Source organism: Photobacterium sp. 270122K, assembly GCF_059941365.1.
Map to the genome: position 1 here is coordinate 171,574 of NZ_JBPOEN010000007.1, position 115,343 is coordinate 286,916.

Below are 115,343 nucleotides of genomic sequence, written 5' to 3' on the forward strand. Positions count from 1 at the left end.
GGTGTCGCGTTACCAGCAAACAGCTTCATATCAGGCACGGTGGAAACCTCAGGTTGCGTCCAAGTTGTAGTTACTGACTATCCGTAGAATGTGTGTTCAAGGCTGTCAAAAGAGGAGACGTGTTGACACCTTTTGCGACAAATCCCTGGAGCCAGTTAGGTAATGTATTCAGTATTGCATTGGCTTCTTGCTGCGTGGCGAATTCTGCAAACACACAAGCACCAGTGCCAGTCAATCTTGACGGCGCGTATTCTAACAGCCACGAAAGTGCCTTATCAACCTCGGGGTGCAGTGATCTGACGATTTTTTCGCAATCGTTTTCGTAAACCCCCGCCATTAGTGCGTTTAGCGCCCTTTTTTCACTGTCACGTTTTAACGCAGGATGGGTGAAAATATCGACAGTCGCGATGTTTACTTCAGGTTTTACCACCAGATACCATTTTTCTTCCGGTGTCGCTGGCTGCAATTTCTCACCCACGCCTTCGGCAAAGGCACTCATACCGCGCACAAAAACCGGTACATCCGCCCCTAAACGCAGGCCTAATTCGGCCAACGCATCCACACTGAGTTGGGTTTGCCATAAATGGTTCAGGGCAACCAGTGTTGTTGCGGCATCTGATGACCCCCCACCTAAGCCGCCACCCATGGGCAAAATCTTATCAATATGGATATCCGCCCCGGCTTGGATCCCCGCCGTTTGGCGAAGCAGATCGGCGGCACGGTAGATCAGGTTATCTTCCGTTGCGACGCCCTCGATGGCGGGTGTCAGGCAAATGTCGTTGCTGGTGTTAGCGGTAATGGTCAGGGTGTCACTGTGATCCAAAAATTGGAACAGGGTTTGTAACTCGTGGTAGCCATCAGGACGGCGTCCCGTGATATAGAGAAATAAGTTCAGTTTTGCCGGTGCCGGCCAGTGTGTCGTGCGGGTGATCATAATGCGCTCTAATTGATAGACCAAGTATGAATAATAAGGGTAATGCTAACCCCTGTGGTGCTCAGCACCATGCGTTTCGGCAAGGCCGGAGAGGTCGAATAATCATACTCGTTGTAGTCGAGTTGCCATAGTTTGTCGTTGATCTGTTTCGCCAGATAACCGACACGGCCAGCATCATTGAGCTGGTAGGTGTCAGCCGCCGTTGGCAGGCCAATCAGCCAATCACGCATTTGCGTGACCGGTAAGTCGATGCCAGTGAGTTGTTGCACTAAGCGACCCGCATCGGTGCCTTGAAAGGTTTTGCCTTCATTGTTAACCAGCGTGACGTGATTCGGGCGCGCATCCAATTTGAGCAAGGTGCTGCCTAAAAAATTGGTTAATAGCAGGTGATCATGACCGGGGTTGGTAGCCCAGATCAAATTAGCGCCAAAGCGTTGTTGGCCTTTGTAGCCCAGCTTGCCGTTGGCTTGGTAGTGATCGAGTTGACGCAGCGCTTGTTCGTGATCTTTCCATTGGGTGGGGGACGGGGCGGTTTGCTGTGTCGCGCACCCACTTAAGAGTGCCAGTAGGATAGGAATAACATAAAAATGGCGTTTGTGCGCCCAAGGCTGTGGGCGGGAGGGCCGCAAATGTGGCGTCATCGGCATCACTTCTTAATCAGGTATTGTGGGCAAACAATAGCGGTAAAAGCGTCAGATTTCCAATATCTTGACGTTTTACACTGTGTCTTTTTTCGCGGTATTTCAGGTCGATATAGGTGTGGGATGACTCAACAATTACTGAGTTATGCCATATTGATTAGGTTTGCGTTCTTTAATTAAGTTGGGGCATCAAGTAAAATCCGCCCTTAACCCTTTTTTCATCGGCGAAGTGGTACACCGTCTCCATGACATTGCTTGCACTAGGAATCAACCATAAAACAGCCTCTGTGGACTTGCGTGAACGGGTTGCGTTTTCGCCAGAAAAGATGGAGCAGGCACTGACCGAATTAGCAGCACACCCTGAGATCAACAGTGGGGTGATCGTGTCGACCTGTAACCGCACAGAGCTGTATTGTGACATTGCGCAGTCGGGCCCCGGTATCATGATCGACTGGCTGACCCAATTTCACAACATCAGTACAGAAGAGCTCATGCCAAGCCTGTACTTCCATGAAGAACAAGCGGCAGTTCGCCACCTCATGCGCGTATCGTGTGGGTTAGATTCACTGGTTTTGGGCGAACCCCAGATTTTAGGCCAAGTGAAACAATCCTACTCGGATGCCCGTGAGCGTGACATTGCCCATGGCATGTTAGAAAAACTGTTCCACAAAACGTTTACGGTCGCTAAGCGTGTACGCACCGAAACCGACATTGGTGGCAATGCCGTTTCTGTCGCTTTTGCTGCGTGTACACTCGCGAAACAAATTTTTGAATCATTGTCTGAAGCCACTGTGTTGCTAGTGGGCGCGGGCGAAACCATTGAGCTAGTGTCGCGTCATCTGGTCGAGCAGGGCTGTAATCGATTGATTGTGGCCAACCGTACGAAGGAACGTGCTGAAAACTTAGCGCGTGAGTTTGGCGCGGAAGTGATCAGCTTGCCGGAGATTCCTGAGCATTTGCATCGCGCTGATATTGTGATCAGCTCGACCGCCAGTCCGTTACCGATCATCGGTAAAGGCATGGTGGAAAAGGCGATTAAAACCCGCCGTTACCAACCGATGTTGTTGGTAGACATTGCCGTGCCGCGGGATATTGAGCAAGAGGTGGGCGAGATCAGAGACGCTTATCTGTATAGCGTGGACGACCTTCACAGCATTGTGGAAAAAAACCGTGAGCAACGCAAAGTCGCGGCAATCCAAGCAGAAGCGATTGTTAGCGAAGAAAGTGCGGCGTTCATGAGTTGGGTGCGTTCACTTGAAGCCGTGGACAGTATTCGCGAATACCGTTGCCAAGCGGATGCGATCAAATCGGATATGTTGGCGCGCAGTTTACAGGCGCTGGCTAATGGCGGGGATCCAGAAAAAGTGTTGACTGAGTTGAGCAATAAACTCACCAACAAATTGATCCACGCGCCAACACGCGCTATGCAACAGGCCGCCCACAATGGCGAGCCGGAAAAGCTGGCCGTGATCCGTGAGACGTTAGGGTTGGATGCCATTAAAAACTGATGGAAGCCCCATCCGTTATTCATAATAAATCAGGCAGAAAAGTGTTTTCTGCCCTAAGTGGAACACAGTAGAAACTCATATGAAACCTTCAATTTTAGTGAAATTAGAAACGCTGGTTGAGCGTTATGAAGAAGTCCAGCACCTGCTGAGTGATCCAGGGGTGATTGGGAATCAGGACCAGTTCCGTGCGCTTTCCCGTGAATATTCACAACTGGAGGAAGTAACCCAATGTTTCCAGGCGTATCAACAAGCGCAGGAAGATTTGGTGACGGCCGAGGAAATGGCCAATGAAGACGATCCTGAAATGCGTGAAATGGCGCAGGAAGAAGTCAAGGAAGCTAAATCAGAGATCGAACGTCTGGAAGACGAACTTCAAGTTCTACTGATCCCGAAAGATCCAAACGATGAGCGTAACTGTTTCGTCGAAATCCGTGCCGGTGCGGGCGGTGATGAAGCGGGTATTTTCGCGGGTGACTTGTTCCGTATGTACAGCAAGTTCGCTGAACGCCAAGGGTGGCGTGTTGAAGTGATCAGTGAAAGCCGTTCTGAGCAAGGCGGTTATAAAGAAATGATCGCGAAAGTGAACGGCGATGGCGCGTACGGCATCTTAAAGTTTGAATCAGGCGGTCACCGCGTACAGCGCGTGCCTGCGACAGAATCACAGGGTCGTGTACATACTTCGGCTTGTACGGTTGCGGTAATGGCGGAGATCCCAGAAGCGGATCTGCCTGAAATCAAAGCGTCAGATTTAAAAATTGATACCTTCCGTGCCTCAGGCGCGGGTGGTCAGCACGTTAACACCACCGACTCTGCTATCCGTATTACGCACTTACCGACCGGTACGGTTGTAGAGTGTCAGGATGAGCGTTCACAGCACAAAAACAAAGCCAAAGCGATGGCTGTGCTCGCGGCGCGTATCATCAAAGCGGAAGAAGAACGTCGTCACGAAGCAGAGGCCAGCACCCGTCGTAACTTGTTGGGCTCGGGCGATCGTTCAGACCGTATCCGTACGTACAACTACCCACAAGGTCGCGTCTCTGATCACCGTATCAACCTGACCATTTATCGTCTGAATGAGGTGATGGAAGGTGATATGAATACGCTCGTTCAGCCGGTGATCCAAGAGCACCAGGCCGATCAGCTGGCAGCGATGGCTGAGCAACACTAATGACACATTCAATTGACGCCCAGCTAAAGCATGCGGTGGAGCAATTGAATGCAGCGGGCTCTGAGAGCCCGCACATTGATGCCGCCGTGTTGTTGTGCCATGTGCTTGATAAGCCACGTAGTTATTTGCTGACGTGGCCCGAAAAAAACTTGGATGACACGCAATTGACCGCGTTTGAAGCGGTGATGGCGCGCCGTCTGCAGGGAGAGCCGGTGGCGTACATCGTCGGCGAACGTGAGTTTTGGTCGCTGCCGTTGAAAGTGGCGCCGCACACGTTGATCCCCCGCCCGGACACCGAACGTTTGGTGGAATTGGCGTTGGATAAAATCCCTGCTGGCCCATGTGACGTGTTGGATTTGGGGACGGGCACTGGCGCTATTGCGTTGGCGCTGGCCTCTGAACGTCGTGATATCGCAGTAACAGGGATTGATTTACGCCCTGAAGCGGCGGCATTGGCAGAAGAAAACCGCACGCACTTACACATTCCCAATGCGCGTTTTATGGCGGGCAGCTGGTATAGCCCGCTGACGGCTGATGATCGCTTTGCCGTGATCGTGAGTAACCCACCGTACATTGATGAAGCAGACCCGCATCTCGATCAAGGCGATGTACGCTTTGAACCCAAGAGTGCGCTGGTGGCGGATGACAATGGCTTGGCGGATATTCGCATTATCAGCGAGCAAGGCCGTGTGCATTTGCAGACGGGCGGCTGGTTGTTGATGGAGCATGGCTTTGAGCAAGGGCAAGCGGTAAGAGACATTTTACTCGCGTTAGGCTACCAGCAGGTGTCTACCGCACAGGATTATGCAGGCCTTGATCGTGTCACGATGGGCTGCTGGCAAGGATAAAAATCATGAATATGTATTTTGCAATGAAACATCTGCACCTCGTGGCGATTGCATTGAGCGTGCTGCTTTTTGTCGTACGTTACATCCTGATGATGGCGAATTCGCCACTGAACGATAAAAAGTTTCTGAAAATCACCCCGCACATTGTGGATACCGTACTGCTACTTAGCGGTGTGGCGTTGATCTTTATCACGGGTTTTATGCCGTTCACTGAAGCGGGCTCATGGCTGACGCAGAAGTTGAGCTGTGTGCTGGCTTATATTGCGTTGGGCTTCTTTACCCTGAAAATGGGCAGCAATAAAGTCTTTAAAACCTTTGCGTTCTTCGGTGCATTGGGGTGGCTGATGGCTGCTGCCAAGATCGCCATGACCAAAACACCGTTCCTGGGATAATCATGTTACATTTTGCCGAACAAGAATGGGATGACATGCCGCTGGTTGAAGGCGCATTAGCGATGACCGCGGCGGTTGAGCCGGGTTTCCCCCATGAATGGGTGCGTCTTCAATTAACGCGTTTAGCCGAAGAGGCCGAGCATGCGTTACTGGATGAACCGAATGCACAATTACGCCTTGAGGGGCTGATCCGCCTGTTCTACCGTGAGTGGGGATTCCAAGGGGATCACGAGCAGTATTTCTCGTCAGAGAATATTTATCTCGATCGCGTGCTTGAGCGCAAGAAAGGGATCCCGGTCAGTCTGGGAGCGATTTTTCTGTATCTGGCGCGACGCTTGGAGTTGCCGGTATTCGGCGTAGGCTTCCCGACCCAGTTTGTGCTTAAGGTAGAATGGTTTGATGCAGAGACGCAGTACATCAACCCGTTTGATGGCGAGTATCTGAGCAAGCGCATGATGGGCGCGTGGTTGAAAGGCCATCATGGCCCGTTTACCGAGTTGCGGGATGAATATTTCCTGACCTCAGACAATACCGACATTTTAGCGCGTTGGCTCACGGTGATGAAAAGTGCGTTCTTGCGTGAAAACCAATTTGCTGAAGCCTTACGCTGCAGTGATGTCGCGTTGGATGCCTTTCGGCCGGGGGACCCTCATGAAATTCGCGATCGCGGCTATATTTATCAACAGTTGGATTGCAGCCATGCTGCGATCATGGACTACGAATATTTTATCGAGCAATGCCCTGAAGATCCCGCAGCTGAGCTGTTGAAAATTCAGGTCGAAGAGCTCCACAAAGCGCCGCTGGTCTTCCACTGACAGTAGCGATGACAATCTAAAGAGAGAAGATGATGGAACAAAAAGTTGTTCGCGTTGGTGATATTGACGTTGCCAATGACAAGCCCTTTGTCCTGTTTGGCGGCATGAACGTACTGGAATCTCGTGATTTGGCGATGCAGATCTGTGAGAAGTACGTCGAAGTGACCGATAAGCTAGGGATCCCTTATGTATTTAAGGCGTCTTTTGACAAGGCGAACCGTTCATCTGTGCATTCATACCGTGGCCCAGGTATGGAAGAAGGATTGAAGATCTTCCAAGAGCTGAAAGACACGTTTGGCGTAAAAATCATCACTGACATTCACGAGCAGTATCAGGCACAACCTGTGGCTGATGTGGTTGACGTGATCCAGCTTCCTGCTTTCTTGGCGCGTCAAACTGACTTGGTTGAAACCATGGCGAAAACCGGTGCGGTGATCAACGTGAAGAAACCGCAGTTCATGAGCCCGGGTCAAGTCGGTAACATCGTTGAGAAGTTTGCTGAATGTGGCAACGAAAACATCATTTTATGTGAGCGCGGTGTGCTGCACGGCTACGATAACCTAGTGGTAGACATGCTGGGCTTTGACGTAATGAAAAAAGCGTCGAAAGGCAGCCCGATCATTTTTGATGTGACCCACGCACTGCAGTGCCGTGAGTCAGGTGGCGCGGCTTCTGGCGGTCGTCGTGAGCAGACGGTTGACTTGGCACGCTCAGGTTTGGCTACCGGTATTGCTGGCTTGTTCATGGAAGCACACCCAACCCCTGATCAAGCGCGTTGTGATGGTCCATCGGCCTTCCCATTGGATAAGCTAGAACCGTTCTTGCGTCAGTTGAAACAACTGGATGACTTGATCAAAGGTTTTGAAGCGATCGAAATTAACTGATGATGCCCTGCGATCACGCTGTTTAGCGTGGTGATGCAAGCAGAATAGTGATAAGCACCTCGGCAAGTGATTGCCGGGGTGTTGTTTTATTAATCAATATTGAGCGATTTGCCCCATTTTATAAAAAAACGCAAAAATTAAAATTTTAGTGTTTTATTCCTACCTAATGCTTAATTGTTGTATTAAATCCTGACTTTTTGCTAAAGGCGTGGTTTTTCACCCCAGAGAGTTGGTCGGTATTAAGTCGTAAGTCTGCCTGCCGCGTTTTGAGTATTTCCTGCTGACTATGCATACTCACCACCGATTATTATTTTGTATAGCTAGGTGGTCACGTGTCATTATCTCAAGAAACTCAGCCTGTTTGCGAAACGCAGCAAACTGCCGGTTGGAACAAGCACGATACAAGTTGGATGCTGAGTCTCTTCGGTACGGCAGTCGGGGCCGGGATCCTATTTTTGCCGATTAACGTCGGTATGGGCGGCTTTTGGTCGATGGTGATCATGGCATTGTTAGCGGGCCCGATGACCTATTTTGCTCACCGTGGTTTAGCGCGTTTTGTGTTGTCCTCTTCGCGCCCAGAATCCGATTTCACGGACGTGGTTGAAGAGCATTTTGGCCAGAAAGCGGGCCGCTTGATCTCCTTGCTGTACTTCTTGTCTATTTTCCCCATTCTGCTGATCTACGGCGTGGGTCTGACGAACACCGTGGATAGCTTTATTGTTAACCAGCTTGGCTGGGAAAGTCCATCGCGTGTGGCGTTGTCTGGGCTACTGGTGTTTTTGATGATTGCGGTGATGATGGCAGGTGAGCGTGTTATGCTGCGTGCCTTTGAAATTATCGTGTACCCATTGGCGGCAATTTTGGCGGGTCTTTCTTTGTATCTGATCCCATCATGGCAATGGCCTGATCTGTCTTTGGGTATGGATGTTCCAGCGTTTGCGGTGTCTTTGTGGTTAGCGATCCCTGTATCCGTGTTTGCCTTTAGCCATGCGGCTGCCATCTCAAGCTTTGTGCATGCACAACGTCGTCATTACGGTCAGCAAGCTGGCGTGAAATCAGAGCTGATTTTAAAGCGCACTTCAATCATGCTGATTGCTTTTGTGTTGTTCTTTGTCTTTTCTTGTGTGCTTAGCCTGACGCCAGCACAACTGCAAGAAGCGAAACTGCAGAATGTCTCGGTACTGTCATACTTGGCGAACATTTATAACAGCCCATTCATTGCACTGTTGGGCCCATTCATCGCCTTCATTGCAATTTCATCGTCGTTCTTAGGCCACTTCATGGGTGCCCGTGAAAGCCTCAATGGCATGATGCAAAAGCAGGTGTCATTACCCGCTCGTGCCATTGATAAGCTGGGTATTGCTTTCTTATTCTTTGCTATTTGGTTTGCAGCGGTAATGAACCCAAGCATTCTTGGCATGATGGAAGTGTTGTCAGGTCCTGTTATTGCGATGATCTTGTTCCTAATGCCAATGATTGCGGTTCTGAAGGTTGATGCCTTGAAAGCGTACCGCCGTCATATGAGTACTTACTTTGTCTTGGTGATGGGTGTACTGGCTGTCTCGGCAATTGTGTTTGGTTTGATCTAAGTTGTATACCGTTAACCTGCCAGACAAATAAACAGAAAATGTAATAATAAAAAAGGCGGTATCTTTGCAGATATCGCCTTTTTACGTTTTAACGTCTGACGTTCAGCGCTTACAACTTAAAGCGGTTTATCTCTTGCTGTAGCTGGTTAGATAGCTCAGACAGTTCCGCGGCTTGTCGCGCAGCGGCATCGGCTTCTTGGGCTAGGGCATTCGACACATCGCGGATCCCTTCCGTGTTACGGGTGATCTCACTGGTGACAGAAGATTGCTCTTCCGCCGCAGAGGCAATCTGTGTGGCCATATCACTGATATTGGTCACCGCACTGTTGATTTGTGACAGGCTGGTAGAAGCTGAGTTCGCATCGTCTACGCTGGTTTCAGCCAGACGGCGACTGTCTTCCATGATGCCGACAGCGCGTCCTGTGGTTTGTTGTAACGTTTCAATCATCTGCTGAATTTCTTGAGTCGAGGCGTGGGTACGCTGACTCAAGATACGCACTTCGTCGGCGACGACCGCAAAGCCTCGGCCTTGTTCACCGGCACGGGCCGCTTCAATCGCTGCGTTCAGTGCCAACAAGTTGGTTTGCTCGGCAATGCCCTGAATGGTCGACAAAATGGTATTGATGCTTTGCGCATGGGTATTGAGTTCGCGGATCACGCCTGTAGCGCTATCCACTTCACCGGCCAGGCTCGAGATAGACTGTTGGCTCTGGTTAACTTGTGTCGCACCATGCTCTGACACATTGACAGTATCACCCGCAGTACGCGCAGTGTTGTCGGCATTACCTGCAATTTCTTGTGTGGCGGCGGCCATCTCATTGATCGCCGTTGCGACCATGTTGATTTCATCTTGCTGGTGCTGAATACGTTTACTGCGCACTTCTGCCTGTGACGCGGTTTGATGCGCTTGTGCGCTCAGCGACAGAGACACTTCGTTTAGTTTCACCACCATCGCATGCATGTTGCCTACAAAGCGGTTGAAGTTATGCGCTAACAGACCGACTTCATCATCACTGCGAGGTTCCAGACGCTGGGTCAGATCGCCTTCACCGGTGGCAATCTCGGCCAGTGCGTCAGACACGCGAGTCAGATCTTGGAACAGGTAATTGACCAGCAAGGTCACCGCACCAATCACGAGGGCAGTGATGACGATCGCGGTCAGGATCAACTGGCGCAGTAAGGAGGCGTGGCTGGCTTCTTCTGTGGCACGATCCATTTCAATGCCGAGCACCCAATCGGTATGAGGGACATCAGCAAAATAGAACAGTTTTTCTTGGTTGTTGACGTGGGCGATTTCAATGGTGCCTGTCTGTATTGATTTTTCAATCATACCGATATTGAGCTCATTGCTTAGGGTGTTGATCGGTTTTAGCAGCAGGGACTGATTAGGGTGAGCGAGAAAGGTGTTGTCCTGCTTATTGATCAACATGGCGTACGCATTTTTGCCTGCATCGAGATTGATCACATCATTAATCAGCTGATCGATAAGCACATCAGCTCCAACGACACCGGTGAGCGCCCCGTTACTGTATAGCGGTTCGGCAATGGTGATCAGTAAGGCATTGGTGATGGCATCTTGATAGGCGGTTGTGATGATTTGCTGGCGGGCATTTTGTGCTTCATGGTACCAAGGGCGGGTACGGGGATCGTAGTCCGCGCGGTTACGCTCTGGGTGAGAGCGGTACATCTGACCGGCAGGTGTGCCGAAGTAGATATCGTCAAAACCACCGGCATTACGTGCTTGTTGCAAGAACGGTACTCTGTCTTGTGCTTGGCTATGGTCGTTAAACGCAGAGGCAATATCACGGCGAATGTCGACCCAATCGGTGATACCGACCGTTGTGGCATCAGCCAAGCTTTCAGCGCGAGCATAAATGCCATTGCGGTTTTGCTCAAACAGTTGACCCGCTGCAATCCAAGTCAGCGCAGTGGCCATAATGACAACTGCGGACAGGCTTGCACCGATCAATTTTTGTTTTAAGGTCAGCGTCATGGTTTCTTTTTTAATCCTTATGGGGAATTTTGCGCTGAATATTATAGTCTTGTAGGAATTTTCGCACGGATAAGTGACGAGTATTCTTTGCATGTATGTATGCTTTTCAAATTAGTGTGATCGGTGACACGTTTATTGTTTTTTTTGCCGTGAATCAATCAGTCATTTTTTGGCAAGAGAAATGCATAAAGTTGAAGTGAAAACAGTTGGGGAACGGGATCTTTTTTAGATGTTTAGACGTCTATAAGTTGACTGCGATAGCGGCAACACTTAGTCTAAGCCATCAATTTACAATAGATGTCCTGTAGTCATCATGTCGAATAAAACACAACCATCAACAACAGAGCCTTCGCCGTCAGCCTTGGCTTTACTCCCCCTGGGGATATTCCTTACTCTCTTTATTGGAGTGGGGACTTACTTAACGTTACAAGGCGTTGATTTTGCCTTTTATCAATTGCCTGCACCGGTAGCGGTATTACCGGCTGTCGTCGTGGCGATTTTGTTGAGTAAAGAAAAACTCAATAAAGCCATTGAGCAATTTTTGCGTGGTGTCGGCCATAGCGACATCATTGCAATGTGTATGATTTACCTGCTTGCCGGTGCTTTTGCCTCAGTCGCGAAAGCCACGGGTGGCGTGGATGCCACGGTAAACCTTGGTCTTGCTATGCTGCCTGCGAGCATGATCCTACCGGGTATCTTTGTGATATCTGCGTTTATTGCGACAGCAATGGGCACCTCGATGGGGACCATTGCGGCCGTTGCGCCTGTGGCATTGGGGATCGCCCAAACCGCAGGGATGGATGTGGCGTTAACCGCCGGTGTGGTACTGAGCGGTGCCATGTTCGGTGACAACTTGTCGATCATTTCTGATACCACCATTGCATCAACCCGTTCTCAAGGTTGTCAGATGAAAGACAAGTTCCGCGAGAATATCCGTATCGCGTTGCCTGCCGCCATCGCCGCGATGGCGCTATTCTTGTTCAGCAGCACACCAACGGACTTGCCTGCGACCACGCAGATCGAATGGCTGAAAGTCGTGCCGTACATCACCATCTTGGTGCTGGCCGTATCGGGTATGAATGTCTTTGTTGTGTTGAGCTTAGGCATTGTGCTGGCGGGGGGCATTGGTCTGATCTCGTCTGAGACCTACGATCTGACCACCTACAGCAAAGACATTTATGCGGGCTTTGGCAACATGCAGGAAATCTTCCTGCTGTCTATGCTGATTGGCGGTATGGGAGAACTGATGCGCCGCCAGGGCGGTCTGGCCTATCTGACACAATTGGTGAGCCGAGTGATCCGTGTGTTCAGTAAGCAACATTCTGAAGGTCAGAACCTGCGCGCGAGTGAATTGGGTATTGCGGGCTTGGTGAGCATGACCAACTGCTGCACGGCGAACAATACCGTTGCGATCATTGTATCGGGTGGTGTGGCACGTGAATTGGCGGAAGAAAATGGCGTAACGCCACGTCGTTCAGCCAGTTTGTTGGATATATTCTCTTGTGTGGTACAGGGCTTGTTACCTTATGGCGCACAAGCGTTGTTGTTGGGCTCTGTTTTCAGTCTGTCACCGCTAGAGGTGGTATCACACTCTTACTACTGTTTGTTCTTGGCTGTGGCAGCCATTGTTGCCATTTTCTTGAAGCATCCATCCAGTAAGCTTGCGGCTGCGTAATGGCCTGACCCTTACGTTGCGTTTGAAGCGGCGTTTAAAAAAGCAAGAAGCCTCACTTCGGTGGGGCTTTTTTACGTCGAGAGAAAAGATCCCGGCGTCGAAGAGGGGAGATTTTTCGTTGTGGAGCGAACGGGAAAGTGATCCCGATAACAGAATTTCGGATGCTGTTTAGTGCGATTGGCACTGTTACGTAAAATAGACGAAATAATAAAAAGTAACGTTCAAACAATAAGGATAAGCCACTCATGGCAGAGAATTTTTTGATTAAAGCAGGGCTGGCAGCGGCCATTTTGGCGGGATTAACGGGGTGTGCGGGCTCTGCCGGTGTCACGGCGCCTGCGTGGCAAGCGGATCAAACCTATAAATTCACCGTCTTGCATACCAACGACCATCACGGCCGCTTTTGGCAGAATAATCATGGTGAGTATGGCATGGCCGCCAGAAAAACCTTATTGGATCAATTACGTGCTGAGATCGCGGCCGCAGGGGGAACCTCATTGTTGCTGTCAGGCGGCGATATTAACACCGGCGTCCCTGAGTCAGATTTACAAGATGCCGAACCGGATTTTAAGGGGATGAATCTACTGGGTTACGATGCTATGGCGCTGGGTAACCATGAATTTGATAATCCGTTAGACGTGTTGCGTAAGCAGGAAGCGTGGGCGGAATTCCCGATGCTGTCTGCCAACATTTATGACAAGCAAACCGGTAAGCGTTTATTTCAGCCGTACCAGATCTTTGAGCAGCAAGGGCTGAAGATTGCGGTGATTGGCTTGACGACCGAAGACACGGCCAAAATCGGTAACCCAGAATACATTGGTGGCGTGGAATTTCGCGATCCGAAAGTGGAAGCCAAAGCTCTGATTGCGGAATTAGAGCAAACGGAGAACCCGGACGTGATCATCGCGGCAACGCACATGGGCCATTATGCCAATGGGCAGCGTGGCGTGAACGCACCGGGCGATGTGGCATTGGCGCGCTTTATGGAGCCGGGTAAATTGGACATGATTGTGGGTGGTCACTCACAAGAGCCAGTGTGTATGGAAGGCCCGAATCTTTACAACAAGAATTTTAAGCCAGGCGATGCTTGCCAGCCGGATCAGCAAAACGGCACGTGGATAGTTCAAGCTCACGAATGGGGGAAATACGTCGGTCGTGCCGATTTTGAGTTCAAAAACGGTGAGCTGCGTATGATCAGCTACGATTTGATCCCGGTGAACCTGAAGAAGAAAGTGACCTTGCCGGACGGCTCTAAACAGCGCGTGTTTATTCAAGACGAAATTGCCCAAGATGCCGATGTAAAAGCGTTTTTGCAGCCGTATCAAGAACAAGGGCAAGAGCAGCTGAATGTAAAAATTGCCCAGTCTAACGGTAAGTTGGAAGGGGATCGTGATGTGGTGCGTTTTGAGCAAACTAACTTAGGCCGTTTGATTGCCGCGTCGCACATGGAACGGGCGAAAGCCGATTTCGCTGTGATGAACTCCGGTGGCGTGCGTGCTTCCATTGACGGTGGGGATATCACTTATAAAGATGTGCTGACGGTGCAGCCGTTTGGCAATATTGTGACGTACACTGATATGACGGGAGCGGAAGTGCTGGGCTACCTGAATGCAGTGGCGACCAAGCCGGTGGACTCTGGCGCGTATGCCCAGTTCTATGGCGTATCGATGACAGTGCAAAATGGGCAAGTGAGCGATGTAAAAATTGGCGGCAAGGCACTGAACCCCGCTGAGACATATCGCTTTACCGTGCCGAGCTTTAATGCGGCAGGGGGAGACGGTTATCCGAAACTGAGCGATCACTCTGGGTATGTGAACACGGGCTTTGTGGATGCAGAAGTGTTGAAAGAATACTTGGAAGCCAACAGCCCTATTGATGTGAATGCCTTTGCACCTCGGGGTGAAATTACCTACCGCTAATTGATTTAGCAGCAACAGTCGAAGTCAGGCAACGCCTCGGTTGAACCGGGGCGTTTTTGTGTGTCCGTTTCTTTTATGTTGGCAACCTTACTTTGAGTATATGGTGGCGCTTTTATATTGGGGCTGACAGGCGCTTGGGCTATATTGTTTTTTTTTGATAGATGAAGTGGATCTGTTATGACGCCTGCTATTGACCTTGCGAAAAAGAAGAAGATTGCCCATACCCTTCACCAGTATCAACATGATCCGGCGAACACCAATTTTGGGTTAGAAGCGGCAGAGGCATTAGGGCAGGATCCGAAAACCGTGTTTAAAACCCTGCTGTTTGCATTGAATGGCGATCCGAAGAAACTGGCCGTGGCGATAGTACCAGTGGCCGGCCTGCTGGATCTGAAAGCAGCAGCGAAAGCTGCAGGCGGAAAGAAAGCTGATATGGCAGACCCGCATTTGGCAGAGAAAACCACGGGTTACATTGTCGGTGGGATCAGTCCGTTGGGGCAAAAGAAACGCCTGCCGACGTTCCTTGATAGCAGTGCACAGCAGTTTGAGACGATTTGTGTCAGTGCGGGGCGTCGTGGTCTGGAAATCGAGCTCGCGCCTGCGGATTTGTTGGCACTGACCGGTGGCCAATTTGCGGCTTTAGCCAAAGCATAGCGCTGTTGTGGCTGAGGGGCGGTGATGGATCACATTAATCTGAATTTATTGCGGACACTGCAAATTTTGCTGGAAGAGCAGCATGTTAGCCACAGTGCTGAGCGCTTGTGCCTGACGCAGTCAGCCGTCAGTCGGCAATTGACACAGTTACGTGAAATGTTTGCTGACCCACTGTTGATCCGTGAAGGGAACGGCTTGGTATTAACGGTAAAAGCCAGTCAGCTAAAACCACGAATTGATCAAATATTGGCAGATTGCGGTGATTTGCTGGTGGATCCCACCTTCAGCCCCGAGCACTGGAAAGGGGCGATGGTGATGGCCTCGTCAGATTACGTGGCACAATATATTTTGCCTGACATTGTGGTGCAATTGCGCCAGCAGGCCCCCGTATTAACGTTGCATTATCAGCTTTGGCAACCGGCACAAATCGGTCAGTTAGCGGAGCTAAATATTCAGCTGGTATCGACGATGCTGCCTGCTATTCCGGATGGTTTGTGTGGCGCACAGATTGGCGCGGATTTTCCGGTGGTGGTGATGCACAATCAGCATCCTCTGGCTACGGTACCGGCGCTGTCGGCCAGTGATCTTTCTTTGTACCCTCATGTCAGGGTGTCTGCTGGTGGTGATAAAGACAGTTTTGTCGACGGCGCATTACGCGCACAGGGTTTGCAGCGAGAGGTGCGCTTATCCGTCCCGTTTTTCAGTGCCGCGTTTAATACTGTGTGTCGCACAGATATGTTGATGGTGATACCGCAGCACATTGCTCATAACATGCAAGCACATTTCCCGCTGAGCTATAAACCCATGCCATTGGTGACGACAGAGCACCGCTATTGGTTGCTATGGCACCCGCGTTATGATGCCGATCCTGCGCATCGTTGGGCGCGGGAACAAATTCTGACGGTATTGCGCGATTCTATGTATTCCATGTAGATCCTATTTGTGGGCTATGATTTGAATTCATTGCCACGATGATTTCTTTTGATTTCCACGAATAGTGCGTCATTGCTACAGTAGCGCCATTACTTAAGGAGAATGGCAATGACTTTCACGGTTTGGCTTTCGTTATTAATGGTTTGCATGCTCGGTGCGATGTCACCCGGGCCAAGTTTGGCAGTGGTTGCGAAACACAGTTTATCTGGCGGACGCGTTCATGGGTTGGTAACGTCATGGGCGCACGCGATGGGCGTGGGCGTGTATGCCTTACTGACCTTGCTCGGGCTTGCTTTAGTCCTGCAGCAGTCCCCCCTATTGTTTGATGTGATCACTTACGCCGGTGCCGGTTATCTGGCGTATTTAGGCGTGAATGCGTTACGTTCAAAAGGGGGCGTGGCGGCCAAACTGGCTGCCGGAAAACCAAGCAATTTGTGGGAAGCGGCGCGTGATGGCGCGATGATTTCATTGTTGAACCCGAAGTTGGCGTTGTTCTTTTTGGCTTTGTTCAGCCAGTTTGTGGCGGTGGGGACTGAGTTCAGTAGCCGTACCATTATCGTCGCCACGCCATTGTTGGTGGATGGCTTATGGTACACCTTGATTGCCTTTGTGCTGTCTAACCCACGTGTACTCGACAAACTACGTACTAAAGCCCAGTTGATTGATCGCCTTTCTGGCATTGTCTTGATCCTGTTGGCGGTACGTGTTGTGATGCAAGCGTAGCGTCGATTGACGGCTTAGATATCGGAATCAAAAAAGGAGCCAAAGGCTCCTTTTTGTCGTTTTATTCTCGGTGTCAACGTTTCTGTTTAGCCTTGACGCTTACTGTGACGTTCTCGGTTTTCTAATTTCTTTTCAGGGCTCTTTTTCAGCATGACATACAGAGCACCATTGCCTCCGTGTTGACGTAATGCTGAGTGGAAGCACATGACATCACTGATTTGTGCCAGCCACGTGCTGACATAGCTTTTCATGAGTGCCGGAGGATTGGATTTTTCTCCTTTTCCATGCACGATGATCACGGTACGAATATCCATTCGTTGGCACTGGCGCAGGAAATTAAGCACGTCATCGCGAGCTTCTCGCAAGGTTTTGCGGTGCAAATCAAGCCGCGCGTGGATGTCATACTTACCCAATCGCAACTTTCTGAATACGCCATCTTGCACACCGTCACGTTTGAATTCGATCAAATCATCGGGTTTAACCATGTTGGCATAATCCAGTGATAAATAGTCAGGATCACTGTCAGAGAGTGTTTGTGCCGCTAAACGACGCGCAAGATGTGCTTCTGTGGTGTGATGTTGAGCAGAAAGTGTGACGGTATCTTGTTGGATAGGAGCGACATCCGCCATCATTTCACGAAAGAAATCGCGTTCATCATTATCAGACATGATCATTCAAGGTATTGGGTGTACAGGATTGTAATTATACCCATTTCTTGAAGAGAGAAAAAATAAAACCAGGATCAACACTGGCAAGGCTGATCCTGGCGCAAGCAGCTGGCTTGGCGAAATGGTGCTAGTGAGGAGACGGAGCCGACAGCACTTTGTAGACAAAGAAGCCGCCAAAAAATAGCATTAAGCCTAACGCCCCAAAGATAACGATCATTGATGAAAGGCCCACGGCATTGCCGAAAAGCAGGTCTAGCCAAAAATCCATAATAACTCCTTTGGTGCGCAACAATTAAGGCTACCATAACGAATGATGCATTTTTGTTGCGATGATCTGGATCAAAGGTGATAAAGTTGTGGTTAATTAGTGTTTGTGTGTGTGGTGTTGATCGCTTTTTCATCGTTGCTGGTGCTTCTTCGAGCAATTGAATCGTGAAATGAAAAAAAATGGGTTTTACTCTTGCCAAATCTCTATGGCTGAGTAATATAAGCGACCTCGGCAGCGTTGGCGCTGTCGTCAAGTAAAAGGTTTTAATCATCTTTTACACAAGTCGGTGAATAGCGTAGTTAGGAAGAGCATATCTGCTTTTCGGTAACAGCGGACCAGAAGGTCGGGGGTTGCTAAAACCTTGTAGATCTTGATCGGCCTCTTCACCGACCAGTATTTAAACGTAGTGGTTTGTAAGAACCGTTATGTATGTCGGTGAATAGCGTTGTTAGGAAGGGCATCTCTGCTTTTCGGTAACAGCGGACCAGCGGACCAGAGGGTCGGGGGTTGCTAAAACCTTGTAGATCTTGATGGCCTCTTCACCGACCAGTATTTAAACGTAGTGGTTTGCAAAAACCGTTATGTATGTCGGTGAATAGCGCAGTTTGGTAGCGCATCTGGTTTGGGACCAGAGGGTCGGGGGTTCGAATCCCTCTTCACCGACCACTATTAAACGTAGTGGTTTGCAAAAACCGTTATGTATGTCGGTGAATAGCGCAGTTTGGTAGCGCATCTGGTTTGGGACCAGAGGGTCGGGGGTTCGAATCCCTCTTCACCGACCAGTATTTAAACGTAGTGGTTTGCAAAAACCGTTATGTATGTCGGTGAATAGCGCAGTTTGGTAGCGCATCTGGTTTGGGACCAGAGGGTCGGGGGTTCGAATCCCTCTTCACCGACCACTATTAAACGTAGTGGTTTGTAAAAACCGTTATGTATGTCGGTGAATAGCGCAGTTTGGTAGCGCATCTGGTTTGGGACCAGAGGGTCGGGGGTTCGAATCCCTCTTCACCGACCACTATTAAACGTAGTGGTTTGTAAAAACCGTTATGTATGTCGGTGAATAGCGCAGTTTGGTAGCGCATCTGGTTTGGGACCAGAGGGTCGGGGGTTCGAATCCCTCTTCACCGACCACTATTAGAAGCCTCAGTCGAAAGATTGGGGCTTTTTTACGTTTGTCAGAAAGTGGTTTGTGAAAAGCGTTATGTCTGTCGGTGAGTAGCGGAGTGTGGTTGCGCATCTCTGATCTTGGATAGAGGCGGACCAGAGGGTCGGGGGTTCCTGATTTATTTCGAGCGCGGCCTCTTCACCGAACATACACCCAAATATTTAATCGAAGCCTCAGTTGAAATACTGGGGCTTTTTTACGTTTGTCAGAAAGTGGTTTGTGAAAAGCGTTATGTTTGTCGGTGAGTAGCGGAGTGTGGTTGCGCATCTCTGATCTTGGGTAGAGGCGGACCAGAGGGTCGGGGGTTCCTGATTTATTTCGAGCGCGGCCTCTTCACCGAACATACACCCAAATATTTAATCGAAGCCTCAGTCGAAAGACTGGGGCTTTTTTACGTCTGTCAAAAGGTGGTTGTAGAAACCGTTATGTCTGTCGGTGAGTAGCGGAGTGTGGTTGCGCATCTCTGATCTTGGGTAGAGGCGGACCAGAGGGGCGGGGGTTCCTGATTTATTTCGAGCGCGGCCTCTTCACCGACCATACACCCAAATATTTAATCGAAGCCTCAGTCGAAAGACTGGGGCTTTTTTACGTTTGTCAAAAGTGGTGAGTCGCGCCGTTTAGGATATATCCCTTATTCTCTGCCCACTTTTTACATGAAAGCCTCGTCAGAAATGACGAGGCTTTTTGCTTTCTGGGTGTTGGTGTTTACTGATTTATTACGCTTTTGGGCTTTGCCGCGACATCCACAAGGTGTGGCCAGCCAAGGTCACAACAATGATTGCCGCGCCCATCGCGACCTCTTTGGAAGGGGCATCGCCGAGAAACCACCAGACCAGTAATGGGCCGAAGAGGATTTCCAGCAGCAAGATCAAACTGGCTTCAGCCGCTGGCAGGTATTTGGGGCCAAGGGAGATCAGCAAGAGTGAAAATGGCACGACACCCGCACACAGTAAGACGGTGTAAAGGGCTTCAGAGGATGAGAGTGAAAAGGGTTGAGCGCCAGCCAATAGCGAAATGATTGCGGTAAAGCAGCCGGAATAAATCAAAAAGACGTTTGCATATTGGGCTTTTGTCTTGCGGAGCATGATGAGATACACCGACATGGAGACGGCGGTGACCAGAGCGAAGGTATCCCCTTTTAACTCGGCAGAGCTGGCTTGACCGGCAAATACGAGCCAGATGCCGCCGACCGCGATAACAATGGCCAACATCGTCGCTTTATCTAATCGTTCTCCCAGCCAGAAAAACGCCAGAATGGCGGTGATCATCGGCGCGGTATTGGCGATGACCAAGGTACTGGTGACTTCGGTACTGTCGATGGAAAACACAAAGCAGATGGTGGAGGCAGAAAACAGCAGTGCGACCAGCAGGGTGCTGAGGGCCGGACGCAAACCATGCTTGATGATGACAGTGCGATCTTGGTGCCATTGCACGGTGAACAGCACGATGGCAGGCAACAGACCGCGCCAGAATATCAAGGTCCACTCGTGGCCATCAATGAGGCGCACGAGCAGGCTGTCGAAACTTAAAATCATGACCCCGAGTAGGGTGTAAACCCGTCCGCGTTGTCTATCGTCGAGTGTATCCAATAACGTCATGGCGGTGCTCGCTGTCTGATGGTCGCGTGTTATTTACAGTGAACGTTTGTGCCCTGAGTGAGCAAGGAAACGTCAAACCCTTGCTGTGCCAACAGAGCAGGCACGCCTTGCTTGCCGAACAGGTGCATGGCACCGACGACGACAACAAAATTCCCGTGTTGATACGCGGGCGCATGGGTTAACTGTGTCGCCCAGTCGTGATTACGCTTCTTGATCAATACATCGTCGGTGTGCGCGTCATATTGGCTGTCATCGACTAACTCTAGCAGTTGTTGCTCATCACCGGCTTTCCAGGCCGCTAACAAGCAGTTGAGTTGCGATTGCATGTCATCCCATTCATTGATGGTGCTTAACAGTAAATCTTTACCGTGATCGTCCAGCGTTTCCAGCAGGCGAATTTGTTGCGCGAGGCTTTCGAGTTCCATTACCGGTAACTTCTGGGCTTTGGCGCGTTTAAGCAATGTGACATCAATGCCTTTGTCTGCGGAGAGGCCCGCTTGTGTCGCCATGGTCATTTGCAGGGTAATGGCACTGAGCCAAGGGGGTGATTGCAAGAGTGGCTCGCTGGGCAGGGAGAGCTTATTCGCCAGTGTGCTCAGGTTGTGTTGCTCTGCGGATGACAATAAGCGTTGTGTGGCGGGAATGGTGGGGTCGAGCGTCGGGGTGAACGGTTGCAGAATATCTGCTTCTACCACCAGCGCATCCGCCTGTTGCCAGCGTTGTAAAAACGCCGAGGGTAGCGGATAGAAATCGGCAGAGCCAACATGGATAGCCCCTAAAAAGGTAAAGTTGCGATCGCCTTTTTCGGCCAGCCAGACCATCGGCTCGGCGGCGGCGTGTGCAGAGAAAAAAGGCAGAAGCACGAAAGCGTGCGCGAATATTTTCTTGAGAAAAGAGAGAGACATAATCACCGTTTATACATGACGCGAAGACCATTCAGTCTTCAAGGTATAGCAGTCTGCGTTGTGATTCAATGCGTGAGGGGGTATGTACAGTACCTGTCCGGCCAGATAGCCGGACAGAACCGTAAAGTAGCGCTTACTTCCTGCTGTCAGGGTGTAACCAGAACCACCAGATAATAAGCCCAATCAGGAACAAGCCAAGAATTGCTGTCATGTTAGTCATCCTTCTGTGATGAACGTGTACGGCTGGGCGACGTAATGCCTGACGGGGTAAATAACCGTAGTCGATTTGCGTTACTCACCACCGTGATAGAAGACAGCGCCATTGCCGCGCCTGCGACCACTGGGCTCAGTAGCGCACCGGTAAATGGGAAAAGCACACCGGCAGCAACAGGGATCCCGAGGCTGTTATAAATAAAGGCCCCGAACAAATTCTGCTTCATGTTTTTCAAGGTGGCACGAGACAGTTGGATCGCATCGGCCACGCCATGTAACGAGTGACGCACCAAAGTCAGTTGCGCACTTTCAATGGCCACATCACTGCCACTGCCCATCGCAATGCCGACTTCTGCTTGTGCCAGTGCCGGCGCATCGTTGATGCCATCACCCACCATGGCGACTTTTTTGCCTAGTTGCTGCAAGCGCTGTACTTCGGAGGCTTTGCCATCCGGCAGTACCCCGGCAATGACTTGCGTGATCCCCGCTTGTTGAGCGATTGCCTTGGCGGTGGCTTCAATATCACCGGTCAGCATGACTACGTCCAGCCCCATGGCTTGCAGGCGTTCAATCGCCGCAATGGAGTCATGACGCAGTGGATCGCTGACCCCGAGGATCCCGGCTAACTGACCATCAATGGCGACATAAATCGGTGTGATCCCTTGATGACTGATGGTGTCAGCATCATCTGCGGATGCTGAAAAATCCACGCCGTGCTGTTCCAGCAAGCGTTTATTACCCAATAACAGCGCATGGCCATCCACTTCCCCTGAGATCCCAAATCCCGGTGTGGCATGAAATTGCTCGACGGGTTGTAGGGGCAAATCTGCCGCTTTGGCGGCGTCGATAATTGCACGGCCTAACGGGTGCTCAGAGCCTTGTTCAAGGCTGGCGGTTAATTGCAGAACCTGCTCAGCGCTGAAGCCGTGGTAGTGCGTTTGAGTCACGAGCTGAGGCTTGCCTTCTGTCAGGGTGCCTGTCTTATCTAGCACGACCGTATCGACGTCTGCGGCCACTTGTAGCGCTTCTGCGTTACGAATTAATACCCCGTACTCTGCGGCGCGACCGATCCCCACGGTGACGGACATCGGGGTGGCGAGTCCTAATGCACACGGACAAGCAATGATCAGTACCGTGGTGGCGGTGACCAGCATGTAGCTGGACGATGGATCAGGCCCAAAGTAGTACCAAACCATGGCGGTCAGTACCGCAATGATCATCACGGTCGGGACGAAAATAGACGAAATAGTGTCTGCTAAACGCGCCAGCGCGGGCTTGCTGCTTTGCGCTTGGCGAACTAACTCAATGATCCGCGCGAGCATGGTATCGCGACCAATTTTTTCGGCCGTGAACAGCAGGGTACCGTGTTGGTTTATCGTCCCCGCATGCACGGTATCACCAGCCTGCTTGTTCGCGGGTAGCGGCTCACCGGTCAGCATCGATTCATCAATGTAGCTTTGCCCTTGCACAATGGTGCCATCCACCGGCACTTTGCTGCCGGGGTATAAACGAACTGACATGCCCGTTTGAACGTCAGCCAGTGGCACTTCGCGTTCTTCGCCGTTTTCCACAATGACGGCCGTAGGCGGCTGTAAATCCATAAGCTGCTCAAGGGCTTTTGAAGTACGACTGCGTGCACGGGCTTCTAACGCATGGCCCAAGGTGATCAAGCCTAAGATCATCGCGGAGGCTTCAAAGTACACGTGACGCGCTTGCATTGGCAGGAGATCCGGCGCAATGACCACCAACATGGAATAGAGCCACGCCGCGCCAGTGCCCAGAGCCACCAAGGTGTCCATGGTGGCACGGTGGTGCTTGAAGGCTTTCCAGGCATTCACAAAGAAATGGCGACCAATGGTCAGTAACAACACCAATGTCAGAATGCCAACCAGTCCCCAGCCGATTTGGCTGGCGGTGGAGGTGATCATCATGCTGCCGCCGAACACGCCCCACGCCATGAGCGGGATACCGACACCAAGGCCTATATAGGCATTACGCATGTGTTGGCGATAAATCTGGGCGTTTTGAACTTGTTGGCGTTCACGGCGGGTCTGTTCGTCTTCCGATAATTCGGCGCCATAGCCTGCCGCATCTACCGCATGAATAATGGCACTGGCATCCACATCGCCGCTGACCAAGGCTGTGCGTTCAGCCAAGTTCACGTTGGCGGTATTCACACCGTCAACGGCACGGATCGCTTTTTCTACCGATGCCACACAACTGGCACAGGTCATGCCTGACAAAATAAACTGCTGGGTTTGCGTGCCCGATACGGCTTCCGATTGTTCCGTCGGCGGGGTGATGGCCTCTTTCGCTGCCTCGTCCTCGGCGTTCTCGATCGTATTTGGAGAGGCCACAGACGCATGCTCAGGCACATTTTCTGGTACGGAGAACCCCAGCGAGGTGATCACGGCAACCACTTCGGCCAGACTCAGGCGGGTGGTGATAGATAAATGGGTTTTGCTGGCTTGGTAGTCAGTGACAGCAGGATGGGCGTCTAACGCGGCGTTAACCTTGCCCACGCATTTGCCACAAGAAAGCCCCGCCAACGGCAATTCGTAATGAAAGCCTGCTTCATAGCCTAACTCTTCGATCGTGTTGATCGCGGTGTCGGGGGCGAGATCGCCGTGGATCACTGCGTGTTGTGTATCCACCGAAACGGACGTGACATCGGGTAACGCAGTCAGTGCTGCTTGGATTTTTCCGGCACAGTTCATACACCGTACCTTGCCTAATGAAAGGGTAAATTCAGCCATAATAGCGCCTCTATGCACAAAGCATGATAACGAAGATGGCTCATAATAAAGCTTCCATCAACTGGAAGGTCAATGTTTTTATCAATGTGGCCGTTGATTATTGCTAAAGGGTTGAGGTTCCGGCGTGAAGCACAAATAATAAAGAGAGTATCGGTTGTAACCTGCCGTGAAAGGCAAGGCGAGTTTTATGAATATCAGTGACATTGCACAACGCACCGGATTGACCGCCAAAACAATCCGTTTTTATGAAGAAAAAGGCATTATTTCTCCGCCAGACAGGGCGGCAAACGGTTATCGGCAGTACCATCAGCAACATGTGGATGAACTGCATTTGATCCGCCGCTCACGGCTGGTGGGATTCACGTTGGATGAGAGCCGAGAATTATTGGCCTTTTCCCGCGATCCACAGCGACGCAGTGCGGATGTGAAGCAAAAAGCGGAGCTGAAGCTGGTGGAAATTGATGAAAAAATCAATGAACTCTTGCAGATGAAGCAAACGCTGGAAGCATTAACTGCACAGTGTCCGGGTGATGAAGGGGCGAGTTGTCCCATTATTGAAGGCTTGTGCCAACACAAAAAATAGCGGTGTGGGCGATCACGTCGGTGCCGATTTTGTCACCGGCCGGGAACGGGCTTCCCGGCCGATGTATAGCGAGCCGAGTGGGGGCGGCTTGCTTTGCTTAATACCGTATTAGTACAGCAGTGAATACAGCTGACGACGGTATGTGCTTGCCAGTGCATTGCCTTGGCCTAACGCCGCGAGAATATCCATCATGGTTTTCTTCGCATTGCCGTCGGCAAAGTTCAGGTCTTTGCGTAGCAGGCCAATCAGTAGCTCCAGTGCTTCTTCCGCACGATCCACTTGGCTGTACTGTACGGCTAATTCAAATGCCAGCGTAAGGTTGGTTGGCTCTGCCGCCAATTTCTCTTCTAATAAGCGGATCTCAGGGGAATCTGCCGCTTGTTTGTGCAACTCTAACTTCGCCATTAATCCTTTGTATTTCGCATCCTGATCTTGCATCAAAATGGTGGCCAGAATGGCTTCCGCTTCGTCATACAGCTTGGTTTCAATCAGACATTCGGCCACGGCCAGTTTGACTACCGCGTGTTCACCAAAGGTCGCGGTGAGGGGACGTAGTAAGGTCAGGGCTTCGGTATATTGTTGATTTTCGACTTTCTCTAAGGCGTCTTTTAACGCGAGTTCGTCCTGACTTGGCAGGTATTTGTTGAGCATCTCACGCAGTGATTGTTCGGTTTGCGGACCGGCCATGCCATCAATAGGACGACCGTCTTTAAACAGGGCGATTGTTGGCAAGCTTTGTACGCCAAATTGACCCGCAACCATCGGTTGTGCTTCACAGTTCAGGGTTGCCATCGTCAGCATGCCCGGGTATGACGCCACGATGTTTTCAAGCAGATGATTGATTTCCCGGGTTTCTGGCATGGATGGCGCCCAGAAGCTGATCACCACGGGCGTTTGCATTGATTGCTCAATGACCTGTTGAAGGTTTTGTTCGTTCAGTTCGATAGCAAGTGGCTCGTACATGGATTTATCTTCACTCCCTGCGCAGTGGTCGTGGATGGAATAGGAAACCGATATAGACAATGCCTAAAGGTCAGTATTATCACTAGTTATGGGGGGAGACGTGCAGGATTTCAAGGTATCTGTGATGAGGAAGGTGTGAACGGTATCAGGAAATAAAAAAGGAGAGCACGTGCTCTCCATTTTTATTGAAACGTCAACATTAATGCGAGTGTCACGCAGACACAGAGAAGATTAATTTGGCGCAATGTCATGACTACACCTTATTTTGTTTTGTTAATGTTTTTATTGTTCAGGGGGCAAGTGAACGCAGGGTAGGGACCGCTTTCAGCTTACCTGATTAAGATAACCTTGGTATGTGACACTAATATGACGTTTCTTTGTTTTTTTGGGGAATTTCTTACAGGGTGAAATCAACGCGCTGTTTTTGCTAATTAGACGTGGCGATATGCTGTCTTTTTGATCGTGAACTTCTGTGTTTATTGTTAATTAATAGCCAGTTATGTAAAAGCCAGCACAATGGCTGGCTTGATTGAAAAATAGACACGCTGTGAGTTAGGTGCTTTTTTTCAGCAGTTTATCGAGCCATTGCGTAGGGAGAATGCGGCGTAAGAAGCCAAACAGGTAAGTAGGCTGCGTCACATAGTATCGCGGGGCCGGATGGGCACTGTTGATGATCGCTTGTAATGGTTTAAATACGGCCTCGGGGCCTAGCGTAAACGCATTGGACGGGGTGTCTTTGCCCAGCCGAGACAAGGTCTGCTGATAGTTGTCGTGATGGCGTGAGGTGTTGATATCGATGTACTGCTCAAAGCGGGCTTTTGCATTGGCGCGAAATTGGCTTTCAATCGGCCCAGGTTCGATCAGGCTGACATGAATGGGGGTATCTGACAGTTCTAAGCGCAGGGTATCGGTATAGCCTTCAAGGGCAAACTTACTGGCGTTATACGCGCCGCGGTAGCGCATCGCGACCAGTCCCAGTACTGAGCTATTTTGCACAATCTTGCCATGGCCTTGTTTGAGCATCAGGGGGATTACGGCTTTAGTGAGGTGGTGCCAACCAAAAAAGTTGCTGTTGAATTGCTGACGCAGTGCGTCGGTCGGCAAATCTTCCAATGCGCCGGGTTGCCCGTAAGCGGCATTGTTGAACAACACATCCAGTCGTCCGCCAGTCAGGATCAGTGCGTCAGCTAAGCCTTGCTCAATGGAGGTTTCATCATCCATATCAAGCTGCACACAGAGCAAGCCTTCGTCTTGTAAGCGCGCGACATCCTCGGGTTGACGGCAACTGGCCACCACCACATAGCCCGCCTTGTGAAGCGCATGGGCACAATAGTAGCCGATCCCGGTACTGCAACCTGTCAGTAAAAGCGTGGTGGTCATGGTGTATTCCTAGGGTAAGTCAGACGGTGCGCTGGCAGCGCGTGATTGAACATGGGATGACAGATGCGGCGCCATTTCTGTCGCCATGAATTGGGCAATCCACGGTTGTGCATCTGCTTTCGGGTGCAGGCCGTCTTCCATCATCCATTCTTGGCGAAGAATGATGTGTTCAAGGAAGAAGGGCAGCAGCGGGACTGACATCTCGTCACTCACGTCTTGAAACACATTGGCAAAGTGGGCGCTATAGCGTTTGCCGTAATTTGGCGGTACAACTATCTGCATCAGCAAGGGTTTGGCCCCTGCCGCGTTGATCTGAGTGATCATGTTGGCCAGATTATTGCGTATAGTTGAGGGAGGAAACCCGCGCAAGCCATCATTGGCACCGAGCTCGATCATCACATAATCCGGTTGATGGGTCGTGAGCAGGGCGGGAAGGCGAGCCAGCCCGTTACCGGTGGTATCACCCGAAATACTGGCGTTGATCACCGTTACTGTGTGTCCTTTTTTTTGCAGCTGCGCTGGCAGCAAGCTTGGCCAGCTCTGTTCTGCGGCCATGCGATAACCGGCACTGAGGCTATCGCCCAATACCACAAGGGTCGCTGCAACACTTTGCGACGAAAAGATCACAAAAAGCATTACTGAAAGGAATCGTATCATGTCTACATCCGTGATTAAGGCGGTCTCTGTATCCAAACAGGTGACGACAGCATCGTCGTCACTGACCATTCTGCAGGATGTTTCGCTTGAGGTCGAGCAGGGCGAAGCGATTGCGTTGGTTGGTGTCTCAGGGGCGGGCAAATCGACCCTGATGACGTTACTGGCCGGGCTCGATACCCCCTCGCAAGGACGCATTGAATTATTGGGGCAATGTATTTCCAGCATGGATGACGAAGCCCGTGCAGCACTGCGCAGTGCCTCTATTGGTTTTGTATTCCAGAGTTTCTTATTGATCCCTTCGCTCTCCGCGTTGGAAAACGTGTTGTTGCCCGCCCTGATCAAGGGGGAGGTGGCCGATGAAGCACGGGCACACGCGTTATTGGCCCAAGTGGGGTTAGCGGGGCGAGAAAGCCATTTACCGTCTCAATTATCCGGCGGGGAGCAACAGCGGGTTGCGTTGGCGCGTGCTTTCATGACTCGTCCCCATATTTTGTTTGCCGACGAGCCCACGGGAAACCTTGATCAGCATACCGCCGCCACCGTGATTGAATTGCTGTTTGCTTTAAATCGCGATCATGGCACCACTTTGGTATTGGTGACCCACGATCCGCAATTGGCACAACGCTGTGACCGCACATTGACCCTTGAGGGTGGGAGCATGGTGGCCGCATGACCGAGATCAGTACCCCGACCGACTCGCCCCGACCGGTTTATCGTGGGTTATTAACCAAGTGGAGTTGGCGTGAATTGTGGCAAGGACAGCTATGGCCTGTGGCCGTCGCCTTGACCTTGATTATTGCCTGTGTGTTTGCCTTGAGCGCGTTGGTGATGCGGGTTGAAGCGGTCATGGTTGATCAGGGCCGGTCGATGATTGCCGCTGATCGGGTCTTTCGATCGGCTAACCCGTTACCGCCTGATTTGCTGACCCAAGCACAGCAGCAAGGCCTGCAAACCTCGGTCCAAACCCGTTTTGGCACCATGGCCTTCAGTGATAACGCCATGCAGTTGGTGAGCGTGAAAAGTGTCGACAGTGCTTTTCCGCTGCGGGGTGAATTGACCTTGCAAACGGCGAACGGGGTGCGCCATCAGGTGCAACCTGGTGAGTTATGGTTGGCGGCGCGGTTGTTTGATCTGCTGCAGGTGAAGGTGGGCGATACGCTGGCTATCGGGGATGCGGATTTAGTCATCAGCGGCGAGATCGTGCAAGAGCCTGAACTGTCGTTTAACCCTTTCAGTCAAATGCCTGCGGTGTTGATCCATGCCGATGACTTAGCCCACACCGGCGCCATTCAGCCGGGCAGTCGGGTGCAATATCGGGCGTACTTTAAAGGGGATGAGGCACAATTAACCGCCTTGCAGGAGACGGTGCCATTGGCTGCCGGTGATCGCTGGCTGAGTGAAACCACGCAGGGGCGCACTGGGGATATTCTGGAAAAAGCCCGCCAATATTTATCATTAACCCTTATCTTGGTCATCATGATGGCGACCGCCACCTTGGTGCTGACATGTTTGCACTATGTGTCGACGCGGCGTGAAACCGTAGCCATGATGAAAAGTTTGGGGGCCAGTCGCCGTTGGTTGTGGTTGTGGTTATCGCGACAATTGGTGATGTTGTTTGCGTTGGCGGCCGTGGCGGGTGGTGCCATTGGCAGTGGGTTAGAGTATTTATTGCGCTTGCCATTGGGCGAGATCTTGCCACAAGTGCTGCCTAGCGTGGGGATCACGCCGTTTGTAGTCAGTGTGCTGGTGGCCTTACTCGTGGCGTTGCCCGCCATGGGGATCGCGTTGTGGCAGTTGGTGGAAGCGCCCGCCATTGCCGTAATGCAGCCGCAAGTGGCGGTGCCATTGAATCCGCGCCGGTATTTGTTGTTATTGTTTCCTATTACCGCCGCACTGTGGTGGTTTGGGGACAATGGCCTGATGTGGGTGACGCTGGCGGGCTTGGCAGTGCTTATGGGCGTGCTGGGATTACTCGGTGTCATGGTGGTAGCGTTACTGAAACGGGGGCGTTGGGGGGCGTCGATGCAGCTCGCATTGAGTCGGATCAGCCGTAGTCCTTTCGCCACAGGCGCACAGTTAGCCGCACTGACCTGTTCGTTGATGTTACTGACAGTGATTTGGCTGTTACGCAGTGATTTACTCTCTGATTGGCAGCAAACCTTGCCTAGCGATGCGCCGAACGTGTTTGCGCTAAATATCAGCCCAGACCAACAGGCCGATTACCTTGCGGCGTTGGATACCCATGCGGTCATGCGTTCTGACGGGTATCCGGTGATCCGCGGGCGGATCACTCATATCAATGATGACGCTTTACTACCTTCTTCATCGCCTTCAACCGCAGCAGATAAAGCGTCCGACACACAGAATATGAACAGTGGACAGGAGGCTGAACGCGTAAAAGAGACGACGAAGGCTGAGGCGCCAGAGGTCAGAGACGAGTCACTGCGGCGTGAGTTGAACTTTACCTGGCGGGAAACCTTACCGGTGCACAACACGACAGTGGCCGGCACATGGGGACAAGCGGGCGGGGTGTCAGTGGAAAGCGGTATTGCGGACCGGTTGGGGATCCAACTCGGTGATCAGCTGACGTTTAGTGTCAATAGTCAGGTTTTTTCTGCCAACGTGACACACCTTCGTGATGTGGAATGGCGCAATATGCGGCCGAATTTCTACTTCATTTTCACGCCGGATGTCATGGCAACGTTGCCTGCCACCTGGCTGGTGAGTTTCCGCATTGAAGCCGGACAGGAAGCGCTGATTAACCAACTTGGTCGTGATTTCCCGACGGTGAGTTTGCTTGACTTGCGCACCATGGCGACCCGTATTCAGGGCATTATGCAGCAAATTTCTCTGTCTTTGTCGGTGCTGGCAGGGCTAGGGGTCATCAGTGGGTTACTCTTGGTAATGACCTTGCTACGCCTGAGTATGGCGCAGCGGAAAATGGAAATTAAGCTCTACCGGACGTTGGGCGCCAGCCGTCAGCGTATTACCACCACGGTGTGGGGGGAGTATGGCATCATGGCGTTGATTGCCGGTGTGATGGCCGCGATAGGGGCCGAGTCAGTGGTCGCCGCGTTAGTGACGTGGGGCTTTGAATTACCCGTCACGATGCACCCTTGGGTATGGGTGGGCGTGCCACTGCTTTCTTTGTTGTTGGTGGTGATCATTATCCGTTCGATGTTGCAGCAATTACTTCAACCGTTGCAGCGATAGCATGGCATCAAGGTAATACGCGAGGAACTAAAAACGGCGCTGATCTTATTGGTCAGCGCCGTTTTATTTTGTCGGCATCTTAATATGCGCTTTGCGGTAAAGAAACGTGTTGAAAGAATACGTTAAGCGTGGCGCAAAATATCCTGTAGTGCTTCGTCGATCGTTTTATGTTGGAAGGTATAGCCCGCCGCTTCCAGCTTGGCCGGAACGGCGTTTTGTCCTTCCAGTAGCAAAGAGGCCGCCTCGCCGAGTGCTAGCTTCAAGGCAAAGGGCGGTGTAAACAGCAAATGCGGACGATGCAGGGCATGTGCCAGCGCTTTGCTAAAGGTTTTATTGCTGACGGGCTCCGGTGCGGTTAGGTTAAATGCCCCGTTGGCTGTAGGCGTATTCAGTAAAAAGACGATGGCATTGACCATGTCATCCAAATGGATCCATGGCATGTACTGTTTACCGTTGCCGATAGGGCCGCCGACCCCGAGCTGGTACGGCAACAGCATTTTGGCCAGTGCGCCACCGTGACGGCCGAGTACAATACCGGTGCGCAGCAGGCACACACGGGTCGCGTCGCTGTGGGCTTCAAGGGCGATGTTTTCCCAGCGTTGGCACACATGATGGGCAAAGTTGTGGGTAGACACATGTTGTTCAATGGCAAAGTCTTCATCGATCACCGTGTCATGCTGGTCGCCATAAATACCGACGGCAGATCCACTGATAAAGGTGTGCGGCGGTTGTGATCCAGCTTTCATTTTATCGACCAGTTGTTGGGTGATCCCCCAGCGACTACGACAAATGGTGTCTTTTTGCCGTGCCGTCCAACGTTTATTGATGATCGGCTCGCCAGCTAAATTGATCACCGCGTCGAAGTCATCCAAGTTGTCAAATTGCTCCAAACTGGTGATGGCGTTGACTTGTTCGCCGAGCGATAAGCTGGCGTTGGCCGGATCGCGGCTTAATACCGTGATGTTATGATCACGAAGTTGATCAATAAGTGCAGAGCCAATAAAGCCGGTACCGCCAGTCACTAATAGTTTCATCCTGTTCCCCTCAATACTGCTGACTTCCTCAGGTGGCCTCGACAGGTGTTTACCGCGTGTCACGTTGAGGTACTTGGCTATATACGAGTATAGCCAAGGGATAGATTGACGAAATCATAACGCATTGTGAAAAAAGTGTTTATACCTCAGTGCGGTAAAGTAATCAGTATGATTGAGGCTGGGAGCCTATTGGACGGGCGGTTGAACGTTAGCAATAGGCAGCGTGGCATTGTGTCAGGCTTCCGTGTACGATGCGCGTATCTTGATTGATTACTGTAAGACTGACATGAAACTGTTTTTTGCTTCCGATATTCATGGTTGTGCCGAGAGTACACGTCGCACGCTGGCCGCGTTTGAACAAAGCGGTGCGGATCATTTGATTTTGCTGGGTGATACCTTAAATCACGGCCCGCGTAATGCTTTGCCAGCCGGTTATGCCCCCGTCGACGTGGCGGAATTGTTGAACCAGCATGCGGAAAATATCACGGCGGTACGCGGTAACTGCGACAGCGATGTGGATCAGATGCTGCTCGATTTCCCAATGATGGCGGATTACAACCTGGTGTTGCTGCCAAACGGTCGCCGTCTGTTTTTGACCCATGGGCATTTGTACAACAGTGACAAGCACCCGCGTTTGCGTGCAGGCGATGTGATTGTGTCTGGCCATACGCACATCCCGGTGGCGGAGCAGAAAGGCGATTATTACGCGTTTAACCCGGGATCAGTCACGATCCCACGCGGTGACGGTAAAGCCAGTTACGGCCTGCTTGAAAACAACACACTGAAAGTGGTGACGTTTGACGGTGACGTACTGTGTCAGGTGACCTTACCGGCGTAAGTGTCAGTCAGTAGCCACACCATGTTGTAAGAGGCGAGCAATGCTCGCCTTTTTTATGCCTGTTGAACGCTCGGAATGGGAGGAGCCGGCCGCGAGACCTATAGGCCGATCAGCAGTTTGACCCCTATCAATAAGGTCAGCACTTCAAAGCAGCGTTTGATCAGCGTATTGCTTTTTTGTGTCGCCCAATGCGCGCCTAAATAGCCGCCACACAGCGAACCCAGCAGCAGTACCGGGATCCACGGCCAGTAGATCTCTGCGCCGGCGACATACATGGCCGCTGCGCCAATCCCGTTCCAGAATAGCCCGACACTGACCAGCGTTAATGCGACCGCTTGCTTGTAATCAAAACCAAACCAGCGCACCAAAAATAAGGTCACGAACAGGCCGGTACCGGCGGTGAGAGAGCCATTCAGAATGCCAATAGCCGCTAATCCCACTCCGCCTAGCAGTAATCCCGCTGTATTGCGGTGACGGGGTTCGGCAGTTTGGCCGAGGGAGTGTTTGCACACGGAATAGATCCCCAGCCCTAAAATCAGCCCGCCGAGCAGCGCTTCCGCAATACGGCCGGGCACGAACAAAATCACATTGGCCCCCGCAATCACGCCTAACATGCCTGCCACAATCACATAGCTTGTCAGACGCCAATCTAAGGTGCCTGCACGAATGTGTTTGATCGCCGCCCCTAAGCCGAGGGCAACACTGGCCACTTTATGCGTCGCAAGGGCTATAGTAAAAGGCAGGCCGAGGAAGATAAGTAACGGAAATTGCAACAGCCCTGCACCCCCACCGGATAACGACGCCAAGGTGTTGGCAACCAGAGAACCAAAGAAAAGCCCGAGAGAGTTGAGTATATCCATATACTGCCTGATGAGTACAAAATGCCAACGAAGGGCATTACCTTAGCGTAAAAAGACGACAGTCGGCTAGAGTGGTTTTCATCGGTGGCATGCACCGACCAAGACTTGTGTCACAAAAAGCAATGTTGTGTGGCGATTTTTTATCAATGGCGTTTATTTCGTGTTGCTAAAATGTTTTTGAAAAATGACGTGTTTTGTTGATTCGGAATTTCCGAGGTATTACCTCGAATATCTCGAGTTTATGCTTTGGCAGAGCCTTGAATTTTCGCTGGATAAGGTTCACTATCCGGCCTCCTCATTTTTATGTCTCAATTTGTGTTAGGTATCAACGATTATGCATCAGAATCAATTTGATTCTTTATTACCCCCTCAAATGGCGGAAAAAGCGGCAGAGGTAGGTGTAAGTAAGGCCACCAAAGACCCCATGAAATCGCTCCTGTTGGCCATCACGGCGGGTATGCATATTGGTATCGCCTTTGTGTTCTATACCACGGTGACCACCGGTGCCGGCGATATGGCTTGGGGGATGTCACGCTTTATTGGTGGTTTGGCATTCAGCTTGGGCTTGATCCTTGTCGTGATCACGGGCGGTGAGTTATTTACCAGCTCGGTACTGACGTTGGTGGCACGTGCCAGTGGTAAAATCAGCTGGAAGAGCCTGTGGGCGCATTGGGGGATCGTGTATGTCGGTAACCTGATCGGTGCACTGTTACTGGTGGGTTTGATGTTGATGACCAAGCAGTACATGTCAGGTGATGGCGCGGTGGGTATTAATGCGATGAAAATTGCCCAACACAAATTACACCACGAATTTCTTCAGGCCGTTGCGCTTGGCATCATGTGTAACGTGTTGGTGTGTGTCGCGGTATGGATGACGTTCAGTGGCCGTACGCTGACAGACAAAATTTTAGTGATGATCTTGCCCGTCGCCATGTTCGTGTCTTCAGGTTTTGAGCACTGCATTGCGAACATGTTCCAAGTGCCAATGGCGATTGGTATCAAAGCGTTGGCGAGCCCAGAGTTTTGGCAGATGAGTGGCATGAATCCTGCTGATTTTGCGGATTTAACCCTAAGCAATTTTGTACTCAATAACCTTATCCCAGTGACACTCGGTAACATTATCGGTGGTGGCATCTTTGTGGGTATGGGGTATTGGATGATTTATTTGCGTGGTAAGTAAATCGACAATCGTTTTATAAAAGACGGTGGGCAGTAGTGTGCTAGCGACTGATTACCGTCTCTTGATTGTGAGATTTTATTACTACGTTCTACGTTTACTGACTGTATTTTGTTAGTACTATTATTTAAAGATTTGAGTCTTTCTTCTCGCCGCTGCCTTTTTGCAGCGGCTTTTTTATATTCTGAGTTTCGAGTTTCGAGTTTCGAGTTTCGAGTTTCTAGAGTCTATAGGCTATAGCCGAGAACAGAACTTCGCTTCCTTACCTTGCACCTTCGGCTTATGCCACCAGACTCCATAGCAAGTAACCATTAAGGCTCAGTACCAGCAGGATGATGATCCCGCCCAGTCCCGCGATCACCGGGGAGTTGCGAAAGCGTCCCATGATCTGATGCTGGCTGGTGAAGACAAGCAAAGGAATGATAGCCAGCGCGACCCCAAAGCTCAGTACCACTTGGCTGGCGACTAAAATGTCGGTGGTGCTTACGCCCATCATAATGAAGCCAAAGGCCGGTAACATGGTCACCACACGGCGTACCCAGAGTGGGATCGTGAAACGGACAAAGCCTTGCATCACCACTTGGCCAGCCAGTGTACCAACAACGGTGGATGATAAGCCTGAGGCGATCAGTGACAGCCCAAACAGCAGTGCCGCGCCTTTGCCCAACAGTGGGGTCAGGGTTTGGTAGGCTGTTTCAATGCTGGCGATGTCCGTCCGGCCCGTGTGGTGGAATACCGCAGCGGCCATCGCGATAATCGCAATGTTGACAAAGCCCGCAATGGTCATGGCGATCAGCACATCAATACGTGTCATTTTCAGACGTTTTGTCACAGAGTGCTCGGTCGGTGCAGAGAACATGGCCGAGTGCAGGTAGACCACGTGTGGCATCACGGTCGCCCCTAAAATCGCTGCCGCCAGATAGATTTGCTTCGGTTCGGTCAGGCTTGGCACCATCAGGCCATGAGCCAGCGGGGCCAGCGCAGGTTTCGCCATCATCAGCTCCGCCACATAAATGACCGCGACCACCAACAGTAACGTACCAATGACGATTTCCAGGGGTTTTTGGTTGCGTTTTCCCAGAGTCAAAATGGCCAAGGTCATTAATGCGGTGATGGTCGCCCCTTCGAGCAGGTTCACGCCCAGCAGCAATTGGAAACCTACGGCGGCACCAATGAATTCGGCTAAATCGGTGGCCATCGCAATCAATTCCGCTTGCAGCCAATAAGGTACGACGGCCCAACGTGGCAGTTGATCCCGCAGGTGTTCGGCGAGGTTTTTCCCAGTCACAATCCCCAATTTAGCAGAGAGGTATTGGATCAGCATGGCCATCAGGTTGGCCCACAGGACGACCCACAGCAGTTGATAGCCGTAGGCAGAGCCCGCTTCAATGTTGGTGGCAAAGTTACCGGGATCGATATAACCAATTGCCGCCACAAAGGCCGGACCGATCAATCGGCGTGCAGAGCCTTTCAGCGACGGGGATGCCGATGCGGCATGACTGGGGCTAACGGTGTGTGACTGACTGTCAGCCAGAGGGGAAGTGAGTGTGGTCATAGCGTGTGTCCGATAACGTGGTGAAGCAAGAAAAGGCGATGGAAGGACTTTACGCCTGTGTACGGACGAGGGCTAATGCGTAAAAACTATCGGTTTGATAGTAATGACCGATAGATAATCTTTGCGAGAGGCGAGAGGCGAGAGGCGAGAGGCGAGAGGCGAGAGGACTGCGCCAATGCGACGCAGTCCGAGGGGGATGAATTAATTCACCATCATTGAGATGGTGTAACCCAATACCGTGGCGACACCGACGCCGATGAAGCCTGGGATCATGAAGCTGTGGTTCAGCACATACTTACCGATCGCCGTGGTGCCGGAGCGGTCAAAGCTGATCGCCGCCAAGTCACTTGGGTAGAACGGGAAGAAGAAGTACGCGTAACACGCTGGGATCACCCCGATCAGTACCGCCGGATCAATGCCCAGCGCAAAGCCCAGTGGCAGCATGATGGTCAGTACCGCCGCCTGGCTCTTCAGGAAGGCAGACACAAAGAACATGGCAAAGGCAAACGACCATGGGTAGATGTTTACCATCCCGCTCACCAGTTCCACCAAGTATGGCTTGTGATGGCCAATGATGGTGTCACTCAGCCACGCGATACCAAAGATGGTGATCACGGCACTCATGCCGGCGATAAACACGTTACTGCTGACAATTTTCTTCGGTGAAATGTTGGTTGCCAACAAGATCACCGCACCGACAGACAGCATCAGGAACTGAATCGCTACTGACATGCCCACGCCTTTCGGCAGCAATTGCTTGCTGAACAGGGCGATGATGATGACCGACAAAATACCCAGCAGGAACACCGCCAAGCCTTTCGTTGCCGTACGCTGTTGTGCCGCTTCTTCTTCAGCAGAGTTTTCTTGCTCTGCATCAATCAGGCTGTTGCGGAAGGTTTCATCTTGCAGACGCGCTTGGAATTCAGGATCTTTATCCAGATCTTTACCGCGCTTCAAACTCCACAGACAGCCCACCAACAAGCCACCTAACGTCGCAGGAATCGTCACGATTAACACGTCAATCAGGTTGATATCGATGTTATTGCTCATGGCGGTCGCCATTACAACCGCTGCTGCGGCGGCAATCGGGCTGGCGGTGATACCCATTTGCGAAGCAACAGTGGCCATGGCCATTGGGCGTTCAGGACGGATGCCTTTTTTGTACGCGACATCGTAAATGACCGGCAATAGCGGGTACACAGAGTGGCCGGTACCGACCAGTACGGTCAGGGTATAGGTACACAGTGGGCCTAAGAACACCACGTGTTCTGGGTGTTTACGCAGCAAACGCTCGGCGTATTTCACCATCAGTTTGAGGCCGCCAGTGGCTTCCAATGTTGCAGACGCCGCCACCACCGCAAGGATGATCAGCATGACACCGACAGGCGGTTTCCCGGGGGCAATATCAAACACAAACGTCATAACCGACACACCAAGGCCACCGAGCAGGCCAAAGGCGATGCCGCCATAACGAATACCGATCAAAATGACCGCCAACAGCATTAACAGATGGATCCAGAACATGATTCCCCTCCTTGAGAAGAGTGTTTATAAACAAAAAAGTAAAATGGGTGAAATCAATACGGTTTTGGTTATAAAGCATTTCATGCTGGAAAATTGGTGGTTACGTTCAACAAATACAATTAATTAACGTTTTCGCAAAATCATTGAGAAGGGAATGTGAAGGGGGTCAGAGTGTGCTTGAGTGTGATGTAACAGATTTTCATGCAATAAACGCAGTGTTGCGTGATTTTTGTACAGTCGGTGTGAGAAATGCAAAAAAAACGCCCTTGCAACAGCAAGGGCGTTTATCGATCACTCAACCGTTAAAACGATTAAGCGTTAGCTTCTTCAGCTTGTTTTGCCTGAATCGCAGTCAGTGCAACGGTGTAAACGATATCGTCTACTAGTGCGCCACGAGAAAGGTCGTTCACCGGCTTACGCATGCCCTGAAGCATTGGACCGATAGAAACAAGGTCAGCTGAACGCTGTACCGCTTTGTATGTCGTGTTACCTGTGTTTAGGTCAGGGAATACGAATACTGTCGCTTTACCTGCAACTGGAGAGTTAGGTGCTTTAGAAGCAGCCACGTTTTCCATGATTGCAGCATCGTACTGAAGTGGACCATCGATGATCAGATCAGGACGCTTCGCTTGAGCAAGCTTAGTTGCTTCACGTACTTTATCTACGTCTGCACCCTTACCAGATTCACCGGTAGAGTAAGAGATCATAGCAACGCGTGGTTCGATACCGAACGCTTTTGCAGAATCTGCAGATTGGATAGCGATTTCTGCAAGCTGCTCAGCGGTTGGATCTGGGTTGATCGCACAGTCACCGTAAACCAATACTTGGTCAGGCAGTAGCATGAAGAATACAGATGATACAATAGACGCATCAGGTGCAGTCTTGATGATCTGGAACGGAGGAACGATAGTGTTCGCAGTCGTGTGAACCGCACCTGAAACCAGGCCGTCAACTTCGTTGTTTTCTAGCATCATAGTGCCTAGGAAAACAGAATCTTGAAGTTTTTCACGTGCAACAACGTCAGTCATGCCTTTCGCGCCACGTAGCTCAACCAAGCGAGCAACGTAGTTTTCACGCACTTCATCAGAGTTGATGATCGTTACGCCAGAACCTAGTACCACGCCCTGCTGCTCAGCAACACGACGGATTTCTTCTGGGTTACCAAGAAGCACACATTCCGCGATACCGCGCTCAGCACAGATAGCTGCTGCTTTAACGGTACGTGGCTCGTCACCTTCAGGAAGCACGATACGCTTAGCTGCCTTACGTGCAAGTTCAGTTAGCTCGTAACGGAATGCAGGTGGGCTTAGACGACGCTCTTTGGTTGAGCCTTCAGTTAGCGATTCAATCCACTGGCCATCAATGTGGCTAGCCATGTACTCGTTAACCATTTCAACGCGTTCTTTGTCGTCTGCTGGTACTTCTAGGCTGAAGCTCTGAAGGTTCAGAGACGTCTGCCAAGTGTTACCTTGTGCGGTCATTACAGGTAGGCCTGTTTCAAACGCACGCTCACAAAGGTCAAGAACAGGCTTAGGTAGCTCGTAACCGCCAGTTAGCAGTAGGGCACCGATTTCTACGCCGTTCATTGCTGCAAGACATGCCGCAACGATAACGTCAGGACGGTCAGCAGAAGTCACAAGTAGAGAACCTGGACGGAAGTGTTCAACCATGTGTGGGATAGAGCGTGCACAGAAAGTGATGCTCTTGATGCGACGTGTTGCCACATCACCTTGGTTGATGATTTCAGCGTTTAGGTGCTTAGCAATGTCCGTTGAACGCGTAGCGATTAGCTCTGCGCTCCAAGGAGCACAACCTAGAACACGGATAGGGCTAGAGTTGAATACCTGCATCACTTCAACGTGAGAAGGTACAGTACCTTCTGCATCATCAAAGATTTCAGACAGATCAGGACGTGTACGGCCTTCAGCATCAACAGGTGCGTTTAGTTTGTTAACGATAACGCCTGAGATTTGCTTGTTCTTGATGCCGCCGAAGTTAGAACATGCTACTTCGATACGCTCTTTAAGCTGTGCTGCGTTGTCAGTACCAGGCGCAACAACGAAGACGATTTCCGCATCTAGCGTTTTCGCGATTTCGTAGTTGATCTGGTTTGCAAATGGGTGCTTACGCGTTGGTACTAGACCTTCGATTAGCGCCACTTCTGCATTTGCAGTCGCTTCTTTGAAACGTGCAACGATGTCTTCTAGCAGTACATCGCTCTTATCGTTACGGATAAGTTCTTCAGCACATGCCATAGAGAAAGGTTCTGCCACTTTCATGTCACTGTTAGCAGTGATGATAGTGGTTGTCAGATCCGGTTGCTCGCCACCGTGACGTGGTTGAGCAATAGGCTTGAAGAAAGAAACGCGAACACCTTTGCGCTCCATGGCGCGAAGTACGCCAAGGCTTACGCTGGTAAGACCAACACCGGCGCCAACCGGAATAAGCATAATAGTACGGGACACTGTGAATTCCTCAACTATTGAACATACAGTGCTGTTTAATAAAGGTAGTGATACCGTTATTGAACAACACCTCAAAAGCGATGCATGGTTGAGCCAATAAAATGGCCACCATGAAAAAACGGCCGGCCGAAGCCAGCCGTTGAACAACATTTATCGTTGATTAGATTTCAGCAAGTAGTGCTGTATCTTCTGCGATAACGAGTTCTTCGTTCGTTGAAACAACCATTGCAGGAACACGGCTGTTTGCAGTCGTGATCATGCCTTCGCCGCCGAAACGTGCTTTTAGGTTTGCTTCGCTATCAACTTCAACACCTAGGATAGCTAGACGGTTAAGTACCATCTCACGGATAGGTGCAGAGTTCTCACCGATACCGCCGGTGAAAGTGATTGCGTCTAGACGACCTTCTAGCGTAGCAGTGTAGCCCGCTACGTACTTAGCTAGACGGTGGCAGAACACGTCCATTGCACGTGTTGCTTCTTCTTTCTGGCCGTAGTTGTCTTCAACGAAACGACAGTCAGAAGTCACTTCAGTCAGACCCTGTAGGCCAGACTCTTTAGTTAGCATGTTGTTGATTTGCTCAACAGAGTAACCTAGTGCATCGTGTAGGTGGAAGATGATCGCAGGATCGATATCGCCACAACGCGTACCCATTACTAGACCTTCAAGAGGAGTCAGACCCATAGAAGTATCTACAGATTGGCCGTTCTTGATTGCACAAACAGATGCGCCGTTACCTAGGTGACAGTTGATGATGTTAACTTCTTCAACTGGCTTGTTCAGTAGACCAGCAACTTCACGCGTGATGAACAGGTGAGAAGTACCGTGCATGCCGTAGCGACGGATGCCGTGGTCTTTGTATAGGCTGTACGGAAGTGCGTATAGGAACGCTTCTTCAGGCATAGTCTGGTGGAACGCAGTATCGAATACAGCAACGTTTTTCAGTGCTGGGAATGCAGTTTGTGCTGCTTTGATACCGATTAGGTGTGCAGGGTTGTGAAGCGGTGCAAATGTTGCAGCGTCTTCGATACCTTTAAGCACTTCATCAGTGATCAGTGCAGATTTAGTGAACTGCTCGCCACCGTGAACGATACGGTGACCGATCGCGCCTAGGTTTTCTGCTAGTTCTGGCTTAGACGCAAGAATTGAGTCTACCATGAACGCAAGTGCTTCTTCGTGAGCCGCGCCGTTGCCAAGCTGTGCTTCGTGCTTGCCATCAAGTTTCCACTTGATACGTGCTTCTGGAAGGTGCAGACATTCTGCAAGACCTGTCAGGTGCTCTTCACCTGTTACTGCGTCAACAACGGCGAACTTAAGAGAAGAACTACCGCAGTTAAGAACTAAAACCAGCTTAGACATGAGTGACTACCTATAATCTGTCTGAAAGTTGATATTCAACTAAATAAAAATTACCCCAAGAGAATAGTCGACTTTGAAAAGCACGGTCTACTCAGGGTCAAATTCGTGTTATATCCGTATAATTAAAGATCGAGTAACCCAGATCTTGGGCAATCCATGAGGGTGCCTTCGGTTGCCAGAACAGAAATTACAGGCAACAATACATGTAGGCGCGCCTAGGATAGCGATTGTGGCGCAATATAACAAAAAGATTTTTAGAAAAAATTAATTTGAATCAAGTTTGTTATTGGCCGTTTTGAATTTTTACTGATTTTTTTGATACTTGGTGGGTTATGAGTCAACAAACCTCGATTTGGCAGTCTTTCCGTCATGGGCAGGATTACATGGCGACGTGGCCTATGCGTAAAGAGTTGGCGTTGTTGTTTCCCGAGCAGCGCTACATCAAAGCGACGCGTTTTGCGATACGCGTGATGCCTGCCGTGGCGGTACTCAGTGTGCTGAGCCAGATGGCGTTCAATAATTACGATGCCTTGCCTCAGGCCATCACCATGGCGTTGTTTGCGCTGAGTATGCCGTTGCAAGGGCTGTGGTGGCTGGGTAAGCGCAGCCGTACCGATTTGCCGCCGTCATTGGCGAACTGGTGCCGAGAGATCCACGATAAAATCATTCGTGAAGGGTATGCACTGCAGCCCCTGCGTGCTCGTCCGCGTTATGTGGAATTGGCGCAGATCTTAAACCGTGCTTTCAAGCAGCTCGATAAAGGCGCGCTGGAGCGCTGGTTTTAAGTGATGGCTTTTTAGCGTGTATGCTTGCTCGTGAGCCCAAAAACAAAAAAGTAGCCCGTGGGCTACTTTTTTGTGCATGGCAGATCGTCGAGTGGATTACTCGAAATCGCTCTCAGAATCGAGTCTCTTCTGGCGAACGGCAGGCTTTGCCAAGATTTCCAGATAGAAAGACGTCAAAGCAAGCGCTTCAACTTCATCAATGTGCTTGTTGATTTCCTTAACGTGAATCACCTTTGCTTCCTGCTCGGTATGGCCAAATCGACAGTCAAAATCCCAAAAATCGGCACCTGCAGGTAGCTGCTTATTGCGCTCACGCTTAAGGTATTTTTTTACTTCGTGTTTTACGGCTTCAACAACGCGTGGAACCGCTTTTTTTGGGTGAGTTAAAGCAAATGTTTTTTTCATCGTCTTCCTAAAGTCAAAAGAACCCCGATTATGCCGGGATACGGGTATGTTACTTCATATTTTCGCTTGCCGCGAATCTCACGTTGCATTCTCTGGTGGTTTAAGGGAAACGGTATACCTTCACGCTATTCAGGCGAGAGTCAGGTGCAATGGCGATAATGGTTTTCAGAGATAATAGCTGTCTCTCTCTTTGAACCCCACAAGCTTGGCCGCCGGTGGGGTTCTATCTATCAGGTCTTTGCTGATCATGCCCTTTGACCTATCATTTTCTCGCATCTCGTCTCACTCTTCTCGACATTGTCCCTTTGATACTGACTTAAACTGTGTTCGTACCGATTGTTGCATTTCTTTTTCGCTGACATAGCGCGCAGGCAGGGCTTGCACGGTAACGGTGTAATCGGGTGCGCCGTCAGGCAATGGCGTCTCTGTGGTTACCGGGGTGATCATCACTACCGATAACGCAGGATTACGCGCAGCGATCCGTGACGCGAGCCCTAACCCTTGGGCGACATGAAAACGCCCCGCGATATGCATAATCTGCCGCGTAGGGAACTGCGCGAGGTGGTTCACCATGCTTTCTGCCATGGTGTCATCCCAAGTGGTTTGTGCAGCAAACAGGTGATTATTGGTGTGTGAATGCGGCCCTTTGGCTCCCGGCGCCATGAGTGTTTCAAAGGCGTCACGGTATGCATCTCTCGCAAGGGTGAGGCGTTGTGCCGCCCACGTTCGTTCAATGGAGGGCAAGCGATCCAGATAGTCGGGGCCGACTTTCCCCACGCAACGCACAATGGTGCGGGGCGCATTGGCAGCAATCACATCCAACTGGTGTTGCTTGGCAAATTCCACCAAGGGGCGGTAGTCGCTGCGATAATTCGGCCATGCCTTGCCGTGTCGAATGAGTGTTTCCTCGCCGATCTCTCCCGCCAAATATTGATTGATGACATGTTGTTTGTCGCGGCTGAATTGCTCCATCGATACCGTGATGTTGGGGGCGCTGTGATACAACGCCGCCAGCAACTGGGCTTGCAACAAGTGCACGGCAGGGTGGCCGTGCCACTCCCCAACGAGGACGATATCGGCGTCTTTCACCGCGTGGCTTAACGTGGTGACATCCCAGTATTGAGTCTGAACTTGAGTCTTGGTTTCTGTTTTTACCTCTGCGTATTGAGAGGAAGACGGTGAAGACGGCGGGTTGATGGTGTAATCGTATAAGGTCGATGGCAGGGACTGGGATTGGGGCATTGCAGTGCTTTGAGTAGGGGCGGTTTGAATCGGTGATGTCTTGAGCGGTGTAGGAGAGGCGCTGCAACCGACGAGCCCGTAGGTGATCCCGGCACAGAGCAGTAAAACGGATGTTCGCATTGTGATTTCCCGTCATCATCAAAAGGCATAAAGCAGCCAAACCTAAAGTATAGCGAAGGTGTGTGATGTACGGAGAGGGTGATATGCCGGCAGCAGAGTGTGCCGGCTATCGAGTGTTAGTGCGACGTGGCTGCGGTTACGCTAGACGGCGGTACACGCGGATCGCAAAGTCGGCTTCACAGTGCAACTGCTCGCTGTCTGCCAGCTGTTGCCACACGGCATCACTGGTTTTCCAGGCGAACGGCGTCATCTGCATCAGTGCCGTTGCTTCAGCCCCTGAAAGCGTCATGTCATAATGCAGTTGGGCATCTTCCACTAACTCAAATCCCTCAATGTTTTCTACCGGTACGTCGTGCAGATGCACTTCGTCATAGATCATCGCTTTTAGCTGGTAGAGATGGCGCGGCGCGGGGGTTACGGCGACCAAGATCCCGCCTGCTTTCAGCGTGCGTTGCAGTTCTTCGGCTTTACATGGCGCATAGATACGTACCATGCCGTCCAGCAATTGCTCGGCAAACGGTAAGCGATGGCTCGACGCGACACAAAAATCACACTGTGGGTAGCGTTTTGCGGCGTAACGGACGGCCACTTTTGATATATCCAGCCCGTGTACAGTCAGATTCGGGTGCTCGACTCTTAACGCATCGGTCAATGCCGCGGTGTAATACCCTTCACCACATCCAATATCGAGCAGTTGCTCGGCATTTTCTGGCAGGTACTGGCTCAGTTTTTCGATCACGGTGGTACGTAGGGCATCATAGTGACCGCCTTCTAAAAATAGACGGCGCGCTTGCATCATCTCTTTGTTGTCACCGGGATTCTTTGAGCTTTTATGATGCGCGGGCATCAGATTGACATACCCTTCTTTGGCCTGATCAAACTGGTGGTTATTGGCACAGCGCCAGTTTGTTGCGTGTTGCTGCAAGGGCTGATGGCACAGAGGGCATTGGTAAGACATAGAGGAGCACCGGAGTAATAAGATGATCACGTATTGTAATCGCTCGGCTAAGTCACCTGCAAGGTGCAACCCCGTGTCGGGGTTCTGAAGCACATTAAAAAAGTCCAGCACAACACCAATAATGTAATGGTTATGTTTCGCTTTTGTGAACTTACGCTATGCTCTTTATTCACGCATTACTCAATAAGTGCACTTATAACAATGAACAGCATGGAGTCGTGTAGTGACATTTTTCTTCCTGTTAGCAAGGGGAGATAACAAAAATGTACAACAGGAGTTGAGCATGACAAAAGCAGTACAGGCAGTGGTACTACCGGCGTTATTGATGGTGGGCTTCGCGCAGGCAGGCACGATTTATCAGGGGGAAGACGGCTCGACCATCGATGTGTATGGACGTTTGGCGTTCAATGTCACTGATAAAGCCTCGGACGATGTGGAAGGGCGCTTTGATGCCCGTCTCGGTCTTGGGGGCTCGCAAACCGTGAATGATTGGGTGTCGGTGATAGGGTGGGCCGAATACCAAATCGGGGCGGCAGAATATGCCAATAACCTCAATGATGAAGATGAATTAACGGCACGTTATGTGTGGGCGGGGATTGATGCCTCTCATTACGGGACGTTTACCGGTGGTCGTGTGGCCTCGGGGCTGATCATGTTCACCGACATTGTCGATGTGTTCGCCGCGTCTGATATTGGGATTGCCCGTCAGGTGGCACAAGTCGATCCGACGGCGACGCAAGTGTTCCGTCAGGATGGCACGCTACAATACCAAAACAGCTACGACTACTTGGATGTGGCGGTGGCGTACATCATCGGTAATAACACTTCGGATCTTAAAACCGGCTATAACATTGCCTTGCGCTACACCTTTGATTTTGGGGAAAACGGCAAGTTGGCACCGGTGGCAATTTATCAGTACGACGAAAATGAGTCGGATGAAGAGTATTACGTCTGGGGCGTTGGTGGCAGCTATTACATTGGTGACTTAACGCTGGGGGCGATTTACTCTGAAGATGAAGTGAAGCGCAATAACGTTAAAAGTGAAGATGAGGTGGTTGAAGTCACGGCAGTGTATGACGTGGATGATTACTGGGTGCTGCGTTTGGGCTACCGCTGGCTGGATAACAGCGGCGGCGATGAGCTGGAGCTGAGTGATACCACATTAGAAGCGCAATACCGTCTCACGCTGCGTTCGTCGGCCTTCGCGAGCTATGTGTTCCGCGACGGTGAAAATGGCACATCCGGCGGTTACAGTGGTGATGCCGATGATGATTACTTCTTCTTGGGCTTACGTTACGAATACTGATCCCACGCGCTCCAGACACCACAACGCCAGCCGGTAGCGGCTGGCGTTGTGTGTGTGCAGGCATGAGATCCCTTCAGTTCGCACTGATCATGAGATCACTTAGCCGCGCGCTTTGTATTCCGCTTTGTCGAGACTGTGCTTCTTCATGCGTAAATACAGCTTTTTGCGAGGGATCTGCAAGTAGTTGGAGACATCATTGATGCGGCCAGCAAACAGGTACAGCGCATCTTCAATGACTTGTTTCTCGTAGCTGTCGACCAAATCATCCAGCGGGCTGCTCATGTGCTCCAGTGGCTTGGTACGATCTTGACCGGTTAACTTCACGATCCCGATCGCGTACAGCTCGGCCACGTTTTTCAGCTCCAGCACGTTACCGGTCCACTCGTGACGGTTCAGCGTATTGATGTACGCCTTATCGATAGACGGCAAGGTTTTGTGCAGTTTCTGGCAGCTCTGCTTCAAGAAATACTTGAACAGCGGCGTAATGTCACACACCCGCTGGCGCAGAGGTGGCAACTGGAAGCGTACTTGGCTGAGGAAGTAGAACAGCTCAGGCAACAGGATTTCCTGTTCCACAAGGGCTTCTGGGTTGGCACCGGTGATCGCCAATACGCGCACTTCTTTCTTGTTTTGGCGTTCTTGCTCCAGCAAGAAACGGCACAGCCACTGCTGGGTTTCAATCGGCATTTCTTGAGGCTGACTCAGGCTCAAGGTCCCGCTGCGTGCTGAAATCATGGCACGTTGCAGATCCGCCGTACAAGAAATCGAGGTGCCCTGTGTGACCACAAATGGCCCTTTGTTCAGGGTGCTTTGCTGGTGCAAAAGCTTGGTCACGGTATGACGACCCGAGCCGCTTTCCCCCTCCACCAAGACGTCTTTTGAGGTCAGGGCGATTTGGGTGATCTTCTCACGAATTTTGACAATCAATGGGCTTTCGCCCAGCAGCACTTCGCTGGCAGATTGTGTCATCGCGGTGCGAATGCCGATTTTTTCTTTACGGACCGGTAAGTGCTTATCGAGTAAGGCCAGCAGCTCTTTGGGTTGCAGCGGCTTTTGCAAGAAATCCAAGGCACCGCGTTTGACGGCATCGACCGCCATCGGAATATCCCCGTGGCCGGTGATCATGATCACCGGTAATTCCGGATCGAGCCCTTGAATATGCTCAAGCAGTTCCATGCCGCTAAGGCCCGGCATGTACATGTCCGTGACAACAACGCCCGGCCAGTTACGGTGCAGCATTGAGGTTGCCAAGGTCGGATCGGTAATGGCTTGTACTTTGTAGCCTGACATTTCAAGCAGCTGTTGATAAGACTCGAGGACATCCTGGTCATCATCAATAATTAAGACTTCAATATCGTTATTCATTATCATGATTTTTCAACTCCAACACGACCATTGCACCGCCATTAAGGTTTGAGGCGAGGAAAATATTCCCGTCAAGACGGTTCATAATTGAGCGGCAGATACTCAGGCCGAGTCCGAGACCTACTTCTTTGGTTGTGGTAAATGGGATAAACAGTTTTTCGATAATTTCAGCGGCAAATCCGTGACCGCTGTCGCTTACAGCCAGGCGGCAATAGCCGGCCTCACTGTGAAGTGATTCAATGGTAATCTCGCGTTTGTCACACCCAGCGACCGCATCGCAGCTGTTAACGAGCAGGTTAACCAGCACTTGCTCTAGCTGCACTTGGTCAGCAAAACAGTGCATGGGCTGGGTGAGTTGATTGGCGATGGTGGTCTTTTGCACCTTGGCGCGGCTTTCGACAATCATCATCGCTTGTTGTAATGAGTCCTGCATGTTCACGGTTCTGAGCGGGCTGTCTGCCGATTGCTTTTTCGAGAAGCTCTTCAGGCTGGCAATGATCCGCCCCATGCGTGACGACAAGTTATCAATCTTATCTAGGCTCGCGGGCAACTGCTCTAAGCGCGATTTGTCCAGCGCCAATTTGGCGGTGAAAACATGGGTGGAAATGGCCGATAACGGCTGGTTCAACTCGTGTGCCAGTGAGGTCATGGTCTGGCCGACCACGGCCATTTTCGCCGCTTGGATCAGTTCATCCTGTGTGGCGCGCAAGTCTGCTTCCACCCGTTTACGATCTTCAATTTCCGCTTTCAGCTGACGGTTACGGCCCGTGAGTGAATGGGTTTTTTCCCGCACCATTTTTTCCAGCCAACGGGCTGCATTTTCCTGCTCGGTAATGTCCGTCATGGTGATAATGACTTTATCTTGCGTGCCTTGTTGGAACAGGCGGAAATCCAAGCGCAAATACAGATTATTGTTGTCCAGCGTTTGCTGCTTCACCGTCAGGTTACAGCCGCGTTGGTGAAACAGCGGGCTGTTTTGGCTAAACAGGGATTGCAAACGCGGTTGCATGGCGGCATTGAACAACTCCCACAGCGATTTGGTGGTGGGACGGTCGACGCCATCAAACAGCGTCTGCGCGCTGGGGTTGACCGACTCAATGTTCCCTTCCAGATCACAGGTGATGATACTGGCCTGCGTGTTGTTGATCAGGTTCAAGGCATTGCTCTGCTGCATTTCTTGCATCTGGCGGCAGAAGTGACGCAGGTTGTCACCCAGCAAGCCGATTTCATCGTTACCCGTCACCTGAATGGTGGCGTTGTGTTGGTTGTTCGCTACCGCATACAAGTCTTGCGACAGCATGTTCAGGCGTTTAACAATGCCTTGACCCACCAGATAAATCGACAGCATGACCGACAAAAACAGGGTGACGATCATCATGCCAAATAAGATAAAATTACTGATGATAATCGCTTCGCGGGTTTTATCATTCAGGGCATTGAGTGAGGTATCTTCTTCTTCCACTAAGGATTGGATCAGGGCTTCTTGGTAATTCAGTTGCGTTTGGATTTTGTCTTGGTACAGCCTAATACGACGTTGCAGTTCGTTATCCAACACCAATTGATCTTCCAGTGCGCCGCCCGGTTCAACCAAGGTGATCAGCTCTTGCAGCAATTGGCGGTAAGATGCGGTTGAGGTGTAATGGCTCAGGTTCTGGCTCATTTTGCTGACTTCTTCGGTTTTGTAGCCGATGAAGTAGAACGCGTTATGGATATCGCGGTCTTTACGCTGACGAACAATTTCCTGCACCAGCTGATGCAATTCGTTTTCTTTTACCGTGATGGCCTGAAGTAGTGAAAACTCGGTCATCACTTCATTGATGGTGCTAGAGAGGATGGCATTAGGCAGCATGCGTGTGAGCTGCCATTCCACTTCTTGACGGATAGGCGTCAACTCATCAATCAAATCCTGATGCAGCCATTTGATGTTGTTTTCAGTCTGCGCCAGCACGAACAGGTGCGTGTTACGCTGATAGAGCAAGTCGCTGTACATCTTGATGTTGCTGCCCAGCGTATCCAGCTCGGTTTTGATCGCGGGGTGAAAACGCAATTTTTCCGTTTGCTCGATAGAGGTGTTGATCTGGGTCAGCTTGTCATTGATGTCTTGGCGCAGATCCGCATGCATGACCGGATCGGTATTGCTGCTCAGTAAGTGCAGCGCCGTCTGCAAGCCCGCTGTGTTACGTTCCAGCAGGTAACTGGCCCGTAGCGTCGGCATGTTTTTTTCCACCATGGTTTGGATTTGGTCATCTAAACTTTCCCAGTTCACGATGGCGATAACACTGACACTGATGGTCAAAAATGCCATGAAGGCAATCGAGGCGATCAGGCGGTTGCCAATGGTATTGCGTTTTTGCATTACGGCCGCCTCCTGCGTTCATGGGCATCAAGCAAGCGTTCGCAAATGGCAATCGCTTGATCCAGTTGTTCAGACATGAGCAGACGCCACTGATTGGTGTACTTCATGGTGTCAAAGTCAGTCCGCGTCAAGCTGATCGCTTCCTGTAATAGCGGATCTTTGGCTTGGTTTTCTGATATCGGCGGGGTCGAGGCTAACTTGAGGGCAAGGTTAAACTGACGTTGCTCTGCTTGTGATAAGTGCGGCAGTTTTTTGATCTCATGGATCAACTGCCAAGCTTGATTCAGGCGGATCAATTGCTGGTTAATGGTCTGTTCAAACAGTTGCTTGATCAGTGCTGCGCGTCGCTGCATCAAAAACTGGTTGATGGGGATCACGTCAAACGGTTGAGACATCGCTTGATTCAAGGCGTACTTGTTCATGGTGCTGGTGGACAAGTCTTGTTGGATCTCATCTGACAGTAAAAACTGAATAAACGCCACGCTGTATGGTGACGGATGAATATTATCTACCGCTGCGGCATAACTTGGTAATAACGGGCTGTTGGCTTGGTATTTAAAATCAATGAACGGGAAAATTTTCTGCCGGCCATACGCGTAGCTGTCAATGATAGGGCCAATGCCCGCTAACCCACGGGCGATGGTATCGCTGACACCATAACTGCGGGCAGACACCGACGACAAGTTGCCGCCGATTTGCAGCAAGATTTGCCAGCCTTTTTTCCAGCCATACTGCTGAAGGATGTTTTCCACCATGATATGGGTGGTGCCGGATCGGGCAGGGCTGCTCATCACCAAATGACGAAAATAGTGCGGTTCTGTCAGGCTTTCCCAGCTGTCTGGTGGTGGCAAGTCATGCTTTGTCAGGTAATCGGTATTCCACATAATGCCGTAACCTGAATAACCAAAGACGGCAACATTTTTCAGGGTTTGCTGCATAAATTGCTGTTGCTGAAAGGCCGAATCGTAATTTAGCTCGTTGAGCGGCAATAAGCGTTTTTGTTCGCTGAGAGTGGAATAAAGCGAGAGAGATGAGGAGATCACCAGATCAATATCGTGGTCGGCCTGTTGCAGCAAGCGCAGCCCTGAGGTTTCTCGGCGGTGCAAGAGGGTGAATGTCATCTCGGGGTGGTGTTTTTGGAACGATTCGAGGATCGGTTGAACCGCTTCAAGGTGAAACGTCGTTAATACAACGAGCTGATTGGTCGGCTTGGCCCAGCAGGATGCTGAAAATAAGAGCACAACAGCAAGAAGCAATCTCGTCATATCAAAAGTGGCCAATCAGGAATAAGGGTTCTATATACTAGTAAATACGCGATCTTAATAGCGAAAGTTAGCAGCATTACTTTGATTTATTAGTACGTTAGCGAATTTTTTTGATCTCATCGAAGTGCTGAGTTGTTTTTGACTCATGATGACCGCTTTGCTGGATGAAGATCACACTTATTGTGCGGATGGAAATAATATAAGTGAATGGTTTTAAAGGAAAGAAAAATAAAGGGTATGCCAGCCGCTGACTGATAATGGCCAGCGGCTGATAAAAATAGGCGTTTTAAGCGTTTTGGATTTGCTGAATTTCCGACGCTGACAAGTGGTACTGACGTGGGCAGTTGCGCCACGTTTGCAGCATACGCTGATATTTGCTGTGCATCGGCACTTGGCTGTTGAAGTGGTGCTCAGAACGTTCAAACTGCGGGTACAGGCCTTCTTCTGCGGTCAGGAAGCGCACGTAGTGAACCAGTTGTGCTTCTGTTGCTGCGTCAAAACCGTGGAATTGCAGGCGACGGTGATCAACATGCTTTTGGTTTTCTTCTGACAGCATGTTGTAGGACTCTTGCAGTGCGTGATACATCTCCATGAAGTCGATCACTTGGCGGCATTCTTGCTCAGGCAGATCACCGAAGTCTTTACTCATTGCGCGCATTTGCAGGCCATAGCCTCGCTCGACAATGGTTTGAAGGCGTTGATATTTTGCTGCGTTTTCAGGATCCATCTGAGCCATCAAGTAGTACTGGTTTGAAAGAATCAGACGTTGTGCGTTGGTCATTTCCATAATGATAGGCCTTTATATTTGCTATTGAGCTGGCATTGAGATTATCAGGTTAGGGGTAAAAAAAATTGATCTGATAACGGCTTGCCCCTATTTTTTTGTTAAAAATCAGCAATTCCATAAAGTTGTCGTCAAGACGTTAGTCTGCTTAGGGGCTTGCCCTAAGACCCTCTTAATTATTACAGGGATTTGGGGCTTGAAAAGCGGTGGATGATTACCCTGAAGCACATGGGTAATGGGTTAATAATGCGAGGAGCTGGAGACATGATGTCAGGATGGCAATTGATCGGTTTTGTGGGGTGGTTAGGGATATTGGGATGGGGGTTTCCTCGCGAGTTTTGGCCTAAATTCCGGCACGATAAAGCCTATCAACATTGGGTGTTCGCCAGTGTGGTGGGGATATTTGTGTTGTGGCAGCTAGAGGCAGGCTTGAGTGAGGGGTTGCAAGTGCACTTTTTGGCGATGACGGTACTGGTCCTCTGTCATGGCTGGCGAATTGCTTGCTGGATAGGGCTGGGACCTATGGCCTTGATGATGGCGATGGGGCTATTACCGGTCGCGGACGCTGGCATTTATGGGCTGCTGACGGTGGTGATCCCGGCGTTGTCGAGTTTTATGATCTTTCAACTCACTTACCGCTACCTGCCACATCATCTGTTTATCTATCTTTTTGTCGCAGCATTTTTCAATGGTGCGCTGACCATGGTGGTGCATCAACTGGCGACAGGCGGGGTGATGGGGCTAATGGGCAGTTACAGCTGGACGTACATTGTCGACAATTACCTTATTCTGTTACCGCTGCTGCTTTTCCCAGAGGCATTACTGAATGGCATGGCGATCACTTTGCTGGTGGTTTACAAGCCGGAATGGGTGAGAAGTTTTCATGATAACGACTATTTGATGAAATAAGTAAACGGTACGTCAGTTTATCGTGATTAGTTTGCTGGTGTTCTGTGCATCCGGTGCCTAATTGCGGATCTTTTAGCAAAAAACCTTGCAGTTAAAAGGGAAAATTCCTACCCTTTGCGCGCTTTTATTGCACGCTATTGGCGTGCCCACTCGCATATTGCGTGGGAATCCCCGTTTTCTTTATTAATACGCAAAACGCCGCCAGGATGGCAAGGATTCAAAGCAGAGGGAAAACGAGTGCATTTGGTGTTGGTCTAGAAGGTGACTTCTTGCTGGCAGAGGTGTACCACAGGTTTGTATCCCTGGCACTTTGAATCGCGTAAAGCCCATTCCTTGCTTTTGCGTAGCTTCTCTTGGGTGCCGGACGGTATGGACGAATTGTTGAGCGCGTCTCGTGGTGAACGAGCACGTACAGCACTTTGTATTAAAAGAGTAAACTATGCACGTATTATCCGGTGTGATCGGTGTTGTGATACTGATCGGCCTTGCTTACCTGTTGTCTGAACAGCGTTCTCGTATTAACTGGCGTACCGTTCTGGGTGCGTTGGCTATCCAAGTCACTTTTGCCGCTATCGTGCTTTACAGTACGGTAGGTCGTGAAGCCCTTGCGGGATTCTCGAATGTCGTGCAAGACGTCATTAACTACAGTAACCACGGTATTAGCTTCCTCTTTGGTGGCCTTGTCTCTGACAAAATGTTTGCCCTGTTTGGTGGCGGCGGTTTTGTTTTTGCCCTACGCGTTTTGCCTGTTGTTGTCTTCTTCTCGGCGTTGGTATCAGTGCTGTACTACTTCGGTGTGATGCAGTTCATCGTTAACACTTTGGGCCGTGCGTTGTCTTACGCATTGGGCACAAGCCGTCCAGAATCGATCTCCGCAACGGCCAACATTTTCTTGGGCATTTCTGAAGCACCGTTGACGATCCGTCCTTACCTGAAATCGATGACTCGCTCTCAGTTCTTCGCGGTGATGGTCGGTGGTATGGCATCGGTTGCCGGTTCTGTACTGGTAGGCTACGCACAGATGGGTATTCCTCTGCATTACCTACTGGCGGCTTCTTTCATGGCGGCACCTGCTGGCCTATTGATGGCGAAACTGATCATTCCTGAAACAGAAGTCGTGGATGATACGAAAGACACGTCTGCGGGTGATGAAGAGAAACCGGCTAACGCGATTGATGCCGCAGCACAAGGTGCGTCACAAGGTATGATGGTGGCCATGAACATCGGTGCGATGCTACTGGCGTTCGTGGGCTTGATTGCGCTGATCAATGGTATGTTGGCAGGTATCGGTCAGTGGGTGGGTATGCCATCTCTGAGCTTGGATATGATCTTCGGTTACCTGTTCCTGCCGTTGGCTTACATTGCGGGTGTGTGGGATTTTGATTCAGCACAGCAAATGGCAGTATTGTTCGGTACCAAAACAACTGTGAACGAGTTTGTGGCGTTCTCTCAGTTAGCACCCATGATTGCAAGTGGTGCGCTTGAGCCTCGTGTTGAAGCGATCATGGCATTCTCACTGTGTGGTTTTGCGAACTTGGGTTCTATCGCTATCCTGTTGGGCAGTATGGGTGTGATGGCACCGTCTCGCCGTAATGATATTGCGACCATGGGTATGAAGACCCTAACGGCAGCGATTCTGGCGAACCTGTTGAACGCAGCGGTTGCCGGCATCTTTATTAGCCTGATTTAAAGCGTCTGAATTTGCCTGCTGAGTAAGCGTTATCTATGCCGGTGGTGAATGCCATCGGTATTACGATAAAATTGCGATAAAAAAGCGGCAAAAGAAAGACAAAGAAAAACGCCAGCAACTTTCGTTGCTGGCGTTTTTTTATGTGCAGATTGTGGGTAAAGGGTTAGCTTAAACCAATGATATTGCCGTCACTATCAATATCGAGTGACAGGTACGCTGGTTTTTCTGGTAAACCCGGCATCGTCATGACGTTGCCACACAAGGCATAGACAAAACCGGCCCCCGCACACAATTTCAACTCACGAACCGGCACGGTGAAATCGGCCGGGGCGCCTTTCAGGCTTGGATCGTGGCTGATAGACATTGGCGTTTTCGCCATGCAAATCGCCAAGTTATCGTGGCCGTGGGCTTTGAGTTCTGCCAGTTGTTGTTTCGCCAGATCAGACAGCTCAATCCCACACGCACCGTAACCCACTTCCGCCACTGTCATTAGCTTTTCTTCTAATGTTTGGCTGAGTGTATACAACGGCTTAAAGTTCGCAGGTTGCTGACAAGCGTTGATCACGGCTTGTGCCAGTGCTGTTGCCCCTTCACCGCCTTTACCAAAGGCTTCACTGATCGCCACTTCTACATGGGTAGAGAAGGTCGTTTCGCTGATGCGCTGTTGCAGTTGTGCCAGTTCAGCATCGGTGTCTTGTGGGAAGCGGTTGATAGCAACCACAACCGGCACGCCGTATTTAGCGGCATTGTTGATGTGCCATTCCAGGTTGGCAAAGCCCGCTTCAAGTGCCGCAGAATCGGTGTTGAAAATGGCGTCAGGTAAGGCTTGGCCAGGACGTAGATCGTATAGACCCGAGTTGGCTTTCAAGCCACGCAGCGTGGCAACCACCACAGCACAGTCAGGACCTCGGTCGGCTTGCTGTGCTTTGATGTTACAGGCTTTTTCAAAGCCCATGTCAGAGCCAAAACCGCCTTCCGTGATGGTAAATTCACTTAATTTCAGGGCGATGCGGTCAGCGATGATCGATGAGTTACCGTGGGCGATGTTGGCAAACGGGCCTGCATGGATCAGGGTCGGCACGCCTTCGAGTGTTTGCATCAGCGTCGGTTCAATGGCTTCACACATGGTGACGGCCATGGCGCCTGCAACCTGCAGATCTTCCGCGGTAACCGGTTGGCCATCGACGTTGTACGCCAACACAATACGGCCAATGCGCTGACGCATATCGGCCAAGTCTTTCGCCAGAGCCAATATGGCCATTAATTCCGACGCGGCAGAAATGTCAAAGCCGTCTTCACGCTCGATGCCATTGATGTTTTTGCCCGGCTCGTTTTTACCGATGGTGATCATGCGCAGGGCACGATCGTTATGATCCATTACACGTCGCCACACAATGCGGTTGATGTCGATGCGCAGGGCTGGCATACCGGTTTGTGCGCTGAAGGCGTCGTAGCCCAAGCGTTCTTCATGATAGAGGCGGGCATCGAGTGCCGCTGATGCCAGGTTATGTGCTGCCGTGACCGCATGAATATCACCGGTCAGGTGCAGGTTGAGTTTTTCCATCGGGGCGACTTGGCTGTAACCGCCACCGGCAGCCCCGCCTTTTACGCCAAACACCGGCCCCATGGACGGCTGACGAATACAGGCCATGACCTTTTTGTTCAGTTTGGCCAGCCCTTGAGCCAGGCCAATGGTGGTCACGGTTTTCCCTTCACCCAATGGGGTGGGGGTAATTGCAGTCACCACGACCAATTTGCCTTCGGGTTGATCGGCAAGGCGTTTTAAGATTGATGGTTTAACTTTGGCCTTTAGGGTGCCTTGAGGGGTTAGATCGTCAGCATGAATACCGGCGTGCTGCGCGATCTGATCAATCGGGGTGAGAATCGTCTCACGACAAATTTCAATATCACTTTTCATGGGGCGCCCATAACCTCGCATAGATGGCAGGAGATAGTTTGCGAGCTGTTACAAACAGGAGCGCAAACGTTTGCGTTGGCTTTATACCATAATTTTATCACGTCTATATAGATAATTTCCGATATAAGTGTGGTTATTTTGATGGGATGGCAAGCGGGGAAGGTAATGATTTGATGGAGAAAGAAAAATAGCCTACCCGAGCACTGGGTAGGCTATGACTTAAAGAATTATTTTTTTGTCGAACGGATTAAGCAATTTCAGCTTGCGCTTGGGTTGCCGTCATCTCAGTTACTGACACGATGTTGCCATATACAGGACGTAGCGCCTGTACAATCTCCTGGCGGGTAATTATGCCTACAAGGCGGTCATCCTTTACTACCGGGAAGATATGTGGACGGTTTACAACCATGGTACGGGCACGTTCGCTAAGCGACAGTGTCGTCAGTGTGGTTGCAATACCGCCGCTTGATACGGGGTACAGAACATTTTTATCAATGCTCATGTATTCGGCGATTTCCAAGATAGAGTTCTCAGGGCTCACCGTTTGAATTTCGTGTTTCATCACGTCTTGCACTTTGCCTTCAGCATCTGGGATGTAATCCTTACACCACAGGTCAACCAAGACATCATGAACAGAGAAGAAGCCAACCAAACGTTGATCGCTAGTCAGAACCGGTGCACCTGAAAGGTTTTCAGTCAGTAGTGTGTCCAGTGCAGCGGCGATAGGCATCGTCGGGAGCAACGTGACCGTTGCCGGGCGCATATGATCATTTACGAGTAAGTTTTCTTGCATCATAGTAATGTCCATTTTTAATACGTTTGACTGTGAAAAATCAGGCGTAATCAATGTTGCCGCTATCGGTTGTTCCTTCGGTGAGCTGAAAATTGCCCAGTAAGTCAGTCCGACCAGTACACCACCGCCGACAATATTGCCCAGCGTAACGGGAATAAGGTTGGCGAAAATAAAGTTGTGAATATTGAGGTCAGCGTACTGCTCTGGTGATACCCCAAGGTTTAGCCAAAAGCTCTCTGGTGCAAAATGCTGAATGGTGATCCCCAGCGGTACCATGAACATGTTAGCGACACTGTGTTCAAAACCGGTGCTGACGAACATCGCCACTGGCAGAATCATCATGGCCATTTTGGTCATCATATTGGTTGAACAAAACGTCATCCAAACCGCAAGACACACTAACAAGTTACATAACACTCCAAGCGCAAAGGCTTCGGCGGGCTGGTGGTGCAGTTTGTGCTGCGCCACGTTTAGTGCATTCAAGCCCCACTGACCGCCATCAAGCTGGTACAAACCGGCCATGGTCACCAACATCAGCAGCAACATGGCCCCGATGAAGTTGCCCAGGTACACCTTGCCCCATGTCGCCAGCATTTTGCCGGTGCTGATGTGATGATTGGCACGGGCAATGGATGACAACACCGTACTGGTGAACAGCTCACCGCCACAAATCACCACAAGGATCAGCCCCAAGCTGAAAGCCAAGCCGCCGAGCATGCGGTTTACCCCCCAGTTCATCGCCGTATTACCGGTGGTGACGGTGAGGTAGAACACAAAAGCCAACCCGATGAAGACACCGGCAGTGACGGCAAGCGCTACCGTGGTTCGCGTCGGTTTAGACGCTTTGCCAATCGCGTAGTACTCCGCCTGTTTCATCATCTCTTTGGGGGTGAAATTACTGCTACTGGATGTTGGTGCTTCCGCGGCCATCGCAATAGCCTCCTTGTCGTTGACCGATGATGTCACCGGAATAGGTTGAACATAAAGGGTTGAGTTGTGTCACGTTTCCTCCTTGTTGTGTTGAGTGAACACCCTCAGAATATGTTCAAATAAATCATTGAGTAAAATTGATTAATTTTTTAACCCTCATCACTTAACTTGATACTATGAGGGGCAAGCATTATTACGTGTTATTAAGGGAGTATTTTTATGCGTTATTCGCTCAAGCAACTGGCTGTTTTTGAGGAGGTAGCTAGTACACGCAGCGTCAGTAAGGCCGCGGAAAATCTAGCATTAACGCAGTCAGCAGCCAGTATGGCCCTGTCTCAGTTGGAAAAGCTGTTAGGACGGCCATTGTTTGAACGTCAAGGTAAGCAGATGGCCTTGACGTATTGGGGGGCATGGTTGCGTCCTCGAGCGAAACAATTGATTTTTGATGCGCAGCAGATTGAGCTGGGATTCTACGATCAACACTTGGTGAGTGGGGAAATTAATGTGGCAGCAAGCCAGACGGCGGCTGAGCACCTCTTACCTGAGCTTATCAGTATTATTGATAAGGACTTCCCAGAATTGCGTATTCAGCTGACCGTGAAAAATGCTCAGAAAGTGATTGATCGGGTTAGATGTTTTGAATCTGAGCTCGGTATCATTGAAGGACGTTGTGATGATAGTCGCCTAGAGCAAGAAGTGTGGTGTCACGATCACTTGGTCATTATTGCTTCCAAGCATCACCCGTATGCCAAGCTTGAAAAAGTCAGCTTTGCGCAGTTAGAGCAAGCCAAATGGGTGTTGCGCGAATTGGGTGCCGGTACCCGTAAAAGTTTTGAGAGCGCACTGCACGGGGTTATTGAAGATCTCGATGTGTGGCGGGAATATGAACAAATTCCAGTACTTAGAACTTTGGTGATGAATGGCCCTTATCTGAGTTGTTTGCCATTTTTAGATGTAGTTAAGCATATTGAGCGCGGTGAACTGGTCGCCCTGAATGTGCCAGAGCTGAATATGCAACGTACGTTATCTTTCATTTGGCGTGCCGATTCGATTGATAACCCGCTGCGAGATTGCATTCGTCGCGAGGCGATTCGTATGATCAAAGATAAAAAAATGGAAATGTGATTCCATCATTATTTTTGATACCAAAACATAACCAAAATGATAGAAAACACAGTGCATATCGGCGTATTGTTGCGCGGCTTTCATAACCTTGTTGCCATCTGTTTACCGTATTTTTTCCATTTTATCGTAAGTTTACTACATAATTGGCGCTTTTTTCTGCGTATTGCGGGTGTTGTGACAAAGGTATAGGTGATTTTTCTTATCAATTTTTATGATGGGTGATCTTAAAACTTTTCATATTATTGATGAGCTATAGTGGGGGATGTTGTGTCTGTGACAGAGGGAACCCCTGAGTTCGGTGGCATAAACACCGATTATTCATGGCTTTTGGGGGATTAAGGCAATAAAAAAGGAGAGCCTAGGCTCTCCTTTTTGTGCGTCAGTGATTTAGAAAATCACGCGCGCCGAGGTATAACTGCTGATGATAGCTTGAACATTTTCCATCACTTCTTTTGAAGGTGGCTTAACCCCAGTCAGTTGATAGTCAAAACCCATGGCTTCCCACTTGTGCTCGCCAAGCTGGTGGTAAGGCAGTAGTTCCACTTTTTCAATGTTGTCCATGTCTTTGATGAACTCACCCAATAGGTGTGCAGAACGCTCATCATCGGTAAAGCCAGGCACCACCACGTAGCGGATCCATGTTTTCTGACCACGTTGGTGCAGGTAACGGGCAAAATCCAGTACACGTTTGTTTGGCACGCCCACAAGATTTTGGTGAATACTGTCATCCATTTGCTTCAAATCAAGCATAACCAGATCAGCGGCATCCAACACTTCATCAACAACGTCAGTGTGCTTACGGATATAACCGTTGGTATCTAGGCAGGTATGGATCCCTTCTGCCTGTGCGGCACGGAAAAAGTCACGGACAAATTCCGGTTGCATCATGGCTTCACCGCCAGAGGCTGTCACGCCGCCACCGGAGGCTCTCATGAAGTGACGGTAAGCCGTCGCTTCTTTGATCAGCTCATCAACGGTGATCTCTTTACCGTCGTGCAGGTCCCACGTGTCACGGTTGTGACAGTATTGGCAGCGCATTAAGCAACCCTGCATAAAGACGATAAAACGAATACCCGGGCCGTCAACGGTTCCGCAGGTTTCAAAAGAGTGAATTCGACCTTTTACTGACATTACTTTAATTCTCCACGTTGGGCGTGTTTTGCTTGTCATTTTATTACAAATGACGAGGCTAAAGTAGTCATAAACGTACTTTAAGTATGGGGATAGCCCCCTTACTTATTGCTATTTGTGCATTCCTGCGATTACAGCGAAAGCGGGCTGGTGGTAACAGCCTGCTGGGCTTGCCAAGTCAGGTGCCAGTTGACCAAATGTTGGATCGGCATGGGTTTGCCAATGAAGAAGCCTTGCGCTTTTTGGCACTGCATTTGTTGGAGTAGCTGCCATTGCTGATCTTCTTCAATGCCTTCGGCGATGGTGTCGAGGGACAAGCGATTGGCGAGCAGTAAGCTGGCTTCGACAATGGCTTGAGCGGTGCGGTTATCGGGCAAGGCCTGAATGAAGCTCATGTCGATTTTTAGCGATTCAAACGGTAACAGATCAAGCTGTTTCAGGGAGGAATAGCCGGTACCGAAATCATCAATGGATAGCCGAAAGCCATAGATCCCCAGCCGCGAGGCCGCTTCCAGCCCTTGACCGGCATTTTCCAGCGCATCGGATTCGGTGATTTCAAAGGAAATGATCTGGTTCATATTGGGGTGCTGCTGCAACAAGGCAATCACGGTATCGACAAAGCCTTTCGCGATCAAGGTTTGTGGCGTGATATTGATGGCAACTCGGCGGCCTTGCAGTGCGGTCAGGTGTGACAAAGTGTAGCGCAATGTCAGCATCGCCAGTTCGGCATCTTTTCCCATTGAGGTCAGCAGAGGCAAAAAATGCATTGGCGTCAGCAAGCCAAGGGTGGGGTGCTGCATGCGGATCAAGGCTTCACAACTGTCCCACTGGCCCGATTGAATATCCACGATCGGCTGGTAATACGGGATCAACCAGCCTTCTGACAGCGCCTGTAAAATGTCGTCCTCACTCAATTGATGTGTGGGATGGACCGGGCGTGGCGTCGAGTGGCGCAAATGCTGAAGTTGCTCGGCTTTGGTCAATAAAATACGCAAATTGTCTAACGTGGTCGGTTTACTGAGTGTACCCAGTAAGTCCAGTTGGTAATTGGCACACATTTTACCGACCGAGTGCAATACCGCCGGCGTGGCCGCACTGGAAATAATGATCCCGCCTTGATAGTGCTGTTGGGCAAGATGACTGAGGAAGGCAATGCCATCCATTTCAGGCATGTTGAGATCGCAGATCAATAAATCAGGCGAATGAGAGGCCATTAATGTGAGGGCTTCCTTACCGCTGACTGCACAAATGACCTGACACTGTCCATTGCTGGCTTGTTTGATTTGATTGGTCAGCACGTGTTGCTGGAAGGGGTGATCTTCGATCAGCAATATTTTCATGACGGTTGTCCTACTTGATCATGCAGGGCATGAATAAGTGCTTGGATAGGGGGTAAGTGCGCAGGATGAATGTGTCCGTTCAGGGCTTCATTTTCAATGCGCTCACACAGTGTGGCCATCTCATGGCACTCCATCATGAGGGCGGCGCCTTTCATTCGGTGCCCAATGTGCTGCACGTCAATGACATCGTTCGCGGTCATGGCGTGAGAAAGGGCAAGGAAATCACTTTCACAGGTCGCCAGATACTGGACCATGAAATCTTGGCAAATCGCGGGATCACCAAAAATGGCGATCAGTAATGACACATCGATCGGCCCACAAGAGGGGGGGGTGCGCGTGCTTTGTGCGTTGGTCTCGGGTGCTGCGGTGCTTGTCACCGCCTGTACGGAGGCCGGTAACCACTGTTTGAGTATGCGGGTCAGGGTCGGTAAGGACACCGGTTTCGATAAATAGGCGTCAAAGCCATACTGCGCAATATGCTCGTCGGCGCTGATCGCGGTATTGGCCGTGAGTGCAATCACCGGTAAGTCATAGCCTTGTTGGCGGACGGCTTTGATCAGTCCGTAGCCATCTAAGTTTGGCATGTGGCAGTCGGTCAGCAGTAACGCATAGTCTTGTTGCGACAGGGCATCAAGTGCGAGTAAACCGTTGTCGACGATATCGGCATAATAGCCAAGACGTTGCAGTTGCTGGCGAATAATTTGCTGGTTTACCACGTGATCTTCAGCGACCAAGATCAGTTGTTGTTGGCGAATGGCTTGCTCACGTGTGATGGGGGACGGGAGCTGAATGTCATTGTCTGGCAATGCATTCGCATTGAACACCGCTTCAGATTGCAAGGCTTGCAGCAGGTGCGAAGGTTGCAAGGGAGAGCAAGAGAGCAGCCAGCCAGTATCCGTGGTTTCAGGCGCCAGAATGGATTTGGGTGACAGCGTGATCACGGTAGTTGGCGCAAGGGCGATCGCATCGTCGGCGGTGAAGCGCACTTGCTGGCACCAGCGGGCGGTGACAAAAACGGTATCCAGCGCTAACAGACGTGCGTCTTCGATCAATGCTCTCACATTAGCCGGTTGCAGATAGGTGGCTTGGCAATCCCAATCGGCTAAGTAATGTGGCAGCGCGATATCTTCGTGCAATAGGCTGTCGATCACGCCACAGTGCAAACCGAGCGATTGCACAGTACGCGGCTGTACGCACTCGGCGGATAAGCTGAAACTGAATATGGCGCCATTGTCTGGACGGCTGGTTACGCTGATCTCGCCCCCCATCAAATGTACGATTTGACGGCAAATAGACAAGCCCAGTCCGGTACCGCTGAAGCGTCGATCGGTACTGATATCGGCTTGCTGGAACGGTTGGAAGAGCTTGGCGATGTCTTGCTCGCTGATCCCTATACCGGTATCGCTGATCGAAAAGCGCAACTGTTGGTGGGTCTCAGTGTGTGCAACGACATCGATCAATAAGGAAATGGTGCCATGCTCGGTAAACTTGGTGGCATTGTTGAGTAAATTGTTGAGCACTTGCTTGAGGCGCAGTTCATCGACCATGAGCAGGCTGGCTAACTGCGGATCTTGCCATAACTTAAAGGCGAGGCCTTTTTGCTTGGCGTGAATAACGTGCGGTTGGATCAGGGTATGTAACGTGTCCGGTAAGGCACACGGTGCCAGGGATAAGTTCAGTTTACCGGCCTCGATTTTCGAGAAATCCAGCACATCATTGACGATGTTCAGCAAGTTGTGGGCGGAGTGATCGAGATTTTCATGGATGCCAGCAAGCTCGGTACGGCCTTTGGTGTAAGGTGCCATTAATTCCAGCAAGCTAAGGATGCCACTGATCGGTGTGCGGATCTCGTGGCTCATCATGGCTAAAAAGCGTGACTTGGCCTCGGTCGCACTCTCGGCTTGTTCCCGTGCATGCTCCAGTTCAAATTGCTGCTTCTTTCTTTCACTGATGTCGATCAGGATGCTGGTCCATTGCCAGCCTTGCTCCACGGGGACGACTTGGCTTCGGATCTCAATCCAGCGGTCATGGTTATTGACCGATTGCAACTGCAATTCGGTTTGCCAGTGGCCTTGAGTGAGGGCGTGATCAATTTCGCCAAACAGCCAGGCATTGTCATTGCGCTGTTGCAGCAACTCGATGATGAGCTGAGGGCACGCGCGGAGTGCGTCGGCGGAAATGTTGATTAAATTGATAATGTGGTCGCTGACAAACAGTAATTCAATGTCACAAGGGTTGCGGCTTCGCTGGCGATGTTGCAATAAAATGCCGTCAAAGTTATTGGTCAGGTAGGTGAGTTTTTCTTCGGCGTCTTTACGCTGACGAATTTCATTATTGAGTTTTTGTGTCCAATAAATGAATGTCATGGATAGCAAGGCGATCAGGCCAAATCCGGCAAACCCCCAGAAGATCAATTTGCTCAGTGCCACCCCGCTGTTCAATGTCACGGTGTGCCATTTGTTTTTGATGTCGTTCAGCTTGCTGGGTGAGGTGGCCGCCATGGCTTTGTTGAGAATATCGCGAAGCTGGGGGTTATTATGTGCGACAGCGATCCCGACCGGACGGCCCTGGCTATCGAGTTTTGAAATTTGTACGCGTAGCTTGCCTAAATAATCGCCCTGCAGCAGTTGCGAAGCGCTGGACAATGAAATCACCGCCATGTCGACCATACCGTCAAGGGTCGCCTGTAGCAGGGCTTCATTGCTGTTAAATAGCGTGACGGGATTAGACGGGTACAATTGCTTGAGCAGCACTTCCCCAAATCGCCCGCTCACTGCGCCGAGGTGCGAGCGACTGTCGACATAGTTTTTCTTTTGTGTGGCCGCACTGAGCATGACCCATTTTTCTTCACTGTAAGGCTGGGTACAGTTGAGTTGCATGAGGCGTTCTGGCGTGCAGGTAACGGCAGCGACAGCATCAATACGGCCACTGTTGAGTTGCTGCATGATGTCACTGAAGTTGTTGTTGCTGATTGGCACCAGATTAATGTCGAGCTGCTGGGCTAATAAGCTAAGTACATCGGCACTCATCCCCGCCATCTGCCCGTCGTTATCCGTGAATTGATACGGATAATCATGGGGGTGATAAGCAATGTTAAGGGTATTACGTTGGGCCAGCCAAGCATTTTCCTCTTCGGTGAGGTTCAGATAGCTTTGGTGTGACAGTAACGACTGTTGTCGGCTAGAGAGCCACGTATTGTAGATCCCCGTCATGTCATTTTGCGTTATTTGTCCCAGAGCTTGGTTGATACGGATGATCAGCGCACTTTGTTCTTTATGTGCTGCAATATAGAGGCGTTCATAAGGTACATCCGTCAGAATGTTTAATTGCAGTAAGTCATTATTGTCGTAGTGATTACGCATCTCGTTCAGGGCGATGGCGTTGCCGATATAGGCATCTGCCGTGCCGTGTTGTACGGCAGTAAGGGCTTGTTCGCTGGTGGGGAAAGCGACGATTTGACTGTGCTTCGCGGTCAGTTGCTGCAATTGTTCACCAATAGCAAAGCCGTGCTCAATGGCGATCAGTTTTTGGTTTAACTCATGAATACTGGTAATGGGCGGCGCATGGGTGATGGCAGCCATCGGAATGCTCAGCAGGGGCTGGCTAAAGGCCATTTGTTTACGGCGCTCATAGGTCGATGAGACCCCCACAAGCAGGTCGATTTCGTTTGCCTCAAAAGCGTTAAGCACATCCGCAAAGGTTGGATACACATGCGCTTCTGTAGTGAAATTTCCATTATTGGCGATTTCATGAACAATTGATGGCAGCAAGCCTGAAACATGGCCTTTTGCAGAAACGTAAGAAAACGGCGCCCAATCAAAGGCGGGGTAACCAATTTTGATGACGTTTTTTTTGACGGGCTCTGCCCAACTGGCGCTGCTGCTAATCAGAAATAGTAAGGCAAGGAGGATGCGAATCACGCCGTGATGCCTCCCTGGGCAGCAAGATCGGTAAAGCGGCTCAGCGCAGCGTGCGGGGGCGGTGAGTGTGGATAATAACGGATAAGTGGCGCATACAACATGAACGGCAAGGTTCCTACTGCAATCAAATAATGGATCGTCCTTGTCAGAGAGCAAAGTGATGTTGCGGCCATGGTGACACTCAATTCCTTTGAGTATTAGGGTATGGCTTTAATGAATTGTGAAGGATATTAGATAAGTAGTATGGAGATTGCAATATATCGCTTAGGTGTCAGAGCGGATATTTTTGAGAGTTTGATGGTGGGCGCGATTTAAAGAAAAAAGCGTTTCTTTTTCATTAAATTAACCACTTGATTTTCATCAATAAAAAAAACCGGCTAAAAGCCGGTTTTTTGTATTTGGGCGACATACTGCCGCCCAAGGGACAGAATACTAATTATAGAGATTCTGTGAAAGTACGTGCGATTACGTCTTTCTGCTGTTCAGCGGTTAGAGAGTTGAAACGCACTGCGTAACCCGATACACGGATTGTTAGCTGTGGGTAGTTCTCTGGGTGCTTAACGGCGTCTTCTAGCGTTTCACGGTTTAGAACGTTAACGTTCAGGTGTTGACCGCCTTCGATGCCAGCTTCGTGGTGGAAGTAACCATCCATTAGGCCTGCAAGGTTAGTACGCTGGTTGTCTTGCTCTTTACCTAGTGCGTTAGGCACGATAGAGAACGTGTAAGAAATACCATCTTTTGCATCAGCAAACGGTAGTTTACCTACAGATGTTAGAGACGCTACTGCGCCTTTCTCATCACGACCGTGCATTGGGTTTGCACCCGGTGCAAATGGTGCGCCAGCACGACGACCGTCAGGCGTGTTACCTGTCTTCTTACCGTACACAACGTTAGATGTGATAGTAAGAACAGACTGAGTAGGAACCGCGTTACGGTAAGTCTTAAGCTTACGGATTTTCTCCATGAACGTAGAAACAAGTTCACAAGCGATGTCATCAACGCGTGCGTCATTGTTACCGAACTTAGGATAGTCACCGTCGATTTCGAAGTCGATAGCGATACCGTCTTCGTCACGTACTGGTTTAACTGTTGCGTACTTGATAGCAGACAGTGAGTCAGCCGCAACAGATAGACCTGCGATACCACAAGCCATTGTACGGTAAACGTCACGATCCATCAGCGCCATCAAAGAAGCTTCGTAGCTGTACTTGTCGTGTGAGTAGTGGATAGCGTTCAGTGCGGTCACGTACTGTGTTGCCAACCAATCCATGAAGTTGTCTAGGCCAGCCCAAACTTTGTCGAAGTCTAGTACTTCGTCAGCCATAGGCGCTTGCTTAGGACCCACTTGAAGTTTTAGCTTCTCATCCACACCGCCGTTGATTACGTACAGTAGTGTTTTAGCAAGGTTTGCACGTGCGCCGAAGAACTGCATGTGCTTACCGATAACCTGTGGAGATACACAACAAGCGATAGCGTAGTCATCGTTGTCGAAATCTGGACGCATTAGGTCATCGTTTTCGTACTGGATAGATGAAGTATCGATAGATACTTTCGCACAGAAACGCTTGAAGCCAGAAGGAAGCTTCTCAGACCAAAGAACAGTGATGTTTGGCTCTGGAGAAGGGCCCATTGTGTAAAGCGTGTTCAAGAAGCGGAAGTTAGTACGGCTTACAAGAGTACGACCGTCACAACCCATACCACCCATTGATTCTGTTGCCCAGATTGGGTCACCAGAGAACAGCTCATCGTACTCAGGAGTACGTAGGAAGCGAACCATACGCAGCTTCATTACGAAGTGGTCGATCATTTCCTGTGCTTCAACTTCAGTGATCTTGCCTGCAGCAATATCACGCTCGATGTACACGTCTAGGAACGTAGAAGTACGGCCTAGAGACATTGCAGCACCGTTCTGAGACTTAACAGCCGCTAGGTAGCCGAAGTAAGTCCACTGGATTGCTTCTTGTGCGCTTGTTGCAGGTGCAGAAATGTCGTAACCGTATTTCTTAGCCATCTCTTTGATTTGGCCTAGAGCACGGTATTGCTCTTGAATTTCTTCACGCAATTGCATGGTCATTTGTAGATCTTCGCCAGATTCCAGTTTCGCTTGTAGCGAATGGAATTGCTTAGCTTTATCCTTCATTAGGAAATCTACACCGTACAGTGCAACACGGCGGTAGTCACCGATGATACGACCACGGCCGTATGCATCAGGAAGACCAGTCAGAACACCAGACTTACGGCAGTTCATGATATCAGGCGTGTAGATATCAAAAACACCTTGGTTGTGTGTCTTACGGTATTCTGAGTAAATCTTAGAAACCATTGGGTCTAGCTCGCGATCGTACGCTTTGCAAGAACCTTCGATCATGCGCACACCACCGTTAGGGATAAGTGCACGTTTTAGAGGCGCTTCAGTCTGAAGACCTACGATCTTTTCTAGATCTTTGTTGATGTAGCCTGCATCGTGAGCAGTAATGGTAGAGATAACAGAAGTATCGAAATCAACAGGCGCGTGCGTGCTGTTTTCCAGTTTGATACCTTCCATTACCTTGTCCCAAAGCGCAGCTGTTGCTGGAGTCGCTTCAGAGACTAGGAAAGATTCGTCACCTTCATAAGGAGTGTAGTTTTTCTGAATGAAGTCGCGAACGTTTACTTCGTTCTGCCATTCGCCAGCAGCGAAACCTTCCCAAGCTTTAGCAAATTGCTCTGCCATGACATACCTACCTTTTTAGTAGAAAAAATACGTACTGCGTTGACTGTTGAGCCAGCCCGCCCTAGGGCGACAGTACACTTCAAGTAACAATAATACGGATAACCAAATGTCCTGTCAGCAACTAGAACAGCAGATTATTCGTTTTAGTACGACTTATTTTGGCGAAAGGGCAGCGCTATGCACTGCCCTTACCGAATTATAGTAGTGCTGGAATGCCGTATTGGCCTTCGAACATACCAACTGCAAGCATTGCAATCACACAGATCACAAGTACACCTACAGGAATCACAATTTTATCCACGAAAGACAGACGCGCTGCGCGCTCTTTATCGCCGATCAAACCGTTGTTGTCTAATAGCATGGTCAGTGCCCATGCTAGTACTGGGTTCACAACCGCAGAGCCGAAGATACAGATACCCGCCGCTTGTGAGCCTTTCGCATCTTTAACCATCTGCATACCTGCTTCTAGTAGCGGTAGAGATACGCCTACTAGTAGTGCGATACGCATTACTGGTGGCCATACCGCAACGTCCATTGGGAAACCAAGGATAGCGATGATCATCACCAATAGACCTAGCAAGATAGAACCTGCAGGGATAGGGCGTTTAGCGATCGCCGCTGGGATCATGTACGTACCCCAAGACGATGTGATGTTACCACCACCGACTGCAGTACCGACCATTTGACGAACAGAACATACTGTCATGGTGTCATCAACATCCATCAGTACGTCATCCGCACCTTTTGGATAGTTTAGCTCTTGGAAAATACGGTGACCCAGGAAGTCAGGTGACCACATTGCCACAGCTAGGATGGCGAAAGGCAGTGACGCAATGAAGTGTTCTGCGTTTGGCAAGCCAAGCATCCAACCTTCTTCTGTGCTGCCCCACCAGTAAACTGGGTTTAGGTTTGGTAGACCGGTTTCGGTCACAAACTTGATATCAAAGCCTGCACCAAGCGCCAGCGCAATGATAAGGCCAGTCGCTGCACAAACAGGGATCGCCAACCAACGCTTGTTCACTTTTGCAAGGAATGCGTAAAGTGCAATCGTCACAGTCAGTACGATCAAGCCAACGTAGCCCATGCTACCTGCTTCAACGGTCGCTGACTGAAGGCCAACAGCCCACTCTTGGATTGACGTAATTTGGCTCATGGTGCCCGTCAAACCCAAGAAGATCAGCAAGCCACCGGCGGTGCCTTCTGAGGTCAGGTTAACCAGTTTTGAACCACCTTTTAGCAGGCTCAAAATAAGGCCAAATACGCCGATCAGTAGAGCCAATGCAAGAGGGTGCGCACCGGCAAGAGCGATCGTGCCGATAAGTGGGATCATTGGCCCGTGGTTGCCTGCTAGGTTAGCGCGAGGGTTGAATAAACCCGACGCCAGCACACAGAACAGCAACGCTGGAATTAACATTTCTACACGTGCAACTTCGATCGCGAACTCTTTTCCAAGATTAACGTGATCCCAAGCTGCAGTTAGGCCTTCGGCCCACGACATCATTACCGCAGAGTACATTGCGATAATACCAATAGTACCTGCTAGAGCAGGGACAAGATCTTCTAGTTCAAATCGGAAATCACGACCAGGAAGGTTAAGCTTCCAGCGACGTGGCTTCATGATTTTTAGCTCATGATCAAGATAGTCTGAACGACTAGCGAAGTCAGATGCAGGGCGATGTAGCTCCTGATAACTTCTTTCTTGTGATGACATAAGTGCCTCGTTCTACGTTAAAAAATAATTCTTATTGTTTTGGTGTTATTACGGACTCATAGCCTGAAAGTGCTCATTTCAGGTGCTGCGCTACGGGCATGTAATTAATTTTCACCAAATTTCACAGCAGTTTACCGTTTGTCTACAAGAATGGAATTGATCTCGATCACTGTCACTAAAATATTCTAAGAAGATAACCAAAAAAAATTGAGTGTAAAGAACAAATGTGATCAGGTGTGAAGTAATTTTAATAAGGAAAAATGTCAATTAGGGCATATATTTAGCGTGATTTTTCTTTTTAACCTTATGTTTTGAATGGGCTTTATGGATGACGGAGAAAGGGCGGGTTTGACGGGGCGTTGGTGATTTTATGAATAACTGTTTGTTGAAAAATTCATCACACAATTAAACTATTTTTGAGTTTTTTCTGAACAATTGAGTGTAAACAAAATACATCAAATGCCGTGTCAGCGAGGTGCTGACACGGCCATATTGATCAGATTACTGCGCAGCGTGGACGCGTTTTGCGGTTTGTAGCTTGTGGTAAGACGCCATTAGCTTCTGGTGAGCAGGGAATTGTGTCATACCCAAGTCACCCGCGGTCAGGCCGTAGAAACGCACGGTGCCTTCAATGGAACCCCATGCCGCTGCCACAGTCTCCGCGCCAAACATGCGTTCGAATACGGCTTTGTACTGGGCTGGATCGCGGTCATCATCCAATGCCAATTTCAGGCTGGTGACCAAGCAACGGAAGAAGCGCGCACGCTCTGCCGAGTACGTAGACACGTTGTAGTCCACACACCAACTTGCATGTTCAAGGGCCAATTCCAGATCGCCACCGGCCAACGCCAATAGGGCTTTTAGCTCGCCAATGCGCAAGGTTTGCCAAGCGTCGCCGGCTTGTGGGACTAAACCAATGATTTCGTACAGACGGTTAAAATCGTCAAAGCCTTCTTCTTCCAAAATGTGGAACATTTCGGCGTATTGCTCGGCATCCCATTCAACACTTGGGATGGCCAGCAAGGTTTCACGCAGTTCCATCGCCACGTTATTGTTGGCTTCAATCAGCTCTTCAACCGGGTAGATTTCAGACCAGCCCGGTACGATGATGCGACAGCAATCAACACCTAAGTGATCATAATCAGCGATGTACGCATCAGTGCCTTCGGCATGCAGTTGTGCCATCAGGTGGTTGAATTCTTCTTCTGATGTACCGCTGAAGTTCCAGTCAACGAACTCAAAGTCCGCTTCGCTCTTGAACATGTCCCATGATACTAAGCCTGATGAATCGATGAAGTGTGTTTCTAGATTGTGGTGATCGCTCACTTCTTCATCATCAAATGATGGCTCTGGGAAGACATCCAAATCTTTCAGGCCACGGCCTTGCAGCAGCTCGGTGACGGTACGCTCAAAAGCCACTTCAAAGCGCGGGTGCGCACCGAAAGACGCAAAGCTGGTGCTGTTTTCTGGGTTCAGAAGTACCACGCAGATCACGGGGTATTTACCGCCCAACGATGCGTCGTAGCACAGAATCGGGAAACCTTCGGCTTCAAGGGTGTCGATAGAGGCCTTGATGCCTGGGAAGCGGTTGATCACGTCAGCTGGGATTTCCGGCAGGCTGATGCGCTCGGCAATAATGCGGTTTTTGATCTTACGCTCAAACACTTCCGACAACCCTTGGGTGCGGGCTTCGGTTTTGTTGTTACCGGCTGACATGCCATTCGACACGTACAGGTTGCCAATGATGTTCATTGGAATGTACACCGTTTCGTTGTCGCTCTGGCGTTCAAACGGCAGGCAGCAGACCCCACGTTCCATGTTGCTGGATTGCAGGTCGACTAAATCGGTGCCCAGTAGCTCAAGGGTTGGATCATAAAACTGGGTTAAACGCTCATCCAAAATGCCTTCAGGTGGCAGGTTGTCTTCCAGATCAATCGGGAACCATTTTTCATTCGGGTAATGCACGAAATCGCCGTTTGCCACATCTTCGCCCAAGTAGTAGTCGGCGTAGAAGTAGTTGGTCGACAAACGTTCAAAATATTCACCCAGTGCCGATGCCAACGCCGCTTTTTTCGTTGCGCCTTTACCGTTGGTGAAGTTCATTGGTGCGTCAACGTCACGGATGTGTACTGACCAAACGTTAGGGACAGGGTTTAACCAAGAGGCTTCTTCAATGTTGAAACCCAAGTCTTTCAATTTGGTTTGGAAACGCTCGATAGACACTTCAAGCGCGGCGTCTTTACCGGGAATAAATGTTTGCATTATTGTTCTCGTTGGAAGATGTTGAGTGGCACGAAGTATACCCAATTGTTAACCAGAAACCTAAATGTGATCACCGTCAATGTGTTTCGTGATGTTGTGACAACAGTGGCTGGTCATTAATTATTTCTGCTATTATCGAACTATTCATCGTTAGCGATTCAGTGAGAGGAAAAACATGGATCTGGATGCGGTTGCCAAAGCCTTAAAAGAATTGGGTCACCCGACACGATTGGGCGTCTATAAGCACTTGGTAAAAGCGGGTCATGCGGGGTTGCCGGTTGGCAAGCTGCAGGAAGAATTGGGGATCCCAGGGTCAACCTTATCACACCATATTGCGGGCTTAGTCTCTGCCGGTTTGCTTAAACAAGAGCGAGAGGGACGTACTCTGTATTGTGTTCCGCAGTATGCGATGCTGGATGGCGTGATTGATTTCTTGCGTGACGAATGTTGCAGCGCGGCACCGTTATGTGAATCGGTGTGTGACGACAAGACTGAATGACCGGTGGGAGCGTGAATGCACCCCATCACTATCAGTTGAACGTATTGAATTTTACCGCATTGAGTTCAAAACCGTAGATTAAGAAAGGGCAGCCGTATGGCTGCCCTTTGTTGTTATTACAGCGGTTGTGCCGGTATTGAGGCCGGTTCGGTGGTCGAGCTTGCGGCTGAAACTGCTGCGACTTTTTTCGGTCGCAACGCTAAGACATGCAGCAGACGCTCCGGCACTTGTGGCCAGGCTAATGGGCTGGCGATAGGGTTCTTTTCGTTAAACCAGCCGTCAAAACGTGCGGTGTTGTATTGGTAAAATTGCACGGTGTTATACAGCGGTACGGTGATCTGCAGGCTCGCCGTGATCCGGTTAAGTTGACGAATAATGGCTAAGCGCTGATAGGCATTGGTCGCCAATGGAAATTGCGTGAGCAAATGATCGATTTGTGGGTCCTGATAAAAGTGCATCGCATAGCGCGGAAACTGTGGCGATTGGTAGTCACTGTTGAAGGCGGTATCGAAATACTTGAAAGGGGTCGATCCTTCTGGGTAGTTGGTCAGCGCAAGTTGGTAGCGGCCATCCGCTAAGCGTTGCACAAAGTCACTGAACTCACTCTCTTCCGGTTCGACGTGGATCCCGATGCGGCCAAGCATTTCACTGACCAGTAAAGCCGTGGTGTTGAAATCTGACCAGCCATAGGGGGTCAGCAAGGATAATGACAACGGCTCACCAGAGGGCAATTCGCGCCAGCCATCACCGTCATGATCCACAATGCCCAGTTTGTCCAAGCGGTTGGCCGCAAGGAGCGGATTAAACGTCATGAAGGGCAAGTATTTCTCGGTACTGATAGGGTCAACCCAGTTTTTAAATTGTGGACTGACCCCCGACGCATATTGTGACGGTTCCCCTTGCCCAAATGCCGCAATATCAATCAAGAGCTGGCGTTGAATTGACATGGAGATCGCTCGACGAAAATCCACTTGCTCAAAGATCGCCTGAATTTCTGGGTGGGTGGTTTTGAAATTGAACATCAAACTGATGTTACTAGCAGGTGGCAGCCAATACTTAAAGTTGGGTGAAAACGAGGCGTAACGGCGATCAATGTCGGGAATAAAACCGCCACTCCAATCAAATTCACCGTTCGCAATACCGCGAATGAATTCATCGTTATTAGACACTTTCGGGTAACGCAAACAGTCAATGTGGCGTTGGTCGGCTTGCCAGAATTGCGGATTGGCACATTGCAGATAGGCGTCGTCGTTAAGGTCGGCAATTTCGGTAAAGGGGCCGGTGCCAATCGGCGTAGCGTTGGTAAAATTGGCAATGTCTTTCACTTTTCCCCATTGGTGCTTAGGCACAATCGGCTGCAACACTAAGGTGTACGCGACCAAGGCATTGGGTTTTTTTAGCTTCATATAGACTTCATGCGGGCCGCGTTTTTCAATGCGTTCAAGCCATTGATTGATCGCATGGGCATCCAGTTCGGGGTGTTGCTGGATGAGTGAATAAGAGTAGATCACATCGTCAGCGGTAAACGGGGTGCCATCTGACCATTTCACGCCTTGGCGCAGGGTAAAACTGATCCCTTTTAAGTCTTTGTCCAAGCGGTAATGCACCGCTAAGCGGTATTCGGGCTTGTTATTTTGCAGGGTGTTGAAAATGATCAGGGGTTCAAACATGAATTGGTGCGTCGTAGGCATACTCAGTTTCGAGAACGGATTAAAGTTCGCGATGATCTGATCACGATGCTCCGGCACGATAGTGAGCGTCACGGGCTTTTTTGCCGCGTCATACGCCGCATGGCTAGCAATAGAAAAGAAAGCGGAGACAAGGATGACGGTGCCGCGAAGGCCGACAGTGAATTTTTTAAACAGTACGCTAATCATGGCTTATCCGGTTATCTCGATGCTAAGAGCATTTTATCCAAATAAGTGACTGAATGTATAGGCTTGAATGCAATGGTTTAAAGATACTGAGTGACTATTTATGCTGTTTATTTGAATTTAAATGGGTGTTAGTTTTTGTGTTACGCTTTCTGTGTCTTGTCATGTGTCTTTCAATCTGTCTTTCAATGCGATCGTCGGCAGCTGGGGGTGAAAATGAACAAAAGCGTAAAATGGGCGATAGCGTGGATCATCACCGTCTTCTTATTGCTTGGGGGGATCTTTTGGGTAGTGTCGGCAGAAGAAGAACCTCGTCAGACCGTGACATTTGCCGTCGAAGGCAGTTACCCCCCTTTCAGTTGGACGGAGCCGAATGGCCGCATCATGGGGTTTGATGTCGATATTGCCCGCGCTCTTTGCCGAGAAATGAAGGTGCGTTGTCAGATAGTCGCCCGAGAATGGCCTGCTTTGATCCCCGATCTGCTCGCTCACCGTTACGATGCGGTGATTGCCGCGATGTCGATGACCGATGTGCGGCGGCAGCAGGTGACATTTACCGATAAATACGCCCAAATCCCCAGCCGTTATGTGGCGCACCGCGATACCGTATTAACCTTTACACCAGTGGGGTTAACCGGGGTGTCACTCGGTGTGATCCGCGACACCAGCCAAGATCATTACCTGACGGCACAGTTTGGCGACGTGGCGCGTATTGTGCGTTCGGATACCATTGAAGGGCTGCATGCTGATTTGTTTACGGGCCGCGTGGCGGCAGTCTTGGCGGATGCCGCCGTCTTAGAAAGCGCAGTACTTAATACCCCGGGCGGAGGCGCGTACGCCTTTGTTGGGCCTGTGTTACGTGATCCGGCTTGGATCGGGGACGGTTTTGGTATTGCTCTGCGGCCGCAAGACGGGCCGTTACAACTGCGATTGAATGCAGCAATCACGGCGATCCGGGCGAAAGGGATCTATCAAATGTTGGCGGAACCGTACTTTAACTATGATGTGTACGGTTATTAGCAGGTGCGATGGGACTATTCTATGGAGCTATGGAGCTATGGAGCTATGGAGCTATAGAGCTATAGAGCTATAGAGCTATGGATGTATAAAAGAAGCGATTAGGACGATAAATCAATGACGTAAAAACGCCACGGCAGCCTTGCCGTGACGTTGAACATCACTGCGGTGTCAGTGCATTACACGGCCACATCGTCATACAGCGGGATGCCCGTAAGGGCTGCCACTTCATCGATATACTGGCGTACACGAGGCGGGAACTGAACGCCTTTGATCACCGTGTGGTTACGCAAAACAGGGAAGACATTGACATCGTCATAGCAGAGGCGGTTATGGCGCTCAGACGGCAACACCAGCCAATCTAACATGGCGTAAGACGCATTCAACCCCACTAAGTATTCATCCGTACGGGCAAAAGCCTGATCAAACGGCTGCTCAATCATGGCGGTTTTGTTGTTGATGAACCAGTCTTTTGCCGCTTGTGAGCCAAACTCTGGTAGCGAGATCATCATCCAGCGAGGGAATTGCAGGTTCCCGCTGAACGGGCGTGCCGCGTCTGCCCATGCGGCAATACGGACGTCTTGCTTGGCCGGTGTCAGTTGCGGTTGGCCGTCAAAGGCATCAAGGTAAGCGGCAATATCCAGACTTTCGGCCATGTAAGTGCCATCGTCTTTTTGCAAAATAGGCACAAGGTTTGCGCCTACTTTCTCAATGCGTGCCTCTACGTCATGATTTTGCAGGTACACCCATTCCACATCCATGTGTTTGTAGCTGGCAACCATCATTGCCTTGATACAAAAAGGGCAGTGGTCAAACACGAACAGTTTCATGATCTCTCCTTCATTGATGATTACCGAGCCGACTCTGCGACCCTGTCAGGTTATTGCGTTCTGTTATTGGTTATTCGAAGGTTGACCAGATCGGCGCGTGATCGGACGGTTTTTCGATGCCACGTAATGCGTAGTCGATCCCCGCGTCAATACAGCGCGCAGCCAATGACGGGGTCGCCAAGACCACATCAATGCGCAGCCCACGGTTGTCATCAAAGCCTTTTGAACGGTAATCAAACCATGAATATTGGTCGTCTACCGCTGGGTGAGATTGGCGGAACGTATCCACGAAGCCCCAGTTCAGCAAAGTCGCCAGCCATTCACGTTCAATCGGCTGGAATGAACATTTGCCGGTTTTCAGCCAGCGTTTAGCATTGGCCGGGCCAATCCCAATATCTAAATCCGTAGGGCTAATGTTGATGTCACCCATAATGATCAGTTCATCGTCTGGCGTATGGTGGGTATTCAGATACGTCATCAAATCGGCATAGAATCTTTCTTTGGCGGGGAATTTGGTTTCGTGGCTGACGTTATCCCCCTGTGGGAAGTAGCCATTGAGTACCGTGACATTTTTGCCGTTTTCTTGGGCAAAGGTCGCCATGATCATGCGGCGTTGTGCGTCTTCGTCATCGGTCGGAAACCCTTTACGTACCTCAATGGGCGTTTGTTTGCACAGCATGGCCACGCCGTAGTGGGCTTTTTGGCCGTGGAAATACACCTTGTAACCCATGGCTTCAACGTCGGCGAGCGGGAAGGCCTCATCGTGCACTTTGATCTCTTGTAGACCGATGATGTCAGGCTGGTGCTTGTCGATGATCGCTTGAAGTTGGTGAAGGCGAGCGCGTAATCCATTGATGTTGAAGGAAATGACTTTCATTATTTAATTCCAATATAGCGTCGGCAGCAAGGCCGGAGTCCGGAATGATCCCTCACGTGTCCATGAGGTGACAGGAATGGAAAAAATACTAACACACATTGTGAGCATGAAGTGAAACGTCGAGGGGAAAAGATCTCGTCTATGCTCAACGGTAATGTGTGAACCATCATGACAGAGGAGATAACGATGGGCATTCTTTCGTGGATCATTTTGGGGTTGCTGGCCGGTGCGCTGGCGAAGTGGTTGATGCCAGGCGATGATGGCGGCGGTTGGATTGCCACCATGGCACTGGGGATCGGGGGCGCATTTGTTGGCGGCTGGGTTGGCTCTTTCATTGGTCTGGGGGCGGCCACGGGGGTGAACATTGGTAGCCTCATTACTGCCACGTTAGGCGCCTTTATATTATTGTTTGTCTACAACAAGTTCATTCGTTAAATCAGCAGGGAAACTTGTTCAACTATTTTGACCAAGTTGGTTCAATTAGCCCTGCCGACATGCCGCATCTTCCTGCCTATACTGTTTTTCATTAACAGACATTCAGTGATGTAAAACATGAGGGCAGCAAGATGGGCAAATTAGTACAGGGTGTGTGGCATGATGTGTGGTATGACACGAAAAACAATGACGGGAAATTTGTTCGTGAAGATGCGGGTTTTCGTCATTGGTTAACGCCAGAAGGAGAGGCGGGGCCTGAGGGCCAGCAGGGCTTTCCTGCACAATCTGGCCGCTACCATCTGTATGTGTCGTTGGCGTGTCCGTGGGCGCATCGCACCTTGATTTTCCGTCAGCTGAAAGGGCTTGTTCCCCATATGGGTGTCACGGTGGTGAGCCCGGATATGCGCGATAAAGGCTGGGCATTCGATCAGCCAGAGCCACATTATGGCTTCGATTTTTTGCATCAGTTGTACACGAAAGCCAAACCGGATTACACCGGCCGCGTCACGGTGCCTGTGTTGTGGGATACGCACACACACACCATTGTGAGTAACGAATCTGCTGAGATCATCCGCATGTTTAATACCGCATTCAATGGGCTGACAGGCAATACAGCGGATTATTACCCGGCGAATTTGCAAGAGGAGATCGAACAGTGGAATGCGTTGATCTATCCGGCGATCAATAACGGCGTGTACCGTTGTGGTTTTGCCACGACGCAAGAGGCTTACGATCTTGCCTATGAGGCACTGTTTGCGGCGCTCGATACGGTGGATGCACACCTAGCCACGCATCGCTATCTGGCAGGCAACCAGATCACAGAAGCTGATTGGCGTCTGTTTACGACGCTAGTGCGGTTTGATGCGGTGTATGTCGGACATTTCAAATGCAATAAACAGCGTATCGCCGATTATCCCCATTTGCAGGCGTACCTCAAAGCGCTCTATCAACAACCGGGTATTGCACAAACCGTCGATATTCCCCACATCAAACGCCATTACTACGCCAGCCATACCACCATCAATCCAACGGGTATCGTGCCGTTAGGGCCCGCGTTGGATTTCACTTCTCCCCATGGGCGTGACGGCGAAATTGCGCTATGACATCGTCGGTATTGGGGGCGGTAAAAAGGCGGTAATACGCTTATTGCGATGTAAAACATGATCGGCTGAAGGCGTGCACGGTGGTCGCTGATGAGTAACCCTGTTCGATGGCCCGGTGTTGTGCCACGTTGGTGCATTGTTGGTGTGTACGTCGTCGGCTTCACGCCATTGCACAAGCAGGCGCTGTCGCCAGTCCGCCAGGTTATCTGGCAGGGGCATGGCGCTAATGGCTTGCAGGGCATGGCTGTCGCACGCGTGACCAAGGGCCAGTTGGCATTGTAAATACCCCAAATTGGCTTCGCTGCACAATGGATAATGTTGCAATAGGGTTTTATAGCGGCCAATGGCTTGATGCGGCGCCAGTGTTAGCAGGGTATGGGCATCATGCAATTGGCTTTCTAACGGCGAAATGGCTTGGATCAATACGGTATTTTGTTTCAGCGCCTGTAGGCGCTTAACGCTGTGATCATCAAATTGATCACGGCTGGCCAAGACTCGGCGACAGGCTGCGATCAATTGGGTTTCGCCCAAATGTAGCAATAACGGCAACGCATCGGCCAGCATCACGGAAGGTAAGCGTGATAGCTGGTTGAAATACCCCGATAACCCCATCATCACACGGCGTTTCGCTTTCAGTGCTTGCTGGTTCCCCAATTGTAAACGCGCCATCATTATATGCCCGTAACAGGTCAGGTAAGGACGCTGTGCCGGTAAGATCCGCAGCGACGCTTTATGATCAATCCCTTTTAAGGCCTGCTTGAGTTCACGGCGAAACGCCACCGACGAATGTGCAAAGTACGTGCGCTCAAAAATGGCAAAGTATTTGGCTAAGCTGACAATCCAGCCCACATCAATGATAGGTAAATGGTTAGCGAGCGTCCGGCCTGTTTTGAGTAGCAGTGCCGCATTATCGGTGTGCGCGGCAAGCGTTGCGACGGTTAACACGCGGTGTTGGATGCTAGGGGTAAAGGCCTGCGCTTCTTTTGCTATTTGTAACGCGCGGTGATATTGCCCGCTTTGCGTGAGGTAATCAGCCAAATCATCATATAACTCAAGCTGTAACGGCGTACGGGTAATCTGTGCTTCTATGCCTGTAATCGCTTGTTGGTGGTCGCCGCGGTGGTGATGACAATACGCGGTGAAGCGTTGCCACTGTGCACTTGGCGGGTGTGTTTTCCATTGTGTGAGTGAGGCGGAAAGCGCATCCCATTGCCCGGTTTGACGTAACAACGCCCAAAGGTGTTCGGCTAACTTTGGTTGATAACCGGTGCGAGATAAGGTTTGTTGGCATAGCGAGATGGCTGAGGAAATATCACCGCCAGCAATAGCATCGTGGATGGGTTGGCGTTGCATGACACTGTGCAAGGTGGTTGTCAGGGCTTTTTGTACCCGTTGCGTGGTAATGGGCTTGGTGAGAAAGCCATCTGGCGCCATGGTTAAACCGGTGAGGATCACTTCTGTGCTGCGATCGCCAGAAAGCATGATAATGCCACAATGTGTTGTGATGTGCTGACGCTTTTTCAGTAAGTGGAGCAGTTCCGGGCCGGTGATCGGGCCATCTAAATGGTAATCGACAAACAAAAGGTGATAGGCGTGTTTGCGGCATTGACTGATCGCTTGGCGGTGATCATGGGCGATGTCGACCGTTTTAACGCCGAGTGTGTGCAGGACGCTTTTGAGCATCATTGCGGCGCTGGGTTGATCATCAACGATGAGTATGTGAGCCGATAGCGGCAGTGCAGTGGGAGTCGACATATCCTTGTCCGAAACACAGAGTATTGATCTTAGTGTAGAAGGTGGACAGTAAAAGCGATAATGCGTAGGTAAGGAATGCGAGTAACAAGCGGCTTTTTTAGCGAGCATCCATGCTTTTGTGCTTAGGTTGGGATAGCCGGGCTTATTGTCACCCGCGCAGGCGTGACACTTTCGTGGATACCGCGTTCTACTTCGGTTGCGCTTCACGCATGGATGACAACATTTTTTTCCTGACCGCCTTTAAGTGCTCATCGTGTTTTTGACGGATAATAGCACGGACTCTTTTTTTATCTTGGCTCATGGTTTATTTCATTCGAATGTAGGTTTCGCAGGCATTACAGTAGTAAATGGCTCGGTAGAAGAAACGCTGAAATAGGCTGCGTTTTACTTTGATAAGCGCAGGATGGTGGCAAGTGGTGTTGTCGTGACTCATGGTATTGACCGTGTGATGTTGAGAAAAAAAAGAGAATCCGTCCTCTCAAAATGCACAGAAAAGATGCAGTAAATCAGCATGCCTTAAGGGCTATCAATCATGCTTTTCGTTGTTCACGCATAAACACGCGTACAAAGTATGGTGTTGATGGCATGGCAACGACGTCGTTATCTTAGTGCTTATCCCTAAAAGGAATGAAGTTATAGTCGGATTATAAAAAGCATGATGCATTTAGATGTGGGTGGTGATAAAGCGCTTTAAAATCAAAAATTTAACGTGTTATATAATTCGGTTGTCAGTGACTCATTAATTTATATCAGTGTGATAATAGCGTGATGGCCGCTCCCTCATGAGGCTAATGTAGAGGAGATCGCTCCTTGATGGGCTGATATTGGGAGTGGGTTGAATACCGCATTTTTAACGCGGGGCTATGGTGTCAGCGTCGGTATAGCGCTGGGAATCAAGGTCAGTGAAATGTAAAGAGTATTAGGGGTGTCTTCGATGCTGGTTGTTCGCTGCGACGAAGGCGAAGCGTCGAGCGGGGGCGAGGATGAAAGTGAGATGAAAAGCAGGATGAGATAAGATGGGCATGATGATGGCGTTGGCTTTGCGTTAAGAGCGGGATAGGGTAGAAAAAGGCAGAGAAAGCGAAAGAAGAGTATGAATAAGGAAGGAGATGAAAGCTGAGCAAGCAGTGTGTTCGCACTGGCATAAAAAATAGGCACAAAAAAAGCCAGTCGCTTGCGCAACTGGCTTGAATGATGGTGGAGGGAGAAGGATTCGAACCTTCGAAGGCAGAGCCGTCAGATTTACAGTCTGATCCCTTTGGCCACTCGGGAACCCCTCCACAGGGCGTTTATAGCCAGAAATGCCGAAGCACTTCTTTAGAATGATGGTGGAGGGAGAAGGATTCGAACCTTCGAAGGCAGAGCCGTCAGATTTACAGTCTGATCCCTTTGGCCACTCGGGAACCCCTCCACGGGGTATTGCATTGTTACAGCCAGAAACGCCGTAGCATTTCTTTAAAATGATGGTGGAGGGAGAAGGATTCGAACCTTCGAAGGCAGAGCCGTCAGATTTACAGTCTGATCCCTTTGGCCACTCGGGAACCCCTCCACGGGGTGTTGCATTGTTACAGCCAGAAACGCCGAAGCATTTCTTTAAAATGATGGTGGAGGGAGAAGGATTCGAACCTTCGAAGGCAGAGCCGTCAGATTTACAGTCTGATCCCTTTGGCCACTCGGGAACCCCTCCACGGGGTGTTGCATTGTTACAGCCAGAAACGCCGGAGCACTTCTTTAAAATGATGGTGGAGGGAGAAGGATTCGAACCTTCGAAGGCAGAGCCGTCAGATTTACAGTCTGATCCCTTTGGCCACTCGGGAACCCCTCCACGGGGTGTTGCTTTTTACGGCCGGAAACGCCGAAGCATTTCTTTAAAATGATGGTGGAGGGAGAAGGATTCGAACCTTCGAAGGCAGAGCCGTCAGATTTACAGTCTGATCCCTTTGGCCACTCGGGAACCCCTCCACGGGGTAATGCATTTTTTGGCAATTCATTATTGGATAATCACCAATAAGAGATAAATCAATCGGGCTAGTGACTGATTGTTGCCGGAAAGACGTACCATACACTAAGTAAGGAACAGCTTTCAAGAATAATGGTGGAGGGAGAAGGATTCGAACCTTCGAAGGCAGAGCCGTCAGATTTACAGTCTGATCCCTTTGGCCACTCGGGAACCCCTCCACGGAGTGCGGGGCGAATATTAGCAAACCATTGGGAACTGTAAACCTTTTTCATCATAAATCTGTGTTGTTTGCTGCTATTTTCATCATGTTGCCGATTGCGGTGGCGTTATGGCGGGGTAAGCCGCAGTTTAGAACAAGGTGTAAACGTATTATTGCTTTTCTTTACACTTCTTTACCGCGCGAAAGCCTAGCTTCCGCTATTATTCGCGCAGAATATTTTTGATGGGTTTGAGCATGAAAAAAGTCCTTGTTGCGGCATTAGTGACAGCAGCATTGTCTGGCGGCAGTTATTTCTACTTTCACGGTACCTCGGTGGCGGCAGAGCAACCGGCCGGGCCGGGCGCGGGACGTGCGATCCCAGTGACCACGGGGCAGGTTGCTTCTCATCCGGTGGCGCAGTCATTGTCGTTGGTCGGTAAATTGGCTGCGCAGCGTTCAGTGAATGTGGCGACCCAGGTTGCTGCCCGCGTCGATGCTATCGTGGTGGGCGTGAATACCACCGTGAAAAAGGGCGAGCTGTTAATTCAACTGGATGATGCGCGTGTGCAAGCGGCATATGCCGAAGCGCAAGCGTATTTGGCAGATGAAAAGCGCAAATTGGGTGAGTTTAAGCGTCTGTCTAATCGCGGCGCGATCACGCAAACAGAAATCGATGCGCAGCAAGCCAGTGTCAATATTGCTCAAGCCCGTTTAAAAGCAGCCAAAGCGGACTTGGATGATCACGCGATTCTGGCGCCGTTTGACGGCACCGTTGGCCTGATTGATTTCAGTGAAGGCCACATGCTCAGTGCCGGTAGCGAGCTGTTCTCTCTCGATGATCTCTCTTTAATGCGCTTGGATATTCAGGTACCTGAGCAATACCTCTCTTTCTTAGCCAAAGGCATGCGCGTTAACGCGACCAGTCAGGCATGGCCGGATCACGCGTTTAGCGGCACGATTCAAGCCGTGGACTCACGTGTTCAGACCGATTCCCTGAACATTCGTATCCGTGTGGCGTTTGATAATGCGGATGGCAAACTCAAGCCGGGCATGCTGATGGCAGCCAATATTGCCTTTACTCCCCAAGATGCAGCCGTGATCCCTGTGCAAGCACTGGAATATTCCGGCACCAAACGTTTTGTGTATCTGGTGGATGAAGCCGGTAAAGCCCATCGCACGGAAGTGACGCTGGGTGCCCGCGTGGAAGATGAAGTGGTGATTGAATCGGGTATTAAGATTGGCGATCGCATTGTGGTGCAAGGGTTAGTGAACATGCGCGACGGGGTGAAAGTGAATGACTTGATGGCGACAACGCCGGGAAAGCAGAAGAAGCAGGGAGATAAAGCCTGATGTGGTTGTCAGATGTCTCGGTTAAACGTCCGGTTGTCGCCATTGTTTTGAGCTTGCTGCTGTGTGTGTTTGGTGCGGTGTCATTCTCGAAACTGTCTGTGCGAGAAATGCCCGATGTCGAAAACCCGGTGGTCAGCGTATCGACCAGTTATAAAGGGGCATCCGCCTCGATCATGGAAAGCCGGATCACCACGGTGCTGGAAGATCAGCTGTCGGGGATCAGCGGGATCGAAAATATCACCTCCACCACCCGTAATGGTTCATCGCGGATCCAAATTGAATTTGAGATGGGCTGGGATCTGACCGAAGGGGTCAGTGATGTGCGTGATGCGGTGTCTCGTGCGCAACGTCGTCTACCGGACGAAGCCGATGATCCTGTGGTGTCGAAAGACAACGGTTCGGGTGAGCCGGCGGTATACGTCAACCTGACGTCGAGCACCATGGATCGCTCTCAGCTGACCGATTATGCCGAACGTGTGCTGATGGATCGCTTTAACTTGATCAATGGTGTCAGTTCTGTGGATCTCAGTGGTGCCTTGTACCGCGTGATGTACGTGAAGTTGCAGCCGGCACAAATGGCCGGTCGTGGCGTCACCAGTAACGACATTGTCAAAGCACTGAATGATGAGAACGTGGAGTTACCCGGCGGTGAAGTGCGTAACGACACCACCACCATGTCTGTGCGTACCGCGCGTCTTTACCGTACTGCGCAAGATTTTGAATACCTTGTGGTACGCACGGCTGAAGATGGCTCGCCTATCTATTTAAAAGATGTGGCCAAAGTGGCCATCGGCGCACAGAACGAAAATGCCACCTTCAAAAATAACGGCATTGCGAACTTAAGCTTGGGTATCGTCACCATGACCGATGCCAACCCGCTAAACGTGGCAGATGACGTGTACGCCGAAGTGGATCGGATGCAGCGCTTCTTGCCCGCGGGAACCGAGTTGTACGTGGATTATGATTCCACCGTGTTTATCGACCGTTCGATTCAGGAAGTTTATAGCACCTTGTTTGTCACCGGTTTGCTGGTGGTTCTGGTGTTATACATCTTCATCGGTCAGGCGCGCGCGACCTTGATCCCGGCCGTAACGGTTCCGGTGTCGTTGATCTCAGCCTTTATGGTGGCGTACTTCTTAGGGTTCTCGATCAACTTGTTGACCTTGATGGCCTTGATTCTGGCGATCGGCTTGGTGGTAGATGACGCCATCGTGGTGGTGGAAAACATCTATCACCATATCGAAAAAGGCGAACCGCCTCTGCTTGCAGCATATAAAGGTACCCGTGAAGTGGGCTTTGCCGTGGTGGCAACCACCGTCGTGTTGGTGATGGTGTTCCTGCCGATCTCCTTTATGGATGGCATGGTCGGGCCGCTGTTTACTGAATTCTCGGTGCTGCTCGCTGTGGCGGTGATCTTCTCCTCGATTGTGGCGTTGACGCTCAGTCCGGTACTGGGCAGTAAATTGCTCAAGGCGAACGTGAAGCCGAGTGCGTTCAATGTGTTCATTGATCGTCTATTTGGTAAGTTGGAACGAGGCTACCGTAAGGTAGTAACGGCTTCTGTACGCTACCGTTACGGGGCGCCAGTGATCATTCTCGGCTTTATTGGCTTGAGCGTGGTGATGATGAAAATGGTGCCCGCGCAGTTAGCCCCGCAAGAAGACCGTGGCGTGATCTTTGCGTTTGTAAAAGGCGCAGAAGGGACCAGTTATAACCGCATGGTGGGCAATATTGAAGAGGTAGAAAGCCGCTTGCTACCGATGGTCGGGCAAGGTGTACTGAAATCCGTGTCTATTCAGACGCCAGCGTTTGGTGGGCGAGCGGGGGATCAGACCGGCTTTGTGATTATGCAGTTGGAAAACTGGGAAGATCGCGACATGAGTGCGACCGATGCCCTCGGCATGGTGCGCAAAGCCCTGCAAGGGATCCCGGATATTCGCGTGTGGCCATTTATGCCGGGTTTCCGTGGTGGTTCGTCTGAGCCAGTACAGTTCCTGCTGAACGGTGCGGATTATGAAGAGCTGTTTAAGTGGGCGACGGAACTGAAAGTGCTGGCAGAAGAAAGCGGCATGATGGAAGGGGTGGACTTGGACTACGCCGAAACCACGCCAGAATTGGTGGTGTCGGTGAACCGCCCGCGTGCGGCAGAGCTGGGGATCCCTGTTTCTGATATCGCAGAAACGCTGGAAATCATGTTGGGTGGCCGCAGTGAAACCACGTTTGTCGATCGCGGAGAAGAGTACGATGTGTATCTGCGCGGTGATGAAAAGAACTTCAACAATGCCACCGATCTGAGCCAGATCTATGTGCGTACCAAAACCGGTCAGTTGATCACCTTAGAGTCGGTCGCGACGGTCGAAGAAGTGGCGTCAGCGCAGCGTCTGAGTCACAACCAGAAGCAGAAATCGATCACACTGAAAGCGAACCTAACAGCCGGTTACACTTTGGGTGAAGCTCTGGATTTCTTGGATAATGAAGCCATTGAGCGCCTGCCAAGTGATATCGTGATTGATTACGGCGGTGAATCGAAGGACTTCCGTGAAAACCAGAGCAGTATTCTGATGGTGTTCGGGTTGGCCTTATTGGTGGCCTACTTGGTACTGGCGGCGCAGTTTGAAAGCTTCATTAACCCGATGGTAGTGATGCTGACCGTGCCGATGGGGATTTTCGGCGGTTTAGTGGGCTTGCTGGTCATGGGACAAAGCCTCAATATTTTCAGTCAGATCGGCATGATCATGTTGATCGGTATGGTGACCAAGAACGGCATCCTGATTGTCGAGTTTGCCAACCAGTTGCGTGATAAAGGGGTCGAGTTTGAACAAGCGATCATTGATGCGTCAGAGCGTCGTTTGCGCCCGATTTTGATGACCGCGTTTACCACCTTGTTCGGGGCGGTGCCGTTGATTTTCTCAACGGGTGCGGGTTCAGAAAGCCGCATTGCGGTGGGTACCGTGGTGTTCTTCGGCATGGCCTTTGCGACCTTGGTCACCTTGATTGTGATCCCTGCGATGTACCGTTTGATGTCAGGTAACACGCAATCGCCAGGCTATGTGGCCGAGCAGTTGGAGCAAGCGTTGTTGGAGCATAACCCCGCTCACGAGGAGCAGGGTCAAGCGACACCGCGCTAATGCGGTGCGGGTAAGCGTGATAGATACGGTGAGTTCCCTTCACTCTTGATAATCGCCCGTTTTTGATAACAGCCTGCTTTGCCTTATGGGTGAAGCAGGTTTTTTTATGGTAAGCACCGAGAGCTTAGAATCTCGTAGCGAGTTTTCGAGTGTCTAGGGAAGGGGGAAGTGCAAGAAAAGCGGTTTTCTTTCCTAATAGGATCAGCTCTTGTTAGAATGGCGGCCACATAGCCAAGCTATAATACTTATCTAACCTTGATCGCGTTGCGAAACGCTTAGTGTAGAAGAACATCATGTCTCAGAATCAGCCTCAAGATACAGCCGGCCAAGCCGTGCGTTTGAACAAATTTATCAGTGATACAGGCTATTGCTCACGCCGTGAGGCGGACAAGCTTATTGATCAAGGAAGGGTGACCATCAATGGCACAGTGCCAGAGATGGGGGTGAAAGTTATGCCGGGTGACGACGTACTGGTTGACGACAAGCCACTGCGTACGAAAGAAGCGCCGATTTATATCGCGCTGAACAAGCCAACCGGGATCACCTGTACCACAGAGCGTCATATTGAAGATAACATCATTGACTTCATTGGCCACCGTAAGCGTATTTTCCCAATCGGTCGTTTGGATAAGCCGTCTGACGGTTTGATCTTCTTGACTAACGACGGTGACATCGTTAATAAAATTCTGCGCGCCGGCAACTCACACGAGAAAGAATATGTAGTGCGTGTCGATAAGCCGATTACGGACGAATTCATCGCCAAGATGGCTTCGGGTGTGGAAATTCTTGATACCGTGACGCTGCCATGTAAGGTCACCAAAGAAACCAACTACTCATTCCGTATCGTACTGACGCAAGGTCTGAACCGTCAGATCCGCCGTATGTGTGAAGCATTGGGTTACGACGTTTTCAAACTGCGCCGCGTGCGTATCATGAACATCAGTATTGATGGTTTGCCAAACGGCAAATGGCGTTACCTGACGGATGCTGAAATTGCTGAGATTCACAGCATGATTTCGGATTCCAGTAAGACAGAAGAAGCGTCACGTACAGATGCGCACGGACAGGATATCCAAAAAGCGACGGATGCGAAGCTGTACGACAGCCGTCAGCAAGCCTGTCGTGATGAAGACAAAATCAAATACAAAACCTACGACGGGAAAAGTGAGTTTAACCGTAAGCGTCAGCACAATGACCGTGACGGTAGCCGCTCTGATAACCGCCGCTCTGAGCCGCGCCGTAGTGAAAATCGCTATGCCGATAACCGCCGTTCTGACAGCCGTTCAGCGGATAATCGCGGTGCTGATAACCGTGGTCATGGCCGTTCAGAGCAGCGTAATGATACGCGTCAAGATCGTCGTCAGGACGCTCGTCACGATCAACGTCAAGATCAGCGTTCAAACACCCGCCCAGAGAACGGTCGTGGTAATGCAGTGCGTCCAGGCCGTGGTGTGCAACCTGGTCACCGTCGCCCATCTCGCGATGATGAAGCTGGCAGCCCGCGCAACGGTGGCTCAAGCAGCATCAAGAAATGGAAATCAAAGAAAGACGCTTAATAGACACATTGGTTGTGGAATCAGGCTTTTTTCAGTGAAAACAACGGGTACCTTCGGGTGCCCGTTTTTTTATTTTGCAGTTTTGCTGTAACGGAAGAGAATGCGGCGAGGCCGTACTGACGCCTTGTGAGGGGGAAGTGGTAATCACGACTTGCAATCGGTGCGTTGAATTAGCACTATGTACTCATTGATGAAAACAACAGCACACCGAAGGGTGATTGGTCGTTAACACGATGCGCCAAACGCGGTGAGCGATAAAAAAGACAGAGGAAGTAATGGCAGGCAATACAATAGGACAACTGTTTCGCGTGACCACGTTTGGCGAAAGTCACGGGCTCGCTTTGGGCTGTATCATTGATGGGTGCCCGCCAGGCCTTGCCTTGACGGAAGCCGACATGCAGCACGATCTCGATCGTCGCCGTCCGGGTACCTCAAAATACACGACACAACGCCGCGAACCGGATGAAGTAAAAATTCTGTCAGGGGTGTTTGAAGGACAAACCACTGGTACCTCCATTGGTCTGTTGATTGAAAATACCGATCAACGCTCAAAAGATTACTCCAACATTAAAGATGTGTTCCGTCCGGGGCATGCTGATTACACCTACCACCAAAAATACGGGGTACGTGACTACCGTGGTGGTGGCCGCTCGTCTGCCCGTGAAACCGCCATGCGTGTCGCGGCAGGTGCCGTGGCCAAAAAATACCTCAAGCAAGTACACGGCATTGAAGTGCGCGCGTATTTATCACAAATGGGTGATGTGACAATTGATACGGTCGACTGGGATCAAATCGAACAAAACGCCTTTTTCTGTCCCGATGCTGACAAAGTCGAGGCACTGGATGCCTTGATCCGCCAGCTAAAGAAAGACGGCGATTCCATTGGCGCGAAGCTGACGGTGGTGGCGCAAAATGTCCCTGTCGGGCTTGGTGAGCCAGTGTTTGATCGCTTAGATGCGGATATCGCCCACTCGTTAATGAGCATTAATGCCGTGAAAGGGGTCGAAATTGGGGATGGTTTTGATGTGATCGCGCAGCGTGGCAGTGAGCACCGTGATGCGATGACGCCAGACGGTTTCAAAACCAACCATGCGGGTGGCATTTTGGGGGGCATCTCTTCAGGGCAAGACATTGTGGCGCACATTGCTTTGAAACCGACCTCCAGTATTACTGTACCGGGTGAAACCATTACACGCCAAGGGGATACCACGGAAGTGATCACCAAAGGGCGTCATGATCCGTGTGTCGGGATCCGTGCGGTGCCGATTGCTGAAGCGATGTTGGCGATCACCTTGATGGATCATCTGCTGCGTCATCGTGGGCAAAATGCCGATGTGGTGACGGAAACGCCGAAGATCTAGAGTCTCGAAGATAAAGAGCGTCGAGATGCCAGAAAAATTGGCTGAAACAAAGATGTGCCTGCTCTTTTTTTGCGCGTGTTATACGGTTCTGGGGGGAAGCCGTATAGCGGCAAAGACGGTCAACACAAGGGGGAGGTGTGTTGACCGTCGTTTATGGCTTTACCCGAAGATGTTGCTTTGGCGCTTAGTGTTAGCCCTGGGACTTCGCACTGTCTTGCTTGGCTTCCACGTCATCAAAGTGGAACACCGGCAGACTCCAACTAAATTGTACGGCCGCGACACGAAGACTGAAGCCGACAACCAATGTTGCGATGGTCACGATGGTTTCATCAATGCCTAAGTAAAGCAGGCCGTAATACATCCCGCCCGCAATGAATGCCACAGAAGCGTAGAGTTCTTTGTGCAGTACCATCGGTGGACGACGAGTGATTAAATCACGCAGCAAACCACCAAATACGCCCGTCACCACGGCGGCAACAATACAGATCAACGGTGATAGCCCCATGTCCATCGCGACACGGCAACCAATAATGCTAAAGACAATCAAGCCGAGCGAATCGAGCAAGACAAAAACTTTGTGAAAACGTACAACCCAAGGGGCGACAAGGGTGGTAAACAGACCTGCAACGCAGGTGATCACCAAGTATTGTGGGTTAGCGACCCAGCCTAATGGGTAGTGGCCGAGCAGGATATCGCGAACGGTACCGCCGCCAATGGCCGTGGCGCTGGCGACCAGCATGACACCAAACCAGTCCATGTGACGTTTACCGGCGGCAAGTGCACCCGTCATGGCTTCCGCCGTGATCCCGATGATGTAAAGTGTGGTTAATAGCATGAATAAAATCGATGTTTAAAAGCGTATGCAAAGGATAAACGTATTCTAAGTCTCAGTTTTATCAGCGTCTAATGAATAGATTATGTGTATAGATGAAATAGATTCATGTCTTTAAAGGCGAGAAAACGGCTCTGAGACCCTATGGAACGTTGACGCTGTCGTGATGTGTGATGTGTGATGTTGTAGAAAGTGAGAGGGTGCGGGAATGGGAGTAAGCGATAAAGAAAAGGGGCAACCAACGTTGCCCCTTTGCAGGATATTATACAGTTTGATGGTATATCGCCCTTAGGGCCGAAGTACCATCGTACCGCTGTTGAAACCTTAGAAACGGTAGTTCGCCTGAACACCCACTAGCCATACGCTACCGGTAGTTTCACCGGTGATATTCGCCATGGTGTTGCCGCCCACTTCCAGATCTTCTGTCATTGGTGCATCTTTGGCGATGATGTAGGTAAAGCCTGCATCGAAGTTCAAGTTCTCAGAGTACTGGTAACCGGCACCCACACTTAGCCAGATGCGATCAGTTTCAGGGATCGTCTGGGTACGGTGCTCATCGCTTACCGCTGACATGTCGTATGCCACACCGGTACGCAATGCTAGCTTGCTGGTGTACTGGTAAGTCGTACCGACCGCGAAGCGGTAGTTGTCTTCCCAGTTTTCTTCTTTGATCAGGTCAGTGCCAGTACCGTAGCCAGGAATCTTCGCTTCCAGTTTGTCGAAGGTGCTCCAGTCGGTCCAGTTAACGCTGGCGTGCATTGCTAGCTTGTCAGTTAGCTGGTGGAAAGAGGCCAATTCAGCGGTGGCAGGTAGGGTTAATGCCATGCTGCCTGAGCGATTTTGGCCATAGATCACGCCAGACGCTTCGCCTTCTAGGTTCAGATCAACCGCTGAACGGTAGTTGAAGCCGATGCGGTTAGCGTCGTTGATCTGCCATGCGGCACCTAACTGCCAGCCCCACGCGGTGTCTTCACCTTCCATGTATTTCAGGTCTTTGCCTTCCATGGAATTGATCACGCCATCAAGGAACTTGTTGCCAGTGATTGTAGATGGCAGGTTACCCGGTACAGACGCACCAATGTGGCCTTCACCCATCACAAAACGGACACCGGCACCGACGCTGAATTGATCATTGATCTTGTAAGCGACGTTCGGGTTGATTTCAACAGAGAAAACGTTGGCTTGGTTGCCGAACATGGTACCGATGAAATCACCACCCAGTTCCGTTTCCATACCGTAGTTAGTTGCAAATGCTAGACCTAGCGCCCACTGCTCATTCAGACGATGTGAAAGATAGAAATTAGGAATGACAGCAGCATGCGCGATATCGCCCGCTTTTGTTGATGCTAGCGGTTTACCCATCACGCTCACATCACCTTCTACATCGATATTCGGATCAACATAGATAGCACCCACCGAAATCTGCGTACCTTCAAGGTAAGTCAGCATGGCAGGGTTGCGAAATTGTGCGCTGGCGTTGTCGGCCATGGCCGCTTCACCGGCAAATGCACGGCCAAGGCCGGTTGCAGAGTATTCTGCCAGCTGGAAACCCGCTGCCATTGTGTTGGCGCTAAAGCCCAGTGTAAGTGCCGCTGCTACAGAAAGCGTAATTTTATTCTTATTCATCAGTCTACAGTGTTCGCTGAAATTCAATAGCGCGGATCATACGCCTTAGAGTAATTGCTTTAAGTTGTTCTTTATGAAATTACTTAATTAAGTATTAAATGCTGGTTTATTTTATTTTTATGGTTTTATTAGTGGTAAAAAATAAACAATGAAATCTGGTCGGATGAGATTTCAGCGTACACGTGTCCAAGCGCAAACGTTTTTCAGCGACGCGTTGTTCACTGAAAGTGGGTGTTGAGAGGAAGGAGAGGGGGAAATGACAGGTCAATATTGCGTATAGCGTCGTAAAATTACGGAAATTTATGGCGATAATCGGCGAGATAACAAAAAGGGAGCCGAAGGCTCCCTTTTATAATACGAAACGATAGTGTTCGCTGAATTAGAATGAACGGCTGTACTGAATACCGTATAGCCATGCATTGGCACGGGTTGTCGCTTGGATACCAGAAATTGGAATTGGACCCGCTGTGGTATTTTCAGTCACGTCAACGTCTTTACCTACAAGGTAGGTGACACCAAAGTCGATGTTAGACTTGCTGTCTAGGTGGTAAGTGAAGCCGCCTGAGAACCATTGACGATCAGAGTCTGGTACAGAGATAGAGGTTTTCTGATCTTGCGCGCTGGTGTCGTACATGTAACCGGCACGTAGCGTCCAGTCGTTGTTCATGTAGTAGGTACCGCCCAGCGCATAGTGCCAACCGTCTTTCCAGTTGTAGGAGTTCAGCTCAGTGCCACCACTTGTTTCTAGCTTGTCAAAGGCGCTCCAACCGATCCACTGTACGCTATAGTGTACTGCGAACTGTTGGTTTAAACGGTGGTAACCAGAGAACTCGGCCATGTCAGGCAATGGCATAAGCAGTTTTTCGTTGCTGAGATCGCCACCACCAGTTTGGAAGTGGATATCACCTTCGGCTTCTAGCTCTGGGCTGTAGCGGTAAGACAAACCAAAGCGGTTATCTTCATTCAGTTCAAATACGGTACCCACGTTCCAACCCAGTGCAACACCGTCAGCATCGACATCCAGTAGAGGGCCTTTAACTTTCGTCATGGCACCAACCACATTTTCGATGGTCTTGTTTGAACGTTGTAACTTACCGGCACCGTAGATGATGTCTAGGCCGCCACCTACGCTCCATTGTTCATTGATGCGGTAGGCGGTGCTTAGCGCAAAGTTCACGCTTTTCACGTCCGTCAGGCCGCCATATTCGTTAGCTGCAAAGTTGTCGTCAAATTCAGTTTTCGTACCGAAGTTGGAGTACACGCCTGCACCCACGGTCCACTTTTCATTGATAGGGTGGATATAGTAGATATTCGGTACTAAAGCGGTATCACCAATTGACTGCTCGTCAAGGCTGGTCGGTTTAAACCCAGTAGAAAGGCCAGCATAGTTGGCATTTTTTACACTGATGTCGGTGCTAACGGCATTCAGACCCAGCGACAGGGCAGGCTTGTCAAACAAGGCCATTGCGGCGGCGTTACGTGACATCACTGACGCGTTATCTGCGATAACCGCATCACCGGCGAACGCACGGCCAAGGCCAGTTGCAGATTGTGCATTCAATTGGAAACCGGCCGCCAGTGCTTGCTGTGACGCCAGGGTGATGGCTGCTGCTACCATCGATTGTGTAAACAGACGCTTCTTGTTCATTTTATAGTTATTCCTAATGGTATTTTTTTGTTTTCTTCTACGTTCGAGCGCAGATTGGGGCAGATTGTATGGGGGCACAACAACGCATCAAATCTGACCAGTTAGCCAGTTTATCTGTTTTTTCATTTAAACTATTGAATAAATTGAGTATTTAAAATTTGAGTGACTTGTCAGTGGGTTAATAAAGCAGCAGGTTCGACGTTTTTTAGGTCAAAAAGCAGAATTAAGCGGTGTTTTATGAATAAGAGAGTTAAAAGGATACCTTAAAGGTATCCTTTTGGGGGCTAGATCTCCCAATTGAGATCGGACTTCAAGCGTTCTGCGACAGGGGTAACATCTTGCCCTTTTTCCCCGACAACAATGAGATCCGCTTGTTGAATGGGCAGGACAATGCCTTGCATGCGCTCGTCATTGAATGTGGTGGGGGTGGATCCGGCCGGGTTCGGCACCACAAAGACGGTGACCTTGCCTTGTGATGTGCCCAACACCATGTGCAGTGCATTTTTGTCACCGAATCCGCAATGGTTCACATAATAAATGTGACCGGGTAGTTGATCGAACTTCGACCCGAAGGGGGTCATTTTCGCGTTAACTTGACGCAGTGAGACCGCTTCATCAATGTGATCGACGAACGGTGATTCTTGATAAACATGATCAAGCGCGATCTGCGCCAGAGCCGGCGTCGCGTTCAGTGACGGGGCGGTGGTATTGAATTGGCCCAAGAAGAGTCCAGCAAGAAAAGCAACGGAAGCAGCAAGCCCAATGAACGCAGGCATGCGATAGCGCTTCGTGGCAGGTTGGCTGGTTTGGTGGAATAAGATGCGGTCGGCAAGATCATCGGGTACATCGACTTTCATGGCCTGTTCAAGTTTGCTGTCGAGAGCCAGTAACTCGTCAGAGAATTTACGGTTGGCCAAAGAGGCGTTACGCGTATCAATCATCTCTGCACTGTTATCGTTAGGATCTGCCAATAGACGTCGGCGAAATTCTAAATCATCCATTTTGTTGGCCCCTCCGCTCGGATTGCTGTTCTAATTGCTCTTTTAATTGGTTTCTAGCACGAAATAGTCGTGTCATGACGGTATTGCGGTTTAAGCCCAGAATATCGGCAATTTCCTCACCACTGAACCCCGCCATAATTTGCAGGACTAACGGCTCTCGGTACTCCGGTGCTAACTTCATGATTTGTTGACGAAGCATCTGTTGTTCCAGTTCCGCTTCATTACCTTGATGCTGGGTATCGGCAATGGCGTAATCATCAATATCCACCAAATCGAGCTGCTTACGCTCGAAACGACGGGCATTTTCACGGCGAAGTATGGTGATCAGCCACGATTTCGCGGCATTATCATCCTGCAGGCTATCTAATGACCGCCATGCGCGTAAACAGGTTTCCTGCACCAAATCTTCAGCAATGTGCTGATCATGGCACAGCCAGTAGGCATAACGGTATAAATCCCGATGCCAGGCCCTGACAAGGGCTTCATATCGTCTTTGTTTATTCATGTCTACAGAGACCGAGGCATCTGGTTTTTTCTTACGAAAAAATTGCTTAATCATAAATTTGCCCATCAACAGGTCGAATCACATCGGTATTTTGTTTGTTTTCGGCGTGATCCAGACGATTCATCCAATAATCCGCATTAAAATTGATCTGGTTCAAATTGTGTTTGGCTGAGAAAGCTATAGTAGTCCCTGTCATCTGGTCGTCAGTTGAGGCGTTTGTACCGAGGATTAGGTATACACATCGCGGCTGAGGATCTGTTGAGCAAGATGACAACTTCCTTTTGAAGGCTGACTTTACTTTCTCCTATCAGGCTTGCCTGATTTACAATTGGCTTTAGGTTAATTGACTTATTCTATACATGGATTGCTTTCCGTGTAGATTCTGACCATACCCTTTCGGTATGGTTTTTTTTTATCTTAGCATTGTGTTGTTCACTTTTTATCCTTCTTTTTCTTTATCCCTTTCTCATTTTTTAAACTCTTTTTTTGATTGTGTTAACAATAGTGTTACACTTATTTGTGGTCTGACCTCTATCGGGAATACACCATACAATCAATAAGGAGTTGCGATGACACGTCTCCAGAATCTCACCACCTCACACGGTGAACGTATCGCCATTGTCAGCGGATTGCGCACCCCTTTTGCCCGTCAAGCCACGGCGTTTGCAGAGGTGTCGGCATTAGACATGGGGAAAATGGTGGTTAATGGCTTACTGCAACAAACGGATATCGATCCTAAGCTGATTGATCAACTTGTGTTTGGTCAGGTGATCCAAATGCCGGAAGCGCCGAATATCGCCCGTGAAATCGTACTCGGCACCGGTATGAATGTGGGCACGGATGCGTACAGTGTCACCCGTGCTTGCGCCACCAGCTTTCAGGCCACAGTGAACGTGGCAGAAAGCATTTTGGCCGGCACCATTGATATCGGCATTGCGGGCGGGGCGGATTCCTCCTCGGTGTTGCCGATTGGCGTGTCAAAACGTATGGCGGCCACGCTACTGGCCTTGAGCAAAACCAAAACCTTACGCCAGAGATTGGCGCTGCTACGTACCCTCAGTATGAACGATCTGATGCCCGTTCCTCCCGCGGTGGCCGAGTATTCAACCGGACTCAGTATGGGGCAAACGGCAGAGCAAATGGCGAAAACCCACGGCATCACCCGAGAAACACAAGATGCCTTTGCCCACCGTTCACACACGCTTGCCGCCCAAGCCTGGCAATCTGGCGTGCTGCAAGACGAAGTCATGACGGCTTTTCCCGCGCCTTATCGCCAGTGGATAGACAAAGACAATAACATTCGCGAAGACAGCACCTTAGCGGCTTATGCTGCGCTACGTCCGGCGTTTGACCGCCAACACGGCAGTGTGACCGCCGCCAATGCGACACCGCTTACCGATGGGGCGGCCGCTATTTTGTTGATGCGGGAAGGGCGGGCCAAAGCGCTCGGGCTCACGCCGTTGGGTTACCTTCGCTCTTATGCATTTTCTGCCATTGGCGTCGAGCAGGACATGCTGATGGGACCGTCCTATGCGACGCCGTTAGCACTGGATCGGGCGGGGGTGACCTTGTCGGATCTTACCTTGATTGATATGCATGAAGCGTTCGCCGCACAAACTTTGGCGAACGTGAAGATGTTTGCCTCTCGCCAGTTTGCGCAAGAAAACCTCGGCCGTAGTGAGGCCATCGGCGAGATAGACATGGACAAGTTCAATGTATTGGGCGGCTCGATTGCTTACGGCCATCCGTTTGCGGCAACGGGCGCGCGGATGATCACTCAAACGTTACGTGAACTGCAACGACGCGGCGGTGGGTTAGCACTCAATACCGCGTGTGCGGCTGGGGGCTTAGGGGCGGCAATGATTTTGGAGGCAGAATAATGGCAGAGTTAACTTCTTCAAGTGCGTCAAGCGCAGCAGATGTTTCGCAGGTGTCGCCGGACACCTCACCGCACACCTCAAATAGTGCCTTTTCATTGTCTTACACCGATGACGGCCTGGCGTGGCTGTGCATGGATGTGCCCAATGAAACCATGAATACCCTGCAGTCGGCCTTTTCCGAGCAGGTGAGCGCGGTATTGGCTGAACTGGAAGCACGCAGTGATATTCAGGGCATGGTGGTTTACTCCGGTAAGCCGGATAACTTCATTGCCGGGGCGGATATTCACATGTTAGCGGCCTGCGAAACCGCCGAGGAGGCGCAAGCGTTGGCAGAAAAAGGCCAGCAGTTGTTCGCCGCGCTCGAACAGTTACCGTTTCATACGGTGGCGGCGATCCATGGCCCTTGTTTGGGCGGCGGGTTAGAGCTGGCGTTGGCATGCCACAGTCGCGTGTGTACGGAGGATCCAATCACTCGCTTGGGCTTGCCCGAAGTGCAATTGGGTTTATTGCCCGGATCGGGCGGGACTCAGCGGTTACCGCGCTTGATTGGCGTCGCGGCGGCACTGGATATGATCCTGACCGGTAAAGCGTTACGCGCCAAGAAAGCTAAAAAGCTGGGCGTGGTGGATGACGTTGTGCCACACAGTATTTTGTTAGCGGTGGCTGCTCAGCGGGCGCTAACGCCTAAACCTAAACGCCATTTGTCGCTCTCGGCGCGTGCCATGGGGGGCAATGCGTTAGGGCGCTCACTGGTGTTTGAACAGGCGGCGAAAAAAACGCAGGAAAAAACCCGCGGTAATTACCCAGCCACAACGGCCATTCTGGACGTGGTGAAATTTGGCTTAGAGCACGGTGTTGAAAAAGGGTTCGCACACGAAGCCAAGCGCTTTGGTGAGCTAGTGATGAGCCCCGAATCGGCCGCTTTGCGCAGTATTTTCTTTGCCACCACGGCGATGAAAAAAGAGAGCGGCGCAGAAGCTGAACCCTTGCAGATGTCACGCATTGGTGTACTGGGCGGAGGCTTAATGGGCGGCGGGATCAGCCACGTCACGGCGGCCAAAGCTGGTTATCCGGTACAGATTAAAGATATCAGCAATGACGGTATTCTCAATGCCATGGGCTATCACTATGGCTTGTTAGAGAAGCAACGCAAACGCAAGCTATTACGTAAAACACAGGTGCAGCAGCAGATGCTCAGTGTGTCCGGTGGGATCACCTATCGGGGCTTTGAGCGACTGGATGTGGTGATTGAAGCGGTGTTTGAAGACTTAGCTCTGAAGCGCCAGATGGTGCAAGACGTGGAAGCGGAGGCCAAACCAGAGACCATTTTTGCCACCAATACCTCATCGTTACCGATCCACCAGATCGCAGAGGGCGCGGCCCGGCCTGAAAATGTCATCGGTTTGCACTATTTCAGTCCGGTAGAAAAAATGCCTCTGGTGGAAGTGATCCCGCATTCAGACACCTCGGCACGCACCATCGCCACGGTAGTGAAACTGGCCAAGCAGCAGGGCAAAACGCCGATTGTGGTGGGGGACAGCGCGGGGTTTTATGTGAACCGTATTCTGGCGCCGTACATGAATGAAGCGGCGCAGATTTTGTTGGCTGGTGAGCCGATAGACCATCTGGATCTGGCGTTGTTGGACTTTGGTTTTCCGGTAGGGCCGATCACCTTGCTCGATGAAGTCGGGATCGACATTGGGGCAAAAATCACGCCGATTCTAGTGCGTGAATTGGGGGATCGTTTTCAGGGGCCGGATGTGTTTGAAGTCTTGCTCAATGACGGGCGTAAAGGGCGCAAGAGTGGCAAAGGGTTTTATCGCTATAGCAAGCGTGATCAGCGCAAGAAGAAAACGGTCGATAGCAGTGTGTATGCATTGTTAGGGATCAGACCTGAACGCAAGACCGAGGGTGCGGTATTGGCAATGCGTTGTACCTTGATGATGCTCAATGAAGCGGCTCGCTGTCTCGATGAAGGGGTGATCCGCTCAGTGCGTGATGGGGATATCGGGGCGATTTTTGGTATCGGTTTTCCCCCGTTTTTAGGCGGGCCGTTCCGTTATATGGATCAGTTGGGGATCGCCAATGTGGTGGCGCAATTGTATCAACATGCGGATTTATATGGAGAACGCTTCTTGCCTTGCGATCGGCTGGTGGCGATGGCGCAAGCCGGGCTGACGTATTATCCCGATGCCCAGCCGAATGTGGTGGCGTTAACTGAGCCGGTAACGCCGACCCCGAGTTAATGGTGAGGAGAGAGATCCACCACTTTTAAGCGAAAACGGGGTTCAAAGTAACGGGGGCGAAGTAGGTGATAGGCCAGCATCGCCCCCAGCAAGGCAATGAAGACATTGATACTGGTAAGTAAGACCAATGGCGCGGTGATCAGAGCAATAAACAGCACGGCGTACAACATGATATCCATTTCATGATGGGCAATGGCACAGTGGCAATGCGGGCACTCAAAGAATTCTTCATAAGCGTTGAGCGCAGGCACGGTGATCGTTTGTTGGCAATGTGGACATACAGCAGGCATGGCTGACAACGCTCCTCTAACAGGTAAACAAAACAAACGTGGCCGAGTATCGGCGTAGTAGGTGTCCATACCTAAGAGGCGCCAGATCTGCTGTCAGAGCGGGTGCCGAGTGCAAGCTTGTGATATTACACAGGGTGCAATATCTTGTCGTGTTGCACAAAATAGTGACGGATATCATCCAGTATTTATATGTAAATTGCTAGGGCAAACTGTGAATGCGTGATGTGACAATGTGTCTGCTTGACGATGAATTATGATATTTTACGTGATCTAAGCCACTGTTTTGACGGTGAAGACGTGATTTTGACTGATTAGCGGCAGGAAGCGTTAATCGATGGGATTGACCGCCGCTAAAAACCCAGCAATGCTGGGTTTTTAGCTTTAACTGGTTGAATGACTAGCGGGCGTTACGCTGAAAATCATCAATGGATGCAATGGTTTCACCGATATCCAGCGGGGTAGCTTGGGTATGCGCTTGGCCTTGGCAATGCATCACAATGCGGTTTGATGTGCGCGGTTTGATCACTTCCACCACGAATTTCACCATGTCGACACGGCGTAAGGCGGTCAGGGCTTCAATCACTTTTTGACGCTGGCTAAAGGTCTCATCCTTGTTACCGATGCTGACCCAGAAACGCTGCGCACGTGCGCGTAAATTGGTATCAGGCTCGGCGATCTGGGCAATCAAGCCTTCTTTACTGGCTTGCCATTGAGCCTCATTCAGTTCCAGTAGCACCAAGGCAAACGCATTGGTGAAATCATCCATGGCGTCCAAAAGTTGCGTTGGTGCGGCAACCGGTGACTGAATATAGAGGATCAACCCCGGATGGCGATTGAGCGGCAAGTTCGCTGTGCCGACCATGTACCCCAACTGCTGGCGGGTGCGCAGCTCGTGGAAGAAGGTAGTCGACATCAGGTGATTGGCCAACGTGTAAATCGCAATTTTGCGTGGGGTGATTTCGCGCGATTGGTAATACATCAGCAAGGCTGAGTCTGCATGATCACAATGAATTTCATGACTCAAGGTGCCAGATTGATCCAAATGCACCAAGGGGCGCTGCGCTTCACCGTAGGTTTGGTTGGTGGCACGGAAGGCATCTTTCAGCATTTCGGCTAATGCCATCGCATCGGCTTCCAGCCAATTACCGTACACAAAGGTATCAATGTGCAGCTCAGCAAACATCGCTTCCACGAACGCCGGCAGTTCATCCACCTCAATGGATTCTAACGCTTCGATTAACACCGGATAAGGCGGGTTGTTCGGCTGCAATAACCCCGTCAGCTCATTAAACAGCTGTGAAATTGGCTTATCTTGCGCGGCATTACGCCAGCTGCGCAGCATTTGCGCCTTGATATTATTAAAGCGCTCAAGGTTAAATTCACGGTTAGCGAAGCGCTCTAGCAGCAGCTTTAATAGCAGCGGTTGCTTTTCACTGAAGCCGGACAGCTGCAGCGTCACGCCCCCTTGATGGGCATACAGGTTGTAAGACATGCCGGCAATTTCAGCCGGGTAGGCCGACTCATTGGTGGCTTCCAGCAGCATCTCGACACACAAGCGGGTCTTCACAATATTGCGTGGTGAACTGACCGCGTGCGGGCTATCGATGGCGACATACACAATGCCTTTTGGGACGCGAAATTCATGTTCTTGTTTGTGCCATAAGCGGAAGCCCGGTAAGTCTTGGATCAATCGTGGCGGCTGATCCGCATCGGCGGCTAGCGGGAGGGGATCCGGGTTGTCGCACAAATACAGGTTACGCTCAGGCAGGGTAAACGCCACTTCGGTGCCGGGGTGTTGCCATTGCGCTAACTGCTCGGCGGTAAAGGGCGTCACACCATACGGGGTGTGGTACCACTGGGCCACTCGGTCACACGGTTGATCGTGCGCGACTAACACTAAACGCATGTTATCCGGACGGAGACGATTGAGCAGATCCATGATCAACGGCTCGTCGTAGTCGGTCATCATGTAGTCACCGTAGATAATGTCGTCCGGTGCGTAGTGCAATAAGTTCATCACCAAGTAGCTGACCGTATCGAGCGGACGGCTTTTTTCTTGGTAGCGAAAGGCCATGTCGAGCACCGTGCGTTTTTCGTCAAAACGCCACTGTTCTAGCCCGTGTTCACGGATCAGATCAATGTACTGGAATACATGGGTCACGATGTCGTCCACATGTTCAACCCCTTTCGGTGTCAAGCTCAGGCTCACGGTGAACTCGCGGAAGTTACTGCCGCTGACACCGCCGCCCGCCGCCAGTGAGTTAATGAACCCCAGGTGTTTCAGGTGGGACATCAAGCTGCCTTGCCCTTCGTTACCCAACAAATGGGCAATGTATGACAGGGGCTTTTGGCGGTAATACGGGTCCATCGCAGGCAAGGCGAACGACAAGGTCAGCTTGCGCACTTCTTTGATCGGATCAATGGTAATGAACTGGCCGTTTTCTTTTTCTGTGACTAAGGGAACCGCGATCGGCGTCGGGGCCTTTTCACTGTTAGGAATGTCACGGAAAAAAGTGAAGGCATACGCTTCCAGCTCATCGAGCGATTGCGGACCCAGCAACACCAAACCCATTAAATTGGCCGAGTAATGCTGCTGATAAAAGGCGATCAACTCATCACGCACCGAGTGATCATCACGATCTTCTAAGGTGGTGAGATCCCCCACCGAGAACTTGGCGAACGGGTGCGCCTGATTGACGGTTTCTTTGTGTACTTGATACAAACGGCGGACATCATCTTTCAGTTTCAGTTTGTATTCTGAATCGACCGCATTGCGTTCTTTGTCCACCGCTTCTTCATTAAATAACGGCGCGGTAAAAAATTGGCCGAAACGATCTAACCCTTCGCTGAATGCGTGGGGGCTTACCTCAAAAAAATAGGTGGTGTTTTCGGTGCCTGTCCATGCATTGTTGCTGCCCCCACTTTGGTTGATGAAGGTCTGAAATTCACCGACTTTAGGGTATTTCTCTGTGCCGAGGAACAGCATATGTTCCAGAAAGTGTGCCATGCCTTGGCGATCTTGGGGATCGTGGAAATGGCCGACATTAACGGAAAGCGCCGCGGCTGAGCGCGGGGCGTCAGCATCGTGGACCAAGAGCACTTTTAGCGCATTGGCGAGCGTCACATAGCGGTACTGCTTGAGGTCGTTAGGACTTGTCTGCACAGGAAGGGCCTATTTTTAGCGGGAGAGTAACGTAATTATGACGTTCATTAACATAGCTGGCAAATGAAAGCGGGGGGAATATTCCATGAAACAAGCGGTTAGCGTGCAGCTTTCTACACAGATCCCACTGCGGTCACGGAAAAGTAACAGAGTGCGACGAAGCACTGTTTTCAGACAGGGGAACTTGCTAGCATAGCTTGTCCCCCCTCACTGCGTGATGTGCTGTTGTCACATCATTACAGCGCGATTGTGCTGCCGTTGTTGAGGGGTGTTTAGTTTAAGTTTGATCGAACCGGTCGTGCCGCGAGTATGCATTAATAAGGCGGACTATCAGAGTCGCAAACGTGATATTGGAAGAATTATGCGAATCTATATTATGCGCCATGGCGAAGCCCAGAACTTTGCAGCGAGTGATGCCGAGCGGCCGCTGACAGAACGGGGACAAACCGAGTCACAGCGCATGGCCATCCAGTTGGCGCATCAGCTACCTGATGGTCTCGACAGTGTGTGGGTGAGTCCGTATCTGCGTGCTCAGCAAACATGGGCTGCTATGGCGGCACACCTACCGACACCCAAGCAGCAAAAAACGGTGGAGGAGATCACCCCGTACGGTGATGCCGATGACGTGGCCACGTACCTTAAAGCTGTGATCGCAATAGAGCGTCCCGAGAGCGTGTTGCTGGTGTCCCACTTGCCGTTGGTCGGGTATTTAACCGCAGAGCTCGTACCGGGCTTGCAACCTCCGATGTTTATCACCTCGTCGATTGCCGCGATTGACTACCAGCCTGACACCGGCGAGTCAGCCCTGTTGTGGCATGCCAATCCGGAAGGTTAATCCCCCTGCTTCCCCATGCTTCGCGTTTCAGCGAGGCATGAGAAATCGCTAAGGTTTTACCGCAAGAGGTCGATAAGGCAATTATCGACCTCTTGTTTTAAGATGCAAAGACACTGCGATGAAAGCCAAGTTATCCCTTATTGTGGGCGCCGCGTTACTCGCGGGTTGTGCCCAACTGCCCCCAGCGCCGAGCATTAATGGCAACGGTGCCATCAAATGGGCCAATGGTATCAGCGAAGAAATGCACATTTCTGCCTCAGGCAGTACGCTGACCTTTGCCGCCCCACAGAGTTTATTCAATCCCGGTGGGATCACGATTTTCTCACGCATCGACAGCGCCCGAAACGGCAATTGCGAACACTACTACAGTGAGCAAGCGGTCAAAACGCGTATGCAGATCTGTGATAACGGGGAAGTGACGTTGATCGTGGAAGGGCAGGTGATCAACGTCGGCGCACTGGCGCGGTATATTTATTAAAGGGGCGAGTTTTTAGTTGGCGAGGGACGAGAAACGAGAAACGAGAAAGAGCAAAAGCTTGACCGTTTTTAGGTGGGGACGAAAATCACCCTCGACCCTCGACCCTCGACCCTCGACCCTCGACCCTCGACCCTCGCTTTAGCACTTATCGCTCTGGGATCTCAATCAGTACCAGTAGCGCACCGGCGCCGCCGAATTCGAGCGGGGCTTGGTGGAAGGCCATCACATCAGGATGCTGGGCCAGCCATAACGGCGCTTTCTGTTTCAGAATGTGCTTACCGATGCCGTGCATTACACAGCAACACGCCACACTTTCCTTGATGCACGCCGCGATCATCGCCGCCAGTTCACGCTTGGCTTCTTGTTGCGTCATCCCGTGCATGTCCAAATACATGTCAGGCACATACACCCCACGACGCAGCTTTTTCACCTCGTATTTCGACACGCCCGTACGCGCGTATTGTGTTGGGCCGTTTTCATTCAGGTGCGGCTCAAACTCATCTGAGAAGTAAAACTCATGATTATCGGCTACTTTTGATGAGAGTTTAGCCTTATCCTGCTTCGGCCCCTGTCGGCGAGGCGTGATTATGGTATCATGCGAGATCTTTTTTACGCCCTTAACCGCGTCCTGGAACATTGACCATTCGTCATCCAGGGTAAAATCTTTTTTGCTCATAGTGAAAAATTCCAACAACTTTATAGCGGTATTGTAGCGCCATCCGGAGGCTATTTTGGATAAGATTTTTGTCGACGAAGCTGTCAACGAACTTCATACATTGCAGGACATGCTACGTTGGACGGTTAGCCGTTTCAATGCTGCAGGTCTATTTTACGGTCACGGCACAGATAATGCGTGGGACGAAGCGGTGCAATTGGTATTGCCAACCCTTTATCTTCCGCTCGATGTGCCGTCTGACGTACGTGGCTCTCGCCTGACGAGCAGCGAGCGTCTGCGCATTGTTGAACGCGTGATCCGTCGTATCAATGAACGCACGCCAGTGGCTTACCTGACCAACAAAGCGTGGTTCTGTGGGATGGAATTCTTCGTGGATGAGCGTGTGCTGGTGCCACGTTCGCCGATCGGCGAATTGATCGATAATGACTTTGAACCGTTCTTGAAGGAACGTCCAACGCGCATTATGGACTTGTGTACTGGCTCTGGTTGTATCGGTATTGCCTGTGCGCACGCCTTCCCAGAAGCGGAAGTGGATCTGGTTGATATCTCTGTTGATGCATTGGCTGTTGCTGAGCAGAACATTCAAGATCACGGTCTTGAGCAGCAAGTGATCCCACTGCGTTCTGATTTGCTACGTGATGTACCAAAAGACAAATACGACCTGATCGTGACGAACCCACCGTACGTTGACCAAGAAGACATGGACAGCCTGCCTGACGAGTTCCGTCACGAGCCAGAGCTGGGCCTTGCGGCGGGCTTTGATGGCCTAGACTTGGTACGCCGTATTTTGGCAAACGCACCGGACTACTTGAAAGAAGACGGCGTGTTGATCTGTGAAGTGGGTAACTCGATGATCCACATGGAAGATCAGTACCCGCACATTCCATTCACGTGGATTGAGTTTGAAAACGGTGGCCACGGCGTGTTCATGATGACGCGTGAGCAGCTAGTGGATTGCCAAGACGAGTTCGCGGCATTCCGCGACTAATTCTTGCCCCGTTGTTCTTTTTCGCCCTCGTGACGCAGCAATAACGGCGCGATGACGGAAAGCGAAGAAATAAAAACCGAAGCCTAGGCTTCGGTTTTTTTATGGCTGTTGTTTTGCAAGTTGCTCGGCAATCTGTCCTTACAGGAAGATGTCTATTACAGGAAGATGCCTATCACGATCGTGTGGAACACAAAACCAACCAGCAAGGGTACAGCGGTCCGTTTCACCACCGCAAACGGCGACAGCTTGGCCCCACTGGATACGGCAATCACCACCCCGGAGACTGGCGACATGGCGCGACCCATGTGAGAGGCTTGCTGCATTGGCAAGATCATCGCGGTGGCATTGGCGCCCATGCTCGCGGCAATTTGCGGGATCAGTTCAACGAAGGCCAAGAACGGCGCGTTACCCGAGCCCATGATGATCGCGGCAGCCAATGTGACCACGGCAAACACGACGGCCATGGCAAACGGCGGTAAACCCACATGTTCAGCAAACATGATCAACTGATCAATGGCGCCGATGGTTTTGATACCGTGGGCAAACACCCCCGCCGCGACCAACAGGCCGACCACGGTGGTGAACGCCACGCCCATGCCTTGAAGGAAATGGTTAAAGCCGTCACAGACCTGTTTGAAGTCTTTTTTACGCAGATACTCCACGATCAAACACAGTGCGATACTGAACAGCACAATGGTCACGATATTCAGTTTGATACCAGAGACAAACAGGTTCGAGCTGGCCACCGCCAAAATGATCGGCAGCATCGGCAGCAGGGCATAGTAGGCCGGTACCGTGCTGTGCGTGTTGTTGGTTGTGCCCGAGTTTGCTGTCGGTAAGGTGCCATCTTGCTTATCGCAATGTCGCTGCCAAAAGATATGGGCAAAGCCAATCACTACCACGGTCGCAATCGCTGCCGGGCCTTGGTAATACAGCACGTATTCGACCACATCCATGTTCACCGCTTGCGAACCGCGAATGGCATCAATGGCAGTGGGGGTATACGCCACACCCAGCGAGGTGGCGATCACCCCTGCCGCAGAGGCCGCAGACAGCCCCAGACCCAGCATGATCGGGAACATGGTGCCCATGAGCAACACGGCCAAGCCGGTAGCCGATGGGATCGCCAGTTGGATCAAGCTCGCCAGTAAGTAAGAAAAGAACAAAAGGATATACGGTGAGCTCAGGCGGCGCAGAGGTTTCGTTACCACCTGCACCACGGCACCGCTCGCCCCAATATGATCCATGTATTGGGCAAAGCCCATCAGCGCCATGATCATCAAGCCCAGGCTCGCTGCTCGGCTACTGAGTAAATCACGCATCACCTCGAAGCTGTCGAGGGCCGCAATGCCCGTGCCTGAGAGGTTTTTCGGTAAAATGTTGCCGCCCATCAGTTGGGTAGCGGCCATTAGCACAAAACCCGCCACCAATAACACCAACTCGGCACGGTAGCCTTTCAGGATCAGTCTGGCCACCATGATGATAACCAGTAATGACAGTAAAATAGGGATCATGCGTTGTTCTCCGGCATAAACTGGGTACGTGTTTGTTCAATCACAGCCAGCACCACATCGCTGGCGGCTTGCAGGGATTTCACTGGCAGGTATTCATAGATAGAGTGGAAGTTATGCGCGCCGGTAAACAGGTTCGGACAAGGCAGGCCGTTTTGTGATAACACGGCACCGTCATAGCCCCCGCGCATCGGCAGGATATGCGGCTCGATACCGCACTGGCGATAAGCATTGATTGCAATATCCACCGGGAAGCGGGCGTCACCCAACAGGCTGTTTTCGACGTTGGCGTAGCTATCGGTCAGGGTGATAGACACACTGCCCGCGCCCCACAACACGTCGCAGTGATCGCTGAGTGTTTGCAGGAACTGCTTGCGGTGTTCATAGCCTGACTGGGTAAAGTCACGGATATCCATATTCAGCACCGTTTGGGCACTGTTTCCCTGCAATTGTTTGACCCAGTAATACCCTTCACGATTCTCGGTGTATTCCGGGGCTTCACCGGCCGGCAGCATGGCAATGAATTTGTGCGCCATTAAGAGTGAATTTTTCAACTTCCCTTTGGCTGACATCGGGTGGGCCGACTGGCCGTGGAAAGTAATAACAGCGTCACCGGCATTCCAGTTTTCACACACCATGTCGCCTATGGCACAGCAGTCAAGGGTGTAACCAAAATCAGCGCCAAAGCTGGCCACATCCAATAGCCCTGCGCCAACCAGTCCGACTTCTTCATCTGGCAGGAAGCCGACTTTGATCGTACCGTGCGGGATCTCTGGATGGGCTTGCAGGTGCGCCAGCGCGTGCATAATGGCGGCGATAGCGGCTTTGTCATCCGCGCCCAGTAAACTGGTGCCGTCCGTTACGATCAAATCGTCACCGATATAGTGGGCTAATTCAGGGAACTCCGATTCGCGCAAGAAAATGGCGTGTTCCGCGTTCAGGCACAGATCGCCCCCGTGGTAGGGCAGGATCTGCGCGTGCGTATCGGTGTCGCGTTCTGGGCTGGTATCCAAATGGCCAAAGAACGCTACCGTAGGCAGGGGCGCGTCGGTATTGCTCGGCAGAGTCGCGGTGACAATCGCGTGTTCATTCACCGCCACATCACAGAGTCCAAGGGCGATCAGCTCCTGCTCAAGGTGACGCGCGAGGGTCCATTGTCCTTGTGACGACGGCACCTGACCGGCGGCGGCCTGTTTGCGATCCGCGGTGGTATTGATTTGGGTATAACGTATAAAGCGATCAATGATATCCATATAACTGCGACCATAGAAAAAATTGCCGCGAGTATAGGAGGAAGCGCTGAAACAATGTGTGATTTGAGTGGGTTATTTAAACAATATTATCAATAGCAGTGTGAATTTGGCACGATTTATATCTTTCGGCGATGTGAAAAGAAAATAAGAGAAAGGGAAAAAGAAAAAAGAGAAAGCAGAAAAAGAAGATATGCCATAAGGCGAAAAACGCCTTGTACACAGAGCGATGAGTACAAGACGCGTTCATAGTGGCAAAATAGGTGGTGAGACAGGTCGCGACAGAAGCGAGAGTGCTCGCGCTTACGCTTGACCCGCTTGCTGTTTACGTACCAATTCCGCCATGATCACATCGCGGTTGGCGAGGTATTCATCCAAGCCGGCTTTGCGCAAATCACACGATGGGCAATCGCCACAGCCATCGCCAATCACACCGTTGTAGCAGGTCAATGTTTGCTCGCGCACCACATCCAACTTACCGCACTGATCCGCCAAGGCCCATGTTTCGGCTTTGTTCAGCCACATCAAGGGGGTATCAATCTTCATGGCGCGATCCATGCCTAATACCAGTGATTCATTCAGCGACTTCACAAAGGCATCGCGGCAGTCTGGGTAGCCTGAGAAGTCGGTTTCACACACGCCCGTGATCACCGATTCGGCACCAATTTGGTACGCGTAAATGCCAGCAAGCGTCAGGAACAAAATGTTACGGCCCGGCACGAACGAGTTTGGCAGGCCATTTTCTTGTAATTCGTGAGAAACAGGAATGTTGTCGCGGGTCAGCGAGCTGATCGCCAATTCATTAAGCAAGCCGACATCCATCACTTTATGGGCCGTGACGCCCAATTGTTGGCACAGTGCTTCAGCCACTTCAATTTCCAGCTTATGACGCTGGCCGTAATCGAAGGTGATGCAGTGCACTTCATCAAACTGAGCAAGGGCTTGAATTAAACACGTGGTGGAGTCTTGGCCGCCACTAAAAACAACAACAGCTTTGCGCATGGGTAGTATTCCTTGAGAGTTATCGTACCGAAAAACAGTCGGTAGGGGATACCTTGTCTTTATCTGTAAAGATCAAGATAGACCAACAGCAGGTTCTCTATTGGCGCCGCCATGCTACCGCAGCTCCCGAGAAGAGAAAAGCCTTGTTGGTCTTACTCGTACAAAACACCCTGAGCCATTGTGTTTTGACCACGACAGTGTGCCAGAGTTTTAGGCTGACCACGTGCCAGTGCGTTCAAGGTGTTGTAATTGCGCCAGATAGCCAGTCATGTCCCCGATGTGCTCTGCCACCCATTGCGGATCAAAATAGGTGTCGAGATAACGCTCGCCACTGTCACACAGCAAGGTGACAATCGAGCCGGTTTCGCCCCGCGCTTTCATCTCGCAGGCCAGTTGCAGTGCGCCATACACATTGGTGCCGGTGGACGCGCCGGCTTTACGGCCTAATAAGGTTTCCAGCCAGTGCACGGTCGCCACGCTGGCCGCATCAGGAATGGTACGCATGGTATCCACCACGCCCGGAATAAAGCTCGGCTCGACACGCGGGCGACCAATGCCTTCAATGCGGCTGCCGGTGTCGCGGGTCAGATGAGGATCGCGGGTCTTGAAATAGTCATGGAATACCGAGTGTTCCGGATCCACCACACACAACTGGGTTGGGTGCATTTGATAGCGCAGGTAGCGACCAATGGTGGCCGAGGTGCCGCCCGTGCCCGGACTCATCACAATCCAGCGGGGGATCGGGTGCGGCTCCATTTTCATCTGCTCAAAAATGCTGTTGGCGATATTGTTGTTGCCGCGCCAGTCGGTTGCACGTTCGGCATAGGTGAACTGATCCATGTAATGGCCGTTCAGTTCACGGGCTAAGCGGCGGGATTCGGCGTAGATCTCGCTGGTGTTGTCCACAAAATGCGCCTGACCGCCATAAAAGGCAATCTGCTCAATTTTCTTGCGGGCCGTTTTACGCGGCACCACAGCAATAAACGGCAAGCCGAGCAAACGGGCAAAATAGGCTTCAGACACCGCCGTACTGCCAGAGGAGGATTCAATGATCGGGGTGTTTTCCCCAATCCAGCCGTTACACAGGGCATATAAAAACAGTGAACGTGCCAAGCGGTGTTTGAGGCTGCCGGTCGGGTGGGTGCTTTCATCTTTCAGGTAGATGTTGACACCGTCTAACGCAGGCAGATCCAGCTTGATCAGGTGCGTATCGGCAGAGCGTTGGTAATCCGCGTCAATTTTACGGATAGCGGTATGGATCCAATCAGCATTGTGGTGCATAGGGCCTCCTTGGGCAGCGGCATAGGCGATGACGATCGTGATAACGAGGGTGATGACATGAGCGAGCGTGATGCACGTCACCGTTCTCATCTGTTACGGGTTACTGTAAGTGTGAACGCGTAAAAAAACTTTATCTTCCTTCCTATCATTGGCGTAAAATGGAGAAAATATTTCTACCAAATATACCTTAAGAGCAACGCGATGGCCGATTTAGATAAAACTGACAGAACATTATTACGCATGCTGCAACAAGATGGCACCTTGGCGCTGGCAGAATTGGCTGATGCCGTCAACCTGACCACCACCCCGTGCTGGAAGCGCCTTAAGCGGTTGGAAGAAAACGGCATTTTGCGCCAGCGCGTGGCGTTGCTGGATCCGGTCAAACTGGGTTTATCCTTTACGGCGTTTGTGCAAATCAAAACCAGCAACCATTCTAAAGAGTGGTACCATACCTTTGTTGAAACGGTCGCCGAATTTCCGGAAGTGATGGAGTTCTACCGCATGGCGGGGGAATACGATTACATGATGAAAGTACAGGTGGCGGATATGTCAGCGTTTGATCAGTTCTACAAGAAGCTGGTTAACAGCATTGAAGGGCTGACCAATGTGACCTCCACCTTCGCCATGGAGCCGCTGAAATACACCACCGCCTTGCCGGTCTAGTCGACGGGATAAGCATTTGAGTGCTTTTTGACCAGTATTGATATTTTTCGTGATGGAAATAGGTGTCTTTCCCAAAGAAATGCCGTTACCGCATTACAACGCGGGCAGAATTTGTGAAAGTTTGCGGGCATTGAGCGCACCTCAACGAACGTAGACCCAAAGGGAGAACACCATGGAATTCCAGTTTTTGCGAAAAGACAAGGCCTACACCTACCTCGACATGCACGCCGCTTCGTTTGAAGAAGAAAAAGCCCAACTGCAAGATCAAGGCTGGGAACTGGCCGAGGTGATCGAAGCGGACAGTAAAAAAGACGCGATTGAGCAGTATAAATCCCGTTACACCAACTTTGCGGCGAAAGCGGCTGCGGTCGGTGCCGCCATCGGTTTTTTCGGTAGCTAATGGCCCGTTAAGCGCGTGAAATGGGCAGGCGAGAATACGCTTGCCCGTAAAAATTAGCAGTATCCTCTGAATATGCTTTTCTGCATTTAACTGATTGATTTATATCCAACCCTGTCCGCATAATGCTGATGGGCTGAATGTCGATTGATGCATGATCGATACCGGATCAGTGATAAACGCAGGGAGGGAGCATATGCAGGTTTTTTGGCAACTTCGGTGGTATTTCCGCCAGCAATGGCGTCGCTACGGCGGGGCGATTGGTATTCTTATTATTGTGGCCTTGTTTGAGTTGCTGCCGCCGCGTGCGATCGGTTGGATTGTGGATGGGGTGGTCAGTGGCGAGATGGCGACCTCTGAATTGCTGGGTTGGCTCGGCGGTTTGGCCGTGTTGTGGCTGGCTATTTATTTTCTTCGTATTATCTGGCGTTGCTGGCTGTTCGGCGCAGCCTTTGAGCTGGGCACCGTGCTGCGTAACCGCCTGTATAAACACTTTTCCTCACAGCCCCCTGTTTTCTTTGAACGTTATAAAACCGGCGATTTGATGGCGCGATCCACCAATGACGTGAACGCCGTGGTCATGACCGCTGGCGAAGGCGTATTAACCGCCGCTGATTCCCTGATCACCGGCCTCGCGGTGCTGTTCATTATGACCAGTACGATCAGCTGGGAACTCACATTATTGGCGTTACTGCCCATGCCGATCATGGCGATTGTGGTGTTCTTCTTAGGCCGACAATTACATGGCCGTTTTTCCGCCTCGCAAGCTGCGTTTTCCGATTTAACCGACAGTGCACAAGAGAGTTTGAACGGGGTACGGATGATCCGCGCCTTTGGCCTTGAGCAGCGCCAGCAGCAGGCTTTTTCTGACGTGGTGGATCAGGTCGGTGAGAAAAACATGGCCGTGGCGCAGGTGGATGCCAAGTTTGATCCGGTGATCCAAATCGCGATTGGGATGTCCTTTTTCCTCAGTATTGCCGGTGGCGGTTACATGGTGTCGGAAGGGCGATTGACCTTGGGCGATCTGACCGCGTTTACCCTCTATCAAGGCTTGATGATTTGGCCGATGCTGGCGTTGGCGTGGCTGTTCAATATTTTGGAACGCGGCTCAGCGGCGTGGAATCGTCTGCAACACATCTTCGATCAACAGCCGGATATCGTCAGCGGTGCGCAGCCCCTTTCGTTGCATCAGCAGCCGCTGCAGGTCGATATTGATCAATTCTGCTGGCCAAGCCAGTCACAGCCCGCGTTAAGCCATCTGCACTTTACCTTGGCCAGCGGCCAAATGCTGGGTATTGCCGGCCCGATCGGCAGCGGCAAATCAACCTTGTTAGCGCTACTACTGCGTCAGCAAGAACTGTTGGAAGGGCAGATCCGCTACGGGGAGGTGCCTTTACGAGAAGCCAATTTGGATCACTGGCGTAGCCGTTTTGCCGTGGTCAGCCAAACCCCGTTTCTGTTCTCCCGCTCTATTGCTGACAACATCGCCCTTGGTCGTCCTTCTGCGAGCTTGGCAGCGATCCGCGAAGCGGCAAAAGCAGCATGTATCGATAGCGATATTATGCAATTTCCGGACGGTTACGCCACCTTGGTCGGCGAGAAAGGGATCACCCTCTCTGGCGGGCAGAAACAGCGGATCGCCATTGCGCGCGCCTTGTTATTAGAGGCGGAAATTTTGGTGTTGGATGATGCCCTGTCAGCGGTAGACGGCAAAACGGAACACCTGATTTTGCAGAACTTACGGTCGCAAGCCGGGCGCACCGTGATCGTGATCGCCCACCGCCTGACGGCACTGGAAGCAGCCGATAACATTCTGGTCTTGCACCAAGGGCAGATCAGCGAGCAAGGCACGCACGTGCAGTTGCTGGAACACGACAGGTGGTATGCCGAAATGTACCGTTATCAGAAACTTGAACAAGCGATTGAGGGGGCATAATGGCTGTGAAACAAGAACGTGTGAACACCGCCGTACTGAAACGCCTATTGCGTTATGCCTTGGCCGATAAGCGCCAGTTGGCCATTGCGGTGGGCCTTCTGTTACTGGCCTCGCTGGCGGATGTATCGGGGCCGTGGTTGATCCAACATTTCATTGATCACCACATCGCGACTGATAATTACCCGATGTACGCGGTGGGGGTGTTAGCCGCAGCGTATGTCACCCTGATGATCCTCGCGGCGTGGTTGCGTTACCTGCAAGCCTTGCGGTTTTATGACTTGGCCATCGGCGTGGTGCAAACCGTGCGT

At 50.8% G+C, this 115,343-nt stretch carries 88 protein-coding genes and 12 tRNA genes (2 of these 100 only partly in view); 44 read left to right on the top strand and 56 right to left on the bottom strand.

Going from position 1 to position 115,343, the window contains the following annotated elements:
* The 3 genes in view from ACSF8W_RS14165 to lolB are tightly spaced (at most 32 nt apart) and all read right to left on the bottom strand, a layout consistent with a single transcriptional unit that may run on beyond the window.
* Positions 1 to 38, bottom strand: partial view of a ribose-phosphate pyrophosphokinase gene (locus ACSF8W_RS14165; RefSeq protein WP_500847929.1) — the 5' end (the start) only. The gene continues 910 nt to the left of window position 1, outside the view; only the first 38 of its 948 coding nucleotides appear in the window; the start codon lies at positions 36 to 38; its stop codon lies beyond the left edge, outside the window.
* A gap of 32 nt (positions 39 to 70) precedes the next feature.
* Positions 71 to 934 (bottom strand): 4-(cytidine 5'-diphospho)-2-C-methyl-D-erythritol kinase, encoded by an 864-nt coding sequence (ispE, locus tag ACSF8W_RS14170; protein WP_500847930.1) that lies wholly within the window; start codon positions 932 to 934, stop codon positions 71 to 73.
* A gap of 8 nt (positions 935 to 942) precedes the next feature.
* Entirely contained in the window at positions 943 to 1,575 is a 633-nt protein-coding gene (gene lolB / locus ACSF8W_RS14175) for a lipoprotein insertase outer membrane protein LolB (protein ID WP_500847931.1), read from the bottom strand.
* A 245-nt stretch (positions 1,576 to 1,820) separates the two neighbouring features.
* Between lolB and hemA the strand changes: the two genes are divergently transcribed.
* The 7 genes from hemA to ACSF8W_RS14210 all read left to right on the top strand — a co-directional run bounded on the left by hemA (position 1,821) and on the right by ACSF8W_RS14210 (position 8,779).
* Complete coding sequence (hemA, locus tag ACSF8W_RS14180; protein WP_500847932.1) at positions 1,821 to 3,083, top strand: glutamyl-tRNA reductase; 1,263 nt, start codon at positions 1,821 to 1,823, stop codon at positions 3,081 to 3,083.
* A gap of 79 nt (positions 3,084 to 3,162) precedes the next feature.
* Entirely contained in the window at positions 3,163 to 4,251 is a 1,089-nt protein-coding gene (gene prfA, locus ACSF8W_RS14185; protein ID WP_500847933.1) for a peptide chain release factor 1, read from the top strand.
* The gene (prmC, locus tag ACSF8W_RS14190; RefSeq protein WP_500847934.1) at positions 4,251 to 5,099 is read left to right on the top strand and encodes a peptide chain release factor N(5)-glutamine methyltransferase; all 849 of its coding nucleotides are present in this window, start codon (positions 4,251 to 4,253) and stop codon (positions 5,097 to 5,099) included. The genes prfA and prmC overlap by 1 nt, the downstream gene beginning before the upstream one ends.
* 11 nt (positions 5,100 to 5,110) lie before the next feature.
* On the top strand, positions 5,111 to 5,491 hold the full coding sequence (locus ACSF8W_RS14195; RefSeq protein ID WP_500848021.1) for a SirB2 family protein: 381 nt from the start codon (positions 5,111 to 5,113) through the stop codon (positions 5,489 to 5,491).
* Between the two features lie 2 nt (positions 5,492 to 5,493).
* Positions 5,494 to 6,306: a SirB1 family protein gene (locus ACSF8W_RS14200; RefSeq protein ID WP_500847935.1), complete on the top strand. Its 813-nt coding sequence runs from the start codon at positions 5,494 to 5,496 to the stop codon at positions 6,304 to 6,306.
* Between the two features lie 29 nt (positions 6,307 to 6,335).
* On the top strand, positions 6,336 to 7,190 hold the full coding sequence (gene kdsA, locus ACSF8W_RS14205) for a 3-deoxy-8-phosphooctulonate synthase (RefSeq protein ID WP_500847936.1): 855 nt from the start codon (positions 6,336 to 6,338) through the stop codon (positions 7,188 to 7,190).
* A gap of 332 nt (positions 7,191 to 7,522) precedes the next feature.
* Positions 7,523 to 8,779: an aromatic amino acid transport family protein gene (locus ACSF8W_RS14210; RefSeq protein ID WP_500847937.1), complete on the top strand. Its 1,257-nt coding sequence runs from the start codon at positions 7,523 to 7,525 to the stop codon at positions 8,777 to 8,779.
* A 109-nt stretch (positions 8,780 to 8,888) separates the two neighbouring features.
* On the opposite strand, the gene ACSF8W_RS14215 is transcribed toward ACSF8W_RS14210, so the two are convergent.
* Complete coding sequence (locus ACSF8W_RS14215; RefSeq protein ID WP_500847938.1) at positions 8,889 to 10,772, bottom strand: methyl-accepting chemotaxis protein; 1,884 nt, start codon at positions 10,770 to 10,772, stop codon at positions 8,889 to 8,891.
* A 313-nt stretch (positions 10,773 to 11,085) separates the two neighbouring features.
* Here ACSF8W_RS14215 and ACSF8W_RS14220 point away from each other — a divergent pair, with 313 nt between their 5' ends.
* The 5 genes from ACSF8W_RS14220 (at position 11,086) to ACSF8W_RS14240 (ending at position 16,676) form a co-directional block, all read left to right on the top strand.
* The gene (locus ACSF8W_RS14220; RefSeq protein WP_500847939.1) at positions 11,086 to 12,447 is read left to right on the top strand and encodes a Na+/H+ antiporter NhaC family protein; all 1,362 of its coding nucleotides are present in this window, start codon (positions 11,086 to 11,088) and stop codon (positions 12,445 to 12,447) included.
* 245 nt (positions 12,448 to 12,692) lie between these two features.
* Positions 12,693 to 14,366, top strand: coding sequence for a bifunctional UDP-sugar hydrolase/5'-nucleotidase UshA (ushA, locus tag ACSF8W_RS14225; RefSeq protein ID WP_500847940.1), 1,674 nt, complete (start codon positions 12,693 to 12,695; stop codon positions 14,364 to 14,366).
* A gap of 177 nt (positions 14,367 to 14,543) precedes the next feature.
* On the top strand, positions 14,544 to 15,020 hold the full coding sequence (ybaK, locus tag ACSF8W_RS14230) for a Cys-tRNA(Pro) deacylase (RefSeq protein ID WP_500847941.1): 477 nt from the start codon (positions 14,544 to 14,546) through the stop codon (positions 15,018 to 15,020).
* Positions 15,021 to 15,044: 24 nt separating this feature from the next.
* Complete coding sequence (locus ACSF8W_RS14235) at positions 15,045 to 15,953, top strand: LysR family transcriptional regulator (protein ID WP_500847942.1); 909 nt, start codon at positions 15,045 to 15,047, stop codon at positions 15,951 to 15,953.
* Between the two features lie 108 nt (positions 15,954 to 16,061).
* Positions 16,062 to 16,676 (top strand): LysE family translocator, encoded by a 615-nt coding sequence (locus tag ACSF8W_RS14240; protein WP_500847943.1) that lies wholly within the window; start codon positions 16,062 to 16,064, stop codon positions 16,674 to 16,676.
* Positions 16,677 to 16,762: 86 nt separating this feature from the next.
* Here the strand turns inward: ACSF8W_RS14240 and smrA are convergent, their stop codons facing one another.
* Complete coding sequence (smrA, locus tag ACSF8W_RS14245; RefSeq protein WP_500847944.1) at positions 16,763 to 17,344, bottom strand: DNA endonuclease SmrA; 582 nt, start codon at positions 17,342 to 17,344, stop codon at positions 16,763 to 16,765.
* 127 nt (positions 17,345 to 17,471) lie between these two features.
* Positions 17,472 to 17,612, bottom strand: a complete 141-nt coding sequence (locus ACSF8W_RS14250; RefSeq protein ID WP_428477798.1) for a DUF3149 domain-containing protein — start codon at positions 17,610 to 17,612, stop codon at positions 17,472 to 17,474.
* Positions 17,613 to 18,201: 589 nt separating this feature from the next.
* On the opposite strand from ACSF8W_RS14250, the gene ACSF8W_RS14255 reads away from it, so the two are divergent.
* From ACSF8W_RS14255 to ACSF8W_RS14275, 5 genes are all read left to right on the top strand, one after another.
* Positions 18,202 to 18,278: transfer RNA gene (locus tag ACSF8W_RS14255), tRNA-Pro, on the top strand.
* A gap of 39 nt (positions 18,279 to 18,317) precedes the next feature.
* A tRNA-Pro gene (locus ACSF8W_RS14260) sits at positions 18,318 to 18,394 on the top strand.
* A 40-nt stretch (positions 18,395 to 18,434) separates the two neighbouring features.
* Positions 18,435 to 18,511: transfer RNA gene (locus ACSF8W_RS14265), tRNA-Pro, on the top strand.
* Between the two features lie 39 nt (positions 18,512 to 18,550).
* Positions 18,551 to 18,627, top strand: a tRNA-Pro gene (locus ACSF8W_RS14270).
* A 39-nt stretch (positions 18,628 to 18,666) separates the two neighbouring features.
* Positions 18,667 to 18,743 (top strand) — tRNA-Pro (locus ACSF8W_RS14275).
* A gap of 750 nt (positions 18,744 to 19,493) precedes the next feature.
* On the opposite strand, the gene ACSF8W_RS14280 is transcribed toward ACSF8W_RS14275, so the two are convergent.
* The 3 genes from ACSF8W_RS14280 to ACSF8W_RS14290 form a co-directional block, all read right to left on the bottom strand.
* A complete protein-coding gene (locus tag ACSF8W_RS14280; protein ID WP_500847945.1) occupies positions 19,494 to 20,375 on the bottom strand; it encodes a DMT family transporter in 882 nt (293 codons plus the stop codon).
* Between the two features lie 29 nt (positions 20,376 to 20,404).
* The gene (locus ACSF8W_RS14285) at positions 20,405 to 21,280 is read right to left on the bottom strand and encodes a TraB/GumN family protein (protein ID WP_428477800.1); all 876 of its coding nucleotides are present in this window, start codon (positions 21,278 to 21,280) and stop codon (positions 20,405 to 20,407) included.
* A gap of 212 nt (positions 21,281 to 21,492) precedes the next feature.
* Complete coding sequence (locus ACSF8W_RS14290) at positions 21,493 to 24,249, bottom strand: heavy metal translocating P-type ATPase (RefSeq protein WP_500847946.1); 2,757 nt, start codon at positions 24,247 to 24,249, stop codon at positions 21,493 to 21,495.
* A 187-nt stretch (positions 24,250 to 24,436) separates the two neighbouring features.
* Between ACSF8W_RS14290 and cueR the strand changes: the two genes are divergently transcribed.
* Entirely contained in the window at positions 24,437 to 24,832 is a 396-nt protein-coding gene (cueR, locus tag ACSF8W_RS14295; protein ID WP_428477802.1) for a Cu(I)-responsive transcriptional regulator, read from the top strand.
* A 108-nt stretch (positions 24,833 to 24,940) separates the two neighbouring features.
* Here cueR and ACSF8W_RS14300 read toward each other — a convergent pair whose 3' ends face one another.
* The 3 genes from ACSF8W_RS14300 to tesA form a co-directional block, all read right to left on the bottom strand.
* On the bottom strand, positions 24,941 to 25,795 hold the full coding sequence (locus tag ACSF8W_RS14300; protein WP_500847947.1) for a co-chaperone YbbN: 855 nt from the start codon (positions 25,793 to 25,795) through the stop codon (positions 24,941 to 24,943).
* 552 nt (positions 25,796 to 26,347) lie between these two features.
* The gene (locus tag ACSF8W_RS14305) at positions 26,348 to 27,175 is read right to left on the bottom strand and encodes an SDR family oxidoreductase (RefSeq protein ID WP_500847948.1); all 828 of its coding nucleotides are present in this window, start codon (positions 27,173 to 27,175) and stop codon (positions 26,348 to 26,350) included.
* A 9-nt stretch (positions 27,176 to 27,184) separates the two neighbouring features.
* Positions 27,185 to 27,832, bottom strand: a complete 648-nt coding sequence (gene tesA / locus ACSF8W_RS14310) for a multifunctional acyl-CoA thioesterase I/protease I/lysophospholipase L1 (protein WP_428477805.1) — start codon at positions 27,830 to 27,832, stop codon at positions 27,185 to 27,187.
* Here tesA and ACSF8W_RS14315 point away from each other — a divergent pair.
* Positions 27,831 to 28,505, top strand: coding sequence for an ABC transporter ATP-binding protein (locus tag ACSF8W_RS14315; protein WP_428477806.1), 675 nt, complete (start codon positions 27,831 to 27,833; stop codon positions 28,503 to 28,505). The genes tesA and ACSF8W_RS14315 overlap by 2 nt on opposite strands.
* The gene (locus ACSF8W_RS14320) at positions 28,502 to 31,045 is read left to right on the top strand and encodes an ABC transporter permease (RefSeq protein WP_500847949.1); all 2,544 of its coding nucleotides are present in this window, start codon (positions 28,502 to 28,504) and stop codon (positions 31,043 to 31,045) included. The genes ACSF8W_RS14315 and ACSF8W_RS14320 overlap by 4 nt, the downstream gene beginning before the upstream one ends.
* 122 nt (positions 31,046 to 31,167) lie before the next feature.
* On the opposite strand, the gene ACSF8W_RS14325 is transcribed toward ACSF8W_RS14320, so the two are convergent.
* Positions 31,168 to 32,079: a TIGR01777 family oxidoreductase gene (locus ACSF8W_RS14325; protein WP_500847950.1), complete on the bottom strand. Its 912-nt coding sequence runs from the start codon at positions 32,077 to 32,079 to the stop codon at positions 31,168 to 31,170.
* A 286-nt stretch (positions 32,080 to 32,365) separates the two neighbouring features.
* Here ACSF8W_RS14325 and yfcE point away from each other — a divergent pair, with 286 nt between their 5' ends.
* Entirely contained in the window at positions 32,366 to 32,917 is a 552-nt protein-coding gene (gene yfcE, locus ACSF8W_RS14330) for a phosphodiesterase (RefSeq protein WP_500848022.1), read from the top strand.
* A 98-nt stretch (positions 32,918 to 33,015) separates the two neighbouring features.
* On the opposite strand, the gene ACSF8W_RS14335 is transcribed toward yfcE, so the two are convergent.
* The gene (locus ACSF8W_RS14335) at positions 33,016 to 33,777 is read right to left on the bottom strand and encodes a sulfite exporter TauE/SafE family protein (RefSeq protein ID WP_500847951.1); all 762 of its coding nucleotides are present in this window, start codon (positions 33,775 to 33,777) and stop codon (positions 33,016 to 33,018) included.
* Positions 33,778 to 34,111: 334 nt separating this feature from the next.
* Between ACSF8W_RS14335 and focA (ACSF8W_RS14340) the strand changes: the two genes are divergently transcribed.
* Positions 34,112 to 34,957: a formate transporter FocA gene (gene focA, locus ACSF8W_RS14340; RefSeq protein ID WP_500847952.1), complete on the top strand. Its 846-nt coding sequence runs from the start codon at positions 34,112 to 34,114 to the stop codon at positions 34,955 to 34,957.
* A 277-nt stretch (positions 34,958 to 35,234) separates the two neighbouring features.
* On the opposite strand, the gene ACSF8W_RS14345 is transcribed toward focA (ACSF8W_RS14340), so the two are convergent.
* The 4 genes from ACSF8W_RS14345 to ACSF8W_RS14360 all read right to left on the bottom strand — a co-directional run bounded on the left by ACSF8W_RS14345 (position 35,235) and on the right by ACSF8W_RS14360 (position 41,855).
* Positions 35,235 to 36,509 carry an Nramp family divalent metal transporter gene (locus ACSF8W_RS14345; protein ID WP_500847953.1) on the bottom strand — a complete coding sequence of 425 codons (1,275 nt, stop codon included), beginning with the start codon at positions 36,507 to 36,509 and terminating at the stop codon, positions 35,235 to 35,237.
* Positions 36,510 to 36,710: 201 nt separating this feature from the next.
* Complete coding sequence (locus ACSF8W_RS14350; protein WP_500847954.1) at positions 36,711 to 38,033, bottom strand: anaerobic C4-dicarboxylate transporter; 1,323 nt, start codon at positions 38,031 to 38,033, stop codon at positions 36,711 to 36,713.
* A 311-nt stretch (positions 38,034 to 38,344) separates the two neighbouring features.
* A complete protein-coding gene (pta, locus tag ACSF8W_RS14355; protein WP_500848023.1) occupies positions 38,345 to 40,483 on the bottom strand; it encodes a phosphate acetyltransferase in 2,139 nt (712 codons plus the stop codon).
* A 175-nt stretch (positions 40,484 to 40,658) separates the two neighbouring features.
* The gene (locus ACSF8W_RS14360; protein WP_500847955.1) at positions 40,659 to 41,855 is read right to left on the bottom strand and encodes an acetate kinase; all 1,197 of its coding nucleotides are present in this window, start codon (positions 41,853 to 41,855) and stop codon (positions 40,659 to 40,661) included.
* Between the two features lie 332 nt (positions 41,856 to 42,187).
* On the opposite strand from ACSF8W_RS14360, the gene yfbV reads away from it, so the two are divergent.
* Positions 42,188 to 42,640 (top strand): terminus macrodomain insulation protein YfbV, encoded by a 453-nt coding sequence (yfbV, locus tag ACSF8W_RS14365; RefSeq protein WP_500847956.1) that lies wholly within the window; start codon positions 42,188 to 42,190, stop codon positions 42,638 to 42,640.
* A gap of 96 nt (positions 42,641 to 42,736) precedes the next feature.
* On the opposite strand, the gene ACSF8W_RS14370 is transcribed toward yfbV, so the two are convergent.
* The 3 genes from ACSF8W_RS14370 to rlmA form a co-directional block, all read right to left on the bottom strand.
* Positions 42,737 to 43,045, bottom strand: a complete 309-nt coding sequence (locus tag ACSF8W_RS14370; protein WP_500847957.1) for a DUF6172 family protein — start codon at positions 43,043 to 43,045, stop codon at positions 42,737 to 42,739.
* Positions 43,046 to 43,327: 282 nt separating this feature from the next.
* Positions 43,328 to 44,407, bottom strand: a complete 1,080-nt coding sequence (locus ACSF8W_RS14375; protein ID WP_500847958.1) for a ChaN family lipoprotein — start codon at positions 44,405 to 44,407, stop codon at positions 43,328 to 43,330.
* Positions 44,408 to 44,543: 136 nt separating this feature from the next.
* Positions 44,544 to 45,365 carry a 23S rRNA (guanine(745)-N(1))-methyltransferase gene (gene rlmA / locus ACSF8W_RS14380; RefSeq protein WP_500847959.1) on the bottom strand — a complete coding sequence of 274 codons (822 nt, stop codon included), beginning with the start codon at positions 45,363 to 45,365 and terminating at the stop codon, positions 44,544 to 44,546.
* A gap of 283 nt (positions 45,366 to 45,648) precedes the next feature.
* Between rlmA and ACSF8W_RS14385 the strand changes: the two genes are divergently transcribed.
* Positions 45,649 to 46,671: a porin gene (locus ACSF8W_RS14385; RefSeq protein WP_500847960.1), complete on the top strand. Its 1,023-nt coding sequence runs from the start codon at positions 45,649 to 45,651 to the stop codon at positions 46,669 to 46,671.
* Between the two features lie 99 nt (positions 46,672 to 46,770).
* Here ACSF8W_RS14385 and ACSF8W_RS14390 read toward each other — a convergent pair whose 3' ends face one another.
* From ACSF8W_RS14390 to ACSF8W_RS14405, 4 genes are all read right to left on the bottom strand, one after another.
* A complete protein-coding gene (locus tag ACSF8W_RS14390; protein WP_428477820.1) occupies positions 46,771 to 48,042 on the bottom strand; it encodes a sigma-54-dependent transcriptional regulator in 1,272 nt (423 codons plus the stop codon).
* Positions 48,029 to 50,392 (bottom strand): sensor histidine kinase, encoded by a 2,364-nt coding sequence (locus ACSF8W_RS14395; RefSeq protein WP_500847961.1) that lies wholly within the window; start codon positions 50,390 to 50,392, stop codon positions 48,029 to 48,031. The genes ACSF8W_RS14390 and ACSF8W_RS14395 overlap by 14 nt, the downstream gene beginning before the upstream one ends.
* Positions 50,392 to 51,657, bottom strand: a complete 1,266-nt coding sequence (locus tag ACSF8W_RS14400) for an ABC transporter substrate-binding protein (protein WP_500847962.1) — start codon at positions 51,655 to 51,657, stop codon at positions 50,392 to 50,394. Before ACSF8W_RS14400 ends, ACSF8W_RS14395 begins: the two co-directional genes overlap by 1 nt.
* A 286-nt stretch (positions 51,658 to 51,943) precedes the next feature.
* Positions 51,944 to 52,444 (bottom strand): YfbU family protein, encoded by a 501-nt coding sequence (locus ACSF8W_RS14405; RefSeq protein WP_428477823.1) that lies wholly within the window; start codon positions 52,442 to 52,444, stop codon positions 51,944 to 51,946.
* Positions 52,445 to 52,705: 261 nt separating this feature from the next.
* Between ACSF8W_RS14405 and ACSF8W_RS14410 the strand changes: the two genes are divergently transcribed.
* Both ACSF8W_RS14410 and ACSF8W_RS14415 read left to right on the top strand, forming a co-directional pair.
* Complete coding sequence (locus ACSF8W_RS14410) at positions 52,706 to 53,350, top strand: energy-coupling factor ABC transporter permease (protein WP_500847963.1); 645 nt, start codon at positions 52,706 to 52,708, stop codon at positions 53,348 to 53,350.
* A gap of 439 nt (positions 53,351 to 53,789) precedes the next feature.
* The gene (locus tag ACSF8W_RS14415) at positions 53,790 to 55,040 is read left to right on the top strand and encodes a NupC/NupG family nucleoside CNT transporter (protein WP_500847964.1); all 1,251 of its coding nucleotides are present in this window, start codon (positions 53,790 to 53,792) and stop codon (positions 55,038 to 55,040) included.
* 163 nt (positions 55,041 to 55,203) lie between these two features.
* Here ACSF8W_RS14415 and ACSF8W_RS14420 read toward each other — a convergent pair whose 3' ends face one another.
* Positions 55,204 to 56,958 (bottom strand): formate--tetrahydrofolate ligase, encoded by a 1,755-nt coding sequence (locus tag ACSF8W_RS14420; RefSeq protein ID WP_500847965.1) that lies wholly within the window; start codon positions 56,956 to 56,958, stop codon positions 55,204 to 55,206.
* 247 nt (positions 56,959 to 57,205) lie between these two features.
* Positions 57,206 to 58,681, bottom strand: a complete 1,476-nt coding sequence (focA, locus tag ACSF8W_RS14425; protein ID WP_500847966.1) for a formate transporter FocA — start codon at positions 58,679 to 58,681, stop codon at positions 57,206 to 57,208.
* A 219-nt stretch (positions 58,682 to 58,900) separates the two neighbouring features.
* Between focA (ACSF8W_RS14425) and ACSF8W_RS14430 the strand changes: the two genes are divergently transcribed.
* The gene (locus tag ACSF8W_RS14430; RefSeq protein WP_500847967.1) at positions 58,901 to 59,806 is read left to right on the top strand and encodes a LysR substrate-binding domain-containing protein; all 906 of its coding nucleotides are present in this window, start codon (positions 58,901 to 58,903) and stop codon (positions 59,804 to 59,806) included.
* Between the two features lie 387 nt (positions 59,807 to 60,193).
* Here the strand turns inward: ACSF8W_RS14430 and pflA are convergent, their stop codons facing one another.
* The 6 genes from pflA to ycaO all read right to left on the bottom strand — a co-directional run bounded on the left by pflA (position 60,194) and on the right by ycaO (position 72,883).
* The gene (gene pflA / locus ACSF8W_RS14435) at positions 60,194 to 60,937 is read right to left on the bottom strand and encodes a pyruvate formate lyase 1-activating protein (RefSeq protein WP_500847968.1); all 744 of its coding nucleotides are present in this window, start codon (positions 60,935 to 60,937) and stop codon (positions 60,194 to 60,196) included.
* A gap of 131 nt (positions 60,938 to 61,068) precedes the next feature.
* Complete coding sequence (locus ACSF8W_RS14440; RefSeq protein ID WP_500847969.1) at positions 61,069 to 62,277, bottom strand: EAL domain-containing response regulator; 1,209 nt, start codon at positions 62,275 to 62,277, stop codon at positions 61,069 to 61,071.
* On the bottom strand, positions 62,274 to 66,197 hold the full coding sequence (locus ACSF8W_RS14445; RefSeq protein WP_500847970.1) for a transporter substrate-binding domain-containing protein: 3,924 nt from the start codon (positions 66,195 to 66,197) through the stop codon (positions 62,274 to 62,276). Before ACSF8W_RS14445 ends, ACSF8W_RS14440 begins: the two co-directional genes overlap by 4 nt.
* A gap of 436 nt (positions 66,198 to 66,633) precedes the next feature.
* The gene (pflB, locus tag ACSF8W_RS14450; RefSeq protein ID WP_500847971.1) at positions 66,634 to 68,910 is read right to left on the bottom strand and encodes a formate C-acetyltransferase; all 2,277 of its coding nucleotides are present in this window, start codon (positions 68,908 to 68,910) and stop codon (positions 66,634 to 66,636) included.
* 196 nt (positions 68,911 to 69,106) lie between these two features.
* Positions 69,107 to 70,621, bottom strand: a complete 1,515-nt coding sequence (locus tag ACSF8W_RS14455) for a DUF3360 family protein (protein ID WP_500847972.1) — start codon at positions 70,619 to 70,621, stop codon at positions 69,107 to 69,109.
* A gap of 501 nt (positions 70,622 to 71,122) precedes the next feature.
* Complete coding sequence (gene ycaO, locus ACSF8W_RS14460; RefSeq protein WP_500847973.1) at positions 71,123 to 72,883, bottom strand: 30S ribosomal protein S12 methylthiotransferase accessory factor YcaO; 1,761 nt, start codon at positions 72,881 to 72,883, stop codon at positions 71,123 to 71,125.
* Between the two features lie 175 nt (positions 72,884 to 73,058).
* Between ycaO and ACSF8W_RS14465 the strand changes: the two genes are divergently transcribed.
* Positions 73,059 to 73,382, top strand: coding sequence for an ArsR/SmtB family transcription factor (locus tag ACSF8W_RS14465; RefSeq protein ID WP_500847974.1), 324 nt, complete (start codon positions 73,059 to 73,061; stop codon positions 73,380 to 73,382).
* A gap of 116 nt (positions 73,383 to 73,498) precedes the next feature.
* Here the strand turns inward: ACSF8W_RS14465 and ACSF8W_RS14470 are convergent, their stop codons facing one another.
* Positions 73,499 to 75,259, bottom strand: a complete 1,761-nt coding sequence (locus ACSF8W_RS14470) for an ABC transporter substrate-binding protein (RefSeq protein ID WP_500847975.1) — start codon at positions 75,257 to 75,259, stop codon at positions 73,499 to 73,501.
* A 213-nt stretch (positions 75,260 to 75,472) separates the two neighbouring features.
* On the opposite strand from ACSF8W_RS14470, the gene ACSF8W_RS14475 reads away from it, so the two are divergent.
* Positions 75,473 to 76,276 (top strand): transporter substrate-binding domain-containing protein, encoded by an 804-nt coding sequence (locus ACSF8W_RS14475; RefSeq protein ID WP_500847976.1) that lies wholly within the window; start codon positions 75,473 to 75,475, stop codon positions 76,274 to 76,276.
* A gap of 176 nt (positions 76,277 to 76,452) precedes the next feature.
* Here the strand turns inward: ACSF8W_RS14475 and grxB are convergent, their stop codons facing one another.
* On the bottom strand, positions 76,453 to 77,103 hold the full coding sequence (gene grxB / locus ACSF8W_RS14480; RefSeq protein WP_500847977.1) for a glutaredoxin 2: 651 nt from the start codon (positions 77,101 to 77,103) through the stop codon (positions 76,453 to 76,455).
* A 70-nt stretch (positions 77,104 to 77,173) separates the two neighbouring features.
* On the bottom strand, positions 77,174 to 77,980 hold the full coding sequence (gene xthA, locus ACSF8W_RS14485) for an exodeoxyribonuclease III (RefSeq protein WP_500847978.1): 807 nt from the start codon (positions 77,978 to 77,980) through the stop codon (positions 77,174 to 77,176).
* 186 nt (positions 77,981 to 78,166) lie between these two features.
* On the opposite strand from xthA, the gene ACSF8W_RS14490 reads away from it, so the two are divergent.
* Both ACSF8W_RS14490 and ACSF8W_RS14495 read left to right on the top strand, forming a co-directional pair.
* Complete coding sequence (locus ACSF8W_RS14490) at positions 78,167 to 78,415, top strand: GlsB/YeaQ/YmgE family stress response membrane protein (protein ID WP_428477840.1); 249 nt, start codon at positions 78,167 to 78,169, stop codon at positions 78,413 to 78,415.
* A 131-nt stretch (positions 78,416 to 78,546) separates the two neighbouring features.
* Positions 78,547 to 79,518, top strand: a complete 972-nt coding sequence (locus tag ACSF8W_RS14495) for a glutathione S-transferase family protein (protein ID WP_500847979.1) — start codon at positions 78,547 to 78,549, stop codon at positions 79,516 to 79,518.
* Here the strand turns inward: ACSF8W_RS14495 and ACSF8W_RS14500 are convergent.
* The 8 genes from ACSF8W_RS14500 to ACSF8W_RS14535 form a co-directional block, all read right to left on the bottom strand.
* Positions 79,513 to 81,273 carry a response regulator gene (locus ACSF8W_RS14500; RefSeq protein WP_500847980.1) on the bottom strand — a complete coding sequence of 587 codons (1,761 nt, stop codon included), beginning with the start codon at positions 81,271 to 81,273 and terminating at the stop codon, positions 79,513 to 79,515. The genes ACSF8W_RS14495 and ACSF8W_RS14500 overlap by 6 nt on opposite strands.
* A gap of 1,195 nt (positions 81,274 to 82,468) precedes the next feature.
* Positions 82,469 to 82,553, bottom strand: a tRNA-Tyr gene (locus tag ACSF8W_RS14505).
* Between the two features lie 46 nt (positions 82,554 to 82,599).
* Positions 82,600 to 82,684, bottom strand: a tRNA-Tyr gene (locus ACSF8W_RS14510).
* A gap of 53 nt (positions 82,685 to 82,737) precedes the next feature.
* A tRNA-Tyr gene (locus ACSF8W_RS14515) sits at positions 82,738 to 82,822 on the bottom strand.
* Between the two features lie 53 nt (positions 82,823 to 82,875).
* A tRNA-Tyr gene (locus ACSF8W_RS14520) sits at positions 82,876 to 82,960 on the bottom strand.
* 53 nt (positions 82,961 to 83,013) lie between these two features.
* A tRNA-Tyr gene (locus ACSF8W_RS14525) sits at positions 83,014 to 83,098 on the bottom strand.
* Positions 83,099 to 83,150: 52 nt separating this feature from the next.
* Positions 83,151 to 83,235: transfer RNA gene (locus ACSF8W_RS14530), tRNA-Tyr, on the bottom strand.
* Positions 83,236 to 83,366: 131 nt separating this feature from the next.
* A tRNA-Tyr gene (locus tag ACSF8W_RS14535) sits at positions 83,367 to 83,451 on the bottom strand.
* A 236-nt stretch (positions 83,452 to 83,687) separates the two neighbouring features.
* On the opposite strand from ACSF8W_RS14535, the gene ACSF8W_RS14540 reads away from it, so the two are divergent.
* From ACSF8W_RS14540 to aroC, 4 genes are all read left to right on the top strand, one after another.
* Positions 83,688 to 84,782, top strand: a complete 1,095-nt coding sequence (locus ACSF8W_RS14540) for an efflux RND transporter periplasmic adaptor subunit (protein WP_500847981.1) — start codon at positions 83,688 to 83,690, stop codon at positions 84,780 to 84,782.
* A complete protein-coding gene (locus tag ACSF8W_RS14545; RefSeq protein WP_500847982.1) occupies positions 84,782 to 87,910 on the top strand; it encodes a multidrug efflux RND transporter permease subunit in 3,129 nt (1,042 codons plus the stop codon). The genes ACSF8W_RS14540 and ACSF8W_RS14545 overlap by 1 nt, the downstream gene beginning before the upstream one ends.
* A 293-nt stretch (positions 87,911 to 88,203) precedes the next feature.
* The gene (gene rluF, locus ACSF8W_RS14550) at positions 88,204 to 89,466 is read left to right on the top strand and encodes a 23S rRNA pseudouridine(2604) synthase RluF (protein WP_500847983.1); all 1,263 of its coding nucleotides are present in this window, start codon (positions 88,204 to 88,206) and stop codon (positions 89,464 to 89,466) included.
* Between the two features lie 275 nt (positions 89,467 to 89,741).
* Positions 89,742 to 90,827, top strand: coding sequence for a chorismate synthase (gene aroC / locus ACSF8W_RS14555; RefSeq protein ID WP_428479063.1), 1,086 nt, complete (start codon positions 89,742 to 89,744; stop codon positions 90,825 to 90,827).
* A gap of 190 nt (positions 90,828 to 91,017) precedes the next feature.
* On the opposite strand, the gene ACSF8W_RS14560 is transcribed toward aroC, so the two are convergent.
* The 5 genes from ACSF8W_RS14560 to ACSF8W_RS14580 form a co-directional block, all read right to left on the bottom strand.
* Entirely contained in the window at positions 91,018 to 91,662 is a 645-nt protein-coding gene (locus tag ACSF8W_RS14560) for a trimeric intracellular cation channel family protein (protein WP_500847984.1), read from the bottom strand.
* A 321-nt stretch (positions 91,663 to 91,983) separates the two neighbouring features.
* On the bottom strand, positions 91,984 to 93,285 hold the full coding sequence (locus ACSF8W_RS14565) for an outer membrane protein transport protein (protein WP_500847985.1): 1,302 nt from the start codon (positions 93,283 to 93,285) through the stop codon (positions 91,984 to 91,986).
* A gap of 379 nt (positions 93,286 to 93,664) precedes the next feature.
* A complete protein-coding gene (locus ACSF8W_RS14570; protein WP_500847986.1) occupies positions 93,665 to 94,933 on the bottom strand; it encodes an outer membrane protein transport protein in 1,269 nt (422 codons plus the stop codon).
* A gap of 284 nt (positions 94,934 to 95,217) precedes the next feature.
* A complete protein-coding gene (locus ACSF8W_RS14575; protein WP_500847987.1) occupies positions 95,218 to 95,934 on the bottom strand; it encodes a DUF3379 domain-containing protein in 717 nt (238 codons plus the stop codon).
* The gene (locus ACSF8W_RS14580; RefSeq protein WP_428479068.1) at positions 95,927 to 96,493 is read right to left on the bottom strand and encodes a sigma-70 family RNA polymerase sigma factor; all 567 of its coding nucleotides are present in this window, start codon (positions 96,491 to 96,493) and stop codon (positions 95,927 to 95,929) included. The genes ACSF8W_RS14575 and ACSF8W_RS14580 overlap by 8 nt, the downstream gene beginning before the upstream one ends.
* Before the next feature lie 515 nt (positions 96,494 to 97,008).
* On the opposite strand from ACSF8W_RS14580, the gene fadI reads away from it, so the two are divergent.
* A complete protein-coding gene (gene fadI / locus ACSF8W_RS14585; protein ID WP_500847988.1) occupies positions 97,009 to 98,319 on the top strand; it encodes an acetyl-CoA C-acyltransferase FadI in 1,311 nt (436 codons plus the stop codon).
* Complete coding sequence (gene fadJ, locus ACSF8W_RS14590; protein ID WP_500847989.1) at positions 98,319 to 100,565, top strand: fatty acid oxidation complex subunit alpha FadJ; 2,247 nt, start codon at positions 98,319 to 98,321, stop codon at positions 100,563 to 100,565. The genes fadI and fadJ overlap by 1 nt, the downstream gene beginning before the upstream one ends.
* Here the strand turns inward: fadJ and ACSF8W_RS14595 are convergent.
* Entirely contained in the window at positions 100,562 to 100,855 is a 294-nt protein-coding gene (locus tag ACSF8W_RS14595) for a hypothetical protein (RefSeq protein WP_500847990.1), read from the bottom strand. The genes fadJ and ACSF8W_RS14595 overlap by 4 nt on opposite strands.
* A gap of 397 nt (positions 100,856 to 101,252) precedes the next feature.
* The gene (locus ACSF8W_RS14600) at positions 101,253 to 104,018 is read right to left on the bottom strand and encodes an insulinase family protein (RefSeq protein WP_500847991.1); all 2,766 of its coding nucleotides are present in this window, start codon (positions 104,016 to 104,018) and stop codon (positions 101,253 to 101,255) included.
* Between the two features lie 361 nt (positions 104,019 to 104,379).
* On the opposite strand from ACSF8W_RS14600, the gene sixA reads away from it, so the two are divergent.
* The gene (gene sixA, locus ACSF8W_RS14605) at positions 104,380 to 104,853 is read left to right on the top strand and encodes a phosphohistidine phosphatase SixA (protein WP_500847992.1); all 474 of its coding nucleotides are present in this window, start codon (positions 104,380 to 104,382) and stop codon (positions 104,851 to 104,853) included.
* A gap of 118 nt (positions 104,854 to 104,971) precedes the next feature.
* Positions 104,972 to 105,331, top strand: coding sequence for a hypothetical protein (locus tag ACSF8W_RS14610; protein ID WP_428479073.1), 360 nt, complete (start codon positions 104,972 to 104,974; stop codon positions 105,329 to 105,331).
* A gap of 145 nt (positions 105,332 to 105,476) precedes the next feature.
* Here the strand turns inward: ACSF8W_RS14610 and smrB are convergent, their stop codons facing one another.
* A complete protein-coding gene (gene smrB / locus ACSF8W_RS14615) occupies positions 105,477 to 106,007 on the bottom strand; it encodes an endonuclease SmrB (RefSeq protein WP_500847993.1) in 531 nt (176 codons plus the stop codon).
* A 55-nt stretch (positions 106,008 to 106,062) separates the two neighbouring features.
* Here smrB and prmB point away from each other — a divergent pair, with 55 nt between their 5' ends.
* Positions 106,063 to 106,995, top strand: coding sequence for a 50S ribosomal protein L3 N(5)-glutamine methyltransferase (gene prmB, locus ACSF8W_RS14620; protein WP_500847994.1), 933 nt, complete (start codon positions 106,063 to 106,065; stop codon positions 106,993 to 106,995).
* 155 nt (positions 106,996 to 107,150) lie between these two features.
* On the opposite strand, the gene dcuC is transcribed toward prmB, so the two are convergent.
* The 4 genes from dcuC to ACSF8W_RS14640 all read right to left on the bottom strand — a co-directional run bounded on the left by dcuC (position 107,151) and on the right by ACSF8W_RS14640 (position 112,039).
* Positions 107,151 to 108,509 carry a C4-dicarboxylate transporter DcuC gene (gene dcuC, locus ACSF8W_RS14625; RefSeq protein ID WP_500847995.1) on the bottom strand — a complete coding sequence of 453 codons (1,359 nt, stop codon included), beginning with the start codon at positions 108,507 to 108,509 and terminating at the stop codon, positions 107,151 to 107,153.
* Positions 108,506 to 109,759 carry a peptidase T gene (gene pepT / locus ACSF8W_RS14630; protein WP_500847996.1) on the bottom strand — a complete coding sequence of 418 codons (1,254 nt, stop codon included), beginning with the start codon at positions 109,757 to 109,759 and terminating at the stop codon, positions 108,506 to 108,508. The genes dcuC and pepT overlap by 4 nt, the downstream gene beginning before the upstream one ends.
* Positions 109,760 to 110,059: 300 nt before the next feature.
* Positions 110,060 to 110,758 (bottom strand): 7-cyano-7-deazaguanine synthase QueC, encoded by a 699-nt coding sequence (gene queC / locus ACSF8W_RS14635; RefSeq protein WP_500847997.1) that lies wholly within the window; start codon positions 110,756 to 110,758, stop codon positions 110,060 to 110,062.
* 210 nt (positions 110,759 to 110,968) lie between these two features.
* The gene (locus tag ACSF8W_RS14640; RefSeq protein ID WP_500847998.1) at positions 110,969 to 112,039 is read right to left on the bottom strand and encodes a PLP-dependent cysteine synthase family protein; all 1,071 of its coding nucleotides are present in this window, start codon (positions 112,037 to 112,039) and stop codon (positions 110,969 to 110,971) included.
* 201 nt (positions 112,040 to 112,240) lie between these two features.
* On the opposite strand from ACSF8W_RS14640, the gene ACSF8W_RS14645 reads away from it, so the two are divergent.
* The 4 genes from ACSF8W_RS14645 to ACSF8W_RS14660 all read left to right on the top strand — a co-directional run.
* Positions 112,241 to 112,702, top strand: coding sequence for an Lrp/AsnC family transcriptional regulator (locus ACSF8W_RS14645; protein ID WP_500847999.1), 462 nt, complete (start codon positions 112,241 to 112,243; stop codon positions 112,700 to 112,702).
* Between the two features lie 172 nt (positions 112,703 to 112,874).
* Positions 112,875 to 113,102: a hypothetical protein gene (locus tag ACSF8W_RS14650; protein WP_500848000.1), complete on the top strand. Its 228-nt coding sequence runs from the start codon at positions 112,875 to 112,877 to the stop codon at positions 113,100 to 113,102.
* A 193-nt stretch (positions 113,103 to 113,295) separates the two neighbouring features.
* The gene (locus ACSF8W_RS14655; RefSeq protein ID WP_500848001.1) at positions 113,296 to 115,035 is read left to right on the top strand and encodes an ABC transporter transmembrane domain-containing protein; all 1,740 of its coding nucleotides are present in this window, start codon (positions 113,296 to 113,298) and stop codon (positions 115,033 to 115,035) included.
* Positions 115,035 to 115,343: the start of a SmdB family multidrug efflux ABC transporter permease/ATP-binding protein gene (locus ACSF8W_RS14660; protein ID WP_500848002.1), read on the top strand. Its footprint extends 1,569 nt past the window's final position; the window shows 309 of its 1,878 coding nt (coding positions 1–309); the start codon lies at positions 115,035 to 115,037; its stop codon lies beyond the right edge, outside the window. The genes ACSF8W_RS14655 and ACSF8W_RS14660 overlap by 1 nt, the downstream gene beginning before the upstream one ends.

What these genes read in the sequence shown, in the direction of transcription:
- ACSF8W_RS14455 (WP_500847972.1), bottom strand. Translation starts at nt 70,621, where the DNA reads ATGTCATCACAAGAAAGAAGTTATCAGGAGCTACATCGCCCTGCATCT.
- ACSF8W_RS14565 (WP_500847985.1), bottom strand. Translation starts at nt 93,285, where the DNA reads ATGAATAAGAATAAAATTACGCTTTCTGTAGCAGCGGCACTTACACTG.
- prmC (WP_500847934.1), top strand. Translation starts at nt 4,251, where the DNA reads ATGACACATTCAATTGACGCCCAGCTAAAGCATGCGGTGGAGCAATTG.
- rlmA (WP_500847959.1), bottom strand. Translation starts at nt 45,365, where the DNA reads ATGTCTTACCAATGCCCTCTGTGCCATCAGCCCTTGCAGCAACACGCA.
- cueR (WP_428477802.1), top strand. Translation starts at nt 24,437, where the DNA reads ATGAATATCAGTGACATTGCACAACGCACCGGATTGACCGCCAAAACA.
- ACSF8W_RS14250 (WP_428477798.1), bottom strand. Translation starts at nt 17,612, where the DNA reads ATGGATTTTTGGCTAGACCTGCTTTTCGGCAATGCCGTGGGCCTTTCA.
- hemA (WP_500847932.1), top strand. Translation starts at nt 1,821, where the DNA reads ATGACATTGCTTGCACTAGGAATCAACCATAAAACAGCCTCTGTGGAC.
- ACSF8W_RS14360 (WP_500847955.1), bottom strand. Translation starts at nt 41,855, where the DNA reads ATGTCTAAGCTGGTTTTAGTTCTTAACTGCGGTAGTTCTTCTCTTAAG.
- ACSF8W_RS14430 (WP_500847967.1), top strand. Translation starts at nt 58,901, where the DNA reads ATGCGTTATTCGCTCAAGCAACTGGCTGTTTTTGAGGAGGTAGCTAGT.
- pflA (WP_500847968.1), bottom strand. Translation starts at nt 60,937, where the DNA reads ATGTCAGTAAAAGGTCGAATTCACTCTTTTGAAACCTGCGGAACCGTT.
- ACSF8W_RS14200 (WP_500847935.1), top strand. Translation starts at nt 5,494, where the DNA reads ATGTTACATTTTGCCGAACAAGAATGGGATGACATGCCGCTGGTTGAA.
- ACSF8W_RS14290 (WP_500847946.1), bottom strand. Translation starts at nt 24,249, where the DNA reads ATGGCTGAATTTACCCTTTCATTAGGCAAGGTACGGTGTATGAACTGT.
- ACSF8W_RS14390 (WP_428477820.1), bottom strand. Translation starts at nt 48,042, where the DNA reads ATGATAATGAATAACGATATTGAAGTCTTAATTATTGATGATGACCAG.
- ACSF8W_RS14325 (WP_500847950.1), bottom strand. Translation starts at nt 32,079, where the DNA reads ATGAAACTATTAGTGACTGGCGGTACCGGCTTTATTGGCTCTGCACTT.
- ACSF8W_RS14570 (WP_500847986.1), bottom strand. Translation starts at nt 94,933, where the DNA reads ATGAACAAGAAGCGTCTGTTTACACAATCGATGGTAGCAGCAGCCATC.
- tesA (WP_428477805.1), bottom strand. Translation starts at nt 27,832, where the DNA reads ATGATACGATTCCTTTCAGTAATGCTTTTTGTGATCTTTTCGTCGCAA.
- ACSF8W_RS14465 (WP_500847974.1), top strand. Translation starts at nt 73,059, where the DNA reads ATGGATCTGGATGCGGTTGCCAAAGCCTTAAAAGAATTGGGTCACCCG.
- ACSF8W_RS14650 (WP_500848000.1), top strand. Translation starts at nt 112,875, where the DNA reads ATGGAATTCCAGTTTTTGCGAAAAGACAAGGCCTACACCTACCTCGAC.
- ybaK (WP_500847941.1), top strand. Translation starts at nt 14,544, where the DNA reads ATGACGCCTGCTATTGACCTTGCGAAAAAGAAGAAGATTGCCCATACC.
- ACSF8W_RS14370 (WP_500847957.1), bottom strand. Translation starts at nt 43,045, where the DNA reads ATGAAAAAAACATTTGCTTTAACTCACCCAAAAAAAGCGGTTCCACGC.
- ycaO (WP_500847973.1), bottom strand. Translation starts at nt 72,883, where the DNA reads ATGCAAACATTTATTCCCGGTAAAGACGCCGCGCTTGAAGTGTCTATC.
- ACSF8W_RS14495 (WP_500847979.1), top strand. Translation starts at nt 78,547, where the DNA reads ATGGGCAAATTAGTACAGGGTGTGTGGCATGATGTGTGGTATGACACG.
- ACSF8W_RS14350 (WP_500847954.1), bottom strand. Translation starts at nt 38,033, where the DNA reads ATGTTCTGGATCCATCTGTTAATGCTGTTGGCGGTCATTTTGATCGGT.
- aroC (WP_428479063.1), top strand. Translation starts at nt 89,742, where the DNA reads ATGGCAGGCAATACAATAGGACAACTGTTTCGCGTGACCACGTTTGGC.
- pepT (WP_500847996.1), bottom strand. Translation starts at nt 109,759, where the DNA reads ATGGATATCATTGATCGCTTTATACGTTATACCCAAATCAATACCACC.
- ACSF8W_RS14410 (WP_500847963.1), top strand. Translation starts at nt 52,706, where the DNA reads ATGATGTCAGGATGGCAATTGATCGGTTTTGTGGGGTGGTTAGGGATA.
- ACSF8W_RS14645 (WP_500847999.1), top strand. Translation starts at nt 112,241, where the DNA reads ATGGCCGATTTAGATAAAACTGACAGAACATTATTACGCATGCTGCAA.
- ushA (WP_500847940.1), top strand. Translation starts at nt 12,693, where the DNA reads ATGGCAGAGAATTTTTTGATTAAAGCAGGGCTGGCAGCGGCCATTTTG.
- ACSF8W_RS14335 (WP_500847951.1), bottom strand. Translation starts at nt 33,777, where the DNA reads ATGGATATACTCAACTCTCTCGGGCTTTTCTTTGGTTCTCTGGTTGCC.
- yfbV (WP_500847956.1), top strand. Translation starts at nt 42,188, where the DNA reads ATGAGTCAACAAACCTCGATTTGGCAGTCTTTCCGTCATGGGCAGGAT.
- pflB (WP_500847971.1), bottom strand. Translation starts at nt 68,910, where the DNA reads ATGGCAGAGCAATTTGCTAAAGCTTGGGAAGGTTTCGCTGCTGGCGAA.
- ACSF8W_RS14315 (WP_428477806.1), top strand. Translation starts at nt 27,831, where the DNA reads ATGTCTACATCCGTGATTAAGGCGGTCTCTGTATCCAAACAGGTGACG.
- ACSF8W_RS14655 (WP_500848001.1), top strand. Translation starts at nt 113,296, where the DNA reads ATGCAGGTTTTTTGGCAACTTCGGTGGTATTTCCGCCAGCAATGGCGT.
- ACSF8W_RS14545 (WP_500847982.1), top strand. Translation starts at nt 84,782, where the DNA reads ATGTGGTTGTCAGATGTCTCGGTTAAACGTCCGGTTGTCGCCATTGTT.
- ACSF8W_RS14575 (WP_500847987.1), bottom strand. Translation starts at nt 95,934, where the DNA reads ATGGATGATTTAGAATTTCGCCGACGTCTATTGGCAGATCCTAACGAT.
- ACSF8W_RS14220 (WP_500847939.1), top strand. Translation starts at nt 11,086, where the DNA reads ATGTCGAATAAAACACAACCATCAACAACAGAGCCTTCGCCGTCAGCC.
- ACSF8W_RS14285 (WP_428477800.1), bottom strand. Translation starts at nt 21,280, where the DNA reads ATGTCTCTCTCTTTTCTCAAGAAAATATTCGCGCACGCTTTCGTGCTT.
- ACSF8W_RS14395 (WP_500847961.1), bottom strand. Translation starts at nt 50,392, where the DNA reads ATGCAAAAACGCAATACCATTGGCAACCGCCTGATCGCCTCGATTGCC.
- lolB (WP_500847931.1), bottom strand. Translation starts at nt 1,575, where the DNA reads ATGACGCCACATTTGCGGCCCTCCCGCCCACAGCCTTGGGCGCACAAA.
- ACSF8W_RS14240 (WP_500847943.1), top strand. Translation starts at nt 16,062, where the DNA reads ATGACTTTCACGGTTTGGCTTTCGTTATTAATGGTTTGCATGCTCGGT.
- ACSF8W_RS14580 (WP_428479068.1), bottom strand. Translation starts at nt 96,493, where the DNA reads ATGATTAAGCAATTTTTTCGTAAGAAAAAACCAGATGCCTCGGTCTCT.
- ACSF8W_RS14300 (WP_500847947.1), bottom strand. Translation starts at nt 25,795, where the DNA reads ATGTACGAGCCACTTGCTATCGAACTGAACGAACAAAACCTTCAACAG.
- ACSF8W_RS14385 (WP_500847960.1), top strand. Translation starts at nt 45,649, where the DNA reads ATGACAAAAGCAGTACAGGCAGTGGTACTACCGGCGTTATTGATGGTG.
- fadI (WP_500847988.1), top strand. Translation starts at nt 97,009, where the DNA reads ATGACACGTCTCCAGAATCTCACCACCTCACACGGTGAACGTATCGCC.
- ACSF8W_RS14195 (WP_500848021.1), top strand. Translation starts at nt 5,111, where the DNA reads ATGTATTTTGCAATGAAACATCTGCACCTCGTGGCGATTGCATTGAGC.
- xthA (WP_500847978.1), bottom strand. Translation starts at nt 77,980, where the DNA reads ATGAAAGTCATTTCCTTCAACATCAATGGATTACGCGCTCGCCTTCAC.
- ACSF8W_RS14595 (WP_500847990.1), bottom strand. Translation starts at nt 100,855, where the DNA reads ATGCCTGCTGTATGTCCACATTGCCAACAAACGATCACCGTGCCTGCG.
- dcuC (WP_500847995.1), bottom strand. Translation starts at nt 108,509, where the DNA reads ATGATCCCTATTTTACTGTCATTACTGGTTATCATCATGGTGGCCAGA.
- fadJ (WP_500847989.1), top strand. Translation starts at nt 98,319, where the DNA reads ATGGCAGAGTTAACTTCTTCAAGTGCGTCAAGCGCAGCAGATGTTTCG.
- ACSF8W_RS14375 (WP_500847958.1), bottom strand. Translation starts at nt 44,407, where the DNA reads ATGCGAACATCCGTTTTACTGCTCTGTGCCGGGATCACCTACGGGCTC.
- ACSF8W_RS14305 (WP_500847948.1), bottom strand. Translation starts at nt 27,175, where the DNA reads ATGACCACCACGCTTTTACTGACAGGTTGCAGTACCGGGATCGGCTAC.
- ACSF8W_RS14610 (WP_428479073.1), top strand. Translation starts at nt 104,972, where the DNA reads ATGAAAGCCAAGTTATCCCTTATTGTGGGCGCCGCGTTACTCGCGGGT.
- ACSF8W_RS14415 (WP_500847964.1), top strand. Translation starts at nt 53,790, where the DNA reads ATGCACGTATTATCCGGTGTGATCGGTGTTGTGATACTGATCGGCCTT.
- grxB (WP_500847977.1), bottom strand. Translation starts at nt 77,103, where the DNA reads ATGAAACTGTTCGTGTTTGACCACTGCCCTTTTTGTATCAAGGCAATG.
- prfA (WP_500847933.1), top strand. Translation starts at nt 3,163, where the DNA reads ATGAAACCTTCAATTTTAGTGAAATTAGAAACGCTGGTTGAGCGTTAT.
- ACSF8W_RS14500 (WP_500847980.1), bottom strand. Translation starts at nt 81,273, where the DNA reads ATGTCGACTCCCACTGCACTGCCGCTATCGGCTCACATACTCATCGTT.
- ACSF8W_RS14420 (WP_500847965.1), bottom strand. Translation starts at nt 56,958, where the DNA reads ATGAAAAGTGATATTGAAATTTGTCGTGAGACGATTCTCACCCCGATT.
- ACSF8W_RS14640 (WP_500847998.1), bottom strand. Translation starts at nt 112,039, where the DNA reads ATGCACCACAATGCTGATTGGATCCATACCGCTATCCGTAAAATTGAC.
- ACSF8W_RS14280 (WP_500847945.1), bottom strand. Translation starts at nt 20,375, where the DNA reads ATGACGTTATTGGATACACTCGACGATAGACAACGCGGACGGGTTTAC.
- queC (WP_500847997.1), bottom strand. Translation starts at nt 110,758, where the DNA reads ATGCGCAAAGCTGTTGTTGTTTTTAGTGGCGGCCAAGACTCCACCACG.
- yfcE (WP_500848022.1), top strand. Translation starts at nt 32,366, where the DNA reads ATGAAACTGTTTTTTGCTTCCGATATTCATGGTTGTGCCGAGAGTACA.
- sixA (WP_500847992.1), top strand. Translation starts at nt 104,380, where the DNA reads ATGCGAATCTATATTATGCGCCATGGCGAAGCCCAGAACTTTGCAGCG.
- ACSF8W_RS14405 (WP_428477823.1), bottom strand. Translation starts at nt 52,444, where the DNA reads ATGGAAATGACCAACGCACAACGTCTGATTCTTTCAAACCAGTACTAC.
- kdsA (WP_500847936.1), top strand. Translation starts at nt 6,336, where the DNA reads ATGATGGAACAAAAAGTTGTTCGCGTTGGTGATATTGACGTTGCCAAT.
- ACSF8W_RS14490 (WP_428477840.1), top strand. Translation starts at nt 78,167, where the DNA reads ATGGGCATTCTTTCGTGGATCATTTTGGGGTTGCTGGCCGGTGCGCTG.
- ACSF8W_RS14540 (WP_500847981.1), top strand. Translation starts at nt 83,688, where the DNA reads ATGAAAAAAGTCCTTGTTGCGGCATTAGTGACAGCAGCATTGTCTGGC.
- focA (WP_500847966.1), bottom strand. Translation starts at nt 58,681, where the DNA reads ATGGCCGCGGAAGCACCAACATCCAGTAGCAGTAATTTCACCCCCAAA.
- focA (WP_500847952.1), top strand. Translation starts at nt 34,112, where the DNA reads ATGCATCAGAATCAATTTGATTCTTTATTACCCCCTCAAATGGCGGAA.
- pta (WP_500848023.1), bottom strand. Translation starts at nt 40,483, where the DNA reads ATGCTTATTCCGGTTGGCGCCGGTGTTGGTCTTACCAGCGTAAGCCTT.
- ispE (WP_500847930.1), bottom strand. Translation starts at nt 934, where the DNA reads ATGATCACCCGCACGACACACTGGCCGGCACCGGCAAAACTGAACTTA.
- smrB (WP_500847993.1), bottom strand. Translation starts at nt 106,007, where the DNA reads ATGAGCAAAAAAGATTTTACCCTGGATGACGAATGGTCAATGTTCCAG.
- ACSF8W_RS14400 (WP_500847962.1), bottom strand. Translation starts at nt 51,657, where the DNA reads ATGACGAGATTGCTTCTTGCTGTTGTGCTCTTATTTTCAGCATCCTGC.
- smrA (WP_500847944.1), bottom strand. Translation starts at nt 17,344, where the DNA reads ATGTCTGATAATGATGAACGCGATTTCTTTCGTGAAATGATGGCGGAT.
- ACSF8W_RS14345 (WP_500847953.1), bottom strand. Translation starts at nt 36,509, where the DNA reads ATGACCACACTCACTTCCCCTCTGGCTGACAGTCAGTCACACACCGTT.
- ACSF8W_RS14475 (WP_500847976.1), top strand. Translation starts at nt 75,473, where the DNA reads ATGAACAAAAGCGTAAAATGGGCGATAGCGTGGATCATCACCGTCTTC.
- ACSF8W_RS14235 (WP_500847942.1), top strand. Translation starts at nt 15,045, where the DNA reads ATGGATCACATTAATCTGAATTTATTGCGGACACTGCAAATTTTGCTG.
- ACSF8W_RS14440 (WP_500847969.1), bottom strand. Translation starts at nt 62,277, where the DNA reads ATGAAAATATTGCTGATCGAAGATCACCCCTTCCAGCAACACGTGCTG.
- ACSF8W_RS14560 (WP_500847984.1), bottom strand. Translation starts at nt 91,662, where the DNA reads ATGCTATTAACCACACTTTACATCATCGGGATCACGGCGGAAGCCATG.
- ACSF8W_RS14320 (WP_500847949.1), top strand. Translation starts at nt 28,502, where the DNA reads ATGACCGAGATCAGTACCCCGACCGACTCGCCCCGACCGGTTTATCGT.
- rluF (WP_500847983.1), top strand. Translation starts at nt 88,204, where the DNA reads ATGTCTCAGAATCAGCCTCAAGATACAGCCGGCCAAGCCGTGCGTTTG.
- ACSF8W_RS14470 (WP_500847975.1), bottom strand. Translation starts at nt 75,259, where the DNA reads ATGATTAGCGTACTGTTTAAAAAATTCACTGTCGGCCTTCGCGGCACC.
- ACSF8W_RS14215 (WP_500847938.1), bottom strand. Translation starts at nt 10,772, where the DNA reads ATGACGCTGACCTTAAAACAAAAATTGATCGGTGCAAGCCTGTCCGCA.